We start from the raw sequence: 114,402 nt of genomic DNA on the forward strand, positions 1-114,402 counted from the left end.
GCCAGGACGATCAACAGGCACCATCTGATCTACCGGCGCCAAGGTGGCACAGATGACAGGTCCAATCTCGTGCTCATCCACGCTGCGTGCCACCGGCAGCACCATGCAGCCGACCACCAGCCTGGACCAAGGAGAATTCCCAATGTATAGCTCTTGCGACCTGCTTGAGCCGGGTGCGGTGAGAGTCGCACGCCCGGTTCTGAGGGGGCCCCTGCATCCGAGAGGAGCAGGGGCTACCCGACACAGCGATGTGGCCGGCCTGCACGATGAGGTCACCGGGCGGCGCGGCTCCCACAAGCGGACACGGGCCGCGATCATCGAGGCGCTGGACCGTGGTATCCCGCTCAAGGTCGCGATCGTGGAACTGTCTCAGGGACAGCGTGCTCACGAGGCGCACGCCGAGATGAAGGCTCTTGGGATTCCGGACCTCGGGCCGGTCGATCGGATGCGCGGCATCGGCCGCGGCACCCGGGAGATGGGCATTGCATCGGATGTGAACGAGTTGTGCGGCCGGTGCGGCGACGGCCGCGCCGCGGTCTCCTGGGACGGCGACGTCCGCCTGTGCGTCATGTCCCGGTTCCTGCCCTCTGCGGGGAACGTCCGCACCACCCCACTCGGCGACATCCTGGCCGGGCCCATTTGGCGCGGCCTGCTCACACAGGTCCCCCGGCCCCGGCGTGGCGCCCCGCCCTGCACACCCATCACCGAGTGCCCACCGGCCTCCGACGGTAACGACTGCCCGCCCGCTTCGACCGAATGCGAGGGCAACGCCCTGCTTCTCCCGACGATCCGCCCCATCCCTCTCCGGGCAGGCGGCCGGTGAACAACCGGTCGGGCGAACGCGGCCAGACGATCCGGGAAGCCACCCGCGCGGCAGGAAAACATCTCATGGATTGGAAAGACCAGGCTGCCGCGCTCGCTGCCGCGGCGACCCCGCCCGGATCCCGGTGGCGGGAGCCGATCGCCACCACGCCACGCCACGTGTTCGTGCCGCGATGGTGGGCGAAAACCCGCGACGGGTGGGATCTGCGCGTCGGTGACGCTGACCGCGATCGGTGGCTGGCCGCCGCCTACCGCGACTGGACGCTCGTCACCAGCATCGGCGGCCTGCACGCCGACCACGCCGAACCCGGCACACGTCCGAAAGGCTCCCCGACATCGTCGTCCACCCTGCCCGGCCTGGTCGCCCAGATGTTCCGGCACGCGTCGATCGGGGACCGGTGCACGGTGTTGGACGTGGGCACCGGCAGCGGGTACGGCACCGCCGTGCTGTGCGCCCGGCTGGGTGACGCCCAGGTGACCGCCATCGACGTGGACCCGTACCTCAACGAGGCCGCCGCCGAGCGGCTGGAGGAGGCAGGGTATCGGCCGCGCATCATCACCGCAGATGCCACCGGCCCGCTTGACTGGGAAGGCGATCGCATCGCCGCCACCGTGGCGGTCGGTCCTGCCATCCCGGCGTCCTGGCTGGCCGCGTTGAAGGTGGGCGGGCGGCTGGTCACCACCATCACCGATACCAGCCTCGTTCTCACCGCCGACAAGCAACAGGACGGCGGCGCGGCCGGGATGGTCCAGTTCGACCGTGCCGGGTTCATGCGGACCCGCACCAGCGCCGACTACCCACCCCGCGATTGGGATCTGCTGAACGTCGCCCTTGACGGGGAGGGGGAGCACGTCGTACGGGGCCGGTACCCGGTGCTGGACGTGGTCAGCACCTGGGACGTGAGCACGATGTTGGAGATCATCGCGCCTGGCATCGGGCACTACTACGACAACCGCGAGGACGGCACCCGCGTCGCGATCATGACCCACTCCGATGGGTCCTGGGCCCGCGCCGAAGAACGCGACGACAAGGTGACCGTCCACCAAGGTGGCCCGCGCCGCCTATGGGACTACCTGGACGAGGTGCGGGACTACTGGATCCGGCACGGTGACCTGCCATTCCGGGGCGCGGAGGCGATCATCACACCGGAGGGTGTGATCACGCTGCGGCGAGGCCGCTGGATCGCGACCATCGGCCCGGGATGACCGTCAATTCGGACGGGCCGCAGGTGTGACTGGACACACTCCAGCGGGTGATCGGCTAGGGAACCGCGGTCCACTGCCACGGGCGCGGTCCATGCTCACCGCGCAGGCACGCCAGCCGCAAGATCACTTCTTCATGCCGAGCCGGGTTCTCCGCGGCGACCTGCGCAGCCATGCACAGCATCCGGAACTCGCGGATATCCCGCAGTGTCTCAAACCCGGTCCAGCCGGTGACATCGTGCCCGTACACCTTGGCGAAGACCCGATAGTCCTCCACGGTGATCCCGGCGAGTGTGAACGCCTTGACGGCGGTGGAGATCAGATCCCATTCGGGCGGTCCGACCGAGCATCGCTCCAGGTCCAGGAGCACCACGCGGCCGTCGCCGGTGCCGACGACGTTGCCGATCCACGCGTCACCATGCACCACACACTCAGGTAGCCCTTCAGGCAGCGCCGCGTACCGGCTGCGCAGTTCGGTCAGGCGTTCACGCATCCATGCATGATCGCGCTCGCCGAGGGTGACCGCCCGTTCGATCCGCTCAGTCAGGCGGACGAACGGATCCAGGCGGCCGACGTGGAAGTCGGCCGGGGGCGGCAGGGCGTGCAGCCGGCGCAGTGCCGTCGCCACTTCGAGCGCGGTTCCGTTGCGGTGGGGTGGCAGTTCTCGCCACCAGGTGACCGCCCGACCGTCTACGTTCACAGGCTGATGGATATCAGGCAGGGCCTCGACGGCGGGTACCTGGTGGGCCGCCAGCCAGCGCGCTATCTGTACCTCGCGCGCCGCGGCGTTCTGCTGGCCTGGCCGTGTGATGCGGGCGATCACTCCGGTGGGGAGGCGGAAGATGGCGTTCTCGCCGCGTCGTACCAACCGGGCGTCTTCAGCGGGCAAGTGGGCGCGGCGGCACGCTTCTTCCAGGACCGCGCGGGCCGCCGCTTCGCCTTCGTTCATCACGCTCATGTCCGGATCGTGGCCTTGATCCGGTCACACAGTTCCGCAACGGGAGTCTTGCGGCCATGAGGGGCGGACAATCTGTGGAGTTCCCGCATGTCGTCTTGGGCGCGGCGGGAGCGGACGGTCCCTGCGTCGGTCACGGCACGGGCACCGGTCTGCGCGGCTTGGACGGGATCGCCCGTCGCCATGGTGAGGGAGGCGAGTTTGATGCCGCTGATCGCGCGGGAGCGTACGTAGGCGTCGGTGTGCCCGGCGACCGCCATAGTGAGACGGTCGGACGCCTCTGCGGCGAACCGGCCGCGCATGGCCAGGTCGAACAGGGCGTGGCCGGTGTCACCCGCGTGCTGGGCCGCGTCGTAGTAGCGCATCCACGGCATTTCTTCGGAGGGCCGGATACGCGCGAACTGTTCGTCGGCGCGCCCGATGGTTTCCAGGGTGTCTTGCACCATGCCCAGTTTGGCTTGCGCACGAGCACGCGCCGACAGCAGCATGGCGCGTTCGGCCGGAGTGAGCCGGTCTGATCGGACCAGCGCGAGTTCGACCAGGGTCAGTCCTGAGTCGGCGTCGCCGACCCAGATCGCCTGCCGGGCCATGCCGGACAAGACCTTTGCGCGCAGGTGCCAGTCGCCGGCTTCCTCGGCACAGGCGAGCGCCAGCCGGAACATTTTGCGGGCGTCGTCGTGGGCGTAGCTGTCGAAGGCCATCATCGCGCCGACCTGGCCGAGCCAGCCGGCAGCGACGTGCAGGTCCGCGCGTAGCGGGGGCGGGCAGGTCGCGTGTTCGAGCAGGGCGACAGAGTAACGGATCTGGGCGGCCACGGCATCGCGGACCAAGCCGCCGCCGTAGGCGTGATCCCATGACAGGAAGGTCTCAGCGACTGTTTTCAGCCCTTGGATCTCGGTGGGTCCCACGGTGGTGGGAACGTCGGCGGCCTGTGCAGGCATCGCCCATTCGGCGAGGGGGACGGTTGCCGCGGCCCCGAGCGCGGTGCGGAGAAAGTCTTTCCGATCCACATCTGACACGGTATCTGCCGATTTGCGGCGCTGCCGGTGTCGGCGGAAGCCGAGGGCATGATCCGTTTCGGTGCCGAGGACGGCACGGAGTGCTGCCCGATACTCCGCACATGGCCACCGCACCACACCGCGCTCTAGTTTGCCGAGGTAGTTCGCTGTCATGACGGCGGAGCGCTGGTACTCGCGGTGAATCCAGGCGTTGACCAGGTCCGCCACGTCCTGGCGTGAGGCGGGCTCCCCCGGCGCGGACGGTGAATTCAGTCGTTCACGTGCTCGCTGAAGTTGGTGGTTCGGCTCAGGCACAATCGCCTGCTCCTTCCAATAAGGGGCGTCAGCATCGTCGCACATGTCGCATGGGGGCGGCTATAAATCTGCCCTCGATCTGCCCCTTGACTGCCCCATCAAATGGCGTTCCCTGTGGAGCACGCTTGCTTCAAGGTTGCCGTATCCGCTGCTGAGGGCGGCGTGGGGGCGTAATTCACCATGAACACGGCAAAGGTTCCTAATGGATACAAACGCGTGTGATCCCAACGCATTCGATTCGACCAGGCCGAATGCGGCCCGCATCTATGGTGAGCTGAGCCATGGCAAAGACGGCCTCCAGCCCGATCGGGAGGTCAGCGAAAGGCTGCTGGAGATTGCCCCCAAGGTGCGCAGCGCGGCGCGCGCGAACCGAGACTTCCTGCTCCGCGCGGTTGGAAGCCTCGCCGAGCAGGACCATGATCAGTTCATCGACTTCGGGACGGGGCTGCCGGCCGCGCGCAGCATCCACGAGGTCGTCCAGGCCGTCACTCCGGACGCCCGTGTGGTGTACGTGGACAACGACCGGCAGGTCGTCCTCCACGGCCGGGCGGTGCTGGAGGGCGAGAACGTTGTCATGCTGTTCGGTGATGTACGCCGCCCGGACGCCGTCTTCAATCATCCGGTCCTCACGCGGGTGATCGATGTGCGGCGGCCGGTGGTGGTCATCGCCGGCGCGGTGCTGCACTTCGTCCCCGACCAGGACGCCGCCGCGTTCATCCAGCGGCTCCGTGCTCGCCTCGCACCAGGCGGCACGTTGGTCTTCTCCCACGCCTGCTCGGACCGTTCGACGCCGGAGGAGATCGCCAAGGGGCAGACGCTCTACGCCGAATCGGCGACGCCGCTGCTCGTGCGCTCTAGCGCACAGATCGCCGCCCTGCTGGAGGGCTGCGACATGGAGGAACCCGGGCTGGTCGAGGTACCACTCTGGCGGCCGGAGCCCGGCCCGCCGCCGGAAGACGTCGGCAACGCGCTGCTTCTCGGCTGCCTGGCCGACTTGAACGCCTACGGCTTCCCCGCAGAACCCCGTCCCGAGGTGCCCTGATGGATTCCTTGATGCTCTACAACCCGCTGCACGCGTGCGCGGTGGCCGTGGCTGCGGAACGCGCCCGGCAGCTCGTCGCCGCGCTCGCATCCCGTGGTATCCGCGCGGACGCCCAGCCCGGCGCGGGCACGGTCCTGGTGTCGGTGTGCCACGGCCTGGTCGTCACCGTGGAGCGTGACCGCATCCACTGGCAGCCGCCGTCCGATGCCCGCGGCCACCGCCGGGCCGCCGCCCTCTACACCAGCGTGGACGATGCGGCCACAGCCCTCGCCCAAGACCGTGCCCGGCTCAACCGGCCGGTCAGATTCGGAGAGGACGCCCATGCCACGCCGGCCCGCTGACCACCCCACCATCTCGGGCGTGGAGATCCCGCCCGCACATCAGCACAGGCACATCTTCATCTGGGAGGTCGAAGCCGGTGACAGCCGCACCAGCGGCGTGACGGACAGCCCGTACCCGCGCGCCGAGCAGGAGATGCTGCGCGCCCTGGACTCCTCCCCCTACGGGCGGGGCCGCGTCCAGCACGCCTGGGTGTCCACGGTCGGCGGCGACTACGAGTACGGCCCCACCGTCGTCACCGCCTGCCGCAGCCCACAGGTGTCGTACGTGATCCACGGCGACGCCTGGGACGGTGTTACGGCCTATGACCTCCCCGGTCTGGCACGGCAGCACGGCGAGGGCGCTGCCGCGCCGGACGGCACGAGCCAGCCGGAAGCCCGTGGTCACGGGCAGGCGGATACGAAATCGTCTGCCTGCCCACGTCTCCTTCCTGTGCGGGCGGGCCGGAGCTGATGACCCCCACCCCCACGAGCTGGTGCGGCAGCACGGCGCGGTCGCTGCCGCACCACCCCCGGCAGGTCGCCGGTAGACGCGGCCGGGCCGAAGCGGACGGCCCCGGCCCGGCCCGCGTTTCCCTGATCGGGTACGGCGGCGCGGAGAGGACGCGCAGCGCGCCGCCGTGCCGTACGGCGGGCCGCCGAGGGCCCGTCTGGCGCGGGCGGGTACGAGGAGTGCTCCCTGCCCGCGCCACCCATGCTGCGCGGCGGGCGCGTGGATCGCCCCGGGCCGTGCCGCGCTGCGCGGGAGGTAGGTAGGTAGCCTCCGCGCCGCGCGGGCGGGTGACCTACACCCTGAATCGCCCACCCGCGCTCTTCCCCCGGCTGACCCGCCCCTCTTGAGCCCCCCTCCGGATGTGTCCGTCTCTGGATGCCCCGTCACCGGAGGGGTTCGTGCGGCCGTGGGCTCCCCCGTGGGCGGAGCCCACGGCCGCCCCTCGCCCCTATTCCCCCATAAGGGTGGCTTCGAAGATTTGCGCGGCAAATATGCTAAGATCCTCCGGCAGTAAAAGCAGCTCTCTGGCTGGCTTGCCCAAGCGATGTGGAGATCGGGGGCCGCGAAATGCCTACGACAGTTCTCACCGGCGCGGCGATCGAAATTCTTGGGTTCCTCAATGCCGCTCTCTTCCGAGCGTCCAAAGGGTACTTCATCCTGTACAAGTTCCGCCCGCAGAGCTGTCTGACTCTGAACCTGGTCGGCGACAATGAGTCCGCCCTAAACGCGGTGATCCTCCCGTATATGAAGGAGCGCGGGGATTATGTGGTTCTTTGGGACCCGCGTATCGAGGAGGCCGGTTTCTTGCCGTCTCTGATCTCAGATGCGACCCAGATAGAGGTCGAGGTGGACGGATCTCTGTTCGAAGCTGAACGCGTCAGCCTGGGCGGCCACCAGGAGCGCAGTGCACTACTCGCGCGACTTCGGAAGAAGGCCCCCTGGATTGACAGGTACGAAATAGCCAAGCGAGGCCAATTTCCGATCGCGCGACTGAGAAAGATCTAGATGAGCTGTGCAGCTAGTACTCCAGCCGCACATCGCGATCTTGACGAGCCGATGAGTGGCCCTCCGCGGGATTGACGTCCCTACATAGGCACATCAACGACGGACGGCCACCGCTGTGATCATTCAGGTGTGTTGGAACTGAAGATCATGCGGTGGCCGCGATGGCCAGAGTAGAACACCTGACCCCCGGGCGTCTGCAAGCCGGGCTGGACGACGCCTTCGCCCGGGTGGCGGGCCGCTTCAAACGACGCGAGGTCCGGCTACGAGCACGCCGCTGCCTGCAAGGACTGCTGTCCGGCCTGGAACGCAAGACCGGCTGGTCACTGGCCGAGTACGCCGGTGAGGCCACACCGGATGGCATGCAACGCCTGTTCAGCACCGCCAGGTGGGACGTCGAGGGCATACGCGATGACATCCGCGACTACATCATCGACCATCTCGGCGAAGGCGACGGGGTCCTCATCGGCGATGACACCGGCTTTGAGAAGAGGGGCATGTGCTCGGCGGGCGTGCAACGGCAGCACACCGGCACCGCGGGGAAGATCACCAACTGCCAGATCGGCGTCTACCTCGCCTACGCCACCTCCCGCGGCCGGGCCCTGATGAACCGGGAACTCTACCTGCCGCGCGAGTCGTGGATCGCCGACACCGCCCGCTGCGCAGCGGCCAAAGCCCCCCAGGACGTGAGGTTCGCGACCAAGCCTCAACTCCTGCAAGCCATGATCGAACGGGCCATCACCGCCGGCGTGCCCTTCGGCTGGGTCACCGCCGATGAGGCCTACGGCGACAACGGCCCGCTCCGCCGCTACCTGGAAGAGCGGCAGCTCAACTACGTCCTGGCCGTGGCCCGCACCCATCACATCACCACCGCCACCGGCCCGGTGCGCGCCGAGACCATCGCGCGGAAGATCCCTACGACCGGTTGGCAGCGCCTATCGTGCGGCAAAGGCGCCAAAGGCGAGCGGCGCTATGACCAGGCGCTGGTCGCCACCATCGGCCCGGGCCGTCACCTGCTGGTCCGCCGATCCATCCACAAGCCGTCGGAGCTGGCGTTCTTCTTGTGTCACACCAACACCGGTGCCGTTGCACCGGCTGGTGAAGGTGGCCGGTCTGCGCTGGAGCATCGAAGAATGTTTCCAGGCGGGCAAGAACGAGACCGGCATGGATCACTATCAGGTCAGGCTCTATCCCGCCTGGTACCGGTACATGACCTTGGCCATGCTGGCGTTGGCGTTTCTCGCGGTGACCCGCGCGTCCCTTCTGGATGAGCCTCTTTCGGCCCCCGCCGATCCGGCGCGCCGGCTGATCCCGGTCTCGGCCAACGAGAGCTGCCTACGGGTGGTACGTGTCGAAATAGTTCGCCGGGAGCCTGTTCAGCCAGGCGTGCGCGACGCCCGTCCAGCCGATTCTCAAGAAGTCGGCCTTCTTGTCCCCATCCAAGTCCGCGAACTGGATGTCCTTCGGCGGAAGATCCCCACCGTCCGCGATCCGCCCGATGTCCCGGTACTTTCCGCCCGCGCCTTTCGCCCCCTCATTGATCCAGGCCCGTGCGCCGCCCGCCGCCGTGATCAGGATCCGGTCGGCGCGGTCGTCGCCGTTGATGTCCGCGTACCGGATCTCCCTGGGCAGTTGCAGCGCCCCGCTGATCTTCTGTGGCGGGGTCCAGTCCAGCCACTTCTTACTCCCCTTGACCTGGAAGTCCCGGTTGTACCAGGCGGTCGTCGTACCGTCCGGCTTGATAAGCAGGTAGTCGTCCCGGCCGCCTCCAGTGACATCAGCGAACCGGATCTTCGTTTCCGGGTCGATGCTAAGCTCACGCCCCTTGGAACCATCGGCGAAGACACGCGCGACCCCGTCGTACTTCTTCATGCACATCCGCGAACCGGACGGATTCTCCGCCTTCCACGTGTACGCCGTGATCCCGCCCGTCAGATTCACCACCAGGCAGTCCGGGAAATCGTCGCCATCGATGTCGGCGAAGCGCAACTGGTTGCCGACGGCCCCCGCCTGCGGCACGTACGAAATCTTGCCCTCGACGAAAGGCGTCCAGCCGTCCCCCGAAGGCCCGCTGTTCCACCAGAAGCGCACGGCCTGGTTAACATCGACCGTCACGAACTCGGCCTTGCGGTCCTTGTTGATGTCGACCATCCAGAACCGGTTCGACGACGGGAACTGCGTGGCCTGGATAACGTCATGGTCCTCCCAGCCATACCCCAGCTTGTTCGGCGGGTGCGGATCTTTGCCCGGCCCGTCGTCCTGCATCCCGCAGGGATCGGAACCCGCGTTCGGCGCCTGACGATTGGGCCGCCGGATCCATTTCTTCTCGTACGCCTGGTCGGCCGCCTCCACGAAGGCGTCGCCGATCTTCTCGTAGCCCCGGTCGTTGGGGTGGATGCCGTCAGAACCGACGTCCGACCGCTCCAGCCCGGTCAGATCGGTGTACACGACATGCAGACCCCGGTCCACCAGCCGGTCCACCATCGCCGGAACCTGCGCCGAGAACGCCTTGCCGCGCGCGTCCTTGGCGGCGTCGTGGAACGGCTGCACGCCTCCCACCAGGACGGTCACACCCGGGGAGTCGGCGCTTACCTGCTCGACCAGGTCCTCCAGCCGGCCGATCGCCCCGGCCATCTCGTAGTTCTCGTTGACGTCGTTCCCACCGGCGATCAGCGTGATGAGATTCGGCTGGTAGGTCTTCACCGCGCACTTCGCCTTTCCGGCGATCTCGCGAATGCGGAACCCCGACCAGCCTTCGACCTCGCGATCCGGCATCCTGCCCACCCGGATCGAACCGACCCAGTCCACCCAGGGACTCGCGTCGTCGCCGTCCATGAGCCTGGGAACACCCGCGGCCGAGCCTTCTTCCTCGCTGCGCTGGGCGAGAAAGTTGAATCCCTGGTCGGCGGTGTAGCGGTAACCGTTCCCGTCCGAACTGCCCTCGCCATAGGTGGTGGACGAACCGAGCGCCATCGGCCGCACCATGTTGACCGGCCCGTCGTCATCGTCATCGTCGCCGGGAGGCTCGTTCGGGTCCGGCATCCCACTCGGGAGGGTGTGCCTTCGGACGTCGAAGTCGAAGGGCAGGTCCTTGTGCGCCTTTTCGAGGTCCTTCGCGAAGGTGTCGTCCTTGTCTTTGAGCGCGAACGTGGCCGAGCCCCAGTCGTTCTCGGTGAGCTTGTCGCGTAATTCGGCCGAGGGATAACCTTCCCAGCTCACCAGGTCCGGGAAATGCCAGCGGCCCCAGTGGTTCACCGGCTCCGCGCCCGGGGGCACGAAGTCGAAGGCGTGCGTACTCAGGTCGTCCTTGTAGTAGACGATCTTGGGATTGGTGCCCCCTTCCAGGAACTCGACCTCGCCGGCGGGCTTGGTTTGGTAATTTCCGTGGGCGGACGCCGAGACGTACTCGACCTTGTCGTCCAAGACCCACACGACGATGTGTTCCATGTCGTGCCGATGACCGCAGTCGGGGCAACCGGCCCCGGTGGTCTGGTCCTTCTGGAAGTACAGCCCGTACATATGGGCGCACCATCCCGTGGCATTGCACCGGGAACGCGCGTACATGTTGCTGTTCTCCAGGTCCGACTCGTCGCGGCAGGAGCCGTCGAGCGCGCCGGTGGTTCTCAGACCCGGGTTGAGCGTTCCGTCCTTGCCGATGGCCACCGACGGGTAGCAGCCATTGGGAAGGTAGTCCATGGCCGGCTGGAACATGCGGTTGGCCTCACTCGCGTTCTGCGGTAACTCGGGCGGCGGCGGCTCGGCCCAGGCGGGCCCGGCCACGACCGTGATCCCGACACCGACCAGCAGACTCGCCAGAAACGCGCTGAAGGCCCGGCGTAAACCCCGCGGGCGAGGGCGTGCGATAATTGCTGATCTGCTCAAAGGACTCCCCTTAGAACGTCAGACGGGGGGGATCCTTCGCCGGGCCGCTGTTCAAAGAACAGACCGTTTTCTGCCCACTTTCTGACCACCGACGTGAATGAGTTCAGGAAATCCAGGTGATCTCCTGGCCGTGTGGGCGTGTCCAGGCCGTCGGCCGGCCGTCCAGGGCCAGTACGTGAACCGAGCCGCCGGTGGGCGGCGGTGGCAGGGGGTCGTAGGGCAGCACGCCCAGGCTCTCGTTCGCGATCCAGTGGCCCGGCAGGCCGGTGACCGTCGCGGTGAACGCCGTCCGCCGGGGTGCCGGTACGAGGTGCAGCACCGAAGTGTGGAACACCACGAGGGTGGCGTCCGCCGGGGCCTGGGCGGCGAGGGCGGGGAGGTCGTCGCCCAGGTCGCCGGGCACGAGCAGCGGCGGGTCGGCGGCGGCGATGGCCGCGGCGGCGCCGAGCCGGGCGCGGCGGTGGTCGTGTTCGGGCCAGATGAGCGCATCGAGCCAGGCGACGTCGGCCGGGTCGGTGACGTTCAGCGGGTTGAGGTCCAGGTCGGCCCGCCACACCACGCGGGGCCGCTCGGCGGGTGGCACCAGGCCGTGGGCCGCGCAGGTCAGCACCGGCTCGCCGGTACCGACGGCGTGGTCGCCGTAGCGGTAGGAATATCGGTCGGGGTAGAGGCACAGCCCCGCGGACGCGCCGACCTCCAGCAGCGCGAGCGGCTGCGGGAGCGCGGCGAGCAGCGGCAGCAGCACGGCGCAGCGCCCCGCCTCGTTGGTCTGGGTGATGCGGACCCGCATCTCCGCCTCGATCTTCGGCCAGTGCGCCGTCGCGAAGTCGCGGAATGCCGCCGGATCCGCCACCGGCCCGCCGAGCAGTCGGACCACCCCGAAGAACAGGTTGGGCTGCCGCTTGGCCGCCGGAAGCCCGGCCAGCAGCCCCAAAAAGCCCTCGTCACGGGCCACGGCGGACGCCAGCCGTTCATAAACGGGCGACACCCCGCGCGCCTCCCGGGCCGCGAACTCCGCGTATGTTTCGCCGGTCGTCAAAGGCTTTCCGCTTTCCACGTTTTCCGGCCCTTGCGCCCGCTAGTACTCCAGCCGTAGATCGGGATCTTTGTTGCGTTGCCGCTGGTAGTGGGATTGGCGTGCTCGTGTTTGATGGCGTCTGCGCCAAAGGGACCAGCGCTGGACCTGTCGTTGCTGGACCGGTGGGCGGGTCAGCACAGCCACAAGCCGGCAGCTCTCGTTGGCCGAGACCGGGATCAGCCGGCGCGCCGGATCGGCGGGGGCCGAAAGAGGCTCATCCAGAAGGGACGCGCGGGTCACCGCGAGGAACGCCAGGGCGAGCATGGTCAAGGTCATGTACCGATACCAGGCGGGATAGAGCCTGACCTGGTAGTGATCCATGCCGGTCTCGTTCTTGCCCGCCTGGAAACACTCCTCGATGCTCCAGCGCAGACCGGCCACCTTCACCAGCCGGTGCAACGGGACCGGTGTGGTGGTGTGACACAAGAAGAACGCCAGCTCCGACGGCTTGTGACTCACTGATTCCCGCTCACACCACCAGCCGGCGGTGCCGCGCGTCGCGACGTTAGGGCGGCGAGCCGTTCGGGCGGCAGGGCGGTGGGCAGGCCGTTCACTGGGTCGCGCCCTGTCCGGGTCGCCACGGCCAGACGGCCACTGCCCCCCCCGGGAACTCACCATGCGGGAGAACTCGGCCTTCGCTACGCCCGGACGCTTTTCCTCTGTCGGGCTTCGTCCGATGTTGATGCCTTGAGCTTGCCCCGGAACGCGCGGCACACGAAAAGCCCCGGCGTCGGGCGGAGCCCGACATGGGAAAAGGCGTCCGAGCGGAGCGAGGGCCAAGCTTTTAGGGCGCGAAGCGCCCCTGCTGCGCGGGGCCCCGCCGGATTGTCCTGGGGTCAGGCCGGACCGGTGGCGTCATTGGGTGGGGGTGGGGAATTCTGGGGGGACGGCGAAGCCGTGGGCGACCTGGGGGTCGGTGAAGCCCGCGATCCAGGAGATGCGGCCGCCGCGCAGGTTCAGGACGCTGACTGCGCACAGGGGGAAGCGGCCCCCATCCTGCCGGTAGCAGGCGAAGGCCGGTTGCCCGTTGGCCGTGACGGGCAGGAGCCGCCAGGGGGTGGTGAAGACGCGTTCGGACAGGAAGCGGCCCACGTCCGTGTGGCCCTCGAACCAGGCGGGCAGCGGGGGCATGGTGATCCTCGCGTCCTCGGTCAGCAGGTCGAGCAGGGCCGGGACCTCGGCGTGCTCCCAGGCCGAGACGAACGCCGCCACCAGGGCGCGGCGGCCGCCGCCGCCCAGGGCGGACAGTTCGGAGCGCTGGGTGGGCCCCGGGGTCCGGCCCTCCACTCCCGCCCGTGCCCGTCGCAGCGCGTCGCTCACCGAGGCGGGTGTGGCCTCCAGCATTCCGGCGACCTCGGCCGTGCCGAACCCGAGCACGTCGCTCAGGACGAGCGCCGCGCGCTGGGTGCCGGGCAGCCGCTGCAGCGCGGCCACGAAGGCCAGCTCCACGCTCTCGCGGCGCAGGTACGCCGCAGGGTCGGGGCCGTCCTGCTGCGGCCGGCCGGGAAGGGGCTCGACCCAGACCGGGCCGGGCACGGGCCGGCCGAGGTCGTGGACGTCCTCGCGGGCCGGGCCGTACTCGTCGGAGAGCATCCGCCGCGGACGCCGCGCCGCGGCGCGCAGGCAGGCGTTCGTCGCCGCCTGGAACAGCCAGGCGCGCACCGGCCCCTGGAACCCGGGCAGCCCGCGCCAGGCGGCCACCAGCGACTCCCGCAGGGCGTCCTCGGCGTCGTACGGCGAGCCGAGCATCCGGTAGCAGTGGGTGTACAGCCCTCCGCGGTGCCGCCGCACCAGTTCCTCGAACGCCGCCTCATCGCCCCGCCGCGCGCCGGCGAGCAGCCGTTCCTCATGCTCCGCACCGCTGTCGTTCACGCAGGTGATCCTGCCGTACGGCGGGCCGCCCCGCCAGCGCGCGATGTCATCGGCCGCATCCGCCCCGCGGCACGCCGAAGGCCGGGTCCGGCCCACTGCCGGGCGGCCCGTACAGTGGGGGGCGCATATGACTGAGCTGGGAGAACACGTGTTGCATGAGAAACTGTCGTCGATCTACGACAACGTCCTTCGGCGCAACCCCGGTGAGATCGAGTTTCACCAGGCGGTGCGCGAGGTCCTCGAAAGCATCGGCCCGGTTCTCGGAAAGCACCCCGAATACGCTGAATCGAAGATAATAGAGCGTATCTGCGAGCCTGAGCGGCAGATCATCTTCCGTGTTCCGTGGCTGGACGACCGCGGCGAGGTGCAGATCAACCGCGGCTTCCGGGTGGAGTTCAACAGCGCGCTCGGCCCCTACAAGGGCGGCCTGCGCTTCCACCCCTCGGTCTACCTGGGCATCGTCAAGTTCCTCGGCTTCGAGCAGATCTTCAAGAACGGCCTGACGGGCCTGCCGATCGGCGGCGGCAAGGGCGGCTCGGACTTCGACCCGAAGGGGCGTTCCGACCGCGAGGTGATGCGTTTCTGCCAGAGCTTCATGACCGAGCTGTTCCGGCACATCGGCGAGTACACCGACGTCCCGGCCGGTGACATCGGCGTCGGCGGGCGGGAGGTCGGCTACCTGTTCGGCCAGTACAAGCGGATCACCAACCGCTACGAGTCCGGCGTGATCACCGGCAAGGGTCTCGCGTACGGCGGCGCGCAGGTGCGCAAGGAGGCCACCGGCTACGGGTGCGCGTTCTTCGTCGAGGAGATGCTGAAGGCGCGCGGCACGTCGTTCGACGGCAGGCGGGTCGTGGTCTCCGGCTCCGGCAACGTGGCCGTCTACAGCATCGAGAAGGTGGCCCAGCTCGGCGGCGTGGTGGTGGCCTGCTCCGACTCCTCCGGCTATGTGCTGGATGAGAAGGGCATCGACCTGGAGCTGCTGAAGCAGGTCAAGGAGGTCGAGCGCGCCCGGCTGGACGTCTACGCGGCGCGTCGCGGCGAGGGCGCCACGTTCGTGCCCGACCGCAATGTGTGGGAGGTCCCGTGTGAGGTGGCGATGCCGTCCGCCACCCAGAACGAGATCACCGGCAAGGACGCCGCGACCATGGTGAGCAACGGCCTGGTCGCGGTCGGCGAGGGCGCCAACATGCCGACCACGCCCGAGGGCATCAAGGTGTTCCTGGACGCGGGCGTCGCGTTCGGGCCGGGCAAGGCGGCCAACGCGGGCGGCGTGGCGACCAGTGCCCTGGAGATGCAGCAGAACGCCAGCCGCGACTCCTGGACCTTCGAGTTCTCCGAGCACCGGCTCCAGGAGATCATGAGCGACATCCACGACCGCTGCCTGCAGACCGCCGACGAGTACGGCATGCCGGGCAACTACGTGGCCGGAGCCAACATCGACGGCTTCCGCCGGGTCGCCGACGCGATGCTCTCCCTCGGCCTCATCTAGACATGTGAGCGTACCCGGGCCGCCCGCCACCTGATCGGCGGGCGGCCTCGTGGCATTACTTGAGCGCGCCCGCCGTCATCCCCGCCTGCACCCTGCCCTGCAGCAGCGCGTAGACGATCAGGATCGGGGCCATGGCGATGGTGAGCCCGGCGAACAGCCCCGACCGGTCGCCGGCGTAGCCCTGCTCGACCGCGAGGTTGGCCAGGCCCTGGGTCAGTACGAACTTGCTGTCGTCGTTGACCAGGACCAGCGGGATCAGGTACTGGTTCCACTGCCCGATGAAGTTGAAGATCCCGACGCTGATCAGCCCCGGCTTGGCCATCGGCAGCATGATCTTGAAGAAGATCGCGGTCTCGCCGCAGCCGTCCAGCTTGGCCGCCTCGGCGATCTCCTCGGGCAGCGTGCGGAAGAACGCCACCAGGAAGAACACCGAGAACGGCAGCGAGTACGCGGTGTAGACGAGGATCAGGCCGGGCAGCGAGTTGCCCAGCCCCAGGTTCTGCACCACGAAGAACAGCGGCACCAGCGCCATGAAGACCGGGAAGGTCATTCCGGCGATGAAGAAGTAGTAGAGCGCGCTCTTGAGCCGGAACTCGAAGCGGGCCAGCACGTACGCGGCCATCGCCGACAACAGCAGGGTCAGCGCGACGCCACCGCCCACGACCAGGACGGTGTTGCCGAAGTACGTCCCGATCGACGCCGTCTCCCAGGCCCGGACGAAGTTCTCCCAGCGCAGCGAGGCCGGGAGCGACCACGGGTCGGCCACGATCTCCGGGTCGGACTTCAGCGAGCTGACCACCGCCCACAGCAGCGGCAGGATCGAGATGACCGCCCACAGGACCAGGAACGCCTGGGCGACCGCGATCGTCGGCCCGAAGCCCCGGCCCCGGCCGGAACGAGCCCTCCCAGGGCCGGTGGCGGTGGCCATCAGAACTCGATCCTCTCTTTGCGGGTCGCCCGCAGCGTGAACGCCGACAGGGCCAGGGTGACGACGAAGAGCACCACGCCCATCGCCGAGGCGTAGCCGAACCGGCCGTAGGAGAACGCGTTCTGGTAGAGGTAGAACGAGCCGACCTGGGTCGAGTCGTTCGGCCCGCCGCCGGTCATGATCTGGACGACGGCGAACGCGTCCAGCGCGGCGATGCCCAGGTACACCGTCGCCGTCCGGATGTTCTCCCAGATCAGCGGGATCGTGATGCGGAAGAAGACCTGGACCCTGGAGGCGCCGTCGAGCACCGCGGCCTCCAGCAGCGAGGCCGGGATCGCCTTGATGCCCGCGGTGAACAGCACGACGTAGAAGCCGATGCCGTTCCAGACCAGCACGGCGAGCACGGCCCAGAACGCCAGCCGTTCGTCACCGAGCCAGGACGGCTGGACCTCCTCCAGCCCGACGGCCCGCAGCGCGCCGTTGAGCAGGCCGTTGATCGGGTTGTAGATGTTCTTCCAGAGCACGCCGATGATCGCGATCGACAGGACGTAGGGGAAGAAGTACACCACCCGGTAGAACTTCGCGCCCCGCACGCCCCGGATCTCGCCGCTCCGGGGCCCGCCCGCCGCGTTGAGCATGAAGGCCAGGAACAACCCCACCCCGATGGTGACGATGGGCAGGGTCACCAGCAGGAGGAGGTTGTTGCGGAGCGCCTGCCAGAACACCGGGTCGCCGAACAGTTCGGCGAAGTTCCCCAGGCCGATGAGCTGGATATCGGCCGACAGGCCCCGCCAGTCGGTCAGGGCGATGTAGAACGCCTGAACGTACGGCGAGGCCACGAACACCGTGTACAGCAGGACCGGCGCGGCGAGGAAGCCGATGATGACGCCGCGTTGGTGCGTCTTGCGCATGAAGATGCTCGCCCCGGCGCTAGCCGCGCGCCTTGTCGGTGAGGCTCTGGGCCTGCTTGGCGAGCTGGTCGGCCTTGATGTCACCGTTCATGAACCGGCCCATCAGGTTGGCGATGTCCTTCCACAGGCGGCTGTCGCGGGTGTCGACCGTGATCCCGAAGACGTTGTCGCCGGCCTCCTTGAGGGCGGCGTCGATCGAGACGAGGCCGTGCTTGGCGTCCTTGGGCAGCTTGGCGTTGCGGTTGGAGGACAGCGTGCCGGCCTTGGCGATGAAGTTCTCCGCGCCCTCGGTGGAGAGCATCGCGCGCAGGAACTCCAGGCCGCCCGCGGTGTTGGCGGCGCTGCGCGGGATGACGTACGGCTCGCCCGCCTTGGCGCACAGCGAGCCGAACGGCTTGACGTCGTCCTTGCCGATCGAGGGCGCGCGGCAGATCGCCATGTCGAAGCCCTTGGGGACGCTGTCGCCCATCTCGTTCTCCAGCCAGGAACCGCCCGGCACGAACCCGGCCTTGCCGTTCAGGAACTGCATCTGGGCGTCGGTGTGGTTCAGTCCCGAGCTGCCCTTCAGCACCCAGCCGTTGGCGGGGATCGCCTCGAACGCGCGCAGCGCGGCGACGGCCTGCTCGTCGGTCCAGGCGTTCGGCTCCAGCTTGTTGATCTTGTCGATGACCTCCGGGCCGGCGGCCTTGTAGATCAGCGAGGCCAGCCACCAGAACATGTAGTAGGGGAACTGGCCGGGGTAGGTCCAGGGGGCGATGCCCGCGGTGGCCATCTTGTCGCACAGCCCGAGGTAGTCGTCCCAGGTCTGCGGGTAGGTCCAGCCCTTCTCCTCGAACAGCGAGGTGCTGTACCAGGCCCCGTACGCGCCGTAGGAGTAGTTCAGCACGACGAACTGCCCGTCGTGCGTGCCGACCTGGACCACGCCGGGCCGCAGCGTGTCGCCCACGGTGACCGCCGGGTCGCTCCAGGACGGGGCGGTGAGCAGCGGCGTCAGGGACAGCAGTGCCTTGTCACCGACGAGGGCGCCGTAGTCGATGGCGTTGGAGCCGGAGTTGTTGACCACGTCCGGCGGGTCGCCCGCGACGAAGCGCGGCTGCAGCGACTGCTGGATCTGCTGCGTCGCCGACTGGGTGATCTTGGCCGCGGCGTGCTTCCCGCGGTACAGGTCCACGGGGACCTTGATGTACTCCTGCCCGTAGCCGCCGTCGAAGACGACGACCTCCAAGGGCGCCCCCGAGGACACCCCGAACGGATTGCCGGCGTTGGCGGCTCCGGTCGGGGTGCCGGCGGTGGTGGACTGCCGGGCTCCGCCCGTGGCACAGGCGGCCAGCGCTCCCGCGACGGGAGTCAGGGCCAGCATGGCCAGGACCGAACGGCGGCCCGGGCGAGACGGCGGAAAACGATCGTTCATTGGGGTGCACCTCCACAGGATCCGCGACTCTTTGACGATCCTGAGTAAGGTAAGTTACCTTACTAACATGGGTACAGCAACCGGCAATCCACCAGTTTCTCCGTGGAACACCTACGACCAGGCGTTTCACAGCCAGCCCGAGGCGTTGGCCGACCTCGCCACCACCTTGCCGGGCCGGCTCGACGGGCACCGCGACAGTGAGGTGGACCGCGTGGTCGCCTTCGGCATCGGCGCCAGCCGCGCCGCCGCCCACGTGCTGGTGGCCGGGCTCACCGCGGGCGGTGTGCCGTGCGAGCTGCTGACCGGGGCCGACTTCACCGCCGCCCAGGTCCGGCCGGGGACGATGTACCTGGGGATCTCCCAGTCCGGGCGCAGCGTCGAGATCGTACGCGCGCTGTCGGCGGTCCCCGCCGAGGCGCGGATGAGCGTGGTCAACCGGCTGCCCTCGCCGGTCTCGGACCTGACCCCGCGGCTCCTGTGGCTGGGCGACGTTGCCGACTCGCGCGTCTCGACCGTCGGCTACACCGCGACCGCGCTGGCCATGGCGCTGCTCGCGGAACACCTCACCGGCGGCGTGAACGAGAAGCGCTGGCGCGCCTTCGGCGAACGGCTCACCTGGGTGATGCGCGAGCGCCGCGCCGCCGCCGGCCGGATCGCCGCGGACCTGCTGGCCGCGGGGCACATCGACGTGGTCTCCTCGGGGGCGGGCCTGGCCGCCGCGGAGGGGGCGGCCCTGCTGTTCCGCGAGGGCGTCGCGGCCCCCGCCGCGAGCTACGACACCCGCTCCTACCTGCACGGCTTCATGGACAGCGCCAAGCCGGGCAGCGTCCACCTGATCATCAACCGGGGGGCCGAGGCGCTGCTCGCCCGGCAGCTCGCCGACCACGGGGCCACGGTCCACCTCATCGGGACCGGCCCGATCGAGTACGACGGGACCGGCCCGCTGCGCCAGATCATCCTGCCGGACATGACGGACGCCGAGCTGTCCATCGCCGCCAGCGTGATCTGCCAGATGGTCGTGCAGGAGGCGTGCGCGGCCATCGGCCGCAGCCCCGAGGACCCGATCTTCGTCCGCATCGACACGAAGGTCGAGACGGCCGCGTGAACACCCTGGACCGGCCGCGCCGCGGTGTCGCGGGCTTCGACATCGGCGGCTCCTACCTGCGGGTCCGGGTGGAGGACGCGGCCACCGGCGAACCCATCGCCGCCGAGACCCGGCCCAATCCGGGCTGGAACGACCTGCCCGCGACCGGCCGGGCCCGCCTGATCGGTGACGTCCTGCGCGAGGTCACACCGGAGGGGGACCTGCCGGTCGCCGTGGGCGTGGGCGCGCGGGGCTGCGACTCCGACGCCCTGACCAGGGAACTCGCCGCCGCCGTGACCGCCGAACTCGGTCCCGGCGTACAGGTCGAGGTCTGCAACGACGTCCTGCTGGTGGGCCTGGCCGGTGGGCACGACCACGCCCTCTCGGTGATCGCCGGGACCGGCGCCGCGGTCGGGGGTCGTACCGCGGACGGCCGCACGGTGCTCACCGACGGCTGGGGCTGGCTCCTCGGCGACCACGGCAGCGCGCCGCGCATCGTGATCGACGCGCTGCGCCGCTACACCGCCCACCTGGACCGCGGCGAGGACGATCCGGTGCTGCGGCCCTTCGTGGCCGGGGCGTTCGGTCTCACCGACGCCCGCCGCCTGCCCGCCGCGCTGAAGCGGTCGAGGGAGGAACTGGGGGACCTCGCGGCGGGGGTCTTCGCGTGCGCGGACGCCGGTTCCGACTCCGCCCGCCAGGCCATCGCCGACAACGCCCGCACGCTGGCGGGCAACGTGGCGATCGCGCTGCGCCTCGGGGCCCGGGCCGAGGCGGTCGTGGGCGCGGGCGCGGTCATGGTCAAGCAACCCGCCTTCCGGTCCGCGTTCGCCGCCGGGCTGGCCGATCTGGACGTGTCCCTGCCACTGTCGGTCCTCGACACCGAGCCGGTCCACGGGGCCGTCCGGCTCGCCAGGCTGACACTGCGAAACGACGAGGAGCAACCCGCATGACATCCGACCTGCGCCGGCTCGCGCTCGGCACCATGCTGCCCGCCTTCACCGGCACCACCGCTCCGGCCTGGCTGCTGGACCGGCTGCGCGAAGGGATGGCCGGCGTCGTCCTGTTCGGCCGCAACATCGTCTCACCGGAGCAGGTGGCGGCGCTGGTGGCCCAGATCAGGGACGTCCGCCCGGACGCCATCGTGGCGATCGACGAGGAGGGCGGCGACGTCACCCGGATCCACCACGACCGGGGCAGCCCGTATCCGGGCAACCGGGTGCTGAGCGAGCACGACGACCTGGCCGCCACTCGCGCGGTCGGCCGCGGCATCGGCGCCGAACTGCGCGACCTCGGCATCAACTACAACCTCGCGCCGATCGGCGACTACGTGACCGACCCGCACAGCCCGCTCACCACCCGCTCCTTCGGCCGCGGCCCGCACGACAACGCCGAACACGCCGCCGCCTGGGTCCAGGGACTGCAGGAGGCGGGCGTCGCGGCGTGCGTGAAGCACTACCCGGGACTCGGCGGGTCGCTGCTGGACTCCCACCTCGCGCTCGGCCGGGTCCCCGCGGGCCGCGCCGAATTCGAGTCCGACCACCTGCGGACCTTCGTCCGGGCCGCCGAGGCGGGTACGGCGAGCATGATGACCGCCCACGTCATCGTCGAGAGCCTGGACACCGAGGCGCCCACGACGCTGAGTGAGACCGTGGCCGGGCGGCTGCTGCGCGAGGAGATCGGCTACGACGGCGTCCTCATCTCCGACGCGCTGGAGATGCACGGCGTGCTGAACCACGCGGGCTCGCTGCCCGCCGCCGCCGTGGGAGCGCTGCGCGCCGGGGTGGACCTGCTGTGCCTGGGCGCGGAGCAGTACGAGGAGGCGACCACGGCGGTGGTGAACGCGATCGTCGCCGCCGCGGAGTCCGGCGCGCTCGCGATCGACCGGCTGCACGAGGCCGGGCGGCGCGTCGAGGCGATGGCCCGCGCCTATCCGGGCACGCCGGGCGTGCCCGGGACGTCCGACACCAGTGCCGAGCGGGCGATCGGCGCGGCGGCGGCGTGGGGCGCGACAGTGACCGAGGGCCAGGTGTCGATCGCCGGTGCGGGGGTGCACGTCGTGACGTTCGACGACCGGACGTCCATCGCGGCCGGGCCGGTGCCCTGGGGCATCGGACCGGAACTGCGGGCGGCCGGTGTCGAGTTCCGCGACCTGGTGCTGAGCCCGCCGATCGGCGAGGTCCCGGACCTGCCGGACGCCGGGCCCTCCGACGTCGTGGTGGCGGTCGTGCGCGACCTGCCACGGCACCCCGCCAGCGCGGAGGTCTTCGCGCGGCTGCGCGCGCCGCGCCTGGTCGTCGTGGACATGGGGTACCCCGGGACCGAGTACCCGGGCGCGGCCGGAGTGATCCGGACATTCGGCGCTTCCAGGGCGAGCTCCGCCGCCGCCGTCCGCGCGCTGACCGAGGCCGGGGCGAATCTGGTTGGATGACGACGTGCGTTCCGTGGAGCTGCCCCCGACTCAGCGGCACGTCCTGAGCCACACGCTCGGGCACGGGTCCACCACCCGGCCCCGGCTGCTCACCGCGACGGGTCTGTCCAAGCCGAGTGTCAACGACGCCGTGGGCTCGCTGGAGAAGGCCGGATACGTCCGCCGCAACGGCAGGCACGTCCCGGTCACCGGCAAGCCCGCCGTGCTGTTCGAGGCGGGCGGCGAGGTCGGCTGGGTGCTCGGCATCGACCTCGGCAGCTCGCACGTCGATCTGATGGCCGTGGACCTCGCGGGGGCGGAGAGCACGCACGTGTCCGTCGCCGAGCCGGGCCCGGCGGGCGCGGCGCGGCGGCGTGAGCTGTCCCCGGCCACCGTGGAGCGGGCGGCCGGGCTGCTGGCCGAATGGTGCGAGCGGCCCGACCGCCGGGGCCGGCTGCGGTCGGTGACGATCGCCGTCCCGCAGATCATCGACGCCGGACGCCGCCAGGTGTCGCCCGCCGACGCCGGACGCGAGCAGGGCGCGCTCGCCGCCCTGCTGGGCACGCTGGCCGCGCACTACGACGGCCCGGTACGCCTGGAGAACAACGTCAACTGCTCGGCCGTGGCCGAGATGCGGATCGGGGCCGGGGCCGAGGTGCCCAGCCTGGCCTACCTGCAACTCGGTGTCGGCGTCGGCGCGGGGATCATCACCGAGGGCCGCCTGGTGCGGGGCGCGCACGGCGCGGCGGGCGAGCTGTCGCGGCTGCCGTTCCCGTGGGCGGAGGGCGCGGGGCAGGTCTCCCGGCACGCGATGGAGGAACGCCTTGCGGCCTCCCGCCTGGTCGACTCCTACCGCTCGCGCGCCGGCTCGGCCGCGGATGCCACGGTCGGCGAGGTGGTCAAGGCGATCCTGGCCGACGTCGCGGCCGGTTCGGCCGAGGCCAAGGCCGTCCTGGACGAGTACGTCCGCGACGTCGCCAGGGCGTGCGTCGCGCTCGCGGCCGTGGTCGATCCCGACCTCGTGGTGATCGGCGGCGAGATCGGCGACGCGCCCGAGGTGGTGACCGCGGTCCAGGCGGCGGCCCGGCCGCTGCACGAGTTCGTGGCGGTGTCCGGCAGCGTCGTCGGGGCGCTGGCCACGGTGCTCGGCGCGGTCATCCTGGGCCTCGAAGAGGCCCATGCGGAGCTGCTGGGGGAGTACGCGGTCCACGCGGGCCCCGCCATCGACCGGCTGCGCGGCCGGCCCCGGCAGCCCTGGTCGGGCCAGCACGCCGGGTGACCCGCCGCGCGGCCGAGATCAGGCCCTGGCCTGGTGGACCAGCCCGCGGCGCTCGTACTCCAGCACCATCTCCACCCGCTGGGAGACCGCCGTCCCGTAATGGCGTTGCAGGAGCCACAGCCCCAGCTCCAGCCCGCTGGTGACCCCGGCCGAGGTGATCAGGTCGCCGTCGTCCACCACGCGCGGCCCCGGGGCGCCGTGCCCCGGGCCCGCCAGCACCTCGCCGCCCTGCTCGGCGAGCCGGGCGTGGCTGAGGTGATGGGTGGTGCACGGACGCCCGCGTACCAGCCCGGCCGCGCCCAGCAGCAACGCCCCCGTGCACACCGACGCCATCGTCAGCCCCCGCCGCCTGGCGGCGCGCAGGGCCGCCGGGATCACGCCGCGCTCGATCTCGACGGCGACACCGGGCCGGTTCGGGTTGGTGGCCCCGCCGCCGGGCACGATGAGCAGGTCGGCCGCGCGCGGCGCCCACCCGGCGGCGACCTCGACCTTCGTGCCGCAACTGGCGGTCACGGTGCCCGGTCCGTCCACCCGGACCAGCGTGATCTCCAGTGGCGTCCCGGTCTTGCGTGCGATGTCCAGGACCTGTAAGGGGGCGCTGAAGTCCAGTTCCTCCACGCCGTCGAACAGCACGATGTGGACGCGCCTGGCGGCGGCGTCCGGTGCCGGGCCCGAGGCCGCGGCGGAGGAGGTGGCGACCGTGGGGAGCGCCGTCGCGGCGATGGCCGCGGCGGTGCCGCTCATGAGCTGTCTGCGTTCCATGATGCGAGTATCGGCCGCCGGGGGGTGGTGATCCATGAGCGCGGGGGCCCGCATTTCGCTGCGACAATGGACGGCGTGCGTGAGGGGCCGATCGAGCGCGGCACGGGCCTTGGGGTCTTCCGCCGGTACACCTGGTGGAGCCTGACCGGGACCGTCACCCTCTTTCTGCTGCTCTTCGGCAAGGACTGGATCGCCGACCCCGCCCTCCCGCCGTGGGGCAAGGCCCTCGCCGCCGTGGCGCTGGCCGCCATGGTGACGGCGGCCGGGGCGCTGCTGCATGTGCGGCTGCCCCGGGCCGGTGACGGGCGGGCGGTACACCCGCCGCTCGCCTGGCTGATCGCCGGGAGCCTGGCCGCCGCGGTGCTCGCGGCGATCCCACTGGCCCTGGGCGACCACCGGCTGTGGCCGCTCGCGCCCGCGCTGATGATCTCGATCACCGCCATGTTCGTGCCGCCGCCGCGCAGGCGGACACTGATCGCCGCCGCCGTCGTGGCCGCGGCGGCGCTGGGCGGGGTGAGCGGCCTGGCCTCCGCCGACGGGTGGCGGTTCGGGGCGGCGTTCTCCGCCGGGCTGGTCGCCTTCACCGCCTGGACGACGCTCGGCATGCTGTGGGCCTGGGACGTCGCCGAGCGGCTGGACCACGCGCGCGACCTGGCCGCCGAACTGGCCGTCAAGGACGAGCGGCTGCGCTTCGCCGCCGACCTGCACGACATTCAGGGACACCACCTGCAGGTGATCGCACTGAAGAGCGAACTTGCGGCCCGGCTCGTGGATCGCGACCCGGCGCGGGCCGCCGCCGAGATGATGGAGGTGCGCCGGTTGTCCGCCGAGGCACTGGACGACACCCGGGCCGTGGTACAGGGCTACCGCCGCACGACGCTGGAGGCGGAGATCGCCAACGCGGCGAAGGTACTGGCCGCGGCCGAGATCGACACCCGGATGGAACACCTGCCTGACACTGGCTCGGCCGAGCTGCCCGAGCCCGCCCGGCACCTGCTCGGCCTGGTGATGCGCGAGGCGACGACCAACGTCCTGCGCCACAGCCGCGCCCGGCACGCCGAGGTCACCTACCACCTCACCGAGGGCACCGCGCACCTCCGCATGACCAACGACGGCGCCACCGGCCTGGCGGAGGGCTCGGGGGCGGGGACCGGGCTGGCCGGGCTGGGGGAGCGGCTGGAGGCCGTCGGGGGGACGCTGGTCTGGGAGCGGGACGGTGATCGGTTCGAGGTGGCGGCCTCGTTGCCGGTGGGGGCGAGCCGATGATCAGGCTGCTGATCGCCGATGACGAGGACCTGCTGCGCGGGGCGCTGGCCGCGCTGCTGGGGCTGGAGGACGACCTGACCGTCGTCGCCGAGGCGGCCACCTCCACCGACGCGGTACGGCTGGCCCGCGAGCACACCCCGGACATCGCCGTACTGGACCTGGAGATGCCCCCGGCCGACGGCCTGCGCGCCGCCGAGGAGATCCGCGCCGAGCTGGACATCCCCATCATTCTGATCACCCGGCACGCCCGGCCCGGGGTGCTGCGCCGGGCGCTTTCCGCGGGTGTGCGGGGCTTCGTGCCCAAGACCACCCCCGCCGCCAAGCTGGCCGAGATCATCCGCGACGTCGCCGCCGGGCGGCGCTACATCGACGCCGACATCGCCGCCTCCGCCCTGTCGGAGGGCGAGTGCCCGCTCAGCGAACGCGAGCTTGAGGTGCTGCGCGCCGCACGCACCGGCGCGTCGATCAACGAGATCGCCGCGCAGGTCCACCTGGCCCCCGGCACGGTCCGCAACTACCTGTCGGCGGCGATGTCCAAACTGGGCGTCGCCTCCCGGCACGCCGCCGCCCACCTGGCCTGGGAAGAGGGCTGGATCTAACCCCCGCCGCGCCCCCATCGGGTTGCCCGATTGCCCTGCGCCGCCATCCGGCCACGGTGCCGGCCTGGACACTCTGCACGCGGGCTACCTCGCGCTGGTCACCGGGGCGGGCGGGGCTGGGGCGATCAATGTTCGCGCCATCGTCGCCTTTCCACCGCGTGGCGCGACGCCGAGCGTTCACCGCGGCGTGGAGATCCTCTGTGGAGCCCACAGGGGAGGCAGTATGTCCAACGATCATGCTCGCCGTCGCTTTCTCGCCACCGGTGGGGCCGCCACCGTCCTGACCGCGGGCCATCTGCTGTTCGGGCCCGTGCTGACCGGCCCGGACGGCGCGGCGGCCGCGGTCCGGGCGTACGGCGGCGGCCCGCTGCCGCGCGGCCTGTTCACCCTCGGAGTCGCCTCCGGCGACCCGCTGCCCGGCGGATTCGTGCTGTGGACGCGCCTTGCCCCGCGCCCGCTGGACGGCGGCGGCATGCCCGGCCGCCCGGTGCCGGTGCGGTGGCAGGTCGCCGAGGACGAGCGGTTCCGGAAGGTCCGTGCCGAGGGCGTGGCACTCGCCCGGCCCGAGCACGGGCACGCCGTCCACGCCGAGATCGGCGGCCTGCGGCCGGACCGCGAGTACTTCTACCGCTTCCGGGCCGGTGAGGAGGTCTCGCCGGTCGGCCGCAGCCGTACCGCCCCGCGCCCCGGCCAGGCCAACGAGCACCTGCGCTTCGCCTTCGCCAGTTGCCAGAACTGGCAGGACGGCCACTTCACCGCCTACCACCACCTGGCCCAGGAGGACCTGGCGTTCGTCGCCTTCCTCGGCGACTACATCTACGAGACGGTCCCCCGGACCACGACCGTCCGCACCCACGAGGGCGACGACGAGCCGTACACCGTCGCCGACTACCGCAACCGGCACGCGCAGTACAAGACCGACCCCGAACTCCAGGCCGCGCACGCCGCGTTCCCCTGGATCGCGACCTGGGACGACCACGAGGTGGACAACAACTGGGCCGACGAGATCCCCCAGGACCCCGCCCAGCAGCCGCATGACGCCTTCCTGGCCCGCCGGGCCGCCGCCTTCCAGGCGTACTACGAGCACCTGCCGCTGCGCAGGTCCGCCCGCCCGCGCGGCATCGACCTGCGGCTGCACCGCAGGTTCGGCTTCGGCCGGCTCGCCACCCTGCACGTCCTCGACACCCGGCAGTACCGCAGCGTCCAGCCCGCCACCCTGGCCGAGGCCGAGGACCCCGCCCGCACGATGACCGGCCCCGAGCAGGAGAAGTGGCTGGTCAACGGCATGTCCAAGGCGGACACCCACTGGAACCTGCTGGCCAACCAGGTGATGTGGGCCTCCAACGACCGGATGGCCGGGCCGCGGCAGGTCTTCGACTTCGACAACTGGGACGGCTACCGGGCCCAGCGCCGCCGCCTGCTCGACTTCTTCGGCTCCGGCCGCACGTCCAACCCGGTGGTGCTCACCGGCGACCGGCACGCCACCTGGGTGTGCGACCTGAAGCCGGACTTCGACGACCCGGCATCCCCGGTGGTGGGCGCGGAGATCACCGGTACCTCGATCAGCTCCGGCGGCGACGCAGACCCCGCCGCCTTCCACCGCGCCTTCGATCCGATCATGGCGGAGAGCCCGCACTGGAAGTACATCGGCAACCGCCGCGGCTACATCGTCTGCGACGTGACCCCCGCCGGCCTGCTGGCCTCCCTCCAGGTCGTCAGCACGGTCTGGCGCCCGGACGGCACCACGATGGTCACCGCCGCACGCTTCCAGGTCGAGGCAGGCCGCCCGGGCATCAGCGTGGTCGACCAACTGCCGAGGGAGGAGGAGGACCGCACGATCGACCGCTCCCCACGCCACCACGACGTGGACGACGACCAGTTCTGACCCCCTCGCGTTCCACCGCTCGCTGCCGCGCGGGGGGCGGGGCATCGGCGGATTCGAGCGGCGATGTCGCCGGCGTACTCCACCAGGTGACGGCGGGAGCCGGGCTCGCCGAAGCGGTCGCCGTCCCGGCCGGGGCGGACTTCATCGCGGTCCTGATCATGGTGGGCGACGCCGAGCGGTAGACCGTACCGGTGATGCTCAGCCCGGTGCCGGCCGACCGGTTCGGCGCCATCGTGGTGGGCGCGCCGCAGGCGGGCGTGGTGATCGCGATGATCCCCTGCATGGCGGTCTTCCTGGTCCTGCAGCGGTACCACGTGGCCGATGTGACCTTGGGCTCGGTCAAGGGCTGAGCCGGCCCATGGCCGTGCGCGGCCGCCGGTTTTCTTATGGATGTCGCGACAATCCGTACCCCACGCGGAATTCGCGAAAGACTTGTGTCATGACGGTGAAGGACCGGCCGGTCCCGTGCGCTCGGACGTTCCCGGCTCATCGCGCCCGGGCGCCGATCCCCTCCGGCCGGTGCCCGTCCCCCCGCCGGGAAGCAGACCGGCCAGGCTGAGGCGGATCGTCTGACAGGTACGAAAGCTTGGGGGCGGAGATGGGCTGGACCAGCGGTGACGGCGTCCACGAAGGGTGGGCCGCCGCGCAGTTCCCCGGAGGCTGGTTCTCGGTCGGCTCGGGCGGTGACGGTACCTCGGTCGGTGCGATGGTGCGGCGGTTCGCACCGCAGCGACCGCTGGGCGGCCAGCGCGCGGGCGAGCCGGAGATCCGCGACGGGCGTGAGGCGCTCGGCTGGCGCGGGCTTTGCGAATGCGGCTGGCGCGGGCCGCTGTGGGTGCGGGTGTCCTGGCCGGAACAGGCCGACCCGGACGCCTACCGGGTGCACGTCCCGGACGCCGACCGGTACGGCACCGCGCCACCCGAGGTCAACGAGGAGATCGAGGAGGAGTGGCGGGCGCACGCCGAACCGGCCGACGCGCTGGACGAGGTCGCCCGCACCGCGGCCGCCGCCGCGGTGGCCGACCGGCGGCTGACCAGGGCGGTCCGGACGGCCCTGGGCTGCGGCGCGTCCTGGGCCGAGGTCGCCGCCGCGGCCGGGGTGACCTTCCAGGCCGCCTACGAGCGCTGGGCCCCCTTCTTCCCGGCCGCCGGCGGCTGACCGGTCGGCGCCGTCAGATGCCGAGGATCGCGGCGCGTTCGCGGCTGATGATGGACTGGACGTCGAGGTCATAGTTGCAGAGGATGATCCCCAGCCAGCCGCGGTCGCGATAGATCGTCCAGTTGGTGTTCCCGCCGCCGATGCCGCCGCCGTGCCCGGCCAGGAACCGGCCGTCGATCAGGCTCGCCACCACCCCGTACACCGAGAACCCCTGCCCCGGCCGCTCCCCGCCGCCGGGCGGGACGGTGGGGTACTTCGGGCTGAGGAACAGCTCGGTCATCCCGGGGTCGAGCAGCCTGCCGCCCAGCAGCGCCCGCGCGAAGGCGGCCAGGTCCGGGGCCGAGGAGAAGCCGCCGCCACCGCCCGAGCCGATCCACGCCCGCGCCGCGTTGGTGCCCTTGCCCCCGTTGAGCACCGCGCCCTTGTCCAGGTTGCGGACGGCGTCCACCCGGGTGCCGTCCTCCTGCCACATGTAGGGGTGCGCGATCCGCTCGTCGTTCAGCCAGTCGGGGCGGGTGTAGTACGCCGAGTCGGTCATCCCCGCGCGCCGGAAGACGTTGCCGGCGACGTACTCGTGGAAGGACTCGCCGCTCACCTTCTCGACGATCTCCCCGAGGATGGACATCCCGACGCTGCTGTAGGCGTGGTCGCCGCCGGGCGTGAACATCGGCTTGGCCGCCCGGTGGACCATCTCGCGCAGCGCCCTTTCCTCCTGCACGCTGTTGGTGATCCGGTTGGGCAGGGGCACGTCGCTCTCCAGGCCGGAGGTGTGGGTGAGCAGGTGGTGGATCATGACGTGCCTGGCCGTCTCGGCCGGATAGCCGTCGAGGTGGTCGCCGATCCTGTCGGTGACCTTGAGCCTTTTGGCCTGGACGAGTTGCAGGATGGACAGGGCGGTGAAGGGCTTGGACGCCGACGCGAGGTTGAAGACGGTGCCCGCCCGGTTGGGGATCCCGCGCTCCTTGTCGGCCATGCCGTACGACCTGGACAGCACCGTACGGTCGTGGTGCTTGATCAGCACCGTGCCGGAGAAGCCGTCCTGGTCGGCGAGCTTCTTGAGGAACCGGTCGTAGGCCCCGCCAGGGCGTACGTCCCCGGGGGCGTACGCGGCCTCCTCGGCGGCGGCCGGTTCCGCGAACGCCGCCGCGCCGCCCGCGGTGAGCGGAACCGCGCCCAGCAGGCCGAGCGCGACCCGGCGGGAAGGATGAGCCTCTGCTGAAGTCATGCGGATGCCTTTCCGAAAGCCGATGGGCGAAGGGGGCCACGGCCCCGCGACCACCCATCGAACCGCCCGGCGTGTTTCCCCGCTGTTTGCCCGGCGGCGGGGACTCGGGTCAGGGCTCGTCCCGGGCGAAGTCGGGCGGCTCGTCGGACAGCAGCTGCTCGGCGGCGCCCTCCAGAAGCTCGGCGGTCTCGATCGAGCGGGGGAGCATGGCCTGTTCGTAGTCGCGTACGGCGTCGGCGACGGTGGCCGAACGGGCCAGCGCGAGGGCGAGTTCGGCGGCGTCCAGCATGGCGAGGTTGACGCCGACGCCGAGCGGGGGCATCAGGTGGGCGGCGTCGCCGAGCAGGGTGACGGCCGGGTCGTGCGCCCAGGTGTGCGGGACGGGCAGGGCGAAGATCGGGCGATCGACGTAGGGGCCGTCGTTGTCGCTGATCAGTCGGCGCAGCGGCGGCGACCAGCCGGCGTACTCAGTGAGGAGCCGGGCGCGGATGGCGTCGGTGTCGCCGACGGTCAGGCCGGACCGCTCGATCCAGTCGGCCGGGACGCGCCGGATGATGTAGACGCGGACACGGTCACCGCCGTTGCGCTGGGCGAACAGGCCGCGTTCGCCGTCGGCCGCGGCGGCGCCGCCCTGGCCGACCAGCTCGGCGATCTCGGGGTGCCGGGCCTGGACGTCGGAGAACCACGCCTCCAGGAAGCTCACCCCGCTGTAGAGCGGGACGGCGGGCGAGACGGCCGCGCGGACCCGGGAGAAGGCGCCGTCGGCGCCGATGACCAGGTCGGTCTCGACGGTCGTGCCGTCGGCGAAGTGCAGCAGGCGCGGCCCGCCTGCGGGCCCGCTGATCGAGGTGAGGGCGCGGCCCCACCGCACGGTGCCCGGCCGCAGCGAACCCAGCAGCAGGTCCCGCAGGTCACCGCGGTCGATCTCCGGCTTGAACAGCTCGCCGTCCTCGGGGGTGTGGTGGAAGACGATCTCACCGGCGGTGTTGAGCTGGCGCATCTCCTGGCCCTCGGGGCGGGCCAGGGCGAAGAACTCCTCCAGGAGTCCGGCCTCGCGCAGCGCGATCTGGCCGTTGCCGGCGTGCAGGTCCAGGGTGCCGCCCTGGTCGCGGGCGTGCGGGCCGCTGTCGCGGTCGTAGACGGCGGGCGTCAGGCCGTGCCGCTGCAGGATGCGCGCGCAGGTCAGGCCGCCGGGTCCGGCGCCGATGACGCTGATGCGGGCCTGGGCGGGTGTGGGAGAGGTCATGGCTCAGCACACTAAGTAGAAAAGTGAAATGAGTCAACTAAGCAACTGATTACACAAGCGCCATGATGTAACCATCGGATATGCTCAACCCATGACCGTGCCGTCCACCGGCCGCCGCGAACGCAAGAAGGCGGCCACCCGCCAGGCGATCGCCGACGCCGCCCTGGAGCTGTTCCTCGCCCGCGGCTATGACCAGGTGAGCATCCGCGACATCGCCGACGCGGCCGATGTGTCCACCACCACGGTGTTCAAGCACTTCACCGGCAAGGAGGCCCTGGTCTTCGACGCGGACGAGGGCCAGGAGGCCGCGCTGGTCGCCGCGGTCCGGCAGCGGCCCGCGGGCCAGAGCATCCCCGAGGCGCTGCGCCGGCACGTCCTGGACACCTCGCCGCTGATCGAGACGCACCCGCAGTGGGCCGGGTTCACCCGCCTGGTGGACTCCACCCCGGAACTGCGCGCCTACGCCGAACGCATGTGGACCCGGCACACCGCCGCCCTCGCGGCGGCCATCGCCGACGAACTCGGCGTCGGCCACGACGACCTCGCCTGCACCGCGCTCGCCAGATACGTCCTGGAGATCCCGGCCCTCGCCCGGGGTCGCGACGACGCCCGCGCCGCCATCGAGACCGTCTTCGACATCCTCGTCCACGGCTGGCGGCCGCCCGCCTGACGGCGGGCATGCGGCGAGGTCGTAGATCTCCGTACTCCGCGCGATGGCTCCATCAAGAAGCTCATTTCGCGAGGACTATCATCCAGGCATGACTGTCAAGACCCAAGGCGCTGAGAACACCTCAGCCGGGCACCGGTGTGGACCTGGCGATCGCGCAGGGCGCCGAGAGGATCGACGCGGTGTGCTCCGTCACGCGGCGGTTCTCCCGTACGGGCGGAACGCCGGGCCGGCCGGTTCCGCGACCGGGTCATGACGGGTTCCGATCGCCCGCGACGCTGGCCGGCGTACGTGGTGGCGCTGATGATGCTCGGTTATGCCGCGGGGAAGGCCGTCTTGGCCATGCAGGCCCGGCTCGGGTTCCCAGGTGGTCCGCCGGTGTCGGCCGCCGAGACCGAGGGCTACTTCCTCGACCCGGCCCTGGCGCAGTGGTCCGCCGCCGCGACGGGCGTGCTGGGCGCGTGCATCGCCCTCGCCACGGTCACCGCGGTGGGCCGCAGGGTGCCCAGAGTGCTGATGTCGCTCATGCTGGCCGTGCTGCTGCTGGCCATTCTCGGCGGCGGCGGCATCATGGTCCTGGACGGGTTCATCGGCATCGGTGTGGGCTGGCAGTGGTACCACGGCGTCGTCGGCCTCATCGCCATCGTGCTGGCCGCGGAGATGTTCCGGTCCTATGTGGTGAGGTCGAGACGTGCCGCGTCCTGACCGGACGCGGCTGGGCGCGTACGGGGCGGCGGCGCTCTGCGTGGCCTACGGATCGATGAAGCTGGCGCAGGCGCTGGGGGCCACCGCGCTCGCCGACAAGGACCCGCTGCCCCCCGAAGCGCGCGCCCGCCTGCTCGCGCGCGACCCGATGTTCGTGGCGAGCCACTGGGCACTGGCCGGCGCCGCGGTGGCCGGGGTCATCGTCGCGCTGCTCGCCCTCCGGCCCTGGAGCGGAAGCGTTCCGCGACGCCTGCTGATGGGGATCTGCTGGACGGTGGGGATCTTCATGATCGCCCGATCGGTGGGAGTCCTGGGGTTCGGCGTCATCGGCGACGCGACGCTGCTGACCGGGCTGCGCCCCCCGCCCCCCGAGCACGCGGCTCTGGCCCGTGAGCTGGCGTGGTGGGACCTGCTGCTGTGGTCGCCGTTCTTCCTGCTCTGGGGCACCTGCTGGACCGTGACCGGATGGCGTCTCCGCAGGACCTGACCGCTCCTCACCCCGGCCCGGTGGGCGCAGGGCGATCACGTCCGCATCCGGACCTCGCCCTGACGCCTCCGAAGGACCGCTTGTACCGGTCAGAGGGCCCGACCGGCACGGCGGGTGCCGTTCACAGCGTCTTGAGCGCGGCCTCGATCTCGTCCACCGCGCCGAGCGCGAAGGTGTAGGAGGCGATGATGTAGTGCTTCATCGGGAACGCGCGGCCCGCCTTCACCGCGGGCACGTCCTTCCACAGCTCGTTCTTCAGCAGCTCCTGGGTGGGCGGCGTGGCCGCGCCCTCGAACTGGCCCGCGTAGAGCACCACCGTGCAGTCGTTGAGGACATCGAGTTCTTCGTAGCTCTTCTCGACGAAGCCGGACTCGTCGGCGGGAATGCCCGCGCCGATCTTCAGGCCGAGGTCGCGCATCACCGTCAGGAGCGGTGAGCCCAGGTAGACCTTGCCGCCCTGCCCGCCGCTGAGCGAGACCCAGGTCGAGTTCTCGATCTGCTCGCGGTAGGTGGCCGACACCTCCGCGAGCCGCGCCTGGTATCTCTGCTTCGCCGCGGTGAGCCGGTCCTCCCGGTTCACCGCCTTGGCGATCTTGGCGATCTGCTGGTGCCAGAGCGCGCCGCTGTCGGCCCAGTTGAAGAACGCCACCGGGGCGATGGTGGCGAGCGGCGTCGTCTTGTCCTTGTAGAACTGGTCCAGGATCAGGTCGGGCTTGAGGGCGGCGATGGCCTGGGCGTTGGGCGCCCCGGGAGCGCCGATGGTCTTGACGTCCTTGAGCTTCTCGTACGCGGCGGCGGGCATCAGCGTCTTCTGGGCCGTGCCGTCCGGCACCCCCACGGGGACCAATCCGAGGTCGAGCAGCATCAGGGCTTCGTAGTTTACGGTCGCGATCACTCGCTCGGGATGCTCGGGAACGGTGATCGTGCCGTTGTCGGTGGCGATCTGGCGGCCCCCGGCGGCACCGGTCCCAGCGGTCCCACTGGCTCTACCGGCCTCGGCGGCACCCCCTGTCCCGCTCACGCCGCACGCGGTCAGTCCGAGGGTGGCCGCCGCGGCGGCGACCCCGCCGAGGAAGCCTCTGCGGCCGATGGTGGCCGGCATGGCGTCCGGATGTGGCATGTCCCGTCTCCTCCATAGGGGTCGGGTACGTGGCGCACCCGCAACGATGGTTAGGCTTGCCTAACTTATAGCCCCCATGCGGACCGCCTGCCGATCGGGGCCCTGGAAGCGAGGAGATCACGAGATGAGCGGGCCAATCGCCGGACGCGCCCCCCGCGGCCGCAACCCGGGACGGCTACATGTCACCACGGTGCGCGCGGTGCGCCACCTCACCCCCCGGATGGTCCGCATCACCTTCGCCGAGCCCGGCCTCGGCGGGTTGCTCAGCAACGGCACCGACCAGCACGTCGCGCTGTACTTCTACGAGCCGGACGTCACCCTGCCGCGCCCCTTCACCACCGAGGCCGCCCGTGATCTGCTTCCGGTCGCCCGGCCGCGGCTTCGCCGCTACACCATCCGCCACCATCGCCCCGAGCTGGGCGAGGTCGACATGGACTTCGTCCTGCACGGCGGCGACCAGCTCGCCTCCGGCTGGGCGGCGCGGGCCCGCCCCGGCGACGAGGCCATCTGGTTCGGGCCCAGCCCGGCGTACCCGCTCGATCCCGAGGTGTCCTGGAGCGTGCTGCTCGGCGACGAGACGGCGATACCGGCCATCGCGGTCATGCTGGAGGAACTGCCCGCCGGGCACCCGGTGACCGTACTGCTCGAAGTCGCCGACCCCGGCGAGGAACTTCCCCTCCCCACAGCCGCCGACGCCCGGGTGACGTGGCTGCACCGCCGGCGCCGGCCCGCCGGGCGGCTGCTGGCCGAGCGCGCCATGGAGCTGCCGCTGCCACCGGGGCGCGGGCGGATCTGGGGCGGCGCGGAGCGCGAGGTCATCCGCGGACTGCGGCGTCACTTCATCGAGGGGCGGGGGGTGGACCGCGCCGACACCCGCCTCACGGCCTACTGGACGAAGGGCGTGACCCAGGACAGCGAGGTCTGACCCCCACTCCCCCCTCACCCGAAAGGGACGCATGCGCACCACCCGCCGGCCCGTACAGCCCGCGAACCCGCCCCGCACGGCCGACGGCCTTCGTCTCCTCGCCGGTTCGGTACGCCACCGGGCCGGACCGCTCGTCCTCGCCCTCATCAGCGGCCTGGCCTACCAGGTCGCGCTGATCGCGATGCCATGGTTCATCGAGAACGCCGTGGACCAGGGCATCGTGAACGGCGGGCACGACGCCCTGTGGGGCTGGGCCGCGGCGGTCGTGGCCGCCGGTGTCCTCGCCGCGCTGGCGGAGATGGCGCTCGGCTGGTTCTCCACCGTCTCGGGCACCTTGGAGGGGAACCGCCTCTACCTCGCGCTCGCGGACCGCGTGGCCGCGCTCGACGGCCGGGTCCTGGACCGCTTCGGGGAGGGCGACCTCAGCATGCGCGGCACCCGTGACGTGGATCTGGTGCGCACCTGGCTGATGGGGTTCCCGTCCCTGGTCACCGGGGTCGCCGGATTCGTGCTGATGGTCGCCGCGATCGTGCGGCTGGACCCGCTGCTCGCGCTGGTCTGCCTGCTGTGCCTGCCGTTCCTGGTGTTCATCAACACCTACTGGTACCCCAGGCGGTTCGGCGCCGCGAGCGCGGCGTTGTCCGCCGCCCACGGCGGCCGCGCCGACGCGGTCGGGGAACTGCTCTCGGCCAGCGTGGCGGTGCGCGGACTCGGCGGCGAGGCCGCCCTGGTCCGTCGGCACGACGCCCGGAGCGCGGAGGTCACCGCGCACACCCTCACCACGGCGCGGATCTCCGCGAACTGGGCGGCCCTGTCCCCGTTCGTCCCCGCCCTCGCCGTCGGCGCGGGACTCGCCTTCGGCGGGCTCGCGGTGCTTCGCGGCACGATGTCCGTGGGCGGAATCGTCGCCTTCACCGGCTGGATGGGCATGCTCGTGATGTGGGTCGGCGTGCTCACCATGCGCCTCGGGCAGTTGAGCCAGGCCACCACCGCCGCCCGCAGGCTCCAGGAACTGCTGCTGCCCGCGCCCGGCGAACGGGCCCCGGGCCGGACGGCCGAACTCCCCGGGAGCGGCGTCCTGTCCGCCGAAGGCGTCGGTGTCCTCGCCGGGGGACGTACCGTGCTCCCGCCGACCGACCTCACGGTCCGCCCTGGCGAGCTCGTCGCCGTCACCGGGCCCATGGCCTCCGGGAAGACCACCCTTCTGCGCGTACTCGGGCACCTGACCCATCCGCAGCGCGGCACGGTCCGTTTCGGCGGCGTCCCGCTCGACGACGCGGACCCCGCCCAGGTGCATCGGCGCATCGGCTTCGTCCCGCAGCGCCCGGTCACCCTCAGCGGCACCATCGCCGACAACCTGCGGCTCGGCGCGGACCACACGGACGACGACCTGCACGCGGCGCTGCACGTCGCCGCGCTGGACGACCACATCCGCTCGCTCCCCGGCGGGCTGGGCACGGAGGTCGGCGAAGGCGGCACGACCCTGTCCGGCGGCCAGCTCCAGCGGCTCGCCCTGGCCCGGGCGCTGCTGCGCAGGCCCGCCGTCCTGCTCCTCGACGACGTGACGTCCGCCGTCGACACCACGACCGAACGGCTCATCGTCGAGCGCCTGCGCGCCTGGGCGGGCACGACCGCCGTGGTCTGCGCCACCCACCGGCCCGCCCTCCTGGAGGCCGCCGACCGAACACTGACATTGCCGGACTCGGCGGTGCCGGTCGGCGAGGAGGCACAGGTGGTGTCCGGTGACTGAGCACCAGCGGCTGTCGCCGTCCCCCGACCAGCGCCGCGTCCTGCGCCGCGCCTGGCCGCACACCCGCGGGCACCGCGGCCGGATCGCGGTCGCGCTGGCCGTCAGCGCCGCCGCCACCCTGACCACCGTCGCGGTGCCCGCCGTCGTCGGCGCCGGAGTGGACCGGCTGCTCGAACGCGACGAGGGCGGGCTGCTGGCCGCCGCGGGCGGCCTGGTGGCGCTCGCGCTGCTGCGGCTGGTGCTGTTCCGGCAGTCGGAGATCCTGCTGACCGCCACCGGTGAACGGGTCGTGCGCCACCTGCGCGACCTCGCCGTCCGGGGCCTGTCCCGGGCGCCGCTGCGGTTCCTGGAGGCGCACCCGGCGGGCGACCTGCTGCGGCGTACCACGACCGAGATCGCCGACCTGGCCTCCTTCGTACGCGGCCAGCTGCCCGACGTGCTGAACGTGGCCGGCTACCTGGTCTTCACCTTCGTGCTGCTGCTCAGCCGGTCCTGGCAGCTCACCCTGATGCTGCTGGTGGTCTACGTGCCGGCGATCCTGTGGGTCGTGAGCCGGTTCAAGAAGGCCGGGCCACCGGCGTTCGCCGCGGAGGCGGCCGCCGCGGGTCAGGTCGCGGCCGGTTACCACGAGCTGGTCCGGGCCGGTGAACTGCTGCGCACCGGGGGCGGGACGGAGTTCTGGCGGCGGCGGTTCCTGCGGCAGAGCGAGGAGCGCTATCGTGCGGCGCGGCGCACGCAGCGCGGCCTGTTCATCATCAGCCTGTCCCGGGTGGTGCAGGGGATCACGACGGCCGCGCTCCTCGGCCTCGGGGGCCTGCTCGCGTCCGGCCGCGTGGTCAGCGTCGGCGTCGTGGTGCTGTTCATCCTGGCGACGCGCCAGCTCTTCGACTCGGCGACGCAGGCGTCCAACCTGGTGGGCCAGGTACAGCAGACCCTGACGGGCCTGGCCCGGCTCCTCGACCTGCTGGCCGCCACCGGCACGGACCCTCGCCCGAGCGGCGGGGCGGCGCGTACGGCGGAGCGCGGCACGCTGGAGGCGCACGACGTGCACTACGCGTACGTGGACGGCGTGGAGGTGCTCCATGGCGTCTCGCTGCGGGTGACGGCCGGGGAGCGCGTCGGGCTGGTGGGCCCGACCGGCGCGGGGAAGACCACCCTCGCCAAACTCCTCGCCGGTCTCTACATCCCGGACCGCGGCCATGTCCGCTACGACGGCATCGACCTGCGTGAACTGGACCCCCTTGAGCTGCGCCGCCGCGTCGTGCTGGTGCCGCAGCGGGTCCACATGATCACCGGCACTCTCCTGGACAACCTCGGCCTCGTCCCCGGCGACCCCGATGACCGGGCGATCCGCCGCGCCGTGGACGACCTCGGCCTGACCGGCTGGGTGGACGGGCTCACCGGCGGGCTCGGCACCGAAGTCGGCCGTGACCGGGCCCGCCTGTCGGCGGGCGAACTCCAGCTCGTCGGCCTCGTCCGCGCCGCGCTGCTCGACCCCGCCGTGCTCGTGCTGGACGAGGCCACCGCCGACCTCGACCCCGACACCGCGCACCGGCTCGAAACCGCGCTGGACCGCCTGCACGCGGACCGCACCCTGATCGTCATCGCGCACCGGGAATCGACGATCCGGCGGCTGCCCAGGGTCGTACGGCTCGACGACGGCGTCTCCACCGCCCGGCCCGCCGAACCTCAGCGGCGCCTGCGGAACAACATCCAGGCCAGGTAGCCGCCGCCGAGCACCGCCGTCGTCACCCCCACGGGAAGCTGCGCGTCGCGCTGGTTCTCCGCCACCAGACCCAGCCAGGAGAAGACGTTCATGGCCTGGTTGGACACGACGTGGGCCGCCAGGAGCAAGGCGGCCCCCATCGCGCCCGCCGCCGTCACGCCCACGCCGGGGCCACGGGTGAGCATCAGGGCGAGCTGGGGCGCGACGAGCGCGACGAAGGGGATCGGCCCGGCGCTGGCCACCGCGACCCCGGCCAGGGCCACGCCCAGCAGGATCAGCGCCACCCGGGCCCGGTCCACCTCGACGCCGAGCGCCCTGGCCGCGTCGTCGCCCATCTCCAGCATGCGCAGCTGACGTCCCAGCAGGACGGCGATCGGGAACAGCACGGCGAGGAACACCGCGATGGTCTGCACCGAGCCCCAGGTGCGGCCGTGCAGGGTGCCGATCAGCCAGATGTGCGCGTCCTGTGAGAGGTGCAGGCGGGATCGGGTGAGCAGGTAGGAGTTGACCGAACCGAGCATCGCGGTGACGCCCAGGCCGATCAGCACCAGCCGGACCCCGTGCGGGCCGCCCTTGCTGGACAGCGCGAACACCACCGTGGCCGTCACCAGCCCGCCCCCGATGGCGCCGGCCGCGGTCAGCGTCGCGCCGCCGCCGAGGACGATCGCCGCGATCGCGCCGGTCGCGGCGCCGCTGTTGAACCCGATGACGTCCGGGCTGGCCAGCGGGTTCCTGGACACGCTTTGGAAGATGCAGCCGCTGATGCCCAGCGCGCACCCGACGAGCATCGCCAGTACGGCCTGCGGCAGCCGTTCCTGGTTCACGAAGTGGACGGCGAGCCGGTCGCCGGTGCCGTAGAACAGGGCGCGCGCGACATCCGCGGGGCTGACGGCGTACGCGCCCGTGCACAGGCTCACCACCACCAGCAGCAGGATCACCGTCAGCGCCGCCGCGCACACCGCGATGGCGCGGCGGTGAACCCGGAGCGACAGCCCCGCCCAGCGCAGCGTCCCGGGGGCGGCGGGACGGGTCGTCCGGGAGGCCGTCACAGCGCCACGTCCTTGCGCCGGCGCACCATGGCGATGAAGAACGGCGCGCCGATCACCGCCGTCACGGCTCCGACCTCCAGTTCGCCCTGCGGAAGCACCACGCGGCCGACGGTGTCCGCGGCGAGCATCAGGATCGGGGCCAGGAGCATGCAGTACGGCAGTGCCCAGCGCAGGTCGGGCCCGGCCAGCCAGCGCGATATCAGCGGCACCACGAGCCCGACGAAGCCGATCGGGCCCGCCGCCGCGGTGGCGGCCCCGCACAACAGGGTGACCACCGCGACCGTCCACGCGCGGGTGCGGACGACGTGTACGCCGAGCCCCCGGCCCATCTCCTCGCCGAGGGCCAGGGAGTTGAGGGGCCGGGCGAGCAGCAGGGCCCCGAGGAGCCCGGCGACCACGAACGGCACCAGTTCCAGGACGAGTTCGGGGCGGCGGCCCGCCAGCGAGCCGACCATCCAGAACCGCAGGTACTCGTAGGTCGCGGCGTCGAACACCGTGAGCCCGGCGATGACGCCGCCCAGGCCCGCGCTGACGGCGGCCCCGGCGAGCGCGAGGCGTACCGGCGTGGGCCCGGCCCGGCCGGACGCCCCGAGCACATAGACCACGATCCCGGCGACGGCGGCGCCGAGAAAGGAGAACCAGACCAGCGACAGGAAGTCGCCGAGCCCGATGACGCCGATGGCGAAGACCACGGCGGCCGAGGCGCCCGCGTTCACCCCCAGGATCCCGGGGTCGGCCAGCGGGTTGCGGGTGAGGGTCTGCATGAGGGCGCCCGCGACGCCGAGCCCCGCGCCCACCAGCAGGCCCACCAGCGTGCGCGGGAGCCGCAACTGGCGGACGACGTTCGCGGCGTGCGAGCCGTCATCGCGCCACAGCGCGTGCCAGACCTGTGCCAGGGAGGTGTCCTTGGTACCGATCCAGACGCTCAGCAGGACCAGCCCGCACAGGACGCCCCCGGCCGCGAGCAGCCCGCCGCCGCGCAGCAGCGCGCGCACGGCGGGCCGGCCCGCTTCCGGGACGACGCGAGCGGGGGCACGTCCGGTCGTGTGCATGAGGACCCTTCACTCGGCCTACGTTAGGTAAAGCTAACCTTATTTACCTTCGCCGAGTGATCCGGTGCCGCCCCGCCCGCAGGCCGTCGGGTCAGTCGTCCGCCATGGCCGGCCGTACCGGTGCGGGGGCCGCCTGACCGGCGCGCCGGAAGCACCAGAGACGGCGGCCGAGTGCCACCGCCCCGAGCACGCAGGAGGTGAGGCAGAGCAGCGCCAGCAGCGGCAGCAGCCAGGCGGTCACGATCCAGTACTGGAGGTCGAACGCCCCCCAGATGGGCGTCGGCAGCACCGCGCCCACCACGATCACCAGGGCGAGCGGCGCGAGCCGCAGGACCAGCATCGGCCGGCGCGCCGCACGGCGTCGCGCGGCCCAGCGGCGCGCCCGGACGATCGCGGTGACCAGCAGGGCGGTCATCACCACCGTGAGCCCGAGCAGGATCGCGTTCACCATGGTCAGCGGATTGGTCATCGGCGTCGCCGGGGCCTTGATCCGTTCGGCGAGCAGATTGGCCGAGAGCAGGCCGGGATCGCCGACGCTGTTGGTGAGGACGAGGGCGGCCACACCGGTCGCGGGGGAGAAGAGCATGTCCCCCGTCCACGTCGCCAGCGTTCCGCCGTGGCCGATCACCGACGGCTCGGCGCCCGCCGCGATGGGGCGGGCCCGCCAGCCGAGGGCGTAACCACCGGCCTTCGGCTGGGCGGTGTGCAACTCGGCCAGGGAGTCCGCGCTCAGCAGGCCGCTACCGAGCCCTCCCTGGTTGAAGCGCACCCACCGGACCATGTCGTCCAGAGTCGAGATCACCCCGCCGTTGCCGACGCACATCCCCGGCATCTCCGGTGCCGCGACGGCGACCCCGAGAACGACCTCGTACCCGGCCGGCAGGCCCTCGGCGCCATCGGAACACCCCAGCGTCGAATCGGTGCCGGTCATGCCGAGCGGCGTGAACAACTCGGCGCGGAGGAAGGCGCCGAAGGGCTTCCCCGACACCACCTCGACGATCCTCGCCGCGATCGAGTAGTTGGTGTTGTGGTACTCCGAGCGGGTGCCCGGATCGGCGGCCAGGGTCTTGTCGGCCAGCCTGGCCACGATCTCGCGCGCGCTTCGCGGCGGGGGGAACACGTACTCGTTGTTCGTGTCGTTCGACAGCCCCGAGGTGTGGCTGAGGAGCTGCCGCACGGTGATCCGGGTGAAGCGGGGATCGGCCATCCTGAAGTCGGGCAGGACCTTGACCACCGGGTCGTCCAGGGAGACACGGCCACGGTCGGCCAGCAGCATGATCGCCGTCGCCGTCATCGACTTGCTCATCGACCCGATCCGGAACCGCGTCCGGGCCGTCACCGCGTTGCCGTCCCCGTCCCGGCCGCGGGTGATCGTCTCGACCGCCGACCCGTCGATCACGGCCGCGGCGACGCCCGGCGTACCGTACACGGAGCGGTAGTCGTCGACCAGCCGTCCGCCGGTGGCATGGGCCGGTGCCGCCCAGCCGAGCAGCACGGCGGCGAGCACGCCGCCGAGGACGATGACGGCGGTCACATAGGGAAAGTGGAGACGTGGGAAGTACACGGCGTCGAACCTAGGCCGGGCGTCACCGGCGGGCATCACCCCGAGGGGTGAGCCGGGACCACCCCGCGGGGTGGAATCCTCACCCGGGCAGGTCGCCGCGATCGACGAGCCCGTTCTCGTACGCGTGGATCACCGCGTGCACGCGGTCGCGCAGGTCCAGCTTCTGCAGGACGGCTCGGACGTGCGACTTCACCGTGTTCTCGCTCAGCACCAGCTCCGCGCAGATCTCGCCGTTGGACCTGCCGCGGGCGATCAGGCCGAAGATCTCGACCTCGCGCGGGGTGAGGCCGTCCAGGGCCGCCGTCCGCCGCACCGGCACCTGCCGCACGAGACCGAGGACCGTCGCGGCCACCCCCGGGGCCAGCGCCGACGTCCCGGAGGCGACGTCGCACACGGCCTGGGCCAGGGCGGCGGGCCGGACGTCCTTGGTCAGGTAGCCGCTCGCACCGGCCCGGATGGCGGCCACGACCAGCTCGTCGTCATCGAACGTCGTCAGCATGAGCACCCGCGTCGCCGGGGCGATCCTGACGATCTCCGCGGTGGCGGCGACCCCGTCCATGCGCGGCATGCGGATGTCCATCAGCACCACGTCGAGGCGGTGCCGCCGGACCACCTCGATCGCGTCGCCGCCGTTCGCGACGTCGTGGGTGACCTCGATGCGCTCGTCGGCCGACAGCACCGTACGCAGCGAGGCCCGCAGCAACTCCTGATCGTCGACGAGCATGACACGGATCCCGGTCACGCGCCCTCCTTCGTGGGCAGCCGCACCCGCAGCGCCCACCCGTCGTCCCCGTCGTCGATCGACAGGGTGCCACCGGCGGTGCGCACGCGCTCCTCGATCCCCAGCAGACCGGTCCCCTGGCCCCCGGCGCGCCGGGGCGCCCTGCCGCCGTCGTCGCGTACCTCCACCGCCACCGCGGCCGGGCTCCACCGCAGGCGGACGGTCACCTCGACCGGTGGTTCGAGGTGGCGCAGCGCGTTGGTGATGCCCTCCTGCACGGTACGGACCACCGCGACCTCGGCGCTCAGGCTCAGTGGCCGCCGCTCACCCAGCTCCGCGAACGTCACCGCATGGAGCGGGCTCACCGCCGAGGCCACGAGGTCGGGGAGGGCGTCGAGCGAGATCGGGACCTCCCCGGGCCGGGCGTCGGCGCGCGGCGCCACCGAGGCCAGCATCGCCCGCAGACCCTGGTGGGCGTCCCGCCCGGCCTCGGCGATGCCGCCGAGCTCGCGGCGGGTCGCCGGATCCGTCGTCGTCACCGCCGCGGCCTCGATCCGCGCGACCATGACGGTGACCGTGTGGGCGATCACATCGTGCAGGTCGCGGCGGATCCCGGCCCGTTCGTCCGCGACCGCCGCGGCCAGCCGTTCGCCCTCGGCCCGCCGGGCCGCCTCGTGCCTGCGGCGTACCAGCAGGGCCGTGAGCCACACCCCGCCGACCACGGACATCAGCAGCCCGCCCTCGACCAGCCGGGCCCACCCCGGGACGTCAGGGGGCAGCCGGGCCCACGCCACCAGCTCGGTGATGACGATCCCGACCGCGGCGACCGCCAGCGCGACCACCGAGGACCTCACCGAGGCCCGGGTGCTCAGCCGCCACAACGCCAGGGGGAAGCACACGGCCGAGGGCAGCATGTTCGGGGACCAGCCCACGAAGGGCATCGTCACCAGGACGAGCATCGCCAGCGCGCCGATCCCGTATCCCGCCCACGGCCGCCGGTGAGCCACCACCGCTCCCACATGCAGCAGGACGACGGCACCCGCCGCGGTGAACATCTGCCCCACGTCCGCGCCGAGCTGCCAGGCGCTCGCCAGCGTGAGCGCCGTCAGCAGGGCCATGACCACGTGCGCCACCACCGCCATCACCGGCCACGCGCTCCGGCGCTGGGGGCTGTCACGGTCGTCACCTCCGGACGGGCTCGCGGCGGTGAGCCGTGCCCGGCTCGACGTGCCACAGGATAGCCAGCGGCGCCAGCCGCCGGGCACGTCCGGGCGGTCGGACGTTCGGGCCCCAGATGTGCGACCGATTCAGTCAGAAGGTGCATGCTCAGGCACGCGAGGACGTCGAGCTTGCGGGCATGGCCGGAGCGACCTGCCGCGGCACCCGCTACCTCAGCATCGGGGTCCGCAGGCGTGTCACCTGTGGAGATGGTGGTGGGCGATACTGGGATTGAACCAGTGGCCTCTACCGTGTCAAGGTAGCGCTCTCCCACTGAGCTAATCGCCCCGGATGTCGATCGGAGGTGGAGACGGGATTTGAACCCGTGTACGCGGCTTTGCAGGCCGCTGCCTCGCCTCTCGGCCACTCCACCGGGCACGGCCCTGTCCGAGCGGACGACGGGATTCGAACCCGCGACCCTCACCTTGGCAAGGTGATGCTCTACCAGCTGAGCCACGTCCGCGTGTGCGCTTCGCCGGGCCGGGGGCCCGGGGCGGTGCCACGGCATGAACTCTAGCGAATCGCGGGCGAGTCCCCAAACCGGCGGCGGCCGGCTGGGCGGCGATGAGGATCCGCGATAACGGCAGGGTGGGTCTGGAAACGTTGTTGTAAGGGGCTAACATGCCATACGCAGGTTACGCGGCGTTCGATGCGAAAGAGTGACTCCCTATGCGTGACAACGAGGTCGTCGAGATCGGGCCAGGCCCGCTGGATCCGGCCGACGTGGTGGCGGTGGCGCGGCGTGGCGCGGCCGTACATCTGACCGACGACGCCGTGGCGGCGATGGCCGCCGCCCGCTCGCGTGTGGAGGAACTGGCCGAAGGCGCCGTCCCCGCGTACGGCGTGTCCACCGGATTCGGCGCGCTCGCCAACCGGCACATCGCCCCCGAACTGCGGGCCAAGCTGCAGCGTTCGCTGATCCGCTCGCACGCCGCCGGATCGGGCCCGGCCGTGGAGACCGAGGTCGTGCGGGCCATGATGCTGCTGCGGCTCAGCACCCTTGCCACCGGGCACACCGGCGTGCGGCCCAGCACCGCCAAGACCCTCGCCGGGATGCTCAACGCGGGCATCACGCCCGTCGTCCACGAGTACGGCAGCCTGGGCTGCTCGGGCGACCTCGCGCCGCTCTCGCACGTCGCGCTGGCGATGATGGGGGAGGGGCCGGTCGTCGACGCGTCCGGCCGTACGGTGCCCGCCGCCGAGGCCCTGAAGCAGGCCGGGATCGAGCCGGTCGAGCCCACGGCCAAGGAGGGCCTGGCGCTGGTCAACGGCACCGACGGCATGCTCGGCATGCTGGTGCTCGCGCTCGCCGACCTGTCGATGCTGCTCACCACCGCCGACATCGCCGCCGCGATGAGCGTGGAGGCGCTGCTCGGCACCGACTACGTCTTCGCCGCCGACCTTCAGGACCTGCGGCCGCACCCCGGGCAGGCGGCCAGCGCCGCCAACCTGCGGGCGATGCTCGCCGGTTCCGGGATCATGGCGGGGCACCGCGACGGCTCGTGCACGCGCGTCCAGGACGCCTACTCGCTGCGCTGCGCCCCGCAGGTGGCCGGCGCCGCGCGCGACACCCTCGGCTATGCCGCGACCGTGGCCAGCCGCGAGCTGGCCTCCGCCATCGACAACCCGGTGGTGCTGGACGACGGGCGGGTGGAGTCCAACGGCAACTTCCACGGCGCGCCCGTCGCCTATGTGCTGGACTTCCTGGCCATCCCGGTGGCCGACGTCGCCTCGATGTCCGAGCGGCGCACCGACCGGTTCCTGGACGTGGCCAGGAACCACGGCCTGCCCGCCTTCCTGGCCGACGATCCCGGCGTCGACTCCGGCCACATGATCGCCCAGTACACCCAGGCGGCGGTCGTCTCGGAGCTGAAGCGGCTGGCCGTACCGGCCAGCGTGGACTCCATCCCCAGTTCGGCCATGCAGGAGGACCACGTGTCCATGGGCTGGTCGGCCGCGCGCAAGCTGCGCCGGGCGGTGGACGGCCTGACCCGCGTGCTCGCCGTGGAGATCCTCACCGCCGCCCGCGGCATCGACCTGCGTGCCCCGGCCACGCCCGCCCCGGCGACCGGCGCGGTCGTCGCGGCGCTGCGCCAGGAGGTGGCCGGGCCCGGCCCGGACCGGTTCCTGGCCCCGGAGATCGAGGCGGTGGTACGCCTGGTCGCCGACCGCACCCTGGTGGCCGCGGCCGAGTCCGTCACCGGGCCGCTCAACTAGGAGCCGGTACAGCGCGACATGCCGGGGTGGCGGGACAATTACCTGGTGGATGGTTCTTTCGCCCACATAGGCGGACTTATCGCGACGCGGCTGCGCGACGTCACCACCGACCTGTCCGCGCTGGACGGCGCCGGCTGGTGGGCCGTCGTGGTCACCTACGAGGGCAAGGTCACCTGCGCCCGGTTCGACGACGTACGGCCCGCCCCGCCGGCGCCCCGCCTGGTCGCCGGGCGCGAGCCCTGGCGGGGCCCCGATCCCGGCGCGTGGCGCGGTTCCCTCGACCAGGCGGCCTACGAGGCCGGGGTACAGAGGATCCGCGCCTACATCGAGCGGGGCGAGGTCTACCAGGCCAACCTGTGCCGGGTGCTGTCCGCCCCGCTGCCCCGCGCCGGGCGCGACCCGCTCGCGCTGGCCGTACGGCTGGCCGCGGGCAACCCGGCCGCGTACGCCGCCACCATCGCGCTGCGCGGCCTGACCGTCGTCTCGGCCTCGCCCGAGCTGTACCTGTCGCGGGACGGCGACCTGATCGAGTCCCACCCGATCAAGGGCACCGCCCGGACCCCCGAGGGCCTGCTTGACAAGGACCGCGCGGAGAACGTGATGATCGTCGACCTGGTCCGCAACGACCTCGGGCAGGTGGCCGAGGTCGGGTCGGTCGAGGTGCCGGACCTGTGCCGGGTGGAGGCGTACCCCGGGCTGGTCCACATGGTCTCCACGGTCCGCGCCCGGCTCGCCCCCGGGCAGGGCTGGCCCGAACTGTTCGCGGCGACCTTCCCGCCGGGCTCGGTGACCGGCGCGCCCAAGTCGTCCGCGCTGCGCATCATCAACGAACTGGAACCAGAGCCCCGCGGGCCGTACTGCGGCGCGGTCGGATGGGTGGACGCCGACCGGCGGACGGCGGCGCTGGCCGTGGGCATCCGCACCTTCTGGTTCGAGGACGACCAGATCCGCTTCGGCACCGGAGCCGGAATCACCTGGGGCTCTGATCCCCGGGGAGAATGGCGGGAGACCGAGCTGAAGGCGTCCAGGCTGATCACCCTGGCGTCGTACAGGGAAACCGGAGGCGTTACATGACGACACCCGTATGGGTCAACGGCGAGCTGCTGGATCCGGCGCGGGCCACGATCTCGGTCTTCGACCACGGGCTGATGGTCGGCGACGGCGTGTTCGAGACCATCAAGAGCGTGTACGGACGGCCGTTCGCGCTCACCCGGCACCTCGACCGGCTCGCCCTGTCCGCGCGCCGCCTGGGCATCCCCGAGCCCGACACCGCCGCCGTCGCCGACGGCGTGCGCGCCTGCCTGACGGGTGCCGCCGCGGACTGGCCGCTGGCCCGCATCCGCATCACCCACACCAGCGGCAACGGCCCGCTCGGCTCCGACCGCGGCGACGACGGCACGAACACCATGGTGATCGTCGCCGAGCAGCGCGCCTTCCCGGCCACCGCCGATGTCACCGTGGTCCCCTGGCCGCGCAACGAGCGCGGCGCGCTGACCGGCGTGAAGTCCACCTCCTATGGAGACAACGCCAAGGCGCTGGCGTACGCGAAGGAGCGCGGCGGCGGCGAGGCGATCTTCGGCAACCTCGCCGGTCATCTGTGCGAGGGGACCGGCAGCAACGTGTTCGTCGTGACCGGCGGGCGGCTGGTCACTCCGACGCTGGAGTCCGGCTGCCTGGCCGGGGTGACCCGCGCCCTGGTCCTCGCATGGTTCGGCGGAGAGGAGGAGGACGTGCCGCTGGCGGCGCTCGCCGAGGCCGAGGAGGCGTTCCTGACCTCGACGACGCGTGACGTCCAGCCGATCCGCCTGGTGGACGGCGTCGCCCTGCCCGCCGCCCCCGGGCCGGTCACCACCAAGGTGATGGAGGTCTTCGCCGAGCGCTCCGCGGCCGACGTGGACCCGTGATCACTTCCGGTACGACCGCTGCGTCTGCACGTTGAAGTCCTCCATCCGCACCTGCCCGGCCGGATCGGTCAGCGGATCGTCGATGGCGATGACGTCGAGCCCGTGCGTGATGTCACTGGAGTAGATGTAGCCGTTGTAGTAGTACGCCGACCACGACCCGCCGAAGGAGTCGCCCTCCTTCAGCGGGCCGCGCTCGAAGAAGCCGATCTCCTTGGGCTTGGCGGAGTCGGTGAAGTCCCAGATCGACACCCCGCCCTGGTACCACGCCTGGACCATGATGTCCTTGCCCTCGACCGGGATCAGCGAGGCGTTGTGCGCGACGCAGTTCTCGCCCTTCGCCTGCTCGCGCGGCATCTTGAAGTAGGAGCGCAGGGTCAGCTTGTCGCCCTTGAGGTCGTAGATCGCGTTGCCGCCCTTGGTGACCGGGGTGGCTTTGTCGCAGGTGGCGGTGCCGCCGCCGCCCAGCTCGTCGGTGAACACGATCTTGGAGGCGTCGTCGCTGAAGGTCGCCGAGTGCCAGAGGGAGAAGTTCTCCTCGTCCCTGATCTGCCGGAGCACCTTGGGCCGTACCGGGTCGGAGATGTCCAGCAGTACGCCGTCGCCGAAGCAGGCCGCGGCGGCCAGGTCCTTCTCCGGGTAGGCGGTGATGTCGTGGCAGCCGCCGGCGACCGTCTCGTCGCGCTTGTGACCCTTCTCGAAGACCATGGGCTCGGCGACGACCTTCGCGGACGTCGGCGCGGCCACCGGCACCTCCACGATCGAGATCGTCTCGTGCGGCGGCGCGCAGCTCTTGGAGTCGGGGATCGGGCCGGGCGAGGACACGTACAGGTAGACGGTCTTCCCGTCGTCGGACGGGATCGTGGTGTGCGTGTGCGAGCCGCAGGCGGTGGCGACCGAGGAGACGTACCGGGGCTTGGCCCGGTCCTTGATGTCGAAGATCCGGACGCCCTCCCAGCCCTCGTCCGGCTGGCCGGGGGCCTCCTCACTGGCACAGGACTCGTCGGAGCGGGGCTCGTCGATCGACAGGAAGAGCAGGTCGCCGCTGACCGAGATGTCGTTCTGCCCGCCCGGGCACACGACCTGGCTCACGGTGACGGGCTTGGCCGGGTCGCGGATGTCGTAGATCGTGAAGCCCTCGTAGTTGCCGACGAACACATGGTCGCCCTGGAAGGCCAGGTCGGTGCCCCAGGACTCCTCGCCGTCGAACGGCTTGGCCGGTGGGACGTTCGTCACCAGCTTGACGTTCTTGCTGGTCCGCACCTCGCCCACGGCGAGCGCGCCGGGCGCGCCCTGCGACCGGGCGGGGGTGGGCTTCGCCGCCGGTCCTGGAGCGGCCGTGCAGCCCGCCAGTACCAGCAGTGCCGTCATCGCCGCGGCCGTCCAGCCGGCCGATCGCGCAGTGATCACAGTCTCCCCATCCGGAACCATCCGAAGTGCCGATGAACGTGCCCCAGTATGGAAGCTATGTCGGCCAGATGGGGAACTCAGCGGGTTTCGGCCGCCCTTGTCCTGGTATCGGTCCTCGCCGGATGCTCGGACGGGCCGGCGGAGGAGCGGGGCGCGCCGCTGACGGCGGGCTCGGGCGCACCCGTCATCGTCCCCGGTGAGCCGGGCGGGGGCGGCCGTACGGCGACGCCGGGGGAGCGCCTGGGCGATTCCGGCGCGCGGACCTCCGCCGCCGACATCACGTTCGCCGAGTCGATGATCCCGCACCACCGCCAGGCCCTGGAGATGGCCGCGCTCGCCCCCGCACGCTCGGCCGACCGCAGGCTGCTCGCGCTCGCCGAACGGGTGACCGTCGCCCAGGGACCGGAGATCCAGGCGCTCGCGGGGTGGCTGCGGGGGGAGGGACGGGCCGTGCCCGCCGGGCATGGGCACACCCGCGGCGGGATGTACGGCATGGCGACGCTGGAGCAGATGAACCGGCTGCGCGTGGCCAGGGGCACCGCCTTCGACCGGCTCTTCCTGCAACTGATGATCACCCACCACCAGGGCGCGATGACCATGGCGAAGGCACAACTCGACAGCGGGACCGACCGGCGCATGCGCCTGATGGCCCGCGATGTCATCTCCGGTCAGACCATCGAGATCAGCCGGATGCGCCGCCTGCTGGGCCCGGCGGCGCCTTGAGGAGGATCAGGCGTTCGTCAGGAGCTCCACAACATGTTGCTCAGCTCCGCGTCGAGGTTCATGAAGTCGGTCTCACGGCCGGCGGGGACCAGCTCGTAGGTCCGGTGCAGGAACTCGGTCAGCGGCGCGAGCGGCACCTCGAAGAGAGCCTGACCGAAGGGAGAGGTCAGGCTGATGTGCAGGGTGCGCTCGCCATCGGAGCGCGCGGGCCACACCTGGACGTCGCCGTCTCCGACGCGCCGCACGATGCCCACGGTCAGCAACTCGCGGGCGAAGATCCACTCGACCGGTTCGTCGTTCCCCACATGGAAGGCCATCCGGATCGCATACGGGTCTTCGGCCGTGTAGCTGAGTCCAGCGAGCAGGGGGACGGTGGTACGGTCGGGGACCACTAGCCGAAGGCCCAGCTCGGCGGAGACGGTGGTGCTGTTCATCGTCAGCCAAACCTTTACGTCGTCGGGTCCCCTCATCGGGGCTTTCACTGCTCTGACGGGCTTCGTCGTGAGCTATGACGCGGAACGAAGAAACCTGTTGAAAAGATTCCGCCTCCAGGCCCTTCTGTAACGCACATCACAGCCCGACATTTAGGTCCCTACCTGGTCAAACATCGACAACAGGCCCATGTTTACAAGGGTTTTGCGTGTCGCTCCGGCCCTCAGGCCCCTCCCGCGAGACCTCTCTGACGAAAGCCCCCTGCTCCGTTCGTATCGTGTCACTGTAGGTCAGCACGATGCTATGCCAACCACCCCTCCCCACGCGCCCGATCCGCGACCTTCCCGGCAACCCGCCTCCCCCCGATCACCCCGCCCCCGGGCGGCCACGGCTTCGCGGCCACTCCGCGAGTGCGGTATGGTTTTCCCGTCGGCCCCCGCGAGGGAGCCACACCACCAGGGCGATTAGCTCAGCGGGAGAGCGCTTCGTTCACACCGAAGAGGTCACTGGTTCGATCCCAGTATCGCCCACCCAGGTCAGAGGCCGTTTCCCACACAGGGAGACGGCCTTTCTGTTAGGAGGCGGACCCTCGCCGGGCCGGCCGTCACGTCACCGGTCGTCCAGGAGCGGTGGTGAGTCCCGCCGCTGCCAGGCCGGTGGCCGAGATGCGGGTGGCCTGGTCATGGTGGTCGGCCAGGACACTGATGAGCAGGGCCGGGCCTCCTGCCAGGGGGAGCAGGCAGCTTCCCGGGGCGAGCGCCTGTGCCGGTATCCGGTGGGTGCCGCCGGGGCACCACATGTCCGGATGGACGATCAGCGTTTGCTGGAGGACCCGGGCGCGGCCGGTGACGGCGGGGCCGGTGCCGCCGTGGACGTCGGATCCCAGGGCGGTGTGCTGCTCCCACAGCGGCCCGCCGTCGAAGGTCACCTTGATATGGGAGCGCGCCTCGGCCGGGGGGACGCCGTGCAGGCCGAGGGCCTGGGTCTCCCGGTAGATCAGCCCGGCGCCGGCGTCCAGCTCGATGGTGGTGGCGGTGTGGTGGCGGCTGCCACCACCGTGGATCGTGGGCTGCGGCGACCAGATGAGCCGCCCGCCGGTGGCGATACGGATGGTCGTGGCGGTGTGAGAAGGCCGGCGGTCAGAAGAGGGCAAGGCGACGGCCGCCGCCGCGCTGCCGACCTCCAGGGCGGCGCCGGCGCCGACGTCGACCTCCACGGTGTACCGGTCACCGCCCAGGGGGCCCGCGCAGGAGCCGGTCATGAAGATGTGCAGCGGCACGGCGTCGGCACGGCCGGCCCGCAGCAGATGGTAGGGGGGCTCTCCGAACATCTCCGTCGGTACGGTGAGCCCGCGTTTTCCGCGCCTGACCGTCAGCCGCGCCCGGGCGTGGATTCCGGTACGTCCCAACGGGGGGGACGGCAGGTCGCTCACGGCAGCCCGGGAACGGCCGGTCGCCGCGCCGCCAGCCGGTCCCGGATCCACGAGACCACGGGAGTGGCGGACGGGTCGTGCCGCAGGGAGTTGACGACGGTGGGGCGGCCCGCCCGCCGGTCCTGGGCGTCTTTCAGCATCCGAGCCGGATCGGCGCCGACGTACTCTCCGAGGTCGGTCTTGTTGATCACCAGTAGATCGGCCGCGGTGACGCCGGGGCCTCCCTTACGAGGGACGTCATCGCCGCCCGCGACGTCCAAGACGAAGATCCAGGCGTCCACCAGCCCGTGGCTGAAGGTCATCGTGAGGTTGTCGCCGCCGCTTTCGATCAACAGCAGGTCGAGCGGGCGGCCATCGCGTGACCGAAGATCGCGCGCCAGTTGCTCGGCGGCCTCCACGTTGACCGAGATGTCGTCGCGGACGGCGCTGTGCGGGCAGGCCCCGGTCTCCACCGCGACGATGCGCTCGGGTGGCAGGACGCCCCGGCTCTTCAGGTAGTCGGCGTCCTCGGTCGTGAAGATGTCGTTGGTCACCACGCCCAGCCGCGCCTGGTCACGCAGTTGTTCGCAGATCGCCGCGACGAGCGCGGTCTTGCCGACCCCGACCGGGCCGCCGATTCCGATCCACAGGCCCCGGTCGGCGGGATCGCCCGGGGGAGTGCTGCCGCCTCCACCACCGGCGGGCGGGCCATGGTCGTGTTCACGATGCAAAGAGACGCACCTCCATCGTGTCGTGGTGTTCGGCGTAGTAGTCCAGCAGTGGCGCCGAGCGGGACGGCAGCTCTCCGGCGGCGGCGGGTCCGGCGACCCGGCCCGCCACGTCGTCGGCCTCGCCGGACAGTCGCGCCAGCATCCCGTGGACGGCGAACGGGTCCAGGCCGAGCAGCCGGACCGCCGCCGCGGCCGGGGGCGTGATGGAGTCCAGGGCCGCGATCAGCGCCGCGTCGTGCGGGCCGAGCCCCGCGGCGAAGGCCAGACATCCCAGTGCCACCGGCTGGTGCGGCCCGTGCGGGGTCTCGGCGGCGGCGGCCAGCCGGTCGGACCACCACAGATGCCGCGCGGTGCGCAGCAGGTGCCGCCCGAGCCGCCGGGAGGTGGCGCGCAATGTGGGGGAAGGGCAGCGGGCGTCGGCCTCGGCGTCCAGGCGGGTGAGGTCGAGGCCGCCCGCGGCCGCGGCGGCCAGTCCGGCCGCGGTGCAACCCGCGGCGTGCAGCCGCCCCCGGCAGTACTCGCGCAGGTCCGCAAGGGTGCGCACGGCACCCGTCGCCACCGCGGTCTCGACACCGCCCGAATGGGCGTGACCGCCCGTGGGGAGCCGCCCGTCGGCCAGCAGCAGGGCCGCCGCTCGCAGTATCGGCATGTCGTGCGCCCGCCTTAGAAGAGGGAGTAGCGCTGCGTCATCGGAATGACCTCCGGCAGGTCGTGTGGCGCGGGGTATTCGACGCCGTCGATCGTCACCACGTAGGAGTCGGCGGCCCCCCGGTCGCGCGAGACGCCGACCTGGATGTCGGGGAGCGTGGCGTTGTTCTTCATGTGCTCCTTGCGGAGCGCCCCGGTCGGCCGGACGGCCACCCACGGCTTGCCGGTGCCCAGCGGCTCATGAGGGGTCAGGGTGCCGTCGGGATTGCCGGTCCCGGCCGCCGGGGACACGAACATCCGCGTGCACGCGGCCACGCTCGTGCCGGAGGCACCCCAGTTGGGGCGTCCCCAGTACGGCTCCGGCTGGGTGACGGCGGCGGCCGGGTCGCCGCAGACCGCCCAGACCTGAACCCCTCGCTGGAGCACCATCTCGGCGCGAACGCCGAAGAACCGTGGATCCCACAACACCAGATCCGCGTCCTTGCCCGCCTCGATGGATCCGATCCGATGGTCCATGCCCTGGGCGATCGCGGGGTTGATCGTGTACTTGGCGATGTAGCGCCTGGCGCGCTGGTTGTCGTCGCTCATGTCCACGCCGCCCGTCTGGTCCAGAGACGGGAACCCCACGGTCCGCCAGTGGCTCTTCATGACGTGCGCCGTCTGCCAGGTACGCATCGTCAGTTCCCCGATCCGGCCCATGGCCAGCGCGTCGGAACTGGTGATGGACAGCGCCCCGAAGTCATGGAGCACGTTCTCGGCGAAGGTCGTGTGCACCCGCACTCGGCTCTCGGCGAAGGCCATGTCCGTGGGCACCCCGGGGTTGAGATGGTGGGCCAGGATCACCATCCACAGGGCCTCGGGCGTGGTGTTCTTCGTCAAGGGCAGGGTCGGGTTCGTCGATGCCGGCAGGACCTGCGGCAACGAGGCCATCCGCAAGATGTCCGGAGCGTGCCCGCCTCCCGCTCCCTCGGTGTGAAAGCTGTGAATGCTCCGGCCGCTCTGCTGGATGATCTGCTTGGAGTACTGGAAGAACCCGGCCTCGTTGAGGGTGTCGGCGTGCAGCGAGACCTGCATGCCGTGCTCTTGGGCCGCCGCGAGCGTGTCGCGCAGCGCCATCGGGGTCGCCCCCCAGTCCTCATGGATCTTGTAGCCGCACGCGCCGGCTCTGGCCTGATCCGCAAGCGAGCGTCCGGCGGCCGCGGCGCCCTTGCCGAGCAGGCCGACATTGAGCGGGAAGGCGTCCATCGCCCTGATCGCCTGGCCGATGTTCCATGGTCCGGGGGTGACGGTCGTCGCCAGGCTTCCGGTGGCCATGCCGGTACCGCCGCCCACGCAGGTGGTGGTTCCGCCGCTGAGCGCGTGCGCGGCCAGGCCGGGGAGCAGGAAGTGCACGTGCGTGTCGATCGCCCCGGCCGTGAGGATCTTGCCGTTTCCGGCGATGATCTCGGTCTCCGGGCCGATCGTCAGGTCGGACACCGGGTCACCGGTGTGGGTCTCGACCGGCAGGCCCGTGGCGCTGTGCACATCGCTCATGATGAGCGGGTTGCCGGCCTTTCCGATCGCGTGGATCTTCCCGTCCTTGAGGGCCACGTCCGCCTTGACGATCCCCCAGTGGTCCAGGATCAGCGCACCGGTGATGAGGGTGTCCGGGGTGCCCGCCGTACTCTGCCGGACGTTGCTCTGGCCCATCGACTCGCGGATGACCTTGCCCCCGCCGAACACCGCCTCATTGCCGCTTCCGAAGCGGCCGCGGCTGAAGTCGGCCTCGACGGTGATGACGATGTCGGTGTCGGCGAGCCGGACCCCATCGCCCACGGTGGGGCCGAAGTAGTCGACGTAGTCGCGTGGCTCGATCGTCCGGGGCGTTTCCAGCGGCGTGGGAGCCTGGGCGCGCTGACCGGTCTGAAGCCTTTCCAGCCAGGCCGGGCGCTCGTCCGCGCCGCCGCCCGCCGTGTTCCGGTCGGTCATCACCCGCCTCCTTCGCCCGGCCCGCCGGCCGCCGGTCGCCACACATGGGACACGAGCGTGCCGCGGGTGCCCAAACCCGGCACGGTCCCCTCACCGGTCAGCGCCACCAGGCGAACGTCGTGTTCTTCCCCCGGCTCGAACCGGAAAGCGGTACCGGCGGGGATGTCCAGCCGGTAACCGGCGGTGAGCGCCACCTTCTCCGGCTCGCTCACCTCTTGGCCCTCGTCATCTATGACCACGAGCCCTTTCGGCAGATATCCCACGTTGCCCTCGGGCGGCGGTGAATCGGTGTCTCTTTCGGCGAACCCGGAATTGGCCTCATGAAAATGAAAGTGCGATCCGACCTGGATGGCCCGGTCCCCGTCGTTCCGGACCCGGACCATGCGCCGCCATGGGCGCGACGGCGGCACCGGGGAGGGGTCGGGCTCGATGTTGTAAGGGATCGGATCTCCCTTGAGGATCACTTCGCCGGGGGTCCCGCTCATGGCGTCGGCTCATCCTGCTTGATCGGCTCCTGGAGCACCACCATTTTCGTGCCGTCGGGAAAGGTCGCCTCAACGGCGAGGTCGCGCATCATTTCGGGCACCCCTTCCATGCATTCGTGGTGACCCACCACTCTGGTGGCGCTGTCCATGAGTTCTGCGACGCCCTGACGCCCGGCCCGCGCCTCCTCCAGCACGTAGGAGATGATGATCGCCACGGCCTCGGGGTAATTGAGTTTGACTCCCTGGGAGCGGCGCCTGCCGGCCAGGTCGGCAGCGACGTGCACGAGCAGTAACTCACGGTCTCTGGGGGACAACCGCATTGTTCTCGCCTCCTGTCCGGCGGGAGTTCGTGGCGGGTCAATGGCGGCGCGCGGTGTACTCCACCGGCCTGCCCGAAGTCAGGGTCGGATGATTTGACTTCGAGGATGACACCGGAAAAGTCAATGGATTCAAGGTATCCCGGGTGGATGGCATCGTCAACGAAGTCGTGCGGGATTCGGTCGGCTCATCCGTATCCTGGTTTTCGGGCCGACATCAAATCGGGCACCTGTTCTGGGTTGATGTCGCTGCATGTCGGCGCAGTCGAAAGGACGGCGTCCGGCGATTCTGGCGGGCCGGGCTCGCGGGCGGAACGATGGGTCCGGCCGCGCCGTTGATCGGGTGATGATCCTCGACTTCGGAGTGAGGGACGTGTCACCGATGAGAGCGCGATTAGCCCTCCTGGCCGTGAGCGCGTCACTGGCCGCCGGGTGCACGACCACGACCGCGACCACCGCCACGACCTCGACGTTCACTCCCACGCCTGCGCCGGTGGCCGTCGAGCCGCCGTCTGAGGAGGCGGAGGACGTGGAGGATGACACGGAGAGCGATGATGAGCGGTTCATCGAGATCTGTGTCCGCGAGAAGACCCGCGTGCGGGTCGGCTACCGTCCCTGTGACGATGCGCGACCCGGCTACGCATGGTACTTCGTGCCGCTGAGCGCCCGGGTTCCGGCCACCGGGACGAAGGCGAAGAAGGGCTCGTTCGAGGAGCCTGATGACTACTCCTACCGGGCTCCGGCCAAGGGGGGCCGCGGGTCGGCTGTGATGATCCAGGACATCGAGGACCGGGTCCAGGTCTGTGTGTCGAAGCGGACGCGCGTCAGGGTGGCGGACGTCCGGTGCGACGACGAGAAGCAGGGCTACTCCTGGTACTACATCCGCATCGACGGATACGCCCCGGCGGTCGGGAAGAAGGCCGAGGACGGTTCGTTCCGCTCGCCGTACACCGATGCCCATCGGGTGCGCAGGAAGGGCGGGGAGGCCGCTGAAGCCGCGATCCGCGACGACGATCTCGAAGAGGACGAGGACTTCGAGGACACCGAGCCCGATGTGGAAGACGCGAACACCTGTACCGAGACCGTCGACGGTGTCTGCACCGACACCGAGGACGGCACCTCGGAGTGTCGCACCGTCCACTGGAAGAAGCGCTGGGTGCGCCGCTGCACGTCGTTCTAGGTCAGGTCGAGTTCCAGGACGGGGGAGAAGGCGCGGGAGGAGCAGATGGTGAACAGTCCATCGGCGCGTTCCTCGTCGGTGAGCACGTCGTCGCGGTGGTCGGGGTCGCCCGCCAGGACGCGTACGACGCACGTTCCGCAGATGCCCTGCTGGCAGGAGAAGGGCGCGTCGACGCCGTTCTCCAGCAGCACTTCGAGCACGCTGCGGCCCTCGGGGATGAGGTATTCGGCGCCGGTTGCGGCCAGGCGCACCGTGAATGCGCCCGCGCTGCTTCCGGTCACGACCGGGGGGTCGCCGAAGCGTTCCTTGTGCAGGGCCTCCTTCGGCCAGCCCAGCGTTTCGGCCCCGCCCAGCAGGTGGTCCATGAACCCGTCCGGGCCGCAGATGTAGACCGCCGTGCCCGGACGCGGGCCGCCGAGGTCGCGGGCGAGGTCGAGCAGTTGCCCGGGGTCCTCGTCGTCGAAGTGGAAGGTGACCCGGGGGTCGTCCGCCAGGTCCGCCACGAAGGCGGCTCGGCCCCGGCCGCGGGCGCAGTAGTGCAGCGTGTACTCGGCGCGTTCGTGCCGGAGCCGCCGCACCATCGCCAGCAGGGGAGTGATCCCGATGCCGCCGGCGAACAGCAGGTGCCGGCGCGCCCTGACGAGTGGGAAGCGGTTGCGCGGCGCGGAGATCCGCAGCCGGTCGCCCACCTTGAGCGCGTGCATCGCCCGTGACCCGCCGCGCGAGGCGGGCTCGTTCAGCACCGCCACGCGGTACGTCCCCCGCTCGGGCGGCCCGCACAGCGAGTACTGGCGGACCAGGCCCGAGTCGATCAGCACGTCGATGTGCGCCCCCGCGGTGTAGGCCGGGAACGCGGCCCCGGCCACCGGGGCGAGGTCGATCACCGCGATGTCCGGGGTCGCTGCGGAGCGGGAGACGACCGCCGCCTCCGTCCACGTCACGGCCATGTCCCCTCAGGCCCCGGCCACCGGCACGGCGGTGGGTGCGGCAGGGGGCACGGTAGTGGGCACGGACAGCGTCTCCATGCCGGACTGGGTGTGCCGCGGGGGCACTTCGGTCAGGCTGACGCCCTGCGGGTCGCGGCCCGCCTCCACGTCGGCGACGATGTTCTTCAGCAGCCTGCGCAGCATCACGACGCCGCGGTCGGTGGTGGCCAGGGTCTCCTCCGAGTGCAGCGTGATCGGGCCCTGCGACTCCTGGGCCTCGGCGTCGCCGGGGAACCGCTGGTGTTCCTCCTCGGTGAGCTCCCACGCGTCCTTGCCGTTCTGCTTCACGCCGAGGAAGAACCGGTTGAAACGGTCGGGATCGGTGGTGCGAAGGGAGAAGAACGACCGGTGGTGGGTGTCATCGACCGGGACGACCCAGAGCAGCATGTCTCCCGGCGCGTCGGGAACGAGTTTCACGAAGTCCGACAGCACGAGGATGTTCGGCACGTGCAGCTCGGCCCCCCATTCGCGTTCGGGCCGGACGCCGTTCTCCTCTTTGTCCAGGAAACGAATGCGATATTTGGCGCCGTAATCGGTCCGCTCATAGGAGAGCCGGTCGGCCACGGTGTAGGGATCGTAGAAGTCCTCGGGGAAGCCGGTGGTCCCGGTTCCCAGGAACTGGAAGCCGCTGTGCTGGGAGTGCAGCCAGTTGATGTGCGCCGGGTCGATCGCGTTCTCGTATATCTGGAGCCAGTTGAAGTTCTGCACCAGGCCGGTCACGTTCATGCCGGGGACCGGCCACTCGGCGTAGTACTTCTCGCCCTCCTCCTGCGGTTCCAGAACGTCGTAACGGGGAAGGACCGGCTTTCGCTCGGGCGGTCCCATGTAGACGAACACGAGCCCGTACCGCTCCTCGACCGGGTACCACGGCTGGCGCGCCGCGCCGAGCCTGCGGCCCCGGCCGGGCTCGCCCGCCTGCTCCAGGCAGTGCCCCTGCACGTCGAACTTCCAGCCGTGGTAGCAGCACCGGATGCCGTCTTCCTCCACCCGGCCGTAGAACAGGCTGGCGCCGCGGTGGGCGCAGCGCTCGAAGACCACGCCGGGGCGGCCCCGGCCGTCACGGAAGACGATCAGGTCCTCGCCCAGGACCCGCGTGCGGTGCGGTACGTCGGAGGTGAGGGCCGCCGATGTGGCGATCGGCTGCCAGTACCGCCGCATCGCCTCGCCCATCGGGGTGCCAGGGCCGGTCTCGGTCAGCCGCGCGTCGTACGACGGGGCCTTGCGGCCGTAGCCGGTGCCGGTGTCCACAACTGATTGCTCGGTCATCTCGATCTCCTCGGCGGACCTTGTTCATTCGCTGTTCATTCGCTTCCGTGATTCGTGCGCGAATTGTGTGCGGGCGCGCGGGAAACCGGCCGCCGTGGTGCCGGGGCCGGGCGAGGTGAATGGGCGCGCATTGTGCCGGTGAATGGTGATGTCCACTTTCGCAACCGTCGCGGCGTCGCGGCAAGGGTTCACCGCGGGACCTGTGGGAGAGCCACAGGGACAGCGGCGGCCTGCGGGCCCTAGCTTGACAATGCAGGTTTTCCGCGGGTCGCGCGGATGGAAACTTGGAGGGCATATGAACGAACTCCGGCGGGTGGCGTTGATCAGCGGGGCGGGCCGGGGCATCGGCGCGGCGACCGCACGGGAAATGGCGCGGCGCGGTCATCACGTGATCGTGAACTATCGGCAGGACGTGGCGGCGGCGCGACAGGTGGTCGGTGAGATCGAGGCCGCCGGAGGTTCGGCGGAGGCGCTGCGGGCCGACGTGTGCGACGCCGACCAGACCGCCGAACTGGTCCGGCGGATACATGCCGACCACGGCCACATCGATGTGCTCATCTGCAACGCCAACACCGTCAACCCGCCGTTCGAGCCGCTGCTCGCGGTCCCCTGGGAGGCGTTCATCGGGAAGATCACCGGCGAGCTGGCCGGAGCGTTCTTCCTCACCCGCCACGTGCTGCCCGCGATGCAGCGGCGGCGGGCCGGCCGGATCGTCTACATCTCCAGCACGGCCGCCGACTTCGTCGGCAGCGTCGCCGCGCACTCGATCGCGAAGGCGGCGCTGAACACCTACAGCCGCCATGTGGCCGCGCAGGCGGCCCAGCACGGGGTCGTGGTCAACACGGTCGCGTTCGGGAGTGTGCGGACCGACGCGACCGCGGGCGTGCTGAACGGCGATCTGCGGAAGCTGACGGAGGAGCGTTCGGTCCTCGGCCGGGTGATGGACGCCGAGGACGCCGCCAAGAGCGTGGCGGCGGTCGCCGACGACGACTTCGGCGTGGCGGTGGGCCAGGTGATCCGGGTGGACGGCGGCTTCGGCGTCCTGGACCACCAGTTGCACGCGATGACGAAGCACTTCCAGCGAGGCGAGGAGGGGGATCCGGCCTGATCCGAATCGCCGTTCACGGCGCGGGAACGGCCGATCGGTCCGAAGGGCGGCACCGCTTGACAAGGCTGTGCCGGGTGGTCACCATTAACGCCTAGGACCGATCGGTCCAGCAGGTCGGTACGTCTGGGTACTCTTCCGTCCCTATTTCCTACTTAACCTGTCAGCTATATCGGTATTACGAGTGGACGAGAGGGGCGAGGCGATGCCGGACACCGGAACGCGGGCCCATCCCCGCGTGCGGCTCGGTCCACGCCACGCGGGCGCCCGCTACGTCGTCCGCCGTGTCCAGTACGCGGTCTTCGTGGTGTGGGCCGCGTACACGATCACCTGGCTGCTGCTCTACCTCATGCCCAGCAACGCGGCCGAGGTCATGCTGCGCAACATCAGCGGCGGTGATTCGGCCGCGGATCGCGCGGCGGTCGCCGCGCTGGAGCACCGCTACGGCCTCGACCGCCCCCCGCTGGAGCAGTACCTGACCCTGCTGCTCCGCGCGGTCAAAGGCGACTTCGGCACCTCGACCGCCACCGGACGGCCGGTCATCGAGGTGATCGGCCAGGCACTGCCCAGCACGCTCCAGCTCGGGCTGGCCGGGCTGGTGCTCGGCACGCTGCTCGGCGTCGCCATCGCGCTGGCCGCCAACGCCGTCCGGGCCGCCTTCCTGCGCAACCTGCTGTTCTCCCTGCCCCCGCTGTTCGCCTCGCTGCCCGCCTTCTTCGTCGGCCTGTTGCTGGTCCAGTGCTTCGCGTTCTGGCTGCGCGTCCTGCCCGCCGCAGGGACCGGCTCCGCCGCCCACCTCATCCTCCCGGCGATCACCCTCGCGATCCCGGCGGGCGCGGGGATCGCCCAGGTCACCGCCAAGAGCCTGGCCGTCAACCTGCGCTCGCCCTACGCCGACCACCTGCGCGCAAAAGGCGTGCCGCACCGGCGGATCCTGCTCGCGCACGCCTTCCGCAACGCGGTCATCCCCGCGACCACCCTCCTCGGGCTGTCGATCGGCGGCGTCCTGGCGGGCGCGGTCGTGGTCGAGACCGTGTTCTCCCGCCAGGGGCTCGGCCGGCTGATGCAGAGTTCGGTGTCGCTGCAGGACATCCCCGTGGTGCAGGGCGTCGTCGTCTTCTCCGCCGTGCTCTACGCGGTGGCCAACCTCCTGGTCGATCTGATCTATCCCAAGATCGATCCACGGATCTCGATCGGCTGACCCATGTCACAAGGATCCATCGCCGAGGCTCCCGGCGAGTCTCGCACCCCCGCCCTGCCGCCCCGCCGCACGGGCGCCACCTCGTGGGTACGCCGCGCGCGAGCGCGAGGCCTACTGACCCAGCTCCTGCAGCCGAGCCTGCTGCTGGCCGTGGTCGTCCTCGCCGCGGTCTTCCTGGCGGCCTTCGTGCCCGCGGCGTTCACCCCGCACGACCCCTACGTCAGGGACCTGGCGGAACGGCTCGCGGCGCCCTCGCCCGAGCATCCGTTCGGCACCGACAACCTCGGGCGGGACCTGCTCGCGCGGTTCGTGTACGGGAGCCGGACGACGCTCGTCGCGGCGACCCTGGCGCTGGCCATCGGCTTCGCCGTCAGCGCGGTGATCGGGCTGCTCGCCGGGTATCTGGGCGGCATCGTCGATCAGGTCGTCGGCCGGCTGATCGACATCTTCCTCGCCGTTCCGGGGCTGCTGATCGCGCTGATGCTGGTCACCAGCCTGGGGTTCGGCACCACCAACATCGCGGTCGCGGTCGGCGTCGGCTCGATCGCGACGTTCACCCGGGTGCTGCGCGCCGAGGTGCTGCGCGTGCGGCGATCCGACTTCGTCACCGCCGCCGTGCACTGCGGCGTCCGCTGGCCCACCGTGCTGCGCAGGCACGTTCTGCCGCACGCCATCGGGCCGGTCATCGCGCTGGCCGCGCTGGAGTTCGGTACCGCGCTGCTGTCGATCTCGGCCCTGAGCTTCCTCGGTTTCGGCGCCCCGCCGCCGACGCCGGAATGGGGCGCGCTCGTCGCCGACGGCCGGACCTACCTCGCCTACGCCTGGTGGCTGACCACCCTGCCGGGCCTGGCGATCGTGCTGGTGGTCGTCTCGGCGAACCGGGTCGGCAAGTTCGTGGAGGGGGTACGCGGCCATGCGTGACGGTCCGGGCGACATCGTGCTCGATGTCGATGACCTGCACGTCTCCTACGCGCGCTCGCGGGATCTGATCCAGGCGGTGCAGGGGGTGTCGTTCCGGGTGCGCCGCGGCGAACGGCTCGCGGTGATCGGCGAGTCCGGCGCGGGCAAGTCCACGATCGCGGGCACCCTGCTCGGCCTGCTGCCCGGCAACGCGGTGATCGGCCCGGGTACGGCCCGCTTCGGCGACCTGGACCTGACGGCCATCCGCAGTGAACGGGTGTGGAACGGCATCCGCGGCGGGGCGATCGCGCTCATCCCCCAGGACCCGAACATCGCGCTCGACCCGGTCAAGCGGGTCGGGTACCAGATCGACGAGACCGTACGGCTGCACGGCCGCCCCGGCGACCGGCGCGAACCGCGCGGCCGGTCGATCGAACTGCTCGGCCAGGCCGGCCTGCCGGACGCCGACCGCGTGTACGACGCCTACCCCCACCAGCTCAGCGGCGGCCAGCGGCAGCGGGCGCTGATCGCCATCGCGCTCGGCGGCGAACCGGAGCTGATCATCGCCGACGAGCCCACCTCGGGACTCGACGTCACGGTGCAGAAACCGATTCTCGACCTGCTCGACGACCTCGCGAGCACCCGGGGCCTGTCGATCATCCTGATCACGCACGACCTGGCGGTGGCCGGTCAGCGCACCGACTCCGTCATGGTGCTCCAGGACGGGCGCGTGGTCGATCGCGGCCCGACCGCCGACGTGCTCACCGCCCCCGCGCACCCCTACACCAGGCGGCTGTCCGAGGCGGTCCCCGGGCGCTTCGCCGGCCGCCTGACCGCGACCTCCCCGCGCCCCGCGCGCGATCGGCCGGCCGCGGAACACCTGGTCTCGGTGCGGGGGCTGGACAAGAGCTACGTGAGTCACGGCGCGAGATCGGGCAGGACCGTGCAGCACGCGGTCCGCGACGTCAGCTTCTCGATCGCCGAGGGGACCACGTACGGCCTGGTCGGGGAGTCGGGCTCGGGCAAATCCACGATCGCCCGGATCGTCGCCGGGATCGACCGGCCCGACCGGGGCGTGATCGCCTACCGCGGCCGCGACGTGCTGCCCGCGAGCCGGGCCGAGCGCCGCCGGTTGAACCGGGCCGTCCAGTACGTCTTCCAGAACCCCTACTCCTCCCTCGACCCGCGGCTCGACGTGGCCGCGACCGTCACCGAGCCGCTGCACGGATTCAAGGTGGGGGCCAGGAGCGAGCGCCTGGACCGCGCGGCGGAGGCCCTGGCCGCGGTCGGCCTGGACGGCACCTTCCTGCGCCGCAAACCGGGCGAACTGTCCGGCGGCCAGCGCCAGCGGGTGGCGCTGGCCCGCGCGGTCGCGCTCCGCCCGGAGCTGATCGTGCTGGACGAACCGACCTCCGCGCTCGACGTGTCCGTGCAGGCACAGGTCCTCCGGCTGCTGGTGAACCTCCAGCACGAGTTCGGCCTCACCTACCTGTTCATCTCACACGACCTCGGCGTCATCCGCCTGCTCGCGGACCGGGTCGGCGTACTGGACGGCGGCGCGCTGGTGGAGGAGGCGCCGGTCGAGCAGATCTTCACGAGCCCGCGGCAGGACTACACCCGGCGACTGATCGACGCGATACCCCGGTCCACGCCGGACCGTGTCAGGTGAGCCTTCGGCACACCGGAAAGAGAACGCGACAAATGGCACTTCCCTTACGAGGTAGCACCCGGCTGCTCAGCGGCGCGCTCCTGGCCGCCCTGGCGCTCAGCGGCTGCACGGCGGCGGACGCCGGTCCGGACGCGTCCCCCGGGACGCGGAAGGAGGGCGGCACGCTGGTCTTCTACGCGGCCCCGAACCCGGCCTTCGACCCCCGCCAGTCCTACGGCTGGCTCAACCGGGCGCTCAGCGACTCGCTGCTGGACAAGGACCCCGCCACCGGGCGCTTCCTGCCCTGGCTCGCCACCAAGTGGGAGCACAACCCCGACCAGACGGAGTTCACCTTCCACCTGCGGACCGACGCCTCCTTCTCGGACGGCGTGCGGGTGGACGCCGCGGCGGTCAAGGCCAACTTCGACGGGGTGCGCAAGGACCTCGCCGCGGGCGGCGGCTGGTACGTCCGGGGCCAGTTCGAGCACTACGTCGAGACCAAGGTCGTGGACGAGCACACCGTCGCGGTGCGGTTCGCCAAGCCGAACCCCTCGTTCCTCACCACGGCGGCCACCAGCCAACTGGCCATGCTCTCGCCCAGGTCGTTCTCGATCCCGCTGGAGAAGCGCAGGACCGAGTTCGTGGCGAGCGGGCCGTTCGTGGTCGAGAAGTACGTTCGCGACGAGCGGCTGGTCCTCAAACGCCGGCCGGACTACACCTGGGGTTCGGCGCTGGCGACGCACCAGGGCAAGGCCGCCATCGAGACGATCGAGGTCCGGCTGGTCGCGGAACCGGGCGTGCGCGAGGGCGCGCTGGCCAGCGGTGAGGCCCAGATCGCCGAGACGCCCACCGTGGAGGGTTCGGCGCTCCTGGAACAGCAGGGGAACAAGCTCTACTGGAACGCCACGGTCGGAATCCCGTACTCCCTCCAGCCGAACTTCACCAAACCCCTGGTCCGGGACATCGCCGTGCGGCGGGCGCTGCTCAGGGCGATCGACCGCCAGGAACTGTCCGCGTCCGTCACCGGAAAGGTCGCGCCCCCGGCGACCAGCGTGATCACCCGGACGCTGAACGGCTACCGGGACTTCAGCGCGCTGCTGAAGTACGACCCGGCGGGCGCGCGGAAGATCCTCGACGACGCGGGCTGGAGGGCCGGGGCCGACGGCATCCGCGTGAAGGACGGCGAGCGGCTGCACCTGGTGGTCACCGGGGCGGCGGAGGACAAGACGATCCAGGACGCGATGGTGCTGATCAAGGACCAGGCCAAGGCGGTCGGCATCGAGATCACCATCAAGCCGGAGACCGGGATCGGCCCGACCTGGTGGCAGACCGGCGCCGACCTCTGGTTCTCCGGCAACCGGAGTGCCGAGGCCGACGTCCTGCGCAAGATGTACCAGAACGCCGGGACCAAGGCGCAACCGTGGCTCTATGAGAAGAGCTCCGAGGTGAGCCCGCAGGGGCAACGGCTCCAGGAGGTCCTGCAGCGCCAGGCGGTCGAGACGGACACCGCCGAGCGCGACGGCCTTCTCGCCGAGGCACAGAAGATCCTCATCGAGGACGCCGTCAACATCCCCCTGGTCGAGCACGCGTCCGGCTTCGTGGCGGCGGCCCCGCAGGTACGCGGCCTGCGCCTGGACGGCCTCTCCAACCTCGTCGTCTACGACGCCTGGCTCGACACATAGGGCCCCGACCCACCACGGGAGAACCATGAGCAAGAGACACGACCGGCACGTTCACCTGGGACTGTGGCTCACCTTCCTGGACGCCTCCGCCTGGCGCGACCCGGCCAGCAGGGCCGAGGAGCTGAACACCCTCGCGCCCTACGTCGAGGTGGCCGAGATCGGCGAGCGGGCGAAGTTCGACGCGCTCATCCGCGGCGACGGGCTGGGCCTGCCGCTGCCCGCCCCGGACCAGGCGTTCGCCGGTTCGCTGGAGATCGTGACGCTGCTGGCCGCCCTGGCGGCGCGTACCGAGCGGATCGGCCTGATCGGGACGGCCTCCACCACGTTCTCCGAGCCCTACAACCTCGCCAGGACCCTCGCCACGCTGGACCATCTCAGCAACGGGCGGGTCGGCTGGAACATCGTCACGTCGGTGGCGGGGGAGGAGCAGTTCGGGTACGACGAGATCCCCGGCCACGACGCGCGGTACGAGCGCGCCGACGAGTTCATCGAGGTCGTCTCCAAGCTGTGGGCGAGCTGGGAGCCCGGCGCGGTGCTCATCGACCGTGAGAACGGGGTCTTCTTCGACCCGGACAAGATCCACCGGATCGACCACGAGGGCAAACACTTCCGCGTCGCGGGCCCGCTCAACATCGCCCGCCCGCCACAGGGACGGCCCGTGCTGGTCCAGGCGGGCGACTCCGAGACCGGCAGGAACTTCGCCGCCAGGCACGCCGAGGTCGTGTTCACCGCCCAGAACGACATCGCCAGGGCGCGGGCGTTCTACGACGACGTCAAGGCGCGCGTCCGGCGGCAGGGGCGGGACGAGACCCGCGTCAGCATCCTGCCGGGACTCGTGGTGACGATCGGCGCGACCGAGGCCGAGGCCCGCGAACTCCACGAACGGTTCCTCGGCCAGATCGACTACGAGCGGACCCGCCAGAACCTGGAGAGCCTGCTCGGCGGAATCGATCTGTCCGATGTCGGGCTGGACGAGCCGGTACCGCGAGAGCGGCTGCCGCAGGCCGCCGCGCTGACCCGCCAGCCGGGCCGCGCGCAGATCTTCCTCGACCTGGCCGGGGAGGAGGGCGCCACCCTGCGGAGGCTGCTCCAGGCCCTGGGCACCTCGCACGGCCACGGCCGGGTGTTCGGCACCCCGGAGCAGATCGCCGGCCACATCGAGCGGTGGGCCGAAGCCGGGGCCGCCGACGGGTTCGCCATCTCGCCCGCGCAGGGGCTCGCCGGGGCGCGGGCGCTCGCCGACGAGGTGGTGCCGATCCTGCAGGACCGCGGCCTGTTCCGCCGGGAGTACACCGGCCGCACGCTGCGGGACCACCTCGGCCTCGCCCCGGTGTGGTGAGCGGGACGGCCCGCGTCGTGAGCGCAACGAAGGGAACGTGAAGGGAAGCAGATGACCGACGATGGCAGGCGACTGTTCCTCGCCTACAACCTGCGCAGCTACGGCGTCTCGCCACGGGCGTGGCTGTCGCCGGGGCTGACCGGCAGGGAGATCTTCACCGCCGAGTACTGGTCGCGCACCGCCAGGCTCGCCGAGAAGGGTCTGTTCGACGCCGTCTTCTCCGGGGACTCCGCTCAGTTCCTCGGATTCAACCGGATCGACCTCGACGGGCTGGACCGGTTCGTGCAGTGGGCCACGGTGGTGCCGGAAACCGAGCGGGTCGGCGTCATCGTCACCGCCTCCACCACCTACAACGACCCCTACCGGCTCGCCGAGCGGCTGTTGTCGCTGGACCACCTGTCGGCGGGCCGGGTCTCGTGGAACCTCGTCACGACGTTCGCCGAGGACGCCGCGGCCAACTTCGGCCTGGCCCGCCACCCCGAGCGCGGCCTGCGCTACCGCCGCGCCGAGGACTTCGCGGAGGTCGTCGTCCGGCTGTGGGACTCGGCCGGCGGCGGCCCGGAGGTGGCGCACCACAGCGACCACTTCACCGTCGCGGGACGCCTGCCGCTGCCGCGCTCCCCGCAGGGACGGCCGCCGATCATCCGCGCGAGTTCGTCGAGCGAGGGGCGGGCGCTGGCCGGACGCCTGGCGAGCGCGGTGTTCGACTCGGCGCTCACGATCGAGGAGGCCCAGGCCAGGTACCGGATGGTGAAGTCCGACGCGGTGGCCGCCGGTCGCCGCCCGGCCGACCTCGCCTACCTCCCCGGCGTGCGGATCGTGCTCGGGAGCACCGGCGCGGAGGCGCGGGCCCGGGTGGACGAGCTGTTCACCGAGGACCCGATCACCCGCACCCAGCACGAGGTCTGGTTCGGCGGCCTGATCGGCGCGCCGGTGACCGATCTGGACCAGGACAGGCCCATCTCCCCGGCGGTGCTGGAGGCGGCCCTGGCCGCCGCGGAGGCCGACCGGGACCACCTGCGGGCCTCCACGCTTCAGGTCCTGGCCGAGACCCCGCGGATCCCGCTGTCGGAGCACCTGCGGCGCACCCGGTACCTGAGCGGCGGCCACGGCACCTTCGTCGGGGCGCCGGAGCAACTGGCCGACCGGATGGAGCACTGGTTCCGCTCGTACGCGGCCGACGGCTTCGTGATCGCCCCCGATCTCGTCACCGAGACCCTGCCGATCCTGGTCGATGAGGTGGTTCCGCTGCTTCAGGCCCGTGGCATCTACAAACGCGAGTACGCGTCATCGACGCTGGCAGGACACCTGCGGGCGGCCGGCGGCCAGGTCAGCGAGGTGCCGGCGTGAGCGCCGGGTGGCGGTCCGTCGCCGTGTCCGACGGGCTGGCCGGGCGGCTGCTCACCGAGACGGACCTGGCCGGGCGGCTCGATCACGCCGGGCTCGACGCGGTGGTCCTGGGCCTCGGGCGGCTCGACCCGCGCTCGCCGGAGGAACACCACCTGGACCCGACCTCGCTGGCCGCCGTCCTTTCGCCGCGGCTTCCCGGCACCCGGCTGCTGATCGCCGCGGCCGGGCACCGCGAGCACCCCTGGAACCTCGCCCGCGCCGTGGCCAGCCTGCAGACCGTCCTGCCCGCGGGCAGCGGGCTCGTCCTGGGTTCGCGGGACCACACCGTGGCCGGGGGGCGGCCGGGCGCGCGCGCCTGGGACGTCAGGGACCTGGCCGAACCCGTGGACATCGGCCCGGAGGCGACCGCGGAGACGGGGGTGGTGGCGCGGAAACTGTGGGACGGCTATCCCTACGACGCGATCCTCGCCGATCCGGCGTCGGGCGGATATCTCGACCTGGAGCGCGTCCGGGCCAGCGACCACCACGGCGGCTACGACGTGGCCGGTCCGCTGCCGGTGCCGACCCGCGGCCGGCCGCTGCTGTCGCTGTTCGCCTCTGACGATGTGCCGGGCGACGTGCCGTCCGCGTTCGACTCCGTCACGGTGCCCCTGGAACTGGCGGGCGAGATCGACGCCGAGACGTCCGGCGGACTGCCGCTGATCGCGTACGTCCGCGACCCCGACCGGCTCGCCGAGGCGGGGCGCGACGGGCGGTGGCGGGGGGTACAGGCCCTCGCCACCGACGATCGCACGCTGCACGCCGCGCTCGCCGCCCTCGGGCGCGGCTGACCCGCCCGGCCGGCCTCACGCACCCGCTTCGCCGGAGCGGGTGCGCAGGCCGGTCACGGCGACCGCGACCCCGGCCGCGCCGAGCACCGAGGTGGCCAGCAGCGCCGCCCGCGGCCCGCCCGGACCGGCCAGCAGCGCGGCGACCAGCGGCAGCATGACGACGCTGCCGAGCTGCACCCCCGTCTGGTAGAGGGGGACGGCCGCCCGCCGCAGTTCGGGGGCGACGCTCTGCGTCGCCCGCATGTTCAGCGCGGCGAACGACACCACGAACGACGCCCCGACCAGGAGCAGCGACGGCAGCAGGTCGGCGGCGTAGGAGCCGCCGCCGGAACGCGCCAGCGCGAGCGCCTGCGCCGCGAACGCGAGCAGCGCGCCCACCGCGATCAGCGGGGACGTGCCGAACCGCTGGACCAGCCGCCCCGCGAACGGCAGGGAGATCACCAGCGGCAGGCAGGCGGGCAGCAGGGCGAGCGCGACCTGCCACGCCCGCCACCCCATGCCCCCGCTCAGCGTGAACGTCACGAGCAGCAGCAGGCCGATGTAGACGCCGTTGAGAACGCCCGCGCCCGCCACCGCGCGCATCAGCGGCCCGTTGCGCAGCAGCGAGAGGCCCGGCCTGGCGGGCGGCGCGCCCTCGACGTCCGGTATGACACGCCGCCCCGCCACCAGCAGCGCCAGCGCCACCGGGACCGGGAAGAGGAACGTCCAGCGCCAGGAGTCGGCGACGAGCAGGCCGGACAGTACCAGCCCCAGGCTGAAACCGGAGGCCCCGAACAGCGAGTACACCGACACCGCCCTGCGCTGCCGCGGGCCGGACGGGAACGTCTCACCGATCATCGCCAGCCCCGCGGGCGCGGTCAGCGCCGCGCAGGCCCCCTTGACCACCCGGGAGCCCACGAGGACCGCCATGTTCGTGCTCAGCCCCCCGGCGAGGGAGGCGGCGGCGAACACCAGCATCGCGATGAGGTAGACCCTGCGCAGTCCCCAGCGGGCGGTCGTCCGGGGCCCGAGCGTCAGGCTCACCGCGAACCCGAGGGCGAACCCGCTCATCAGCCACTGCACCCCCCAGGGGCCCAGCCCGAGATCGGCGCCGATGGCGGGCAGCGCCACCAGCACCAGCGAGACCTCGATGGAGTCCAGCAGCATGTTCCCGGATAGGACGAACAGCAGCGACCGGCCCCCACGCTCCGACCGGCCGGGGACGGTCGCCGTGCCGGGGCTAGTCACCCGCCGCCGCCTTCTCCAGCAGGCCGGGAAGCCGCTCGCAGATCAGCTCGATGTTCCTGGCCACCAGGTCGTCGGGCATGCCCGCGACGCTCGCCCAGAAGATGAGGTGCCGCACCGGCAGCCCGCGGATCTTCTCGTGGATGCGGATCGCCGCGTCCTCCGGGGTGAGGATCTCCAGCATCGCCCACGATCCGTCGGCCGGCCGGTCGGGGAAGTCCTCCGCGCGCAGCGTCGGCGGCTGCGGCCGGTCGGTGCCCGCCGCCCAGGTCCGCCGGTAGGTGTTCTTCTGGTGGGCCAGGTGCGGGGCGACGCGGGGCCAGGCGGCCTCGGGGTCGTCGGCCAGGATCACCGGCAGCAGGTCCGACACCCTGGCCGTGGCCGGGTCGTGCCCGCCCTCGACCAGGCCCGCGCGGTAGTGCTCGAACATCTCGGGGGAGATGTGCAGCAGGCCGAGGCCGAGGCGGCCCGCGATGCCCGCGCCGCGCGGCCCGTAGAACCCGCCCCACACGGGCGGCGGCTGCTGCAGCGGCGGCGGGGTGACCCCCGCCTCCCGCCACAGCCGCAGGACCTCGCCGATGTTCCGCTCGACGTCACGGAACCGGCGTCCATGGTCCGCGCCGAACAGCGCGTACTCCAGGGCCCCGTAACCGGCGCCGAAGCCGAGTTCCAGCCTGCCGCCGCTGATGAGGTCCACGACGGCGGCCTCCTCGGCGATCTGGGCGGGATGGCGCAGGTTCGGCAGCATCACCGCGGTGCCGATCCTGGCCCTGGCGGTACGCGCCGCCACCGCGGCGGCCATGGTCAGCGGCTGCGGCAGGTAGCCGTCCTCGAACAGGTGGTGCTCGGTGAACCACAGGCCGCCCACCCCGCGCCGGTCGGCCTCCTCGCACAGTTCCAGGGAACGCGCGTAGTGATGGGCCCAGGGACGCTGCCAGGGCTCCGGGTTGCGCAGGTCGAAGAGCAGTCCGACTTCCATGATCAGTCTCCGTTCGTGGGGGGCGCGGGGCCGCGCTCAGGCGGCCTGGGCCTGCCAGCTTCGCGGCCCTCGGTAGGCGGGGATCGGTTGTGGACGCCGCCACGGGGCCGGGGCCGCCGATCGCCACGGCGCGGGCCGCCGCCGCGCGGCGTTCCGCCGGCGCAGCAGCACCGCGGTGACCACGGCGAGTTCCACCGGGTCCAGCGCGCCCCGCTCCACGCGCAGCAACGGCGCGTCCGCGTGTTCCCTCATCGCTCGAATCGCCTTCCTCGCATCGGTGGTGGTCTCACTGCGGCGGGTTGCCGTGCTTGCGGTGCGGCAGGGCGGCGTCCTTGTGCCGGAGCATGGCGAACGCCCTGACCAGCACGGCACGGGTCTCCGCCGGGTCGATCACGTCGTCCACCAGCCCGTGCTCCGCCGCGTAGTAAGGGTGGACCAGCCGCTCGCGGTACTCCTCGATCTTCCGCGCGCGGGTCGCGGCCGGGTCGTCGGCCGCCGCGATCTCCCTGCGGAAGATCACGTCGGCGGCGGCGTCCGCGCCCATCACCGCGATCTCGTTGCCCGGCCACACCAGCGCCAGGTCCGCGCCGATCGACCGCGAGTCCATCACGATGTACGCCCCGCCGTACGCCTTGCGCAACACCACCGACACGCGCGGGACCGTGGCGTTGCAGTAGGCGTACAGCAGCTTCGCGCCGCGCCTGATGATGCCGTCGTGCTCCTGCCGGACCCCCGGCAGGAAGCCGGGGACGTCCACGAGGGTCAGCAGCGGGATGGTGAAGGCATCACAGAACTGGACGAACCGCGCGCCCTTCTCGCTGGCCTCGATGTCCAGGACACCGGCCAGCATGGCGGGCTGGCTGGCCACCACGCCGACCACGTGCCCGTCCAGCCGGGCGAACGCGCACACCAGGTTGCGCGCCCAGTCGGCGTGCACCTCCAGCAGCTCGCCGTCATCGACGATCTCCGCGATGACCTCACGCACGTCGTAGGCCCGGTTGCCGTCCAGCGGCACCAGGTCGCGCACGCCGTCCAGCCGCCGGTCCGGCGGGTCGGCGGCGGGCACGACCGGCGGCAGCTCGCGGTTGTTGGCCGGGAGCATGGACAGCAGGTACCGCACCTCCGCCAGGCAGCTCTCCTCGTCGTCGTAGACGAAGTGCGCGGTGCCGGAGACCCCGCCGTGCACGTCCGCCCCGCCTAGGCCCTCGTGCGTCACCTCCTCCCCGGTCACCGCCGCGACCACGTCGGGGCCGGTGATGAACATCTGCGAGGTGCCGCGGACCGCGAAGACGAAGTCGGTCAGCGCGGGGGAGTAGGCGGCGCCGCCCGCGCACGGGCCCAGCATCACGCTGATCTGCGGGATGACGCCGGAGGCCCGCGTGTTGCGCTGGAAGATGCCGCCGTACCCGGCGAGGGCGGAGACGCCCTCCTGGATGCGCGCGCCCGCGCCGTCGTTCAGCGAGACCAGGGGCGCGCCCGCGGCCAGCGCCATGTCCATGATCTTGTGGATCTTCCCGGCGTGCGCCTCCCCGAGCGCGCCGCCGAATACCCGGAAGTCATGGGCGTAGACGAACACGGTCCTGCCGTTCACCTCGCCCCAGCCGGTGACCACGCCGTCGCTGTGCGGCCGCATGGCCTCCAGCCCGAACCCGGTCGCCCGATGCCGGCGCAGCGATTCCACCTCGGTGAAGGTCCCCGGGTCGAGCAGCAGGTCAATGCGTTCGTAGGCGGTCAGCTTGCCCTTGGCGTGCTGCCGTTCGGTCGCCGCGGCGTCGGGTCCCTGGTGGATCCGCCGCTTCAGCTCCCGTAACTCCTCGATCCGGCCGGCGAGGCCGGCCGGTTCCGGTTCCGTGACCGGTACCGGTGCGGTCATCGTTTCCTGTGCCGTGGTCATGGACCCCGTTACTCCCGAAGATGCGATTGGTTTCAGCCGAGCAGCGTGCCGCCGCTGGCGTCGACGAACGAGCCGGTGACCCACCTGGCCTCGTCCGTCGCCAGGAAGCGGATCACGTCGGCGACGTCCTCCGCCCGGCCGACCCGCTTGAACGCCGACAGTTGCGCCATCTGCTGCACCGCCTCGGGCACGTCGAAGATCGCGCTGCCGTTGTCGGTGATGCCGGGCGCCACGGTGTTGACCGTGATGCCGCGCGGCGCGAGATGGCGGGCGAAGTGCAGGGTGATCTGCTCGACCGCGCCCTTGGTCATCGAGTACGCCACCTGCTCCGGGTTGGCCAGCCTGGTCAGCCCCGAGGAGACGTTGATGATCCGCCCGCCGTCGGGCAGCAGCGGCAGGGCGCGCTGCACGATGAAGAACGGGGCCTTGACGTTGACGGCGTAGAGCCGGTCGAGCTCTTCGGGGGTGACGTCCTCCGGCATCTGGCCCGCGGGCGTGGTGATGGCCGCGTTGTTGACCAGGATGTCCAGGATGACCTGCCCGGTACGGGCCTTCAGCTCCTGCTCCAGGCCGAGGAACAGTTCGTGGACGTCGCCGGGCACGCCGAGTTCGGCCCGCACGCTGAAGGCCCGCCCACCGTCCTGCTCGATCAGGCGTACGGTCTCCTCGGCCGCGTCCCGCTGGGTGGCGTAGTGCACGGCGACCAGGGCGCCCTCCTCGGCCAGCCGTCGCGCGACGGCCCGCCCGATGCCCCGGCTCGACCCGGTGACCAGCGCGGTCTTGTTCTCCAGCCGTTCCATCCTGCCCTTCCTCCCTTTTCCTGCGGTTCGCTCGGGTACCGGGGGGACCGGGGCCGGGGGCTGCAACGCACCCGGCCGGCGGCCGATGGCCCAGGCGGCGGGCTCGCCGACCTGGCTGATCACGCGGGCCACGGCCCGCCGGACCGGGCCGGACGCGAGCAGCCCGGTGAAGACCTCCCGAAGCGGTTCCACGTCCTTTCCTCCAAGCAGCAGCAGCGACTGGACCCGGATGTTGGTGAGCGTGCGGACCCCGACCGCGTGGCGCCGTTCGTGGTAGCCGTCCAGGGCGTCCTCACCGGCTCGGCCCGCTACTGTGCCCGCGAGCGGCCCGCCGAGGTCGGCCGCGTCCTGCAGCCCCAGGTTGAGCGCCTGGCCGCCGACCGGCATCTGCACGTGGGCGGCGTCGCCCGCGAGCAGCACCCGGCCCCTGCGGTACCGCGTCACCTGCCTGCTGGCGTCGTCGAACGCGTTGAGCCACAACGGTGTGCCGTGCTCGATCCGCTCTCCGGTCACCTCCGCCCAGGCCGCCGCGACCTCCTCGAACGTCGGCGGCGTGCCGCTCGCCCGAGGCCGGGCCCCGTACACGTGGACCATGACCCGGGTGCTGCCGTCCGGCCAGCGGTGCGCGGTGGCCATCCCCTTCGGCAGCCGCTGAAAGCGCCGGTCCGGGACGTCGATGCCCGCGACGTCGGCGCGCAGCATCTCGCGTCCGGCGTCGGTCCCGGCGAACTCGAAGCCCGCCAGCCCGCGTACCGTGGACCGTTCGCCGTCGCAGCCCACCAGGTAGCCGGCGGTCAGCGTCCGCGCGGTCCCGCCGGCCGAGCGGATCCCGGCCGAGACGTGATCACCATGGTCGCGCAGGTGGGTCAGCCGCCACCCGCGCAGCAGGGCGGCGCCCGACTCCACCGCCCGGTCCTGGAGAACCGCCTCCAGCCGGGTCTGCGGGCATTTCCACTGCCCGGCGTACGGGTGGGCGGGGTCGGCCTCGGTCAGGTCGAGCCGGATGCCGCCGAAGTGCCCGGGACCGCCCCCGGGCAGTTCGCCGAGCCGGGCGAGGACGCCCCGCTCGGCGAGCAGCTCCATGGTGCGGGTGTGCAGGGTGGACGCCCTGGACTCGGTCATCGGCTCGGCGAGCTGCTCCACCAGCGTGGTGCGCACGCCCTGCTCGGCCAGATCGCCCGCGAGCAGCAGCCCGACGGGCCCGGCGCCGATGACGACCACGTCGGCATCGAACGCCGTGGCCCTCCGGGCGGCAGAGGTGGCCGTGTCCGCCATGGCTCAGCGCCGGGCTTCCGCGTAGTCCTTGGCGAGCCCCAGCGTCGCCCGGCTGTTGCCGCCCAGCGCCTCGCGGATGAACGAGCGCGCCTCCGGGACCCCGGCGTCCGCGCCGAGGACGTCGTTGATCCGTTTGGGGTCGATCACGACGGTGTGCTGGGAACTGGCCTTGGCGGTGCCGTCGCCCGTCTCCTCGAACTCCCAGTAGCCGGTGTGCAGCCGCATCAGGGCCGGCAGCGTGGTCTGCTTGTAGACGATGCGGTGGTGGGGGAAGCACACCCGGACCGACTCGGTGGTGTGCGAGGAGCCGTCCTTGGTGAGGGTGTCCATCCGGAGCACCTGAAGGCCCGGGGTGTCCTCGGTGAGCCGCACGGTGGCGACGTGCGGCAGCCGCTCCCGCCACAGGCCGGCCTCGTTGACGAAGTCGTAGAGGTCCTTGGCCGAGCCCGCGACCTCGACCGAGTCGATGAACGACAAGGTCAGCGGGTCCTCTCCGGCCGCCTCCTCCAGCGCGGACTTCACCGCCGGGAGTTCCTCGTTGCTGTTGCGATCGACGGCCTGGTCGATCCAGGCCAGCCCCTCGGGGTCGTCGTCGATGGACCGGTAGCGGTGCAGCAGGCGCAGCGTGGTCTCCCGCGGGCCCGCCCGCTCGATGAGCCAGGCGCCGGTCATCTCCGCCACCGGGGGCGAGGAGACCTCCTGCCAGAAGTCGATGCGCTTGTCCTGCGGGTAAAGCCTGCGGCGCGAGGTCCAGCTCTTGGCCTCGCCGTTGGCGGTGGCCCAGATCCGGATGCGCTCCTCGCCCTCGCCGCGCTCCAGGTACTCCACGTGGACCGAGGGCGGGAACAGGCGCGGCCAGTTCTCGACCTCGGCGAGCAGGCGGTACACCTCCTCCGCGCTCGCCCGCACGGTGACCTTGTGCTCGACCTCTCGTCCCGGCTGTCGCGACACTGTCGTGCTCCTCTCAGAAGTTGCCCAGCCCGCCGCAGACGTTGAGCGCCTGCGCGGTGATGGAGGCCGCGGTGTCGGAGGCGAGGTAGCCGACCAGGCCCGCCACCTCCTGCGGAGTGGAGTAGCGGCCGAGCGGGATCTTGGCCTGGAAGCGCTCCAGGATCGCCTCCTCGGTGGTGGAGTACGCGTCGGCGTAGCCCTGCCGGACCCGCTGCGCCATCGGGGTCTCGACGTAACCCGGGCAGACCGCGTTGACCGTGATCCCGGTCGGGGCCAGCTCGTTGCCCAGCGCCTTGGTGAACCCGACGACGCCGTGCTTGGAGGCCGAGTACGGCGCCCCGAGGACCACGCCCTGCTTGCCCGCCGTGGAGGCGATGTTGATGATCCGGCCGCGGGACTTGCGGCGCATCCCACCGGCGTTCAGCACCTCACGGGTCACCACGAACACGCTGGTCAGGTTGGTGGCGATGACGTCGTCCCACAGGGCGTCCACGATGTCGGCGGTCACTCCGCCGCCGCTGCGGCCGGCGTTGTTGACCAGGACGTCGATGGCGCCGAACCGGGTCACCGCGGCCTGGACGAGACGGGTGACGTCCTCCTTGGAGCGCACGTCGGCCACGGCGCCGTCCACGTCGTACCCCTCGTCCTGGAGGGCCTTGACGGATTCGGCGAGGGCCTCCTCGCCGCGCGCGCAGATGAACACCCGGTGGCCCTGGCTCGCGAGCAGCCGGGCGCTGGCCAGGCCGATCCCGCTGGTGCCGCCGGTGACCAGGGCGACCCGCCCGGCGGATTGCGTGGTGGTTTCGGTGGTGACGGACATCAGTGCTCCTCGGCGGGGGCGGTCACGCGGCGGGCAGATGGGTGTTGACGAGGTCGATCAGCTCACGGGGGGTCTGGGCGGCCCCCAGCGCGTCCTCGTCCAGGCTGATGCCGTGGTGGCGTTCGATGCGGCCGGCCGTCTCCAGCAGGGCCAGGGACTCGTAACCGAGGTCGTCGAACGAGGTGTCGATGATGTCCCCGTCGAGGTCGACGCTCTCGTCCGTTCCGGCCGCCTGGCGCAGGACGGTCTTGAGATCGTCGAGCGTGAACGGATTTCCGGGCATGTTCGGTCCTTTCCTGTCGTCAGTGGTCCGCCGTGGCGGAGGGATCGACGGCCCGCACGACCATGGCGGAGTTGAGCCCGCCGTGGCCGCGCGCGATGACCAGGACGTGGCGCAGCGCCGCCGCTCGCGGGGCGCCGGTGACCAGGTCGATGTCATAGGCCGGGGAGGGCCGGGTGTTGACCGTCGGCGGGATGACCCCGTCGCGCATGGCCAGGAAGGCGGCGGCGAGGTCCAGCGGGGCCGCCCCGGAGTACAGGCGGCCGGTCATCGTCTTCGGGGCGGTCACCGGTACGGCGGCGGGCCCGAACACCTTGGCGATGGCCTCCGCCTCGACCCGGTCCAGTTCAGGGACGGCGGCGGCGTCGGCGAAGACCGCCCCGATGTCCGCGGGCTCGACTCCGGAGTCGGCCAGCGCCCCCTCGATGGCGGCCTGCAGGGTCGGCTCCCGGCCGCTGCCCCGCCGGGGGTCGGTGGTGGCCGCGTACCCGGCGATCTCGCCGTAGACGCGCGCGCCACGGGCGCGGGCGTGCCCGGCGTCCTCCAGTACCAGCAGCGCGCCGCCCTCACCGGGGACGTGCCCGGTCGCGTCGTCGTCGAAGGGCAGGTAGGCCCGCTCGGCGTCGTCCCTGGTGCTGAGCCGGCCGCTGGTGAGCTGGGCGACCCACCCCCACGGGCAGATCGAGGCGTCCACCGCGCCGCTGATCACCATGGCGGTGCCCTTGCGGATCTGCCTGCGGGCCTGCGCGATGGCGTCGATGCCGCCCGCCTGGTCGCTGACCACGACGCTGCTCGGCCCGCGCAGCCCGTGGCGGATGGAGATCTGGCCGCTGTTGACCGCGTAGAACCAGGCGAAGGACTGGTAGGCGCTGACGTACTGGCCGCCCTTGCTCCACAGCGCGCGCAGCTCGTTCTGCCCGAACTCGAACCCGCCGGAGTGGCTGGCCGTGATGACCCCGACGTCGAACTCCGGCAGGTCCGCCGGATCGACGCCCGCGTCGGCGAACGCCCGGTCGGCGGTGGCCAGCGCGAGCCGCGTCATCCGGTCGGTCTGCGGCAGCAGCCTGCTGGGAAGGTGGTCCTCGGCGACGAAACCGGCGATCTCCCCCGCCAGCCGGGCCGGATAGGAGGAGGCGTCGAAACGGGTCACCGGCCCGATGGCGCCGCGCCCGGCGAGCGTGGCCGCCCAGTACCCGGCCACCGACAGCCCCGTGGGGGCCGCCACGCCGAGCCCGGTGACCCAGGTCGCGGTGGTCATGTGCCGCTCCGCCCGGGGTCCGCCAGCACGATCGCGCTCTGGAACCCGCCGAACCCGCTGCCGACCGACAGCACCGCGTCCACCGGCACCTCCCTGGCGGTCAGCGGCACGTAGTCCAGGTCGCACTCGGGGTCCGGCCGGTGCAGATTGGCCGTCGGCGGCACCACGTCGTGGGTCATCGCCAGGATGGAGGCGGCGATCTCGATCGACCCGATCGCGCCCAGCGAGTGCCCGACCATCGACTTGATGGAGCTGACCGGCGTGCGGTAGGCGTGGTCGCCGAGGCTGCGCTTGAACGCGGCGGTCTCGTGCCGGTCGTTCTGCTTGGTGCCCGAGCCGTGCGCGTTGATGTAGTCGATGTCCTCGGGGGCCAGCCGGGCGGCCTCCAGCGCGACGCAGATGGCCTCGGCCATCTCCCTGCCGTCCGGCCGCAGGCCGGTCATATGGAAGGCGTTGGACCGCGTCGCGAAACCGGCCACCTCGGCGTAGATCCGCGCCCCGCGCGCCCTGGCGCTCGCCAGGTCCTCCAGCACGAACATGGCCGCCCCCTCGCCCAGCACGAACCCGTTGCGGCTGGCGTCGAACGGGCGGGAGGCGTGCTCGGGGTCGTCGTTGCGCGGGGTGGTCGCCTTGATCGCGTCGAAGCAGGCCAGCGTGATGGGCGAGATGGGCGCGTCGGTCGCCCCGGCGACCAGGACGTCGGCCGAGCCCTCCTGGATGAGGTCGGCGGCGTAGCCGATCGCGTCCAGCCCGGAGGTGCAGCCGGTGGAGATCACCGTGGTGGGGCCCTCCGCGCCCACGGCCCAGGCGACCTCGGTCGCGAACGAGCTGGGCACCATGTAGTTGTAGAGGTGCGGCACCGCGTAGGTGTGGTCGACCAGTTCCAGCCGGCCGCCGTCGCTGACGGTCCGGTACTCCTGGTCCAGCCCCATGGTCGCGCCCACCGCGCTGCCCACGGTCACGCCCATCCGGTGCGGCGGCAGCCCCGCGAAGTCCAGGCCGCTGTCGGCCACCGCCTCGCGGGCGGTGATCACGGCGAACTGCGCCGCGCGGTCCATCCGGCGGATCTCCTGCGGGGTCAGCCCGGACAGCTCGGCGTCGAAGTCGGCCTCGGCCGCGACCTGCGAGCGGAAGGGCGAGGGGTCGAAGAAGGAGATCCGGCGGGTGGCGGTCCGGCCGTCGGTGAGCAGCTTCCAGAACTCCTTGACGCCCTGGCCGCCCGGCGCGGTCACCCCGACACCGGTGATCACGGGGCGGCGGGGGAGCGAGCCGCTCATTCCGCGCTCCACGCGTAGAACCGGTGGGCCATGGCGTCCTTTGGGGAGCGCCAGGTCTCCGGATCGTAGGGGGCGATGTACGGCTTGAGGTCCTCGCTGATCCGGACGAACCGCGGGTCGGTCTTCGCCTCTTCGATCAGCGCGCCGCCGTTGTCCTCGTCGAAGTCCTGTAGGTGGAAGTAGAGGCCGTTGAACTCGAACAGTTGCCGCCGCCGGGTCCCCATCCGGTCCGGCATGTCGGTCTTGTCGAAGTCGGCGAAGAGCGCGGACACCTTGTCCGCGGATGAGACGGCCATCTTCGCGACGATCAGGGTGCTGTGCATCGTTCCTCTTCTCGATCGTTATCGGCTCGGCCCGAACCAGCGGCCCAGGGCGGTGCGCAGATCGTCATCGGTTCCAGGGGCGGCCCAGGCCACATGGCCGTCGGGCCGCAGCAGCAGCGCGGTGGTGCCGGACAGCGCGCCTTCCGCGTCGCTCGCCCGCGGGGTGGCCGTCACGATGTCGACCCGGTCCGCCCACGGCCGGGCGCGCCGGCGCAGCACCCGGTTGCCGGTCAGGTCGAGCAGCACGCCGCGTCCGGTGCGCAGCAGCTCGCCCCCGGCGGTCTCGCGGCCCGCGTGCGCGAGGCCCAGGTGCGGCATGCGCGAGCCCAGCAGGGGGTGCCTGCCACGGCCCACGTCGTAGGTGATGTCCAGGCCGCTGACGCGGGCGGCGAGCAGCCGCTGGGCCTCCTCGCCGCCGATCAGCTCACCCAGGACGTCGCGGAGCGGCGCGGCCTCGTCGCCGCCGAGCAGCAGCGCGCCCTGCGCGCGGGTGTTGGCCAGCAGCGCGCGGCCGACCTCGTGCCGCTCGGTGTGGTAGCTGTCCAGCAGCGACTCGGGGGCCCGCCCCCGTACCACGGCGGCCAGCTTCCAGCCCAGGTTCACCGAGTCCTGGATGCCGGTGTTCATGCCCTGCCCGCCGGCCGGCAGATGGACGTGGGCCGCGTCTCCGGCCAGCAGGACCCGCCCGCGCCGGTACTCGGTGACCTGGCGGGCGGCGTCGCTGAACGCGCTGACCCACACCGGCTCGGCCGTGGAGATGTCCGAGCCCGCGACCCGCTTCCAGACGTCGGCCACCTCGGTGAACTCCGGCGGGCCGGTCCGCGTCCGCGGCGGGGTGCCCCGCTCGCCGACGATGATCCGGTGGACGCCGCCGGGCAGCCGGGCCACCATCGCCATGCCGGTCGCGGTCTGCGCCCCGGCCGTGCGCGGCTCCAGCTCAAGGCCGCGGATGTCGGCGAGGAAGAGTTCGGTGGTGGCGGACGTGCCGGGGAAGTCGAATCCGCCGACCCTGCGCACCGTGCTCTGCCCGCCGTCGCAGCCGACCAGGTACCGGCAGCGCAGGGCCCCGCCGTCGCGCAGGGTGACGGTCACCCCGGCCCCGTCCTCCACGAAACCGGTGCACTCCCGGCCGCGCCGGATGTCGGCGCCCAGCTGCCGGGCCCAGCCCTCCAGCACCTCCTCGGTGGCGTTCTGGGGGACGTTGCGGGCCGCGCCGTGCGCGGAGCCGAGCAGTCCGAGGTCCAGGGGGAGGCCGCCGAAGTGCCCGGCGTGGCTGGTCTGGAGGTCCCGGAACCGGGGCAGCAGCCCCCGCTGGTCGAACACCTCCATGGTGCGGATGGTGAACCCGATGGCGCGGGACTGCCCGGAGCGCTCGCCCAGCCTGTCCAGCACGATGACATCGACACCGGCCAGGCGGAGTTCCCCGGCCAGCATCAGCCCGGCGGGTCCGGCGCCGATGACGATTACGGAAGCGTCCATGCGAACCTCCAGTGACGGCGGCTGTGCGTTCAGCGGAAACTGTCACGGATATGGCGCGGCGTCACTTTTCCTCGATGTTGGCGGCGATCCGCGCGAGCACGTCGTTGGCGGCCAGAAATTCGCTTTCGCTGATTCCGGCGAGCGATTCGGCGGCGTGCGCGTTAACGATCGCCTCGGCCCGTTCGTGCGCCGCCGCGCCGGCCACGGTGAGCGCGTACGTCGCACCGGCGGCGGTGACCCAGCCGCGCGCGACGAATTCATCGATGATCGGCCGGTAGGACTTCTCGCCGTCGGCCACAAGGAAAGGCGCGAAAGCGTCGTCCACCGCGGCGACCGTGTCCACGCCGATGCTGAGGGCATGCAGGACCTGCCACTGCCTGCGGCTCAGCCGCTCGCCCGCCAGGGCGGAGCCGGTGGCGGCGTCGAAGAGCCGGTGCAGGTGCAGCAGCCAATAGCCGAGCCGCTTCGTGGTGTTCTGCTGGAGCATGGGAAACCTCTGTTAGGCGAGACAAAGGGATTTATCGGCGAGTTCCCGAATCAACGCCTTGACTCTGACATGCGCCCGCAGGGCCCACAAGAGGCCGCCGGGCAAACTACGGTAGGGCCGCAGACATATACCTGCGGGCAGCCGAAGGCCCCACCCGCCGAAATGGGCGGATGGAGCCTGGTCCAGCTGATGTTCAGGTGATTTTACGTTAGGACACGGTGAGACTCAGGGCCATGGAGAGTTCGGCCCGCCCGGAAATACCGAGTTTGCGGTAGACGCTGGACAGGTGGAACTCGACGGTGCGAACGGCCAGGAACAACGTTTCGGCGATCTTGCGGTTGCTGTATCCGGCGCGGGCCAGGTTGGCGACCCTCGCCTCCTGCGGGGTGAGGGCCTGGGAGGAGTGGCCGTCGCCGGATCTGGCCAGGGCGGCGTCGGTCCTGGCCACCCAGTACGCGTTGCCGGACCCGCGCGCGACCGCCGCCGCGGCCGTCAGGCCGGTCCGGCCGCCGGTCACGTTGCCCTGCTGGAGCCGCAGCGCGCCGAGGTCGTACAGCGCCTGGATCAACGCGGTCCCGGCCTGGGCCAGGTACAGCAGCTCCACGGCCTCCTCCAGCATGGCCGTGGACGCCTCGTCCCGGCGCGCCAGGGCGAGGGCGTGCAGCGCGACGCCGATGGCGCGCGGCGATCCCCACCTCCGGGCCGCGGCGAGTTCCTCTTCGGCCAGCACACGTGCCAGGTCACGGTGGTGAATCGCCAGTGCCCCCAGCGCGGCCCTGGACCGCCATGGGATCACCGCGGGGTTGGCGACGTTGAGCGACTTCAGCAGCCGGCCGCACTCCATGAAGTCGTCCACGCCGAGCTGGAACTGGCCGGTGGCCAGCCGCAGGTTGCCCCGGGCGGCCAGGATGTGCGCGCGCTCGGCCGGTCCGCTGTTCAGGCGGCCGGTGAGCCCGTTCGCGAACAGCACCTCGTGCGCCTGGTCGAACTCCCCGACGCACACCAGCGCCTCGGTCAGCCAGGCGACCGCCAGCGTCCGTAGCGGACCGGCCCCCATCTCGGCGAGCAGTGATCTGAACATCTCCGCGGCCAGGCCCATCGCCCTGGTCTCCAGGCCGACGCGGGCCCGCATCATGAGCAACAACCCCCGGCGCAGCGGCGAGCGCGTCCACTCCTGGTCGTGGGACAGCTCGTCACAGTAACCGGTCACCGAGTCGAGGTCACCGGTGTAGAAGAGGGCCAGCAAGGTGAGCCACATGGCCTCCGCCGCCCGGTGGGGTTCGCGCGCGTTCCAGGCGGTCTCCACCTCGTCGAGTACGGCGCCGCGCATCCGCCGGCCGAGGGCGGCGATCTCGACGCGCCGCGCCGCCTCGCACATCGTCCGGCAGACCGAGCCGCCGTTCGGGAAGGCGACCCCCGGCGTGTAGCCGGTCACCAACTCACCGCGACCGGCCATGCCATTCACGTGGCCGACGTTCCCGTGGAGCTCGGGACCGGGAAACTGCCGCTTCCCGCGCCCGTCCTCTTGTTTCACGATTGCGGCTGTTGTTCCGTGGTTCCTTCCGATCATCTTTAAGTGTCCCCATCAACTAGCTCAACGCGATGCGACCATTTGGAGACGGGGGCCCAGGACGGTCCAGGGCGGGTGGGCGCGTCCGATTATTGAAAAGGCTCACACGCGGTAGAGGGATTCATCTCCTGGCGTGGTCCATGATCAACAGGTTAGATGACAGGACGCAGGCCGCTCTCTCGGAGAGGCGTTGAAGCGAGCGGCACCCACCAGCCGGAATTCCCAACCCCCGTACGTCGCCGCCCCATACTCCGAATGAGTGGAGAGGCGGCCTGAGGAAGCCTGCGACGAGATCCCTACTAAGTTAGTAGTGTATCTACTGGGCCCAGATAATCAAGGGCCGTAAGGGTGGCCCGCACACAGCCAGAATAAGTGATGTTCATCACCTGCCGGCGGTGCGGACGGTGGCTCGGCCAGGGTGCCGGGCCCGCCGTGCGGACTCCGCGACATCGCCGGGGCGGCTCCTGCTCGGCCGCCTTCCGATCGTCGCGCACATGGGCCCGGCGCGCCGGTGTCCGCGGGCTCACCCGGTCACCTTCCCGGCAGGTCTCCCCGGGCGGACATGACCGGAGTCGTGGAACACGGGCCGGTCGCGTCGGCGTCGCGGACCGGTGCCCCCTTCCCGGCCGGCCGCCTGGACCGCGAAACGGCCCTCGGCGAGGGCCGTGGGGCCGGTCCGGTGTCCCGGTGGGACGTCCTGCGCAACGGGCGTACCCCCTCTGACCAGAGGGTTCGCGGCCGCGGGCGGCCGGGTGCGCCGTCGCGCCCACGGTTCCAGGCGGCACGGACGCCGCCAGGCGGCGGGAGGGTGCGGCCATCGGCCTCCGCCGCGCCCGCCGTGTCACCGCCGCTTTGCCGGTTGTTGACGGCCGGATGACAATCCGGCCTGCCGGGCCCTTGCGCCGGCGTCGCCACTATGCTCCGGCCCCTCCTGCCGACTAACGTGATCGAATTATGTCGGTCCACCATCGGCCCCCTATTTGATCGGCTCCGGCATTCCATTCTTGAACCCTATGCGGTCCGCGAGCCCAACGTCCCTACGGCTCCGCCACAGGTCACGGACCGAACGGTCCGTATCTCTTGCGGCGGCCCTGAAAGCTCTGCGAGAATTGCTGTGACCACCACTTATACCCACTAGCGGCGGAACGCCGGCGAGGGCTGGGCCCCGCCTTGGCGGCCGAAGGGATTTCCGTGAAGAACATTGTCATAACGGGCGGGACGTCCGGTATCGGGCTGGCCCTGGCCCGTGCCTGTCGCGATCGCGGGGACAGCGTCCTCATCGTCGCCCCGGACCCGGCGAAGGGCGCCCGCTTCATCGAAGAGTCGGAGAAGAAGGGGGCCGGTAAGCGGGTTTTCTTCATACCGGCCGATCTCAGCCTGGTCAGCGAGAACGAGCGGGTTCTTCGCGAGGCCGGCGACATATTCCCGACCGTGGACGCCCTGGTGCTGTGCGCGCGGTTCTTCCGCTCGTACCGCCGGGTCACCGCCGAGGGCCTCGAGCACCAGTTCGCCCTGTACTACCTGAGCCGGTACCTGCTGAGCCACGGCCTGGTGGGACCGATGCAGAAGGCCGGGACGTCGGCGGTCGTCAACGTCGCCGGGCCCGGCATCTCGGCAGGTCGCGTCCACTGGGACGACCTCGAACTGACGCAGGGCTACGACGGCTGGGAGGCGATGTTCCAGGGCGGCAAGCTCAACGACCTCCTCGCCGTCGCCTGGGCCGCGGAGCACGGTGACCGGGGGATCCGTTACGTGCTGCAGTTCCCTGGCGGCACGCGCACCGGCCTCGCGGGCGAGTTCGACCCGGAGACGGCGGCGCAGGTCGAGGAGATGAAGAGGGGCGCCACGAAGTCGGCGGAGGAGTCCATCGTCCCGATCGTGGCCGTCATCGACGACCCGCCGGCCGAACCGCTCACCGCCCTGTGGGAGGACCGCTTCATCGGCCTGGACGGCTGGTCGTTCGACCCCCAGGCCGCGACGCGCCTGCGCCGCCTCACCGAGGACCTTCTCGCGCGGCGCTGAGGCGCCTCTTTCCGGCCCCGCTTCACCGGCTTTCGCCACCATTTCACCGAAACGTAGGGAGGGCGGCTTCACGTGCGCAAGGTCCTGATCGCCAACCGCGGGGAGATCGCGGTCCGAATCGCCCGTGCGTGCCGTGACGCGGGCCTGACCAGCGTGGCGGTGTACGCCGAGCCGGATCTCGACGCGCCGCACGCCCGGCTGGCCGACGAGGCGTACGCCCTGGGCGGGCGCACCGCCGCCGACTCCTACCTGGACATCGGCAGGCTGCTCGACGTGGCCGGGCAGGCGGGGGCCGACGCGGTACACCCCGGATACGGGTTCCTGGCCGAGAACGCCGAGTTCGCCGCCGCCGTGATCGAGGCGGGGCTGACCTGGATCGGCCCGCCGCCCCGGGCGATCACCGCGCTGGGCGACAAGGTCGCCGCCCGGCACATCGCGCAGAAGGTCGGCGCGCCCCTGGTGGCCGGGACCCCCGACCCGGTCACCTCGGCCGACGAGGTGGTGGCCTTCGCCCGCGAGCACGGCCTGCCGATCGCGATCAAGGCGGCGTTCGGCGGCGGCGGGCGCGGGCTGAAGGTCGCCCGGACCCTCGCGGAGGTGCCCGATCTGTTCGAGTCGGCGGTACGCGAGGCGGTCGCCTCCTTCGGGCGCGGCGAGTGCTTCGTGGAGCGGTACCTGGACCGGCCCCGGCACGTGGAGACACAGTGCCTGGCCGACGCCCACGGCAATGTCGTGGTGGTGTCCACCCGGGACTGCTCCCTGCAGCGCCGCCACCAGAAGCTCATCGAGGAGGCCCCCGCCCCGTACCTGACCGAATCCCAGGTGGAGCTGCTGCGCTCCTCCTCCAAGGCCATCTTGGCCGAGGCCGGGTACGTGGGGGCCGGGACGTGCGAGTTCCTGGTCGGCCGGGACGGCACGATCTCGTTCCTGGAGGTCAACACCCGGTTGCAGGTCGAGCATCCGGTCACCGAGGAGGTGACCGGGATCGACCTGGTGCGCGAGCAGTTCCGCATCGCCGACGGCGAGGCCATCGGCTACGAAGACCCGGCGCCGCGCGGGCACTCGCTCGAATTCCGGATCAACGCCGAGGACCCGGGCCGGGACTTCCTGCCCCAGGTCGGCACCCTCACCCGCTGGCGGCCTCCGTCCGGGCCGGGGGTGCGCGTGGACGCCGGGTGCGCGCAGGGCCAGACCATCCCGCAGGCGTTCGACTCGATGATCGCCAAGCTGATCGTGACCGGGGCGACCCGCCGCCAGGCCGTCGACCGGGCCCGCCGCGCGCTGGCGGAGTTCGAGGTCGGCGGGATGCCCACCGTGCTGCCCTTCCACCGGGCGGTGCTGGAGGACCCCGCCTTCGTGCCCGCCGACGACGCCACACCGTTCAGCGTGCACACCCGCTGGATCGAGACGGAATACGACAACCGGATCGCCCCCTACGAGGAGCAGGACGCGTTCGCCCGGGAGCAGCCGGCCGAACGCGAGATCGTCGTGGTCGAGGTCGGCGGCCGGCGGGTGGAGATCTCGCTGCCCGCCCTGACCGGCGAGCCCGCCGCGTCCATCGGCGACGACGGCGCGCGGAGCAGGCCAAGAGCGGTGAAGAGGTCCCGTTCGGCGCTGTCCGGGGACGCGCTGCTCGCCCCCATGCAGGGCACGATCGTCAAGGTCGCCGTGGCGGACGGCGAGCCGGTGGAGGCCGGGCAGCCCATCGTGGTCCTGGAGGCCATGAAAATGGAACAGCCCATCAACGCGCACCGCTCCGGCACCGTCAGCGGCCTGTCCGCCGAGGTGGGCCTGGCCGTCTCGGCCGGTGCCGTCATCTGCCGGATCAACGACTAGGACATCATGACGCGGTCTTCCTCGTCCCCGCCCGACGTACAGGTCGCTTCCGTGGAGGTGGACGCGGCCGGTCTGCGGCTCTCCGGGCTTCTGGCGCTCCCGCCAGGCCCGCCGAAAGCCGTGATCGTCGCCCTGCACGGCGCCGGCATGCGCGCCGGATACTTCCACAACGCCGCCGACCCGGCCGCCTCGCTGCTCACGCTCGCGGCGGCGCGCGGTCACGCGGCGCTCGCGCTGGACCGGCCCGGGTACGGGCTTTCCGCGGCCACCGTGCCCGACGGCCTGGAGCTGGCCGAACAGGCGAGCCGTGTCCGGCAGGCGCTCGCCGCCTACCACGGCCGCCACCCCACCGGGGCGGGCTTCTTCATCGTCGGCCACTCCCTCGGCGGCAAGCTGGCGCTCTCGGTCGCGGCGGGCTGGAGCGGCGAGGCGGCGCTGCTCGGCGTGGACGTCTCCGGGATCAGCGACCGCTGGGCCGTGGACCGCGCGCTGCTCGGCGAGGTGAACGCGCGGCGTACCCGGTCCTTCAGCTGGGGCCCGCTGCGCCTGTACCCACCGGAGACCTTCCAGCACGCGAGGCGGCTCACCGCGCCGGTCCCGCCCAGGGAGGCGGCCGAGATACCGGACTGGCCCGACCGGTATCCGGAGGTGGCCCGTGAGGTACGGGTCCCGGTGCGGTTCACCTTCGCCGAGCACGAACGCTGGTGGCGCTGTGACCCGCAGACCGTCGCGGCCATGACGGCGCGGCTGGCCGCTCCCGTCGTCCGTACCGAGCACCTGGCCGGCGCCGGGCACAACATCAGCCTCGGCCACGCCGCCCGTGACTACCATCTCGGCGTGCTCGCGTTCACGGACGAATGCCTGGCCCGGTCGCCGGATACGACCTGAGCCAGGCACCCGTCCCGCGCCGGGTCACGGGGGAGGCGGCTACGGGGCGTGCCGCCGGTTCGGCGCGAGGGTGAAGCACAGTCCGGCGCTGACCACCAGGGCCGCCATCACCGCGATCATGCTGGTGGTGAACGCGCCCTGATAGTCCCGGGAACCCTCAAGGACGGTGAAGAAGAGCGTGCTGAACGCCGCGACGCCGAGCGCGCTGCCGAACTGCTGGCCGGTGGTCCACACACCGGAGGCCGATCCGGCGTACTCGGGCGGCACGGCCGACAGGAACAACGTGGTCAGCGGCGGCATGACCAGGGTCATCCCGACGCCGAGCGCGAACAGGCCCGGCACCAGCGACCAGGCGCTGACCGGCGAGGCGGCCTGCACGGCGACGAGCAGCAGGACGCCGCCCACCACGGACAGCAGGCACCCGGCGAGCACGATGAGCCGCCCGAACCGTACCGTGAGCCGCCCGGTCGGCATCGCCATGACCAGCCCACCGGCGGCGAACGCGATCGAGACCAGGCCCGCGCTCAGTGCGGTGTAGCGCTGCCCGTCCTGCAGCCACAGCGGGATGATCATCATGATGCCGCTGAAACCCGAGAACGACAGCAGCAGCACCAGCAGCCCACCGGCGCCGGTCCGGTTGCGGAACAGGGCCACGGGCAGCAGCGCGCCCGCCCGCCGCGCCGGATCGCGCTGCTCGAAGACCGCCAGCCCCACCACCGCCAGGACACCGGCGGCGAGCAGCAGCCAGATCCACGCGGGCCAGCCGTAGGTACGGCCTTCCAGCAGCGGGAACACGACCGCGACGAGCCCGGCGACGAGCACGCCGGTCGCGCCCCACCTGGGCCGGGCACCGCCCGCCGCGCGGCTCTCCGGCACCAGCCAGATCGCCAGCGGGATCAGCACGACCGCCACCGGCACGGTGACCAGGAAGATCATGCGCCAGCCCAGCCCGGCGACGTCCGCCGTGATCAGCACCCCGCCGAGGATCAGCCCTCCGGCCTGCGTGACCCCGGAGACCAGCCCGAACGTGCCGAAGACCGTGGCGCGCTCCCGGCCGGTGAAAATGGTGTAGAGAATGCTCATCACCTGAGGGGCGATCGCGGCGGCGGCCAATCCCTGAAGCACCCGCGCGGCGATCAGTTCGCCCGGGCTGCGCGCGATTCCGCACCATACGCTGACCACCGCGAAGGCGACGATTCCGAGTATGAAGACCAGCTTCCGGCCGCGCAGGTCGCCCAGCCTGGCGGCGGTGATCAATGCGACGGCGAAGGACAGCAGGTAGGCGGCGGAAATCCATTCCAAATCGGTCGGGCTCGCGCCGAGATCGCGCTGGATCGCGGACAGCCCGACATTGACGATGGTGACGCTCAGCAAATCCAGCATGAAGGCCACAAGGAGGACGACCAGCGCGGCCCAGCGGCGTGGATACACCACTTCGGAATCGGGCTGGGCGGATGTCGTTTCTGTAGTCACACGGCACTCCTGGTCGGCCGGGAACGAGAGAAGGGACGGGACGGCGCGGACCGCCGCAGCGGCTTCCCCCGGTGTCTCGGGTGGCTCGGGCGGGGCCTGGACCGATCGGTCCGCAGTGGAATTATCCGTACGGTCGCGAAGGTGTGTCAAGGCGGAACCACCGCTTGGGACGGATCGGTCCGAGGTTTTCGGGCGGGGCTTCCGAAATGCGGGGAATCTACCGCGAAGACCGCCGCCCGCGCCGTCGGCACCTGACCGCGAGGGCGGCGGCCGGCCCTTCGGCTGTACCACAGAACAGGGCGGGAACCCTTGCGGCCACCACACCCGCTTGCGACCGTTGGCATGTCACCGGCCGCGCCGCGCGCGCGCCGAGATCGGGTCCGTCCCTCGCCTGGGCGGCATTGATCCGAAAGGCAGCAGGATGTCAGACGATGTGGATACGGCCGGCACACTGAAGCAGCTCACGAAACGCGTCGCGGAACTGGAGGCCGTACGCGATCTCACCAGCCTGCGCGCTGAGTTCCATCGCACCCTCAACAATCAGGAATGGGACGCCCTTGCCGCGCTGTTCACCGATGAGGCGCATCTCGACTATGGCGAGTACGGCCAGGCGCACGGGAGCACGGAGGTCAGGGACTATTACAGCCGGCTCCTTGAGCAGATCCGGGACATGCGCAATGCCAGCGCCATCTCACTGAAGAACTTCGTGCACGGGCACCAGGTCCGCGTCCTTGACGGGGAGACCGCCACGGGGGTGTGCTTCTTCGAGGAGCAGATCAGGTTCAACAAGGACAGCATGGCGTTCAGCAGCATCGGCCAGTTTTCCGACGAGTACGTCCGCAGAGGCGATCGCTGGTACTTTGCGAGGGTCGTTCTCGACCATTATTGGGTGGTTCCCGACAACGACGGCTGGCACTGGCCCTGGTAGCGTTCTGAAGCATTTCCCCGACCGCGGCGGACCGGATGCCGGCCCATTCAGTGGCCCCTTTTCAGGAGACCCCGATGACCATCCTGGTGACCGGTGCGACCGGTCGTGTCGGCAGCCGGTTCGTTCCCCGCCTGCTGCGGCGGGCCGAGCCCGTCCGCGTCCTGGCCCGTGACCCGCGGCGCGCCGAGCCGCTCGCCCGGCTCGGCGCCGAGGTCGTCGCCGGCGACCTGCGCGATGACGGGGCGCTCGTGGCCGCGCTCAAGGGCGTGGCCGCGGTCGTCCATCTCGGCGCGGCGTTTCGCGAGGTCGGCGATGAGGAGGCGGTCGCGGTCAACCGCACCGCGACCGTCGCGCTGGCCGAGGCCGCCGTCCGCGCGGGCGTCTCGCGCTTCGTCAGCGTCGGCACCACTCTGGTGTACGGCCCCGGCCGCGGGCGGCCCGCTCGGGAGGCCGACGAGCCGGTGCCGCCCGGCTGGGCCTACACGACCAGCAAGGTGGCCGCGGAGCAGGCGCTGCTGCGGCTGCATCGGACGGAGGGGCTGCCGGTGCGCATCGTGCGGCTGGCGTTCGTGTACGGCGAGGGCGATCCGCACCTGGCCGAATCGCTGGCCTGGGCAAGCGACTGGCCCGCGCACAAGCGCCTGCACCTGGTCCACCACGCCGACGTCGGCCAGGCCCTGATACGGGCCCTCCAGGCCGACGGGGTGGACGGGCGGACGTACAACGTGGCCGACGACGCGCCCGTCACCCATCTGGAACTCCGGCGGCTCAACGGCGAACCGGCCGCCGAAGCGGCGGCGGACCAAGGTGAGGCCGACCCCTGGGAGGGCATCGTCGACACCGCGAAGATCCGCCGCGAGCTGGGCTTCCGGCCGATCTATCCCACCGTGTACACCGCGCACGACGCCGGGGCCCTCTGACCGCAGGTCACCTGCGCCGGGCGCGGACGTGCGACATCGGCGTCAGCACGCGCCCGCGCTCGTCCACCCGCAGCCCGTCCTGGTCGGGCGCGGCGACGACGTCCGGCGCGCCCGCCTCCCACATCGCGGTGAGCAGTTCGCGGGTGAACCCGGTGGCGAAGGCGGTCTCGGTGATTGCCTCGATTTCCCAGTGCCGGTCCAGGTGGGTGTGCAGGTCGTTCGCGCTGACCAGCACCTCCTGGGCGATCGGCGTCCCCGCCGGGACGGACTCGGCGAAGCAGAACAGGTGCAGCGTGGCGCCCGGCCGGCTCACCCGGTGCAGCGCGGCGGCGTACGCCGACCGCTGCTCGCCGTTCAGGCAGTGGTAGAGGCCGCTGTCCAGCACCGTCGCGAAACCGGTCCCGATGTCGCGCAACTCCGTCGCGTCGGCCACCTTGAACGACGCCTGGACGCCGTGCTCGGCGGCGCGGCGCGCGGCCTGCTCGATCGCGCTCGGCGAGCCGTCCACCCCGGTCACGTCCAGACCGGCGGCGGCGAGCATGATCGCGTTCTCACCGAGGCCGCAGCCCGCGTCGAGCACCTTGCCCCGGAAGCCTCCCGCCCGGGCCAGCTCCACCACCACGGGCTGCGGCTCGCCGATGTCCCAGGGGATGAACCCCGTGCCCGGTTCTGAGCCCTCGAACGTGGCGCGGCCCGCGTACAGCGCGTCGAAATCATAATCCGCCTGGGAGAAAGTCCGTTCTTCCTGGACCATGCCGGGGTACTCCATCCACTCGCCGGTTCGCCGACCGCCGCCTGGTGGATCTCGCGGGGCGACATTCGGAACCGATGCTAGGCCGGTGATCGGCCGTGGGCCATGCGGCGGCGGTTAAACTACGGGCGGCCACGGGGGTCCGATACGGCCGGTCAGGCGGCCCTCGCCCGGCCTTTCGCGGCAGGCCGGACTGATTGGTCTGCTATTATCGCGATATGGCTCGGCAACCGTCCGCCAGCGTGCGTGAACGCATTCTCGACGCCGCGACCGACTTGTTCGACCGTTATGGCGTCCATGCCGTCGGGATGCAGCGCATCATCGACGCGGCGGGTTGCGGCAAGCAACTGCTCTACCGGGAGTTCGGCAGCAAGGACGAGCTGGTCACCGCTTACCTGCACCGCTGCGAGGGCAGCTGGGAGCGCAGCTTCGCCGCCGCGGTCGAGGTGGGCGAGCGGCCGGAGGAACAACTGGTCGAGCTGGTCCGCGTGGTCGGCAGGAGCGTTCCAGGGCCCCGCGGCTGCCCGATCCGCAACACCTACGCCGAGTTCCCCGAGGAGGGGCACCCGGTGCACCGCACGGCACTGGAGCACTTCAGTGCGGTACGCGGGCAGATCTGCGAGCTGGCCCGGCGCACCTCCGCGGCCGATCCCCAGCGCCTCGCCGACCGCATCCTGCTGATCATCAACGGCCTCTTCACCTCGGGCTCCACCCTCAGCACCGACGAGAACGCCCGGCTCGCGGTGGAGCTGGTGCAGGACGTGATCGCGGTGGAGACGGCGACCACGCGGACCTCCAGCGCCGTTTAGCCGGCGATCGGCCTCCCGTCCCTTCCGCGTGGGGTGGCGAGGATCCGGCGGCCGAGGTCCGGGGTGATCAATGGGGCGATCCGAGGATCGGCCAGCAGGCTGATCGGGGCGATGTGGTCGTCGTTCAGCGGACGCCACGACCCAAGGGCCTCGTGCAGGGCCGGTGACGGGTCCGGGGCGGTGACGGCGGCGCGGACGGCCGACTCGAAGTCCGGCGGGCCGAGGCGCACCCGGAAGCCGGGTTCGGCGGCCCGCGCCTGGTAGTCCATGATCAGCCGCCTGACGTGGTCCGAACCGTAGTCGGTGAGAAACGACAGCATGGACAGCGTGCCCGCCGGAGTGCGCTCGTGCGCGGCGTGCAGCACCGGCAGGATCTCGGCCATCAGCAAGGCGTCGTCCACGGACCAGGCGGGCTCGGCGGGGCGTGACAGCGGGAGGCGGATCTCCATGGGCGCGTCCGGGCGGCGGAGCATGACGAGCATCTGGAACCGCAGCACCCAGGCCCGGTCACGGCCGAACCGCCCGGCCTCCGCCAGCGTGGCGAGCGGCCCATCGATCTCGCCCGCCAGCGCGGCCTGCCGGGCCCGCTCGATCTTCGCGTCCCACTCGCGGGAGGTGGGGCTCGACGGGCGATGCAGCGCGTGGAAGCGCGCGTACAGGTCGTACATCAGCTCGAAGAACGAGCCGTGCCGCTCGGGGCCGCTTCCGGACCACGACGCCAGCCAGTACGCGGCCCATTCCCCCCGCTCGTCCACGTCCATCGGGTCGAGAAAGACGATGGCGGAGTCGGCCTCCAGGGAGACCAGCAGCGACCGCTCGATCGCCTCGTCTTCGTAGGCGTCGATCCAGTGAGGTTCGAGGTCGCGCACCCAGCCCAGCTCATCGGCGGCGCGCAGGCTGCAGACGAAGTCGCCCAGGTCCTGCCATCCGTTACTGACCAGCAGGAACTCCCGCAAGGACGGCGGCAGCGCGCACCCCAGCCGCGCCTCCGCCGCAGCCACCTCATCCTCTGTGGCGGGCGGGAAGCCCAGACGGGGGGCGGTGATCGGCTCCTCGAACGGACGCGGCGTGCCGGGCTCGCGCGCCGACAGCCACTCCTCGCTCCAGCGACGTAAGAACGGCTTCCAGCCCGCGCGGTCCACGTGACGCTCCCTTACTCCGGACGACCTCGCCACCATCTCAGCAGAGATCCCCGACAGTTCTCCCGCCCGGCGATCGGGCACCATGGAAGGGTGATTCACACGGCGGCGAAAACGGGCTCGACGTTCGCGCTCCTGACCGACCTGGTGGCCGGCGGCGGGGTCGTCGTGCTGAGCGGTGCGGGGTTGTCCACCGAGTCCGGCATACCTGACTATCGCGGTGAGAGCGGGCGGAAGCGACCGGCCAGCCCGATGACGTACCAGACGTTCATCGGCAGCGCGGCGGCCCGCAGGCGCTACTGGGCGCGCAGCCACCTGGGCTGGCGGCACATCACCGGGGCCCTGCCCAACACCGGCCACCGGGCGGTCGCCGAGTTGCAGCGCCACGGGCTGGTGGCCGGGATCATCACCCAGAACGTGGACGGCCTGCACCAGGCCGGGGGCGCGAGCGGCGTCGTCGAGCTGCACGGCGGCCTGGACCGCGTCCGCTGCCTGTCCTGCGGCGAGCGCAGCCCCCGCCATGCCCTGCACCTGCGGCTCGCCGCCGCCAACCCCGGCTGGGAGTCCGCGACCGCCGAGATCAACCCCGACGGGGACGCCGTCCTCGACGACGACCTAGTGGGGACGTTCACGATCGTGGACTGCGGCGGCTGCGGCGGCGTGCTCAAACCCGACGTCATCTTCTTCGGCGAGAACGTGCCGCGCGTACGCGTGCAGGAGTGCTACACGATGACCGAGCGCGCCGCCCTGCTCCTGGTCCTCGGCTCGTCCCTGACCGTGATGTCCGGGTACCGCTTCGTCCGCCGCGCGACCGAACTCGCCATCCCCATCGCGATCGTCAACCAGGGCGCCACCCGCGGCGACGCCGAGGCCATGGTGACCCTCGACGCACCGCTCGGCCCCACCCTCGCCGCCCTCGTGGCGGAGGTCGCTACCTGAATCCGAGGCGATCCGGGGTGTATCAATCATCGTCGCGGACCCTCCGTGCAGTCGTACCGGTTCCCATGAAGAAGGGACGCCATGATGGAACCGAACGACCTCCGGGCCGCCGCGCGGGATCTGCTCGCGAGCCGGACCGGCGACGCCGAGTCGCGCGTGGTCGCCGAGCAGAGCGAGCGGCTGCCCGACGGCCGTGTCGTCCGGCGCTACTGGGCGGTGTCCGCGGCACGGCCCAACGGCGTCGAATCGGCCGTACTCGACGAGGAGGGCCAGGAACACGATCTCACCGGCCTGGAGGTGGCCGCCGGGCGCGCGCTGTTCGCCCCGGCCGCCGCCGAGCGCCCCGCGCCGGAACTGCGGGCCGCGCCGGTCACCGTCGAGCCGCCCGCCAACGACCTGGTGCTGCGCGAGTGCGCCGAACTCGCCGAGCGGGTGACGGTCACGGTGCCGGTCTCCGGCGTCAAGCCCAAGGCCGATGTCTACCTGCTCGCCGACACCACGGGGAGCATGAGCCCGGTGCTCGCCGCCGTCCAGGCGGGCATCGACTCCATCCTCACCGCACTGGACCCCTCGGTCTTCGACGTGGCCTTCGGCGTCGGGAACTACCGGGACTTCCCGCTCGGCTCCGACCCCGCCGCGTACGCCTTCCAGCCGCAGCTCGCCCCCACCACCGACCTGGTGAACGTGCGCAACGCGGTGCTCACCTGGGTGGCGGCGGGCGGCGGTGACGGGTCGGAGGCGCAACTGTTCGCGCTGGATCGGCTGGCCGCCGACCCCGCGATCGGCTGGCGGCCCGGCGCCAGGCGGATCGTCGCCTGGTTCGGGGACGCCCCGGGGCACGACCCGGTGTGCGCCGCCATCTCCGGCGCCGCGGCCGACGTGACCGAGGCGAGCGCGACCGCGGCGCTGCGGGCGGCGGAGATCATCGTGGTCGCGGTCAGCACGATCACCGGCTTCTACCCGGCGGGTCTGGACGACGACCCGGCCGCGGACGCCGGGAACTACACGGTGTGCACGATAGGAGGATCTCCGGGGCAGGCCACCCGGATCACCGCGGCCACCGGCGGCGCGCACGTGGCCGGCAACGCGGCCGACATCATCCCCACGCTGGCCGAGCTGATCAGGAAGGCCGTGACCTCGACGGGGAACGTCAGGCTGGTCCCGAGCGCGTCGATCGCCGGGTTCGTCCGGGGCGTGTCGCCCGCGGGCGGGTACGGCCCGCTGCCCGGCGACACCGAGCACCGGCTCGCGTTCGACGTCGCCTGGGCGGGCACGGTGGGGTGCGCGGAGGACCCCCAGGTGTTCAGCGGGTCGCTGGACGTCGTCGCCGACGGGGCGGTGGTGGCCGCCAAGCCGGTGCGGATCGCCGTCCCGGCGTGTCGGTACCACCACGTGGTGGAGGTGCTGTGCGGCGCGCAGGGCCCGGTCGGCGAGCGGGAGTGCGCCACCGTCGCCTCCGGCCGGTACGCCACCGCGGTCACCCTCTACAACCCGGGGCCGTGCCCGGTCGTGGTGGAGAAGCGGTTCGCCCCCGTGCTGCTGAACGGCAAGGCGGTGGGCCGCGAGCCGCGTGCCGTGGCGGCGAAGCCGTTCGCGCGGATCCGGCTGGAGCCCGGCGAGGCCACCATGGACGACTGCTGCGCCCTGGGCGAGGCCGTACGCCTGGACCCCGGCACGCCCACGCTCGGCGTACTCGACCTGGTGACGGACCGGGCGCTCGTGGTCACCGCCGTCTACACCACCGGGGCCCGCAAGGACCAGTCCGGCGCGCCGGGGGTGCACACCCGGACGGTCACACCTCGCAGGGCGTGAGGCGGGCGCGGACGCCGTGCAGGGGGGCACGGCGTCACCGCGATCGGTCAGCGTAATTGACATCACGGCTCAGGTATCAGCCCATGGCCGCGTCCCTCTGTCGTCATTGGAGGCGCGGCGGGCCCGGACGCGAGGCCCGCCGGGGAGAGGGGCGCGATGTGTGATGACCTGTCCGTCGTCGAACTCATGGGCCGTGCCGGGGACGGTGACCGCGAGGCGTGGAACCGGCTCGTCGATCGCTACATCTCGCTGGTCTGGGCCATCGCCAGGGGGTACGACCTGCGGCGTCCCGACATCGACGACGTCAGCCAGGAGGTGTGGCTGAGCCTGCTGCGGCACCTGCCGTTGCGGGACCCGGCGGCGCTGCCCGGCTGGCTGACGACGACGACGCACCGGGAGTGCCGCAGGGTCGTGGACACGACCAGGCGGCGGGCGGACCTGGAACGATCCTCCGCTCCGGCGCCCGCGGCGGACGAGGCGTCGGCGCTGGTGGAGGAGCTGACGACGGCCGAGCGCCGGATCGCGCTGCGCGCCGCGTTCGCCCGGCTGCCCGAGCCGTGCCGGCTGCTGCTCGCCCTGCTCATGCAGGACCCGCCGCCCAGGTACACCGAGATCGCCGAGCGGCTGGGGACGTCGGTGGGCAGCGTCGGGCCGCACCGGGCCCGCTGCCTGGAACGACTGCGCCGGCTGCTCGACCGGCCCGCCGTCCCGGGCCGGTCGCCGGGGCGGGCGGGTTCGGCGGTCTGACCCTGCCGTACGCGGTTCCCTTTTCCGTGTATCAGGACCCCTGTGTCCTGGCTCTGTAAAGATGCGTGCACTTCGCAGCGCGACCGAGAGAGGAAGGGAAGTGCCGGTCATGTCACATGCAACCGACCTGCTCCACGCCGCGCGAGCCGAGGCGCTGTTCGTCAGTCCGCTCTCCGCGTCGGGCCTGCCCAGCGCGGAGGAGGCGGTCCAGGCGATCCGTACGGCGGTGCGCGCGCACGGGGGCACCAGAGGATGCGCCGGAGAGGTCGCCGCGGTCTATGGCGATTATCCGGACACCGCGGTCCAGCGGATGCGCTGGGCGCTCGCCGCGGTGGAGACCCTCTTCGTCAGGAACGTCCCCATGCGCGCTCTACCCACCCCCGCAGGCTCTCGCGGCGGTTGACCGCCCTGCGACGCCCATCCCACCAGGGCACGCCGGGTCATGGTGGGGTGGGCTTGCGGGGGAAGCGGTGGACCCAGCGGCGTTGCCAGGGGGTTTCGATGGCGCGGGGGTGGTGGTGTTCGCGGGTCCAGGTGACGGCGTCGGCGGGGGACAGGCCCGCCAGCACGGCCAGGCAGGCGATGACCGTACCGGTACGGCCGACCCCGCCACCACAGGCGACCTCGACCGCCGCGCCCGCCCGGGCCTGGGCGTGCAGGGCGCGGATGCGCCTGACGGCCTCGGCCGGGTCACGGGGGAGCAGGAAGTCGGGCCAGTCGAGCCACTCATGCGGCCAGCGCAGACCGTCGTCGTGACGGCGGCGAAGCCCGCGCGAGCCGAGGTAAAGACCGGCGTCAGGCGCGGGACCGCCCGGCAACGGCCGGCGCAGCCCCCGCCCGCGGACCCAGGAGCCGTCCGGGAGTTCGATCGCGCCTGGCAGCGGCGGGTCGTTCGGTGGGGTGGTCATGGGAGTGAGCCGTTCTGTGCGGGGCCTGGAGTCGTTCGGTGGTGGGGGCGGTTCGGGGGTCAGATCGCGCCTGGTAGCGGCGGGTCGTTCGGTTGGGTGGTCGTGGGGTGAGCCCTGCTACGTCGGGCGTGGGGCCGTTTGGTGGGCGAGCGGCACGGGGGGTTTGATCTTGTTCGGGAGTGATGGGTGTTCAGACGATGAAAACTCCCAACCCCACCGGACGTCACGGAGCAGCCATGGCATCGACGGCCGGTAGGCCGGCCTGGGTGGCGAAACCGCCGCCCCGGGAGCGCCGCCTCGAAACGGCCGAAGGGATCCGGCGTGTAGCGATCGCCGAGGCCGCCGAGATGGCGATCTACCGGCGTGGGGTGAGCCGTTCCGTGTGGGGCGGTTGGGTGGTGGGTCATCGGGGGGAGGCTTCCTTGGGCTCGGAGGTTCGGCGGGCGCGGTGGTTGGCGACGTTGACGCGGTTGCCGCAGGCGTCGGGGGTGCAGTAGCGGCGGCGGCCGGCCCTGCTGGTGTCGGCGAAGACGCCCCGGCAGCCCGGGGCGGCGCAGGCGCGGAAGCGGTCGTGGCCCAGCGTCCGTACGACGCCCAGCAGGCCGATGCCGACGAACGCGGCCAGTTCGGCGACCAGCGGGGCACCCGCCCGGGTCGGCACCTCCCAGCGCCACCCGCCCTCGGCGTCGCGCCCCAGCACCGGGGCCAGCCCCGCCCAGCCCGCCAGTACGCCCGCCGCCGCCACCGCGTCGTCCTCCGTCGCCGCCTCAAGGACCGCGCGCACCTCGCGGCGCAGCAGACGCACCTGGTGCAGGTCATTGACGGTGGGGTTGCGTGCCCCCGGGGCGTCGAGCGGTACATCGTGCCCGGCCAGGAACTCCGCCAGCGCCGCCGGATCGGGCAGCGCCTCACCGGCTGCGCCACGCACCGACGGCGACCCGTTGACCAGCTCGGTCGCCACGGCGGCGCCCGCCGCATAGTCGCGGATGGAGATCCGCACGCCACTCCCCCCCCGATCCGGTAACCGATCAAACAAGCTTATAGCCCTTACGTGGTCTACGAGACGACAATCGGAGTGTCGGGCGGCTTGGGTATTGTCCGGCGGTGGAGTGACGCGTGATGTCGGGAAACCGGGGTGGGCCGTGCTGACGGCTGTGCAGGCGACGGTCGAGCGGCTGGTGTTCGTGGCCGACGACGATTACACGGTCGCGCGGATGACCGCCGATGACCGGCCCGGCTTCGTGGCCTCCGGCCGCCCGCTGGCCGGGGTGCAGCCCGGCGAGACGCTGCGGCTGGCGGGCGAGTGGGAGCGCCACCAGCGGCACGGCGACCGGCTCGTGGTCAAGGAGTGCGAGCGGGTGGTGCCCTCCACCGTCCGGGCCATCACCCTGTACCTCGGCTCCGGCCTGGTCCGCGGGATCGGCCCGAGGCTGGCGCACGCCATCGTCAGCCACTTCGGCGAGGAGACCCTGGAGGTCATCGACACCGAGCCGGCCCGGCTGCGCGAGGTGATCAACATCGGCGCGACCCGGCAGGCGCAGATCGTCGCCGCCTGGGCCGAGCAGAAGGCCATCGCCGCCCTGATGATCGTTCTGCAGGGGCTCGGCATCAGCCCGCTGCTCGCCGCCAAGATCTACCAGGTCTACGGCGAGGAGTCGGCGCGGATCCTCACCGGCGACCCCTACCGGCTGATCGGCCAGGTCAGAGGGATCGCCTTCCACACCGCCGACCGGATCGCGCTGCGCTCAGGGGTGCCCGAGCGCGACCCCCGCCGGATCAGGGCCGGGGTGCTGGACCGGCTGGAGGCCGCCGCCGCCCGCGACGGGCACTGTTTCGTGCCGATGCCCGTCCTGCTTGCCGCCGCCGCCCGGCTGGTCGAGCAGGACGAGGACCTGATCCGCGCCGCGATCGACGCGCTGACCGCGGAGAAGCGGATCGTCGTGGAGCCCTCGCCCGCCGTCCCCGGGCAGGCCGTGGTCTACATCAAGGAGCAGCACGCCAGGGAGACCGCCCTGGCCGCGCAGCTCGCCCGGCTGTGCCGGGCCCGTTCCACTCTCCCCATGCGCCCGTACGCGGAGGACGAGACCCTGCACGACGACCAGCGCGCCGCCGTCAACCTGGCGCTGACCAGCACGGTCTCGGTGCTCACCGGCGGGCCGGGCTGCGGCAAGAGCCACACGGTACGGGTGATCGCGGCGACCGTACGGGCGATGGGCGGCACGGTGACGCTGACCGCGCCGACCGGCATGGCGGCCAAGCGCCTGTCGGAGGCCACCGGGCTGCCCGCGATGACCGTGCACCGGATGCTCGCCCGCCGCGGCGAGCCGGAGGAGGGCACCCTGTTCCAGGACTCGCCCGCCCGGGCCGACCTGATCGTGGTGGACGAGGCGTCGATGCTGGACCTGCACCTGGCCACCCGGCTGACCTCGGCGGTCCCCGCGGGCAGCCACCTGCTGCTGGTCGGCGACGCCGACCAGCTCCCCAGCATCGGCCCCGGCAACGTGCTGGACGACGTGCTGCGGGTGCCGGAGATCCCGCGCGTCCGGCTGACGCACGTCTTCCGCCAGGCGAGCGGCAGCGGCATCATCTCCGCCGCCCACCTGATCCGGGCGGGGGAGCTGCCGAGGCCACCGGGCGGCGGCGGGTTCTGGTTCGAGGAGCTGGACGACCCCGACGCGGTCGCCCGGCGGGTGGTCCACCTGGCCACCGAGGCGATCCCCCGCAAGCAGGGCGTGGACCCGGGGCAGGTCCAGGTGCTGTGCCCGGTGCGCAAGGGCGCGGCGGGCAGTGTCGAGATCGGCCGCAGGCTGCAGGAACGGCTCAACCCGGCGCGGGACGGCCTGCCGGAGCACTGGGCCGGGCCCGCGGTGTTCCGGCCGGGCGACCGCGTCATGCCGATCCGCAACAACTACGACAAGGGCGTCTTCAACGGCGAGACCGCCACCGTCACCGAGGTCGATGTGCCCGAGCGCGTGGTGAAGATCCGTACCGACGACGGGCGGGAGGTCGAGTACGCCTTCGGCGAGCTGGACGACCTCACCCACGCCTACGCGATCACCGTGCACCGTTCCCAGGGCGGCGAGTACCCCTTCGTGGTGGCGCCGATCGTGGCCGAGGCGGGTACGGCGATGCTGCGCCGCAGGCTGCTCTACACGCTGGTGACCAGGGCGCGGTCATGGGTGGTGCTGGTCGGCGGCCGGGAGGCCCTTACGTCGGCGGCGCGGCGGCTCGGCGGGCGCAGGAACACCGGCCTGGCCGCCCGCCTGGGCGGCGCGTTCCAATAGGACCTCAGACCCCCAGCATGGTGTCGATCGCCGCCGGGGAGAAGACGTGCTTGGCGACCATCAGGGTGAGCCCGAGCGTGGCGCTCTCGTCGCCGTTCCTGGCGGGGACGACGCGTAACCGCCGGGTGGCCCGTTCCACCGCGTCGGCCCTGACCCGGCGGCCCACCTCGTCGGCGACGATCGGCAACTGGCCGATGATTCCGCCGAGCACCAGCGTGCTCGGGTTGAGGGTGGCGGCCAGCGTGGCGAGCACCCGTCCCAGCCGCCGCGCGCCCTCCTTCAGGGCGGCGATCACGTCGGGGTGCTGGGCGTTCGCGCTCAGCACGATGTCCTCAAGGGTGTGCACGCCGTGCCCGGCGAGCTGGTCGAGCAGCGCCCTGCCCGAGGCCCAGGCGGCCAGGCAGCCGCGCCGCCCGCAGCGGCAGCGCGGGCCGTCGTCGGTGACCCTGATGTGCCCGATGTCGCCCGCCGCGCCGTCCGCGCCGCCGATCACCCGGTCGTCCACGACGATCCCGGCGCCGATGCCGGTGGCGTACTTGACCGCCAGCAGCACCCCCCGCTCGCCGCTCGCCGACGCCTCGCCGAGGGCGAAGGCGCGGGCGTCGTTCTCGATCAGCAGCGGCGCGTCCCAGCGGGCGCGGACCGTCTCCTCGATCGCGTAGCCCTCCCAGCCCGGCATGGTGGTGCTCGCGCCGAGCCGCCCGGTGGTCACGTCCACCGGGCCGGGGATGCCCATGCCGATCCCGACGACCTGTGCCTCCTCGTCCACGCGTAGCAGCTTGTCGGCGCGGTCCAGAAGTTTGGGCAGCAGCTCGCCGGGCGGGCGGGAGATGTCCAGGCGCAGCGTCTCCATCCGCAGCGTGCGGCCGAACAGGTCGGCGATCGCGATGCGGCCGTGCGCCTGGCCGAGGTCCAGGATGAGCGCGACCCGGTTGCGGTCGTCGAACCTGAGCCGCTGGGCCGGGCGGCCCACCGATGATCCGGTGGAGCCGGACTCGTAGACGAGGCCCGCCCTGAAGAGCTGGTCCAGCCGCTCGAACAGGGTGGTCCTGGACATGCCGGTGGCGCTGAGCAACTGCTGGCGGGTCCACCCCGGGCGGGTGCGGATGAGTTCGAGCAGGTGACCGGGGGAGGCCGGGCCGCTCGTGGCCGGCGCCGGCGGAGCGGCCGGGGGGTCGGGGTGCCGAAAGACCGTCACGGACCCACATTCTCCTTCATGTGGTGCGGCCATGCTCTTGACCGGCGAGATCGACCTGATTATGTTCGACGACCATACAGAATCTTGGCATCAAAAGGGAGATTTCTTGCCCGCCCCCGCCGTAACTTTCCCAACGCCTGGTCCGCGCGACACCGACGGCAGACCATGACGGCCGCTCTGGCGGACGCCGCCGCGGCCGTGCTGCGCGGCAACGATCTCGGCCATCTCACCGTCGCCTCCCCTGACCTCTATCCGCATCAGTGGAGCTGGGACACCGCGTTCGTCGCGGTCGGGATCTCCCGGCTCTCGGTGCCGCGGGCCGTCGCGGAGATGACGTCGCTGCTGGCCGCGCAGTGGCCGAGCGGGATGATCCCGCACATCGTGTTCGACCGCCCCTCGGCCTACTTCCCCGGCCCCGAGCGCTGGCGGAGCGAGCTGGCGATCGATCCGCCGGCATTACGGACGTCGGGAATTTGTCAGCCGCCCGTACATAGCGTGGCGCTGGCGTGCATCCTTCAGGAAGGACGCAGGCGCGGCGGGTCCGACCGGCGCACGGCGGAGGACTTCGTGGCCGCCACCCTGCCCGGCTGGCTGGCCTGGCACCGCTGGCTGGCGGAGAGCCGTGACCCCGAGGGCCACGGCCTGGTGGAGATCCACCACAGCTGGGAGTCCGGGATGGACAACTCGCCGCGCTGGGACTTCCCCTACTCCCGCGTGGTGCCGGGCGAGATGGAACGTTTCACGCGTACCGACACCCGGCACGTGGGCGAGGTCCGGCAGCGGCCCACCGACGAGGAGTACCGCCGCTACATCTGGCTGGTGGACCAGATGGTGGCCGTCCGCTACGACGAGGAGGCGATCAGGAAGACGATCGACTTCCACGTCGCCGACGTCTTCTTCTCCGCGCTGCTCGCGCTGGCCGCCGAGATCATCGGCGAGCTGGCCGAGGAGTTCGGCCACCGCGACGACGCCGACGAGATGCTGGCGGTGGCCGCCCGCTTCCGCGCCGGGGTCGCCGCCGCCGTGGACCCCGAGACCGGGCTGGCCACCGACCGCGACCTGCGGTCGGGCCGCCTGCTGCACTCCGCCACGCTGAGCGGGTTCGCCCCGCTGATCAGCGGCGCGGACGCGGACGTCCTGGCCCGCCAGCGGGAACTCCTGCTCGGGCCCGACTGGTGCGGCCACCGGGAGCTGCGGCACGCCGTACCGCCCAGCACCTCGCCCGCGGCGCCGCAGTTCGACCGCAGGCGGTACTGGCGCGGCCCGCAGTGGCCGGTGATGACCTGGCTGTTCAGCTGGGCGGCGCGGCGGCAGGGCGGCGCCGAGCTGGCCGGACGGCTCCGCGAGGAGGCCCTGCGCCAGCTCGGCGACCTCAGCTTCGCCGAGTACTACGACCCGATGTCCGGGCAGGCGCTCGGCAGCCGCAATCAGTCCTGGACGGCCGCCGCGGCGCTGGACTGGATGGCCTGGTCATGAGCGTTCACGACGTACAGCGGGCGCTCGCCTGCGATGACCCTGCGCAGGTTCTCCCCGACCATGGCGCGCACGCGGGACCTGGCCTGCCAGGTGCCCGCCGCGATGTGCGGGGAGAGGTAGACGTTGTCCAGCCCGCGCAGCGGGGAGTCGCCGGGCAGCGGCTCGGGGTCGAAGACGTCCAGCGCGGCGGCGGCCGGCCGGCCCGCGCGCAGTCCCTCGGCCAGCGCGTCGTGGTCGACCAGGCCGCCGCGCGCGGAGTTGACCAGGATCGCGCCCTCGGGCATGGCGGCCAGCTCGGCGCGGCCGATCAGGCCGCGGGTCCGCTCGGTGATCGGCAGGTGCAGGCTGAGGACGTCCGCGGTGGCGAGCAGTTCGCCGAACTCCACCTGCCGCGCGCCCTCGACCTCGCGCGGGGTGCGCGCGCTGAAGAGCACGGCCGCGCCGAACCCGCGCAGCCGCGCGGCGACGGCCCTGGCCACCGCGCCCATGCCGACCAGGCCGACGGTCCGCGCGCCCAGCTCCTCGCCGAGCGGCCGGGCGGCCCAGCCGCCGCCGCGCAGGGAGGCGTCGGCGGCCAGGCCGCCGCGCAGCACGACGAGCATCGCCATGATCGTCCAGTCCGCGACGGCGGCGGCGTTGTAGCCGGGGGCGTTGGCCACCGGGATGCCCCGCTCGGCGGCCCTGGCGACGTCCACGGTGTCGTGCCCGACCGCGGGCTGCTGGATGAACCGGCAGCGCCGCATGGCGTCGATGGCCGCGGCGTCCAGCACGTAGTGGCGGGCCGCGTCGGCGATCACGATGTCCGCGTCCTCGACCAGGGCGGCCACGTCGGCCTGGCCGCCGGTCCGGGACGCGATCCGGATCTCCGCGTCGCCGGTGCCGGCGAGCCGGCGGACCAGCTCCTCGTCATAGTCCGACAGGCAGGTGATGATCATGTTTCTCCTCGGCGAAGGTCAGAGCGGGCGGGCGTCGAGCACACGGTCCCCGGCCAGGCGCATGCCCAGCCCGGGCGTCACGGGCGCGGCGACGCGGCCGTTCACGGGGGCGATCGGGTCGGTGAGGAAGTGCTGGTAGAGCGGGCCGAGCCGGACCAGGTACTCCATCTCGGGGATCACGGCCGGGCTCGCGGCGAAGGTGAGCGCGGCGTTGCACTGCAGGGACTGCCCGTGCGGGATGAACTGCCGTCCGGCGGCCGAGACGAGCGCGGAGATCTTGACCATCTCGCTGATGCCGCCGCCCCAGTGCGGGTCGGCCTGGTAGAGGTCGAGCAGGTCCTCGCGGAGCAGGCGGGCGATGCCCCAGCGGGTGTACTCGTGCTCGCCGCCGCTGATCCGGACCAGGCCGCCCAGGTCGCGGCGCAGCGCGGCGTACCCGGCGGTGTCGTCGGCGGGCAGCGGCTCCTCGATCCAGCGCAGCCGCAGCGGGGCGCACTCGCGGGCGACGTCCACGGTGAACGGGATGTCCCAGGAGCTCCAGGCGTCCAGCATGATGTCCAGGTCCGGACCCCCGGCCTCCCGTACCGTGGCGACCAGCTCGACCACCCGCTCGACCCCCCGGCGTCCGTCTCCCGGACCCTGGCGGGGGAACCACTTGATCCCGCCGAACCCGGCCGCGACCAGCTCGCGGGTACGCCGGGCGACGTCCTCGGCGGCCAGCGAGTCGCCCAGCGTGGAGACGTAGGCGGGGGCCTCCGCGCGGGTGGGGCCGCCGAGCAGCACGTGCGCGGGGACACCGAAGAACTGCCCGCGGATGTCCCACAGCGCGCAGTCCACCGCGGACAGGGCGAGCATGCCCGTCCCCGCCCGGCCGTGGATCATCGAGCGGTACCCGAGGTCCCAGATGCGCTCGGCGGCCAGCGGGTCGGCCCCGAGCAACTGCGGGCGCAGCAGGGTGGCGACGGTGTGCGCCTGCTGCTCCGACAGCACGGCGGTGGTCCCGGTGATCCCCTCGTCGGTGTCGACGTGCAGGAAGATCGAGCGGACCTCGACGCCGCCGTCGTCGCGGAGCGGCGGCCGGTGCGGGCCGTCGGCGGCGCGCTCGGGGTAGATGTCGGTGGGCCGTCGCAGCCGCTCGTCCCAGAGCGGGCCGGGCAGGCGCATGGAGCCGGTGTACTCGACGCAGCGGACGTCGGTGATTCTCATCGTGCAATCCCGCAGATTTGTCAGATAAATGGACGTAACTCCGATGAGGCTGCACCGTATCGTGTGCGAAACCCCGTCCGTAACCCGGAACAGGCTCAGGTAGGCCGTTCCGTGCCCGCCGAGCAGGCGCGCGAAATCGTCGTCGGAGCCCTTGAATACGTCACCGACCTGCGGTTTCCCGGAATGCTGCACGGCGCGGTGACCCGCTCGGCGATTCCGCACGGGCGGATCGTCGCGATCGACACCAGCAAGGCCGTCGCCATGCCGGGCGTACGGGCCGTGCTCACCGGCGCGGACGTGCCGTGCAACCGGCTCGGCCCGGCCGACGTGGACGGCCCGGTGCTCGCCGACCGGCGGGTGCGCCAGGTCGGCGAGGCCATCGCCCTGGTCGCCGCCGTGGACGAGGGCACCGCCAGGCGCGCGGCCGAGGCGGTCGCGGTCACCGTCGAGCCGCTGCCGGTCGTCGCCGACCCCCGTGAGGCGCTGTCGCCGGACACCCCGAAACTGCACGAGGGCGGCAACCTCGCCGGGCGGATCGGCTTCGCCTCCGGCGACGTGGACGCCGCCCTGGCGGCGGCCGACGTCGTGGTCGAGCGCGTGGTCGGCACCGGGGCGCAGGAGCACGTGGCGATCGAGCCGCCGGGCGGCGTCGCCCTGTGGGAGGCCGGCCAGGTGACGATCTGGTGCGGCTCGCAGAACCCCGGCCTGCACCGCCGCAAGGTCGCGCGGGCGCTGGACATCGAACTCGATGACGTGCGGCTGGTCGCCGGGCCGGTCGGCGGGGCCTTCGGGGCCCGCAACGACGACCCGATGCCGGTCTTCCTGGCCGTGCTCGCCAAGGCCGCGGGCGCGCCCGTGCACATGCGGATGACCCGCGAGGAGGTGATGGCGGCGGGGCCCAAGCGGCACCCGTTCCACACCACCGTGCGCGTCGGGTTCACCAGGGACGGCGACCTCGCCGCCAGCGACATGACCGCGCTCGCCGACACCGGCCCGTACGTCACCTCCGGCCCCAACGTGCTCAAGACCTCGGCGGAGATGTCGGTCGGTCCCTACCGCGTGCCGGTGGCCCGCTTCGACGGCCGGGTCGTCTACACCAACAACGCCAACGCCGGGGCCTTTCGCGGGTACGGCGTGCCGCAGGTGGCGTTCGCGCTGGAGACCGCGATCGACGAGGCCGCGGCCCTGCTCGGCATCGACCCGGTGGAGCTGCGCATGCGCAACCTGCTGCGCGGCGGCGACCGGCACGGCCTGTACGGGCACGCCGTCACCCCCGGACTGCGCGCGGCCGAGACGCTGGCCGCCGCGGCGGCCGACGACTGGTGGGTCTCCCGCCGGGAATGGCAGCGCGCGGCCCGCGGCCCGTGGCGGCGCGGCACCGGGATCGCCATGGCGGTCAAGGGCGTCGGGCTGGGCAGCGGGCGCGGCGACGCCGCCCGCGCCCGGCTGATCTGCGACATCAACGGGCACGTCAGGATCTGGGCCGGGCCGAACCACACCGGCCAGGCCATCGACGTGGCCTACCGGCAGATCGCCGCCGACGTGCTCGGCATGGACACCGCCCAGATCACCGTCACCGTCGGCGACACCCAGCTCGTGCCCGAATCCGGCGCGACCGCCGCCTCCCGCAGCATGTACGCCGGAGGGTCCGCGGTCGCCGCGGTCTGCGAGCGCTACAAGGCGGCGCTGGCCGAGGCCGGCGGCCCGGCCCGGCTGGTCGAACTCGGCCGCGCCGAGTTCGAGGCCACCTTCCACCTGCCCGACGTGGCCGACCCCGGCCTGATCCCCCCGGACCGGCTCGGCGACCACGCCCCCCACCTGGTGTACGGCTGCTCGGCCCAGGTCGTCCGCCTGGAGGTGCACGAGCTGACCGGCGAGATCCGCGTCGCGGGCGTCGTGTGCGCCGTGGACTGCGGCCGGGCGATCAACCCCGGCGCGGTCATCGGCCAGGCCGAGGGCGGCGTCGCGCAGGGGCTCGGCCTCGCGCTGATGGAGGAGCACCGGCTCGACGGCGGCCGCCCGCTCACCACCAGCCTGGAGAACTACCTCATCCCCACGGCCAGGGACGTCCCCGAGATCCGCACCGTCCTGGTGGAGGGCGACGAGCCCACCGGCCCGATGGGCGCCAAGGGCATGTCCGAGGTGGTCATCGTGCCGACCGGCCCAGCGGTCGCCGCGGCGGTCGCCGACGCGGTCGGCGTTCGCCCCGCCCGCCTGCCCATCACCCCCGAACGCCTGCTGGAGGGACTCAGATGAAGGTCAACGGCGTGCCCGTCACGCCCCCCGACCCCGACGCCAGGCTGCTCGACTACCTGCGCGACGACCTCGGCCTGATCGGGGCCAAGGAGGGCTGCGGGATGGGGGAGTGCGGCAGCTGCACGGTGCTCATGGACGGCGTGCCGGTCTGCTCCTGCCTGGTGCTGGTCTGCCAGGCCGAGGACGCCGACGTCACCACCGTGGAGGGGCTGCGGCGCACCGCCCTGCAGGAGGCGTTCGTCACCGGCCAGGCCGTGCAGTGCGGGTTCTGCATCGCCGGCATGGTCGTCTCGGCGTCCGCCCTGCTGGAGGAGCACCCCGACCCCACCGACGAGCAGATCCGCGCCGGGCTTGAGGGCAACCTGTGCCGCTGCACCGGCTACGGCGCGATCGTGCGCGCGGTGCGCGAGGCGGCCCGATGAGCCCGCACCCGCGCACCGCGGCCGAGCTGGACCGGCTCGATCCGGCGCGCGCGCTGCTCGCCGGGGGCACCGACCTGCTGGTACGGCGGCGAGCCGGGCACCAGAGCGGCCCGCTCGCCGACGTCTCCCGGCTGCGCGACGCCCCCGCCCCGGTACGGCGACTTTCCGACGGCTCGATCTGGCTGTCCGCGCTCGCCCCGCTGTCGGTCATCGACCGCGAACTGGGCGGCGAACTGCCCGGCCTGCGCGCGGCCATCGCCTGCTTCGCCTCCGGTCAGATCCGCAACCGCGCCACGCTCGGCGGCAACCTGGCCAACGCCTCCCCTGCCGCCGACGGCGTGCCGCCGCTGGTGGCGGCCGGGGCCGTGCTGCGGCTGCGCGGTCCCGCGGGCCGCAGGGAGATCCCGGTGGCGGAGTTCGCGACCGGGCCCGGCCGTACCCGGCTGGCCCCCGGAGAGTGGATCGAGACCATCGACCTGGCGCCGCAGCCCGCGCACGCGGGCTTCCGGAAGATCGCCGGGCGGCGGGCGCTGGCCATCTCCGTCGTCAGCCTGGCCTGGACCTGGGGCCGCGATCCCGGCGGCGCGCTGACCGGCGTACGGCTGGCCGCGGGCGCGGTGGCCCCCACGGTCGTCCGCTGCCCCGGCGCGGAGGCCGCGCTGGAAGGCCGCGTCCCCACGCCCGAGGCGGTGGCCGCGGCGGTCGCGGCCCTCGACCACGACATCAGCCCGATCAGCGACCTGCGCGCCTCCGCCGGATACCGGCGGGCCGCACTGGCCGGAGCGCTCACCGAAGCGCTCACACCGGCGCTCACCGAAGCGCCCGCAAGGAGGAACACGTGAAGACCACAGCCACCGTACGGCTGGATCGCCCGATCACCGAGGCGGCCGAGCTGGCCCGCCGGGCCGAAGACCTCGGCTTCGACGGGGTCTGGGTGGCCGACCACTACTTTCACCGCGACGCGACGGGGGCGCTGGCGCTGATGGCGGCGGCCACCGAGCGGGTCACGCTCGGCACCGCCGTGGTCAGCCCGCTGCTGCGCCACCCGGCGCTGCTGGCCAGCGCCGCCGCCACGATCAACGAGATCAGCGACGGCCGGTTCGTGCTCGGCCTCGGCGCGGGCGGGTACGAGTTCGCCGCCGAACTCGGCATCCCGCCGCGCCGCCCGCTGGGCCTGACCGCCGAGGCGGTGCGGATCGTGCGCGAGCTGTACACCGGCCGCGCCGACGTCACCGGCGACACCTTCACCACCACCGGTGAACTGCGGTTCACCCCCGTCCCCACCCCGGTCTACCTGGCCGGGCGCGGCCCCAAGATGCTCGCCCTGGCCGGCGAGATCGGCGACGGCGTGATCACGCACGGGCTGTCCGGGCGGCACATCGCCTACGTCAAGGAGAAGCTGGGCGGCCCCGGCACCGCCCTCGTCCTGATGCTCGACGTCGAAGTGGACCGCGACCGGGCCCGCGCCCTGGACGCGCTGCGCCCGCGCTGCATGGCGATGGCCGGCGGCTCCTACGCCGACGAGCTGATCGAGGTGTACGGCCTGGACCCCGCCGAGATCGGCGCGCTGCGGGCGGCGCTGCGCTCGGGCGACCGGGCCGCCGCCGGGCGGCTGGTCACCGACCAGATGGTGGACGCCTTCGGCATCGCCGGGCCGCCAGAACTCCTCAGGGACCGGCTCGCGGAGTTCGCCGCCGCCGGGGTCGACGAGGTGATCCTTTCCGTCGGCGGGGGCGATCTGGACGCCTCCACCGGACATCTGACCGAACTAGCGAAAGCGGTGTTGTGAGAATGAGCCTTCCCGAGTCCGTCGTCGTCCTGGGATCCGGTGCGGGCGCGCTGTCGTGTTCGGTGGAGCTGTCCCTGGCCGGGCTGAAGGTGACCCTGGCCGACCTGCCGCGCTTCGCCGACGGGGTGAACGCCGTCGGTGCCGCGGGCGAGATCCGGCTGCGCTGCCCCTGGCACGGTGAGACCACCGCGCCGGTCGCCGCCACCGGCACCGACCCCGCCGCCGCCATCGCCGGTCAGGAGCTGATCGTCGTCTCGGTGCCCGCGTTCGGCCACCAGGCGTGGGCCGACCTGCTGGCCGCCGAGCTGAAGGACGGGCAGTCGGTGCTGTGGGTGGGCGAGGGCGGCGGCGCGCTGACGCTGGCCGCGACGCTGCGGCGTACCGGCCGGCGGCCCGCGGTGCACATCGCCGAGACCAACAGCCTGCCCTACGGCGCGCGGGTCCGCGGCCCCGGCCTGATCACCGCCTCCCGCAAGTCCGGCGGCACCCTGGTCGCCGGGCTGCCCGCAGAGGACAACCCGCTGGTCGGCATCGCCTGCGAGGTCTGGCCGTGGATGAGCCCCGCGGAGAACGTGTGGGAGACCACGCTGCTCAACTTCAACGCGATCGACCACGTCCCCCCGATCATCTGCAACCTCGGCGCGATCGAGGGCAGGACCGGATCGTTCCTGCTGTGGGGCGAGGGGGCCAGCCCGGCCGTCTCCCGCATGATCGAGCGGATCGACGCCGAACTGCTCGCGCTGCGCGGCGCGCTCGGCCTGGTCAACACCGACGGCTACGCCGACTACCTGGTCGCCCAGGGGTTCGCGCCGCGCCGGGAGCCCACGCTGCACGCCACCCTGCAGTCCTCCAGCTTCGCCGCCAGCACCTTCCCGTGCGGCCCCGACGCGCTCAAGAGCCGGTACCTGACCGAGGACGTGCCCTACGCGCTGGTGCTGATGGCCTCCATCGGTGACGAGCTGGACATCCCCACCCCGACCATCGACAGCCTCATCCACCTGGCCTCGGTCGCCGCCGGCACCGACTTCCAGGCGGGCGGGCGCACCCTGGCCGACCTGGACCTCGCCGGCGTCGGCCGGGACGGGCTGGTGGCCGCCGCCCGGGAGGGCCAGTGGTGAACGACCTGCTGATCCGCGGCGGCACGCCGGTCACCGGCTACGCCGACCCCGCCCCGGCCGACCTGCTGGTCAGGGACGGACGGCTGGCCGACGGCCCGCCGCTGCCCGGCGCGCGGCCCCTGGACGCCACCGGCCTGCTGGTGCTGCCCGGCCTGGTCAACACGCACGACCACCTGCGGTCGCTGCTGCCGATGACCCGGCGCGGCGACACCAGCGGCCTGGCGCAGATGATCGAGGCGGGGAAGCTGGCCGGAGCGGCGGCCACCCCGGAGGACTACCGGGCGCTCACCGCGCTGGCCGCGGCCCGGATGGTGCTGTCCGGCGTGACCACGGCGGTGGACCACGTCTATCCGCTGCACCGGCCCGGCATGCTCGCCGCCGTCGCGGCCGGGCACGCCGACGTCGGGCTGCGCGCGCACCTGGCGTACGGGCTGACCGAGGACTACGAGGAGCAGATCCGCCTCGCCGTGGCCGCGGCCGACGACGAGGTCCCCGCCGGCCGGCTCTACCTGGCGCCGGTCTCGCTGCGCCAGACCTCGGCCGACGGCTACCGGGCCG

The 114,402-nt window shown here is 71.9% G+C and carries 102 protein-coding genes, 4 tRNA genes and 3 pseudogenes (1 of these 109 only partly in view); 56 read left to right on the plus strand and 53 right to left on the minus strand.

Features of this window, described 5'->3' with window-relative positions:
- The first annotated feature begins 24 nt into the window (after positions 1–24).
- From DP939_RS14265 to DP939_RS14275, 3 genes are all read left to right on the plus strand, one after another.
- Positions 25–150: an HNH endonuclease gene (locus tag DP939_RS14265; RefSeq protein ID WP_263972324.1), complete on the plus strand. Its 126-nt coding sequence runs from the start codon at positions 25–27 to the stop codon at positions 148–150.
- A 100-nt stretch (positions 151–250) separates the two neighbouring features.
- Entirely contained in the window at positions 251–823 is a 573-nt protein-coding gene (locus tag DP939_RS14270) for an SPASM domain-containing protein (RefSeq protein WP_158578569.1), read from the plus strand.
- Positions 824–888: 65 nt separating this feature from the next.
- Positions 889–2,028 carry a methyltransferase domain-containing protein gene (locus DP939_RS14275; RefSeq protein ID WP_113981507.1) on the plus strand — a complete coding sequence of 380 codons (1,140 nt, stop codon included), beginning with the start codon at positions 889–891 and terminating at the stop codon, positions 2,026–2,028.
- Between the two features lie 55 nt (positions 2,029–2,083).
- Here the strand turns inward: DP939_RS14275 and DP939_RS14280 are convergent, their stop codons facing one another.
- Together DP939_RS14280 and DP939_RS14285 are read right to left on the minus strand one after the other, a co-directional pair.
- Positions 2,084–2,983, minus strand: coding sequence for an aminoglycoside phosphotransferase family protein (locus DP939_RS14280; protein WP_199565163.1), 900 nt, complete (start codon positions 2,981–2,983; stop codon positions 2,084–2,086).
- A complete protein-coding gene (locus DP939_RS14285) occupies positions 2,980–4,206 on the minus strand; it encodes a hypothetical protein (protein ID WP_199565164.1) in 1,227 nt (408 codons plus the stop codon). Before DP939_RS14285 ends, DP939_RS14280 begins: the two co-directional genes overlap by 4 nt.
- A gap of 289 nt (positions 4,207–4,495) precedes the next feature.
- Between DP939_RS14285 and DP939_RS14290 the strand changes: the two genes are divergently transcribed.
- The 5 genes and pseudogenes from DP939_RS14290 to DP939_RS14310 all read left to right on the plus strand — a co-directional run.
- Entirely contained in the window at positions 4,496–5,335 is an 840-nt protein-coding gene (locus DP939_RS14290) for an SAM-dependent methyltransferase (RefSeq protein ID WP_113981186.1), read from the plus strand.
- Complete coding sequence (locus DP939_RS14295) at positions 5,335–5,676, plus strand: hypothetical protein (RefSeq protein ID WP_147267992.1); 342 nt, start codon at positions 5,335–5,337, stop codon at positions 5,674–5,676. Before DP939_RS14290 ends, DP939_RS14295 begins: the two co-directional genes overlap by 1 nt.
- Before the next feature lie 19 nt (positions 5,677–5,695).
- Positions 5,696–6,127 (plus strand): hypothetical protein, encoded by a 432-nt coding sequence (locus tag DP939_RS14300; protein WP_147267993.1) that lies wholly within the window; start codon positions 5,696–5,698, stop codon positions 6,125–6,127.
- Positions 6,128–6,712: 585 nt separating this feature from the next.
- Positions 6,713–7,171 carry a hypothetical protein gene (locus DP939_RS14305; RefSeq protein ID WP_147267994.1) on the plus strand — a complete coding sequence of 153 codons (459 nt, stop codon included), beginning with the start codon at positions 6,713–6,715 and terminating at the stop codon, positions 7,169–7,171.
- A 161-nt stretch (positions 7,172–7,332) separates the two neighbouring features.
- Positions 7,333–8,422: pseudogene (locus DP939_RS14310) on the plus strand (IS701 family transposase); the annotation flags it as partial.
- Positions 8,423–8,503: 81 nt separating this feature from the next.
- On the opposite strand, the gene DP939_RS14315 reads toward DP939_RS14310, so the two are convergent.
- The 4 genes and pseudogenes from DP939_RS14315 to DP939_RS14330 form a co-directional block, all read right to left on the minus strand.
- Positions 8,504–10,948, minus strand: a complete 2,445-nt coding sequence (locus DP939_RS14315; protein ID WP_113981190.1) for an NPP1 family protein — start codon at positions 10,946–10,948, stop codon at positions 8,504–8,506.
- Between the two features lie 205 nt (positions 10,949–11,153).
- Positions 11,154–12,089 (minus strand): DUF2332 domain-containing protein, encoded by a 936-nt coding sequence (locus tag DP939_RS14320; protein WP_113981191.1) that lies wholly within the window; start codon positions 12,087–12,089, stop codon positions 11,154–11,156.
- 39 nt (positions 12,090–12,128) lie between these two features.
- Positions 12,129–12,518: pseudogene (locus DP939_RS49645) on the minus strand (IS701 family transposase); the annotation flags it as partial.
- A 465-nt stretch (positions 12,519–12,983) separates the two neighbouring features.
- Positions 12,984–14,000 carry an RNA polymerase subunit sigma-70 gene (locus DP939_RS14330; RefSeq protein ID WP_199565166.1) on the minus strand — a complete coding sequence of 339 codons (1,017 nt, stop codon included), beginning with the start codon at positions 13,998–14,000 and terminating at the stop codon, positions 12,984–12,986.
- A gap of 127 nt (positions 14,001–14,127) precedes the next feature.
- Between DP939_RS14330 and gdhA the strand changes: the two genes are divergently transcribed.
- Positions 14,128–15,492 (plus strand): NADP-specific glutamate dehydrogenase, encoded by a 1,365-nt coding sequence (gdhA, locus tag DP939_RS14335; RefSeq protein ID WP_113981193.1) that lies wholly within the window; start codon positions 14,128–14,130, stop codon positions 15,490–15,492.
- Positions 15,493–15,628: 136 nt separating this feature from the next.
- Here the strand turns inward: gdhA and DP939_RS14340 are convergent.
- From DP939_RS14340 to ngcE, 3 genes and pseudogenes are all read right to left on the minus strand, one after another.
- Positions 15,629–16,420, minus strand: a pseudogene (locus tag DP939_RS14340) (carbohydrate ABC transporter permease); the annotation flags it as partial.
- A complete protein-coding gene (locus DP939_RS14345; protein ID WP_113981195.1) occupies positions 16,420–17,331 on the minus strand; it encodes a carbohydrate ABC transporter permease in 912 nt (303 codons plus the stop codon). The pseudogene DP939_RS14340 and the gene DP939_RS14345, both read right to left, overlap by 1 nt.
- Positions 17,332–17,350: 19 nt before the next feature.
- On the minus strand, positions 17,351–18,742 hold the full coding sequence (ngcE, locus tag DP939_RS14350; RefSeq protein WP_113981196.1) for an N-acetylglucosamine/diacetylchitobiose ABC transporter substrate-binding protein: 1,392 nt from the start codon (positions 18,740–18,742) through the stop codon (positions 17,351–17,353).
- 67 nt (positions 18,743–18,809) lie between these two features.
- Between ngcE and DP939_RS46175 the strand changes: the two genes are divergently transcribed.
- From DP939_RS46175 to DP939_RS14370, 4 genes are read left to right on the plus strand one after another with little or no spacing between them, the layout of a single operon-like run.
- Positions 18,810–19,847: a MurR/RpiR family transcriptional regulator gene (locus DP939_RS46175; protein WP_158578570.1), complete on the plus strand. Its 1,038-nt coding sequence runs from the start codon at positions 18,810–18,812 to the stop codon at positions 19,845–19,847.
- Positions 19,844–20,779, plus strand: a complete 936-nt coding sequence (locus DP939_RS46180) for an N-acetylglucosamine kinase (RefSeq protein ID WP_158578571.1) — start codon at positions 19,844–19,846, stop codon at positions 20,777–20,779. Before DP939_RS46175 ends, DP939_RS46180 begins: the two co-directional genes overlap by 4 nt.
- The gene (locus DP939_RS14365; RefSeq protein ID WP_113981198.1) at positions 20,776–22,257 is read left to right on the plus strand and encodes a glycoside hydrolase family 3 N-terminal domain-containing protein; all 1,482 of its coding nucleotides are present in this window, start codon (positions 20,776–20,778) and stop codon (positions 22,255–22,257) included. Before DP939_RS46180 ends, DP939_RS14365 begins: the two co-directional genes overlap by 4 nt.
- A gap of 4 nt (positions 22,258–22,261) precedes the next feature.
- Positions 22,262–23,515: an ROK family transcriptional regulator gene (locus DP939_RS14370; RefSeq protein ID WP_113981199.1), complete on the plus strand. Its 1,254-nt coding sequence runs from the start codon at positions 22,262–22,264 to the stop codon at positions 23,513–23,515.
- Positions 23,516–23,533: 18 nt separating this feature from the next.
- Here DP939_RS14370 and DP939_RS14375 read toward each other — a convergent pair whose 3' ends face one another.
- Positions 23,534–24,277, minus strand: a complete 744-nt coding sequence (locus DP939_RS14375; protein WP_113981200.1) for a DJ-1/PfpI family protein — start codon at positions 24,275–24,277, stop codon at positions 23,534–23,536.
- Positions 24,278–24,352: 75 nt separating this feature from the next.
- Between DP939_RS14375 and DP939_RS14380 the strand changes: the two genes are divergently transcribed.
- From DP939_RS14380 to DP939_RS14395, 5 genes are all read left to right on the plus strand, one after another.
- Positions 24,353–25,543, plus strand: a complete 1,191-nt coding sequence (locus DP939_RS14380) for a sensor histidine kinase (protein WP_113981512.1) — start codon at positions 24,353–24,355, stop codon at positions 25,541–25,543.
- Positions 25,540–26,142, plus strand: a complete 603-nt coding sequence (locus tag DP939_RS14385) for a response regulator transcription factor (RefSeq protein WP_113981201.1) — start codon at positions 25,540–25,542, stop codon at positions 26,140–26,142. The genes DP939_RS14380 and DP939_RS14385 overlap by 4 nt, the downstream gene beginning before the upstream one ends.
- Positions 26,143–26,365: 223 nt before the next feature.
- Entirely contained in the window at positions 26,366–28,027 is a 1,662-nt protein-coding gene (locus DP939_RS14390) for an alkaline phosphatase D family protein (protein WP_113981202.1), read from the plus strand.
- Between the two features lie 194 nt (positions 28,028–28,221).
- Complete coding sequence (locus DP939_RS46185; RefSeq protein ID WP_158578572.1) at positions 28,222–28,377, plus strand: hypothetical protein; 156 nt, start codon at positions 28,222–28,224, stop codon at positions 28,375–28,377.
- Between the two features lie 248 nt (positions 28,378–28,625).
- The gene (locus tag DP939_RS14395) at positions 28,626–29,186 is read left to right on the plus strand and encodes a hypothetical protein (protein ID WP_113981203.1); all 561 of its coding nucleotides are present in this window, start codon (positions 28,626–28,628) and stop codon (positions 29,184–29,186) included.
- Between the two features lie 13 nt (positions 29,187–29,199).
- Here DP939_RS14395 and DP939_RS14400 read toward each other — a convergent pair whose 3' ends face one another.
- Positions 29,200–30,411: a serine hydrolase domain-containing protein gene (locus DP939_RS14400; RefSeq protein WP_113981204.1), complete on the minus strand. Its 1,212-nt coding sequence runs from the start codon at positions 30,409–30,411 to the stop codon at positions 29,200–29,202.
- A gap of 109 nt (positions 30,412–30,520) precedes the next feature.
- Complete coding sequence (locus DP939_RS14405) at positions 30,521–31,657, minus strand: FAD-dependent oxidoreductase (RefSeq protein ID WP_113981205.1); 1,137 nt, start codon at positions 31,655–31,657, stop codon at positions 30,521–30,523.
- A 91-nt stretch (positions 31,658–31,748) separates the two neighbouring features.
- Between DP939_RS14405 and DP939_RS14410 the strand changes: the two genes are divergently transcribed.
- From DP939_RS14410 to DP939_RS14420, 3 genes are all read left to right on the plus strand, one after another.
- Positions 31,749–32,327 (plus strand): TetR/AcrR family transcriptional regulator, encoded by a 579-nt coding sequence (locus DP939_RS14410; protein WP_113981206.1) that lies wholly within the window; start codon positions 31,749–31,751, stop codon positions 32,325–32,327.
- Between the two features lie 249 nt (positions 32,328–32,576).
- Positions 32,577–33,029 (plus strand): hypothetical protein, encoded by a 453-nt coding sequence (locus DP939_RS14415; RefSeq protein ID WP_113981207.1) that lies wholly within the window; start codon positions 32,577–32,579, stop codon positions 33,027–33,029.
- Positions 33,016–33,516: a DUF3995 domain-containing protein gene (locus tag DP939_RS14420; protein WP_113981208.1), complete on the plus strand. Its 501-nt coding sequence runs from the start codon at positions 33,016–33,018 to the stop codon at positions 33,514–33,516. Before DP939_RS14415 ends, DP939_RS14420 begins: the two co-directional genes overlap by 14 nt.
- A 121-nt stretch (positions 33,517–33,637) precedes the next feature.
- Here DP939_RS14420 and DP939_RS14425 read toward each other — a convergent pair whose 3' ends face one another.
- Positions 33,638–34,636, minus strand: a complete 999-nt coding sequence (locus DP939_RS14425; RefSeq protein WP_199565168.1) for an ABC transporter substrate-binding protein — start codon at positions 34,634–34,636, stop codon at positions 33,638–33,640.
- Between the two features lie 124 nt (positions 34,637–34,760).
- Between DP939_RS14425 and DP939_RS14430 the strand changes: the two genes are divergently transcribed.
- From DP939_RS14430 to DP939_RS14440, 3 genes are read left to right on the plus strand one after another with little or no spacing between them, the layout of a single operon-like run.
- The gene (locus DP939_RS14430) at positions 34,761–35,561 is read left to right on the plus strand and encodes a siderophore-interacting protein (protein WP_113981209.1); all 801 of its coding nucleotides are present in this window, start codon (positions 34,761–34,763) and stop codon (positions 35,559–35,561) included.
- Between the two features lie 31 nt (positions 35,562–35,592).
- The gene (locus DP939_RS14435) at positions 35,593–37,311 is read left to right on the plus strand and encodes an ABC transporter ATP-binding protein (RefSeq protein ID WP_113981210.1); all 1,719 of its coding nucleotides are present in this window, start codon (positions 35,593–35,595) and stop codon (positions 37,309–37,311) included.
- The gene (locus tag DP939_RS14440; RefSeq protein ID WP_113981211.1) at positions 37,304–39,037 is read left to right on the plus strand and encodes an ABC transporter ATP-binding protein; all 1,734 of its coding nucleotides are present in this window, start codon (positions 37,304–37,306) and stop codon (positions 39,035–39,037) included. The genes DP939_RS14435 and DP939_RS14440 overlap by 8 nt, the downstream gene beginning before the upstream one ends.
- On the opposite strand, the gene DP939_RS14445 is transcribed toward DP939_RS14440, so the two are convergent.
- From DP939_RS14445 to DP939_RS14480, 8 genes are all read right to left on the minus strand, one after another.
- Positions 39,001–40,086, minus strand: coding sequence for a FecCD family ABC transporter permease (locus DP939_RS14445; RefSeq protein ID WP_113981212.1), 1,086 nt, complete (start codon positions 40,084–40,086; stop codon positions 39,001–39,003). The genes DP939_RS14440 and DP939_RS14445 overlap by 37 nt on opposite strands.
- A complete protein-coding gene (locus DP939_RS14450) occupies positions 40,083–41,138 on the minus strand; it encodes a FecCD family ABC transporter permease (RefSeq protein ID WP_113981213.1) in 1,056 nt (351 codons plus the stop codon). The genes DP939_RS14445 and DP939_RS14450 overlap by 4 nt, the downstream gene beginning before the upstream one ends.
- A gap of 91 nt (positions 41,139–41,229) precedes the next feature.
- Positions 41,230–42,672, minus strand: coding sequence for a serine hydrolase domain-containing protein (locus DP939_RS14455; protein WP_225878251.1), 1,443 nt, complete (start codon positions 42,670–42,672; stop codon positions 41,230–41,232).
- A gap of 109 nt (positions 42,673–42,781) precedes the next feature.
- Positions 42,782–43,444, minus strand: a complete 663-nt coding sequence (locus tag DP939_RS14460; RefSeq protein ID WP_225878252.1) for a response regulator — start codon at positions 43,442–43,444, stop codon at positions 42,782–42,784.
- Positions 43,441–44,565: a sensor histidine kinase gene (locus DP939_RS14465; protein ID WP_113981215.1), complete on the minus strand. Its 1,125-nt coding sequence runs from the start codon at positions 44,563–44,565 to the stop codon at positions 43,441–43,443. The genes DP939_RS14460 and DP939_RS14465 overlap by 4 nt, the downstream gene beginning before the upstream one ends.
- A gap of 289 nt (positions 44,566–44,854) precedes the next feature.
- Positions 44,855–44,929 (minus strand) — tRNA-Val (locus DP939_RS14470).
- A 14-nt stretch (positions 44,930–44,943) separates the two neighbouring features.
- Positions 44,944–45,014 (minus strand) — tRNA-Cys (locus DP939_RS14475).
- A gap of 17 nt (positions 45,015–45,031) precedes the next feature.
- Positions 45,032–45,104, minus strand: a tRNA-Gly gene (locus tag DP939_RS14480).
- Between the two features lie 206 nt (positions 45,105–45,310).
- On the opposite strand from DP939_RS14480, the gene hutH reads away from it, so the two are divergent.
- Genes hutH through DP939_RS14495 form a run of 3 tightly spaced genes read left to right on the plus strand, consistent with a single transcriptional unit; the run spans position 45,311 to position 48,762 of the window.
- The gene (hutH, locus tag DP939_RS14485) at positions 45,311–46,858 is read left to right on the plus strand and encodes a histidine ammonia-lyase (RefSeq protein ID WP_113981216.1); all 1,548 of its coding nucleotides are present in this window, start codon (positions 45,311–45,313) and stop codon (positions 46,856–46,858) included.
- A gap of 45 nt (positions 46,859–46,903) precedes the next feature.
- Positions 46,904–47,932 carry a chorismate-binding protein gene (locus tag DP939_RS14490; protein ID WP_225878253.1) on the plus strand — a complete coding sequence of 343 codons (1,029 nt, stop codon included), beginning with the start codon at positions 46,904–46,906 and terminating at the stop codon, positions 47,930–47,932.
- Positions 47,929–48,762 (plus strand): aminotransferase class IV, encoded by an 834-nt coding sequence (locus DP939_RS14495; RefSeq protein ID WP_113981218.1) that lies wholly within the window; start codon positions 47,929–47,931, stop codon positions 48,760–48,762. The genes DP939_RS14490 and DP939_RS14495 overlap by 4 nt, the downstream gene beginning before the upstream one ends.
- Here the strand turns inward: DP939_RS14495 and DP939_RS14500 are convergent, their stop codons facing one another.
- Complete coding sequence (locus DP939_RS14500; protein ID WP_199565169.1) at positions 48,763–50,169, minus strand: LVIVD repeat-containing protein; 1,407 nt, start codon at positions 50,167–50,169, stop codon at positions 48,763–48,765.
- A 57-nt stretch (positions 50,170–50,226) separates the two neighbouring features.
- Here DP939_RS14500 and DP939_RS14505 point away from each other — a divergent pair, with 57 nt between their 5' ends.
- Positions 50,227–50,892: a DUF305 domain-containing protein gene (locus tag DP939_RS14505; RefSeq protein WP_113981220.1), complete on the plus strand. Its 666-nt coding sequence runs from the start codon at positions 50,227–50,229 to the stop codon at positions 50,890–50,892.
- A 17-nt stretch (positions 50,893–50,909) separates the two neighbouring features.
- On the opposite strand, the gene DP939_RS14510 is transcribed toward DP939_RS14505, so the two are convergent.
- On the minus strand, positions 50,910–51,326 hold the full coding sequence (locus tag DP939_RS14510) for an SsgA family sporulation/cell division regulator (RefSeq protein WP_111165163.1): 417 nt from the start codon (positions 51,324–51,326) through the stop codon (positions 50,910–50,912).
- Between the two features lie 456 nt (positions 51,327–51,782).
- Between DP939_RS14510 and DP939_RS14515 the strand changes: the two genes are divergently transcribed.
- A tRNA-Val gene (locus tag DP939_RS14515) sits at positions 51,783–51,854 on the plus strand.
- Between the two features lie 74 nt (positions 51,855–51,928).
- On the opposite strand, the gene DP939_RS14520 is transcribed toward DP939_RS14515, so the two are convergent.
- Genes DP939_RS14520 through DP939_RS14545 form a run of 6 tightly spaced genes read right to left on the minus strand, consistent with a single transcriptional unit; the run spans position 51,929 to position 56,887 of the window.
- Positions 51,929–52,732: an urease accessory protein UreD gene (locus DP939_RS14520; protein WP_147267996.1), complete on the minus strand. Its 804-nt coding sequence runs from the start codon at positions 52,730–52,732 to the stop codon at positions 51,929–51,931.
- Between the two features lie 20 nt (positions 52,733–52,752).
- A complete protein-coding gene (ureG, locus tag DP939_RS14525; RefSeq protein WP_113981222.1) occupies positions 52,753–53,466 on the minus strand; it encodes an urease accessory protein UreG in 714 nt (237 codons plus the stop codon).
- Positions 53,456–54,115 (minus strand): urease accessory protein UreF, encoded by a 660-nt coding sequence (locus tag DP939_RS14530; protein WP_113981223.1) that lies wholly within the window; start codon positions 54,113–54,115, stop codon positions 53,456–53,458. Before DP939_RS14530 ends, ureG begins: the two co-directional genes overlap by 11 nt.
- Before the next feature lie 14 nt (positions 54,116–54,129).
- Positions 54,130–56,082, minus strand: coding sequence for an urease subunit alpha (locus tag DP939_RS14535; protein WP_113981224.1), 1,953 nt, complete (start codon positions 56,080–56,082; stop codon positions 54,130–54,132).
- The gene (locus tag DP939_RS14540; RefSeq protein ID WP_113981225.1) at positions 56,082–56,567 is read right to left on the minus strand and encodes an urease subunit beta; all 486 of its coding nucleotides are present in this window, start codon (positions 56,565–56,567) and stop codon (positions 56,082–56,084) included. Before DP939_RS14540 ends, DP939_RS14535 begins: the two co-directional genes overlap by 1 nt.
- Positions 56,564–56,887: an urease subunit gamma gene (locus DP939_RS14545; protein WP_113981226.1), complete on the minus strand. Its 324-nt coding sequence runs from the start codon at positions 56,885–56,887 to the stop codon at positions 56,564–56,566. The genes DP939_RS14540 and DP939_RS14545 overlap by 4 nt, the downstream gene beginning before the upstream one ends.
- 490 nt (positions 56,888–57,377) lie before the next feature.
- Between DP939_RS14545 and DP939_RS14550 the strand changes: the two genes are divergently transcribed.
- On the plus strand, positions 57,378–58,064 hold the full coding sequence (locus DP939_RS14550) for a hypothetical protein (RefSeq protein WP_147267997.1): 687 nt from the start codon (positions 57,378–57,380) through the stop codon (positions 58,062–58,064).
- Here the strand turns inward: DP939_RS14550 and DP939_RS14555 are convergent.
- Positions 58,061–59,005 carry a PDR/VanB family oxidoreductase gene (locus tag DP939_RS14555; protein ID WP_113981515.1) on the minus strand — a complete coding sequence of 315 codons (945 nt, stop codon included), beginning with the start codon at positions 59,003–59,005 and terminating at the stop codon, positions 58,061–58,063. The two genes, DP939_RS14550 and DP939_RS14555, sit on opposite strands and share 4 nt — an antisense overlap.
- A 12-nt stretch (positions 59,006–59,017) precedes the next feature.
- Positions 59,018–60,316, minus strand: a complete 1,299-nt coding sequence (locus DP939_RS14560; RefSeq protein ID WP_113981228.1) for a Rieske 2Fe-2S domain-containing protein — start codon at positions 60,314–60,316, stop codon at positions 59,018–59,020.
- 295 nt (positions 60,317–60,611) lie between these two features.
- Between DP939_RS14560 and DP939_RS14565 the strand changes: the two genes are divergently transcribed.
- From DP939_RS14565 to DP939_RS14600, 8 genes are all read left to right on the plus strand, one after another.
- Positions 60,612–61,424 (plus strand): SDR family oxidoreductase, encoded by an 813-nt coding sequence (locus DP939_RS14565; RefSeq protein ID WP_113981229.1) that lies wholly within the window; start codon positions 60,612–60,614, stop codon positions 61,422–61,424.
- Positions 61,425–61,626: 202 nt separating this feature from the next.
- Complete coding sequence (locus DP939_RS14570; protein WP_113981516.1) at positions 61,627–62,622, plus strand: ABC transporter permease; 996 nt, start codon at positions 61,627–61,629, stop codon at positions 62,620–62,622.
- Positions 62,623–62,625: 3 nt separating this feature from the next.
- A complete protein-coding gene (locus tag DP939_RS14575) occupies positions 62,626–63,543 on the plus strand; it encodes an ABC transporter permease (protein WP_113981230.1) in 918 nt (305 codons plus the stop codon).
- On the plus strand, positions 63,536–65,191 hold the full coding sequence (locus DP939_RS14580) for a dipeptide ABC transporter ATP-binding protein (RefSeq protein ID WP_113981231.1): 1,656 nt from the start codon (positions 63,536–63,538) through the stop codon (positions 65,189–65,191). The genes DP939_RS14575 and DP939_RS14580 overlap by 8 nt, the downstream gene beginning before the upstream one ends.
- A 32-nt stretch (positions 65,192–65,223) precedes the next feature.
- Entirely contained in the window at positions 65,224–66,852 is a 1,629-nt protein-coding gene (locus tag DP939_RS14585) for an ABC transporter substrate-binding protein (RefSeq protein WP_113981232.1), read from the plus strand.
- A 25-nt stretch (positions 66,853–66,877) separates the two neighbouring features.
- Positions 66,878–68,191: an LLM class flavin-dependent oxidoreductase gene (locus DP939_RS14590; RefSeq protein ID WP_113981233.1), complete on the plus strand. Its 1,314-nt coding sequence runs from the start codon at positions 66,878–66,880 to the stop codon at positions 68,189–68,191.
- Positions 68,192–68,242: 51 nt separating this feature from the next.
- Positions 68,243–69,541 (plus strand): LLM class flavin-dependent oxidoreductase, encoded by a 1,299-nt coding sequence (locus tag DP939_RS14595; protein ID WP_113981234.1) that lies wholly within the window; start codon positions 68,243–68,245, stop codon positions 69,539–69,541.
- On the plus strand, positions 69,538–70,371 hold the full coding sequence (locus tag DP939_RS14600; RefSeq protein WP_113981235.1) for an LLM class oxidoreductase: 834 nt from the start codon (positions 69,538–69,540) through the stop codon (positions 70,369–70,371). The genes DP939_RS14595 and DP939_RS14600 overlap by 4 nt, the downstream gene beginning before the upstream one ends.
- Before the next feature lie 15 nt (positions 70,372–70,386).
- Here the strand turns inward: DP939_RS14600 and DP939_RS14605 are convergent, their stop codons facing one another.
- The 14 genes from DP939_RS14605 to DP939_RS14670 form a co-directional block, all read right to left on the minus strand.
- Entirely contained in the window at positions 70,387–71,598 is a 1,212-nt protein-coding gene (locus DP939_RS14605) for an MFS transporter (RefSeq protein ID WP_199565170.1), read from the minus strand.
- The gene (locus DP939_RS14610) at positions 71,591–72,574 is read right to left on the minus strand and encodes an LLM class flavin-dependent oxidoreductase (RefSeq protein ID WP_113981237.1); all 984 of its coding nucleotides are present in this window, start codon (positions 72,572–72,574) and stop codon (positions 71,591–71,593) included. The genes DP939_RS14605 and DP939_RS14610 overlap by 8 nt, the downstream gene beginning before the upstream one ends.
- A gap of 36 nt (positions 72,575–72,610) precedes the next feature.
- Positions 72,611–72,826 (minus strand): acyl-CoA carboxylase epsilon subunit, encoded by a 216-nt coding sequence (locus tag DP939_RS14615; RefSeq protein ID WP_113981238.1) that lies wholly within the window; start codon positions 72,824–72,826, stop codon positions 72,611–72,613.
- 34 nt (positions 72,827–72,860) lie between these two features.
- A complete protein-coding gene (locus DP939_RS14620; RefSeq protein ID WP_113981239.1) occupies positions 72,861–74,447 on the minus strand; it encodes an acyl-CoA carboxylase subunit beta in 1,587 nt (528 codons plus the stop codon).
- A gap of 53 nt (positions 74,448–74,500) precedes the next feature.
- Entirely contained in the window at positions 74,501–76,543 is a 2,043-nt protein-coding gene (locus tag DP939_RS14625) for an SDR family oxidoreductase (protein ID WP_113981240.1), read from the minus strand.
- Between the two features lie 3 nt (positions 76,544–76,546).
- Complete coding sequence (locus tag DP939_RS14630; protein ID WP_113981241.1) at positions 76,547–77,494, minus strand: aromatase/cyclase; 948 nt, start codon at positions 77,492–77,494, stop codon at positions 76,547–76,549.
- Positions 77,495–77,507: 13 nt separating this feature from the next.
- Positions 77,508–78,314, minus strand: a complete 807-nt coding sequence (gene fabG / locus DP939_RS14635; protein WP_113981242.1) for a 3-oxoacyl-ACP reductase FabG — start codon at positions 78,312–78,314, stop codon at positions 77,508–77,510.
- A 22-nt stretch (positions 78,315–78,336) separates the two neighbouring features.
- Positions 78,337–78,597: an acyl carrier protein gene (locus tag DP939_RS14640; protein WP_113981243.1), complete on the minus strand. Its 261-nt coding sequence runs from the start codon at positions 78,595–78,597 to the stop codon at positions 78,337–78,339.
- Between the two features lie 19 nt (positions 78,598–78,616).
- Positions 78,617–79,852 (minus strand): ketosynthase chain-length factor, encoded by a 1,236-nt coding sequence (locus tag DP939_RS14645; RefSeq protein WP_113981244.1) that lies wholly within the window; start codon positions 79,850–79,852, stop codon positions 78,617–78,619.
- Complete coding sequence (locus DP939_RS14650; protein ID WP_113981245.1) at positions 79,849–81,129, minus strand: beta-ketoacyl-[acyl-carrier-protein] synthase family protein; 1,281 nt, start codon at positions 81,127–81,129, stop codon at positions 79,849–79,851. Before DP939_RS14650 ends, DP939_RS14645 begins: the two co-directional genes overlap by 4 nt.
- On the minus strand, positions 81,126–81,452 hold the full coding sequence (locus tag DP939_RS14655) for a TcmI family type II polyketide cyclase (RefSeq protein WP_113981246.1): 327 nt from the start codon (positions 81,450–81,452) through the stop codon (positions 81,126–81,128). Before DP939_RS14655 ends, DP939_RS14650 begins: the two co-directional genes overlap by 4 nt.
- Before the next feature lie 18 nt (positions 81,453–81,470).
- Positions 81,471–82,931: an FAD-dependent monooxygenase gene (locus DP939_RS14660; protein ID WP_113981247.1), complete on the minus strand. Its 1,461-nt coding sequence runs from the start codon at positions 82,929–82,931 to the stop codon at positions 81,471–81,473.
- 61 nt (positions 82,932–82,992) lie between these two features.
- The gene (locus DP939_RS14665) at positions 82,993–83,418 is read right to left on the minus strand and encodes a MarR family transcriptional regulator (RefSeq protein WP_113981248.1); all 426 of its coding nucleotides are present in this window, start codon (positions 83,416–83,418) and stop codon (positions 82,993–82,995) included.
- Positions 83,419–83,626: 208 nt separating this feature from the next.
- Complete coding sequence (locus DP939_RS14670) at positions 83,627–84,874, minus strand: helix-turn-helix transcriptional regulator (protein ID WP_113981249.1); 1,248 nt, start codon at positions 84,872–84,874, stop codon at positions 83,627–83,629.
- A gap of 1,305 nt (positions 84,875–86,179) precedes the next feature.
- Here DP939_RS14670 and DP939_RS14675 point away from each other — a divergent pair.
- The 3 genes from DP939_RS14675 (at position 86,180) to DP939_RS14685 (ending at position 89,734) form a co-directional block, all read left to right on the plus strand.
- Positions 86,180–87,010: an SDR family NAD(P)-dependent oxidoreductase gene (locus DP939_RS14675; RefSeq protein WP_113981250.1), complete on the plus strand. Its 831-nt coding sequence runs from the start codon at positions 86,180–86,182 to the stop codon at positions 87,008–87,010.
- A 72-nt stretch (positions 87,011–87,082) separates the two neighbouring features.
- Positions 87,083–88,846, plus strand: coding sequence for an acetyl/propionyl/methylcrotonyl-CoA carboxylase subunit alpha (locus tag DP939_RS14680; RefSeq protein WP_113981251.1), 1,764 nt, complete (start codon positions 87,083–87,085; stop codon positions 88,844–88,846).
- A 6-nt stretch (positions 88,847–88,852) separates the two neighbouring features.
- Entirely contained in the window at positions 88,853–89,734 is an 882-nt protein-coding gene (locus tag DP939_RS14685; RefSeq protein ID WP_113981252.1) for an alpha/beta hydrolase, read from the plus strand.
- Between the two features lie 39 nt (positions 89,735–89,773).
- Here the strand turns inward: DP939_RS14685 and DP939_RS14690 are convergent, their stop codons facing one another.
- The gene (locus DP939_RS14690) at positions 89,774–91,207 is read right to left on the minus strand and encodes an MFS transporter (RefSeq protein ID WP_158578573.1); all 1,434 of its coding nucleotides are present in this window, start codon (positions 91,205–91,207) and stop codon (positions 89,774–89,776) included.
- Positions 91,208–91,628: 421 nt separating this feature from the next.
- Here DP939_RS14690 and DP939_RS46190 point away from each other — a divergent pair, with 421 nt between their 5' ends.
- Together DP939_RS46190 and DP939_RS14700 are read left to right on the plus strand one after the other, a co-directional pair.
- A complete protein-coding gene (locus DP939_RS46190) occupies positions 91,629–92,135 on the plus strand; it encodes a nuclear transport factor 2 family protein (protein ID WP_158578574.1) in 507 nt (168 codons plus the stop codon).
- Positions 92,136–92,209: 74 nt separating this feature from the next.
- Positions 92,210–93,055, plus strand: coding sequence for an NAD-dependent epimerase/dehydratase family protein (locus tag DP939_RS14700; protein WP_113981255.1), 846 nt, complete (start codon positions 92,210–92,212; stop codon positions 93,053–93,055).
- Positions 93,056–93,062: 7 nt separating this feature from the next.
- Here the strand turns inward: DP939_RS14700 and DP939_RS14705 are convergent, their stop codons facing one another.
- A complete protein-coding gene (locus DP939_RS14705) occupies positions 93,063–93,809 on the minus strand; it encodes a class I SAM-dependent methyltransferase (protein WP_113981517.1) in 747 nt (248 codons plus the stop codon).
- Positions 93,810–94,048: 239 nt separating this feature from the next.
- Between DP939_RS14705 and DP939_RS14710 the strand changes: the two genes are divergently transcribed.
- Positions 94,049–94,615, plus strand: a complete 567-nt coding sequence (locus DP939_RS14710) for a TetR/AcrR family transcriptional regulator (RefSeq protein WP_158578575.1) — start codon at positions 94,049–94,051, stop codon at positions 94,613–94,615.
- On the opposite strand, the gene DP939_RS14715 is transcribed toward DP939_RS14710, so the two are convergent.
- The gene (locus DP939_RS14715) at positions 94,612–95,757 is read right to left on the minus strand and encodes an SMI1/KNR4 family protein (protein ID WP_158578576.1); all 1,146 of its coding nucleotides are present in this window, start codon (positions 95,755–95,757) and stop codon (positions 94,612–94,614) included. The genes DP939_RS14710 and DP939_RS14715 overlap by 4 nt on opposite strands.
- Before the next feature lie 90 nt (positions 95,758–95,847).
- On the opposite strand from DP939_RS14715, the gene DP939_RS14720 reads away from it, so the two are divergent.
- From DP939_RS14720 to DP939_RS14735, 4 genes are all read left to right on the plus strand, one after another.
- Positions 95,848–96,693, plus strand: coding sequence for an NAD-dependent protein deacetylase (locus DP939_RS14720; RefSeq protein WP_199565172.1), 846 nt, complete (start codon positions 95,848–95,850; stop codon positions 96,691–96,693).
- An 81-nt stretch (positions 96,694–96,774) separates the two neighbouring features.
- Entirely contained in the window at positions 96,775–98,505 is a 1,731-nt protein-coding gene (locus DP939_RS14725) for a vWA domain-containing protein (protein WP_113981258.1), read from the plus strand.
- A 156-nt stretch (positions 98,506–98,661) separates the two neighbouring features.
- Entirely contained in the window at positions 98,662–99,252 is a 591-nt protein-coding gene (locus DP939_RS14730; protein ID WP_199565173.1) for an RNA polymerase sigma factor, read from the plus strand.
- Between the two features lie 109 nt (positions 99,253–99,361).
- Positions 99,362–99,655, plus strand: coding sequence for a hypothetical protein (locus tag DP939_RS14735; RefSeq protein ID WP_199565174.1), 294 nt, complete (start codon positions 99,362–99,364; stop codon positions 99,653–99,655).
- A gap of 37 nt (positions 99,656–99,692) precedes the next feature.
- Here the strand turns inward: DP939_RS14735 and DP939_RS14740 are convergent, their stop codons facing one another.
- A complete protein-coding gene (locus DP939_RS14740) occupies positions 99,693–100,160 on the minus strand; it encodes a protein-tyrosine phosphatase family protein (protein ID WP_113981259.1) in 468 nt (155 codons plus the stop codon).
- A gap of 403 nt (positions 100,161–100,563) precedes the next feature.
- Complete coding sequence (locus tag DP939_RS14750) at positions 100,564–101,160, minus strand: CGNR zinc finger domain-containing protein (RefSeq protein WP_113981520.1); 597 nt, start codon at positions 101,158–101,160, stop codon at positions 100,564–100,566.
- 142 nt (positions 101,161–101,302) lie between these two features.
- On the opposite strand from DP939_RS14750, the gene recD2 reads away from it, so the two are divergent.
- On the plus strand, positions 101,303–103,444 hold the full coding sequence (gene recD2 / locus DP939_RS14755) for an SF1B family DNA helicase RecD2 (protein WP_225878254.1): 2,142 nt from the start codon (positions 101,303–101,305) through the stop codon (positions 103,442–103,444).
- 4 nt (positions 103,445–103,448) lie between these two features.
- On the opposite strand, the gene DP939_RS14760 is transcribed toward recD2, so the two are convergent.
- On the minus strand, positions 103,449–104,642 hold the full coding sequence (locus DP939_RS14760) for an ROK family transcriptional regulator (protein WP_158578577.1): 1,194 nt from the start codon (positions 104,640–104,642) through the stop codon (positions 103,449–103,451).
- Between the two features lie 165 nt (positions 104,643–104,807).
- Between DP939_RS14760 and ggh the strand changes: the two genes are divergently transcribed.
- Positions 104,808–106,118 carry a glucosylglycerate hydrolase gene (gene ggh, locus DP939_RS14765; RefSeq protein WP_113981262.1) on the plus strand — a complete coding sequence of 437 codons (1,311 nt, stop codon included), beginning with the start codon at positions 104,808–104,810 and terminating at the stop codon, positions 106,116–106,118.
- On the opposite strand, the gene DP939_RS14770 is transcribed toward ggh, so the two are convergent.
- Together DP939_RS14770 and DP939_RS14775 are read right to left on the minus strand one after the other, a co-directional pair.
- On the minus strand, positions 106,070–107,053 hold the full coding sequence (locus DP939_RS14770) for an NAD(P)-dependent oxidoreductase (protein ID WP_113981263.1): 984 nt from the start codon (positions 107,051–107,053) through the stop codon (positions 106,070–106,072). The genes ggh and DP939_RS14770 overlap by 49 nt on opposite strands.
- A gap of 18 nt (positions 107,054–107,071) precedes the next feature.
- Entirely contained in the window at positions 107,072–108,259 is a 1,188-nt protein-coding gene (locus tag DP939_RS14775; RefSeq protein ID WP_113981264.1) for an enolase C-terminal domain-like protein, read from the minus strand.
- Positions 108,260–108,370: 111 nt separating this feature from the next.
- Here DP939_RS14775 and DP939_RS14780 point away from each other — a divergent pair, with 111 nt between their 5' ends.
- The 6 genes in view from DP939_RS14780 to DP939_RS14805 are tightly spaced (at most 2 nt apart) and all read left to right on the plus strand, a layout consistent with a single transcriptional unit that may run on beyond the window.
- Entirely contained in the window at positions 108,371–110,515 is a 2,145-nt protein-coding gene (locus DP939_RS14780; RefSeq protein ID WP_113981265.1) for a xanthine dehydrogenase family protein molybdopterin-binding subunit, read from the plus strand.
- Positions 110,512–110,937 (plus strand): (2Fe-2S)-binding protein, encoded by a 426-nt coding sequence (locus DP939_RS14785; RefSeq protein ID WP_113981266.1) that lies wholly within the window; start codon positions 110,512–110,514, stop codon positions 110,935–110,937. The genes DP939_RS14780 and DP939_RS14785 overlap by 4 nt, the downstream gene beginning before the upstream one ends.
- A complete protein-coding gene (locus DP939_RS14790) occupies positions 110,934–111,779 on the plus strand; it encodes an FAD binding domain-containing protein (RefSeq protein ID WP_113981267.1) in 846 nt (281 codons plus the stop codon). The genes DP939_RS14785 and DP939_RS14790 overlap by 4 nt, the downstream gene beginning before the upstream one ends.
- Complete coding sequence (locus DP939_RS14795) at positions 111,776–112,726, plus strand: LLM class flavin-dependent oxidoreductase (RefSeq protein WP_158578578.1); 951 nt, start codon at positions 111,776–111,778, stop codon at positions 112,724–112,726. The genes DP939_RS14790 and DP939_RS14795 overlap by 4 nt, the downstream gene beginning before the upstream one ends.
- Before the next feature lie 2 nt (positions 112,727–112,728).
- Complete coding sequence (locus tag DP939_RS14800) at positions 112,729–113,844, plus strand: NAD/NADP octopine/nopaline dehydrogenase family protein (protein WP_113981269.1); 1,116 nt, start codon at positions 112,729–112,731, stop codon at positions 113,842–113,844.
- Positions 113,841–114,402, plus strand: the start of a protein-coding gene (locus DP939_RS14805) for an amidohydrolase family protein (protein ID WP_158578579.1). 746 nt of this gene lie beyond the right edge of the window; 562 of the gene's 1,308 nt are visible here — the first part of the coding sequence; it begins with the start codon at positions 113,841–113,843; its stop codon lies beyond the right edge, outside the window. Before DP939_RS14800 ends, DP939_RS14805 begins: the two co-directional genes overlap by 4 nt.

The organism is Spongiactinospora rosea (assembly GCF_003315795.1).
GTDB classification, from domain to species: domain Bacteria; phylum Actinomycetota; class Actinomycetes; order Streptosporangiales; family Streptosporangiaceae; genus Spongiactinospora; species Spongiactinospora rosea.

Coding starts and splice junctions, on each gene's coding strand:
- DP939_RS14275 (WP_113981507.1), top strand. CDS start 889: ATGGATTGGAAAGACCAGGCTGCCGCGCTCGCTGCCGCGGCGACCCCG.
- DP939_RS14280 (WP_199565163.1), bottom strand. CDS start 2,983: ATGAGCGTGATGAACGAAGGCGAAGCGGCGGCCCGCGCGGTCCTGGAA.
- DP939_RS14290 (WP_113981186.1), top strand. CDS start 4,496: ATGGATACAAACGCGTGTGATCCCAACGCATTCGATTCGACCAGGCCG.
- DP939_RS14295 (WP_147267992.1), top strand. CDS start 5,335: ATGGATTCCTTGATGCTCTACAACCCGCTGCACGCGTGCGCGGTGGCC.
- gdhA (WP_113981193.1), top strand. CDS start 14,128: ATGACTGAGCTGGGAGAACACGTGTTGCATGAGAAACTGTCGTCGATC.
- DP939_RS14345 (WP_113981195.1), bottom strand. CDS start 17,331: ATGCGCAAGACGCACCAACGCGGCGTCATCATCGGCTTCCTCGCCGCG.
- ngcE (WP_113981196.1), bottom strand. CDS start 18,742: ATGAACGATCGTTTTCCGCCGTCTCGCCCGGGCCGCCGTTCGGTCCTG.
- DP939_RS46175 (WP_158578570.1), top strand. CDS start 18,810: ATGGGTACAGCAACCGGCAATCCACCAGTTTCTCCGTGGAACACCTAC.
- DP939_RS14365 (WP_113981198.1), top strand. CDS start 20,776: ATGACATCCGACCTGCGCCGGCTCGCGCTCGGCACCATGCTGCCCGCC.
- DP939_RS14375 (WP_113981200.1), bottom strand. CDS start 24,277: ATGGAACGCAGACAGCTCATGAGCGGCACCGCCGCGGCCATCGCCGCG.
- DP939_RS14385 (WP_113981201.1), top strand. CDS start 25,540: ATGATCAGGCTGCTGATCGCCGATGACGAGGACCTGCTGCGCGGGGCG.
- DP939_RS14390 (WP_113981202.1), top strand. CDS start 26,366: ATGTCCAACGATCATGCTCGCCGTCGCTTTCTCGCCACCGGTGGGGCC.
- DP939_RS46185 (WP_158578572.1), top strand. CDS start 28,222: ATGCTCAGCCCGGTGCCGGCCGACCGGTTCGGCGCCATCGTGGTGGGC.
- DP939_RS14395 (WP_113981203.1), top strand. CDS start 28,626: ATGGGCTGGACCAGCGGTGACGGCGTCCACGAAGGGTGGGCCGCCGCG.
- DP939_RS14400 (WP_113981204.1), bottom strand. CDS start 30,411: ATGACTTCAGCAGAGGCTCATCCTTCCCGCCGGGTCGCGCTCGGCCTG.
- DP939_RS14405 (WP_113981205.1), bottom strand. CDS start 31,657: ATGACCTCTCCCACACCCGCCCAGGCCCGCATCAGCGTCATCGGCGCC.
- DP939_RS14410 (WP_113981206.1), top strand. CDS start 31,749: ATGACCGTGCCGTCCACCGGCCGCCGCGAACGCAAGAAGGCGGCCACC.
- DP939_RS14415 (WP_113981207.1), top strand. CDS start 32,577: ATGACGGGTTCCGATCGCCCGCGACGCTGGCCGGCGTACGTGGTGGCG.
- DP939_RS14425 (WP_199565168.1), bottom strand. CDS start 34,636: ATGCCACATCCGGACGCCATGCCGGCCACCATCGGCCGCAGAGGCTTC.
- DP939_RS14430 (WP_113981209.1), top strand. CDS start 34,761: ATGAGCGGGCCAATCGCCGGACGCGCCCCCCGCGGCCGCAACCCGGGA.
- DP939_RS14435 (WP_113981210.1), top strand. CDS start 35,593: ATGCGCACCACCCGCCGGCCCGTACAGCCCGCGAACCCGCCCCGCACG.
- DP939_RS14450 (WP_113981213.1), bottom strand. CDS start 41,138: ATGCACACGACCGGACGTGCCCCCGCTCGCGTCGTCCCGGAAGCGGGC.
- DP939_RS14465 (WP_113981215.1), bottom strand. CDS start 44,565: ATGGCGGTGGTGGCGCACGTGGTCATGGCCCTGCTGACGGCGCTCACG.
- hutH (WP_113981216.1), top strand. CDS start 45,311: ATGCGTGACAACGAGGTCGTCGAGATCGGGCCAGGCCCGCTGGATCCG.
- DP939_RS14495 (WP_113981218.1), top strand. CDS start 47,929: ATGACGACACCCGTATGGGTCAACGGCGAGCTGCTGGATCCGGCGCGG.
- DP939_RS14505 (WP_113981220.1), top strand. CDS start 50,227: ATGTCGGCCAGATGGGGAACTCAGCGGGTTTCGGCCGCCCTTGTCCTG.
- DP939_RS14510 (WP_111165163.1), bottom strand. CDS start 51,326: ATGAACAGCACCACCGTCTCCGCCGAGCTGGGCCTTCGGCTAGTGGTC.
- DP939_RS14530 (WP_113981223.1), bottom strand. CDS start 54,115: ATGCCGATACTGCGAGCGGCGGCCCTGCTGCTGGCCGACGGGCGGCTC.
- DP939_RS14535 (WP_113981224.1), bottom strand. CDS start 56,082: ATGACCGACCGGAACACGGCGGGCGGCGGCGCGGACGAGCGCCCGGCC.
- DP939_RS14540 (WP_113981225.1), bottom strand. CDS start 56,567: ATGAGCGGGACCCCCGGCGAAGTGATCCTCAAGGGAGATCCGATCCCT.
- DP939_RS14545 (WP_113981226.1), bottom strand. CDS start 56,887: ATGCGGTTGTCCCCCAGAGACCGTGAGTTACTGCTCGTGCACGTCGCT.
- DP939_RS14560 (WP_113981228.1), bottom strand. CDS start 60,316: ATGACCGAGCAATCAGTTGTGGACACCGGCACCGGCTACGGCCGCAAG.
- DP939_RS14565 (WP_113981229.1), top strand. CDS start 60,612: ATGAACGAACTCCGGCGGGTGGCGTTGATCAGCGGGGCGGGCCGGGGC.
- DP939_RS14570 (WP_113981516.1), top strand. CDS start 61,627: ATGCCGGACACCGGAACGCGGGCCCATCCCCGCGTGCGGCTCGGTCCA.
- DP939_RS14575 (WP_113981230.1), top strand. CDS start 62,626: ATGTCACAAGGATCCATCGCCGAGGCTCCCGGCGAGTCTCGCACCCCC.
- DP939_RS14580 (WP_113981231.1), top strand. CDS start 63,536: ATGCGTGACGGTCCGGGCGACATCGTGCTCGATGTCGATGACCTGCAC.
- DP939_RS14585 (WP_113981232.1), top strand. CDS start 65,224: ATGGCACTTCCCTTACGAGGTAGCACCCGGCTGCTCAGCGGCGCGCTC.
- DP939_RS14590 (WP_113981233.1), top strand. CDS start 66,878: ATGAGCAAGAGACACGACCGGCACGTTCACCTGGGACTGTGGCTCACC.
- DP939_RS14595 (WP_113981234.1), top strand. CDS start 68,243: ATGACCGACGATGGCAGGCGACTGTTCCTCGCCTACAACCTGCGCAGC.
- DP939_RS14610 (WP_113981237.1), bottom strand. CDS start 72,574: ATGGAAGTCGGACTGCTCTTCGACCTGCGCAACCCGGAGCCCTGGCAG.
- DP939_RS14615 (WP_113981238.1), bottom strand. CDS start 72,826: ATGAGGGAACACGCGGACGCGCCGTTGCTGCGCGTGGAGCGGGGCGCG.
- DP939_RS14620 (WP_113981239.1), bottom strand. CDS start 74,447: ATGACCGCACCGGTACCGGTCACGGAACCGGAACCGGCCGGCCTCGCC.
- DP939_RS14625 (WP_113981240.1), bottom strand. CDS start 76,543: ATGGCGGACACGGCCACCTCTGCCGCCCGGAGGGCCACGGCGTTCGAT.
- fabG (WP_113981242.1), bottom strand. CDS start 78,314: ATGTCCGTCACCACCGAAACCACCACGCAATCCGCCGGGCGGGTCGCC.
- DP939_RS14640 (WP_113981243.1), bottom strand. CDS start 78,597: ATGCCCGGAAATCCGTTCACGCTCGACGATCTCAAGACCGTCCTGCGC.
- DP939_RS14645 (WP_113981244.1), bottom strand. CDS start 79,852: ATGACCACCGCGACCTGGGTCACCGGGCTCGGCGTGGCGGCCCCCACG.
- DP939_RS14650 (WP_113981245.1), bottom strand. CDS start 81,129: ATGAGCGGCTCGCTCCCCCGCCGCCCCGTGATCACCGGTGTCGGGGTG.
- DP939_RS14655 (WP_113981246.1), bottom strand. CDS start 81,452: ATGCACAGCACCCTGATCGTCGCGAAGATGGCCGTCTCATCCGCGGAC.
- DP939_RS14660 (WP_113981247.1), bottom strand. CDS start 82,931: ATGGACGCTTCCGTAATCGTCATCGGCGCCGGACCCGCCGGGCTGATG.
- DP939_RS14665 (WP_113981248.1), bottom strand. CDS start 83,418: ATGCTCCAGCAGAACACCACGAAGCGGCTCGGCTATTGGCTGCTGCAC.
- DP939_RS14670 (WP_113981249.1), bottom strand. CDS start 84,874: ATGGCCGGTCGCGGTGAGTTGGTGACCGGCTACACGCCGGGGGTCGCC.
- DP939_RS14685 (WP_113981252.1), top strand. CDS start 88,853: ATGACGCGGTCTTCCTCGTCCCCGCCCGACGTACAGGTCGCTTCCGTG.
- DP939_RS46190 (WP_158578574.1), top strand. CDS start 91,629: ATGTCAGACGATGTGGATACGGCCGGCACACTGAAGCAGCTCACGAAA.
- DP939_RS14700 (WP_113981255.1), top strand. CDS start 92,210: ATGACCATCCTGGTGACCGGTGCGACCGGTCGTGTCGGCAGCCGGTTC.
- DP939_RS14705 (WP_113981517.1), bottom strand. CDS start 93,809: ATGGTCCAGGAAGAACGGACTTTCTCCCAGGCGGATTATGATTTCGAC.
- DP939_RS14725 (WP_113981258.1), top strand. CDS start 96,775: ATGATGGAACCGAACGACCTCCGGGCCGCCGCGCGGGATCTGCTCGCG.
- DP939_RS14730 (WP_199565173.1), top strand. CDS start 98,662: ATGTGTGATGACCTGTCCGTCGTCGAACTCATGGGCCGTGCCGGGGAC.
- DP939_RS14735 (WP_199565174.1), top strand. CDS start 99,362: ATGTCACATGCAACCGACCTGCTCCACGCCGCGCGAGCCGAGGCGCTG.
- DP939_RS14740 (WP_113981259.1), bottom strand. CDS start 100,160: ATGACCACCCCACCGAACGACCCGCCGCTGCCAGGCGCGATCGAACTC.
- ggh (WP_113981262.1), top strand. CDS start 104,808: ATGACGGCCGCTCTGGCGGACGCCGCCGCGGCCGTGCTGCGCGGCAAC.
- DP939_RS14770 (WP_113981263.1), bottom strand. CDS start 107,053: ATGATCATCACCTGCCTGTCGGACTATGACGAGGAGCTGGTCCGCCGG.
- DP939_RS14775 (WP_113981264.1), bottom strand. CDS start 108,259: ATGAGAATCACCGACGTCCGCTGCGTCGAGTACACCGGCTCCATGCGC.
- DP939_RS14785 (WP_113981266.1), top strand. CDS start 110,512: ATGAAGGTCAACGGCGTGCCCGTCACGCCCCCCGACCCCGACGCCAGG.
- DP939_RS14790 (WP_113981267.1), top strand. CDS start 110,934: ATGAGCCCGCACCCGCGCACCGCGGCCGAGCTGGACCGGCTCGATCCG.
- DP939_RS14800 (WP_113981269.1), top strand. CDS start 112,729: ATGAGCCTTCCCGAGTCCGTCGTCGTCCTGGGATCCGGTGCGGGCGCG.